Raw genomic sequence first — 112,578 nt, forward strand, 5'->3', positions numbered from 1 at the left:
GCGACAGCCATCGTGGTGTGGCGTGGTGGCACAAAACCAGCCAAGCGATTGCCGATCAATTAGAACCAGAGCAAGCCGAATTATTATTGTCGCAAATCGCGGAATTTGATGACTTTATTGCGCAACACCCAGATTTGCCAAAAACCACCATTCATGGGGATTTGTTCTACAACAACACCTTGTTTGAAGGCAATAAACTGTCTGCCATTATTGATTTTTACAACGCTTGTCATTCTTGGGTAATGTACGATTTGGCGATTGTGGTAAACGACTGGTGTTCGGACATGACAACGGGCGAGTTAGACAACGCCAAATACAAAGCCTTGGTGAAAGCCTATTTGCACGAACGAGAAGCGACCCCAGAAGAAATGCTGGCGTGGCCTCATATGTTGAAAATCGCGGCGTTGCGCTTTTGGCTGTCCCGTTTAGAAGCGTGGCACGGCGCAAAACACGATCCTGAGCGTTTGGCGCAGCAGCATGATCCGCTTGAATTTCAGCGTGTTTTAGAAGCACGAGTGCGTTATACACCGAATTTGGTGCCGTCGTTATAAAAGGAAATCTGTGATGCGCTTTTGGTTATCTTGTTGCTTAATGATGATGTCTGGTGTGGCCTTGGCGCATCCGCATGTTTGGGTGGATTCGCAATATCGCATCGATGTCGATCAAGCCAATGTTAGCCGTCTAGAAGCGACATGGGAATTAGACCTGTTTACGTCGACCAGTTTGATTGCGGAATACGATGTCGATGGCGACGGTGAATTTACCGGCCAAGAAAAGCTCGACATGATCGAGGTGTTAAAGAGCTTTGAGAATTACGGCTTTTTTATCAAGATGAAACAAGATGGCGCGAATTTGGTGCCAGAACAAGTGCATGTTGTGGATGTTCGTATTCGAGACCAAATGTTATGGATTCGTCTAGGTATTGATTTGCCTACGCCCGTTAATTTAGAAACTTCGACTCTGAGTCTAGCTTTTGGTGATGATGAATTGTATTTCGCCATGGAGCCATTGGAAGAAGGTTTAGTGCGTTTGTCCGGTGCCTTATCTGAAATATGTACGCCTGTAGAACGTGAAGCAACAGAAACATCGGTGGCGGTTTGGATTGATTTAACGTGTCAGCCTTAAGTTAATTATTATCTTGTGATTTTTGTTTTTAACGCTTCATATAAGGTTTTAGTACATGTTAGAGCATTTCCAATGGTTGCCTTTTTTAGCCGCTATCACGGTACTGACGATGAGCCCGGGTGTGGACACAATCATTGTGATGCGCAACGCCGCGTCAGGTGGTTGGCGATTGGGTTTTTTGACTAGCTTGGGTATTTGCATGGGATTGTTTGCTCACGCGACGGTATCTGCGTTAGGTTTATCGGTTATTCTGCTTGGTTCTGCTGGTTTGTTTACTGCGTTTAAGTTGGTGGGCGCAGCGTATCTTGTGTATTTGGGTGTACAAGCCATTCGCAGTGCGATGAAACCGATGGGCATGACGTTCAAAGACGCCAAGAATCCTAAGGCACTCACGGCATGGGGAAGCTTTCGCCAAGGGGTTTTATCGAACGTATTGAATCCAAAGCCGATTATTTTTTACATGGCGTTTTTGCCACAGTTTATCGATCCAAGCCATTCTGCCTTGGCTCAATCTCTTTTTATGGCCTCACTTCACTTTATCATTGCGATGGTGTGGCAAACGTTTCTGGCGCTTATGGTTCATAGAGCGCGAGTCTGGCTGGCGCGACCAAAAGTGGCGCAAGTCTTGGATAGTCTAACGGGCGTATTGCTGTTGGGCTTTGGTGTAAAACTCGCATTAAGTCAGCGCTGATCGCGTGGCTGGGTGCTTCTTTGGTAATTCGCTAAAATGAGTTTATTGATTTCGACTTGGATTAAGTTCTTTTTCCTTTTCGCGCCTTTCTTTGTGTTGTCGATGTTTCTTGCGCTAACGCGCGGTGAGTCATCGTCTTCACGCAAACAGGTTGCGAACAAAGCCATTATTGCCTCGGTGGCGATATCTATTGTGTTGTTGTTTTTTGGTGGCAGCTTGTTTGCTTTGCTTGGCATCACTTTAGATTCATTCCGTATTGGCTCTGGTATTTTGCTGTTTATGTCTGCCTTGAGCTTGGTTCGTGATGGCACACGTAATCATGCGGTCGGAATGCCAAGTGAAGAACGTGACGATGTGTCGGTTGTGCCATTAGCCGTGCCGACCATTATTGGGCCTGCGACCATAGGTACCATTTTGGTGTATGGTGCTGAGTTGCAAGGCTTGGAATTATTCATTGGTCTGTGCGGTTTGTTGTTGGCGTTGGGAACCTTGGCGATCATTTTGTATTCCGGCTCTTTGATTGAGAAGATGCTGGGGCGCACGGGGTTGAACGTATTGTCGAAAATCACAGGTTTGATTTTGGCGGCCATGGCGGCGCAGATCTTCATGAGCGGTGTGATGGGTTTTTTGCAGCCCGTCACGCACTAACCGTTTCTCTTTAGTGCATTAAAAACGACGTTTCTAGGCTTTGGCTTCTCCTTGGGTATGACTTGTTATATCATAACAAAATTATAGTCAACCTCGGTGATAGCCAATCATGGCCAAGAACGTCGTTTTTTTATTGCTGACTTTTATCGGTTTCAGCTCACCTCTTTATGCCGCGATGGACGTTGCAGCGTATCAAGATTTTATTCAGTGGATTATCGCGCAACAAGCCACTTTCCATCGTGAATTGGTGTCGTTGGTGCGCTCCATCAGTAAGGGCGGCAGTCCGGTTTTATTGTGGGGATTAGTTTCTACTAGCTTCTTTTATGGTGTGTTTCACGCGGCTGGGCCTGGTCACGGTAAAGCGGTGATTTCTGCGTATATGTTAGCGAGCAAAGCGCCGTTACGACGTGGCATTAGCTTGGCTTTTTTGTGTGCGGGCGTTCAGGCTGTGATGGCGGTGTTGGTGATTGTGGTGCTGAGCCAAGTGTTTTCTTTGGCGGGAAAAGCCATGCAAATCAGTCGCTTCTTTGAAGTCGCGAGCTTTGCTGCGGTTGGTTTAATTGGTGTGTGGATTCTGGTGCGATTATTGCGCGGTCAATCTGGCTGCGGTCACGATCATTCGCAAGATCATCTTGATGACCATTCCCATGAAGGCCATTCTCATGAAAGTCACGGCCACTCGCACAGTCATTCTCATGATCACACTTGCTGCGCACATCATGCCGACGAGGCGAAAACCGCCCGTCGAAGTATCTGGGCGATGGTGGCCGCGGTGGGTATTCGTCCTTGTACTGGGGCGATTTTGGTGTTGTTGTTTTCGTTAAGCGCGGGCATTTTTGTCTGGGGGTTGGTGGCAACGTTTGCGATGGCGCTGGGTACGGCGATCACAGTGGCGGCATTGGCAGGCGTGAGCGTGTTTGTTCGTGACACCGGTTTTGCGTTAAGTCGTGAGCACCAAGTGATTCGACAGCGTGTGTCGCGTGTATTTGGTTTTGTCGCGGCTTTTGCTTTGATCATCATCAGTACTTCGATGATTTGGAGTTACTTAGACAATGCAGGAAGGGCTTTTTAATGAATCATGATAATTCACATCAGCATCATAACCACAATCACTGTATTGAAACGGCTTTAGCGACGGCGGAAGCCTTGTGCGCGGAACAAGGGCAGCGATTAACCAAAGTGCGTCGACGTGCCTTGGAGCTAATTTGGGAAAGTCATCGTCCGCTTGGTGCTTATCAGCTGTTGGCGAAGTTGGCCGAAGAGGGGTTTAATTCTGCGCCTCCGACTGTGTATCGTGCGTTGGATTTTTTGTTGGCGGCGGGCTTAGTTCACAAGGTGGAATCGATGAATGCGTACCTTGGCTGCGCTCACGCGGATAAGGTTCACAAAGGCTATTTTTTAATTTGCGATGAATGCCGCAATGTCATGGAATTTGATTACCAAGACATTCACGCGGCGCTGATCGAAAAGGCCGCTCAACAGGGCTTTGAACTGCGTGCGGAAACCATTGAGCTAACGGGGCTGTGCGCGAAATGTAAGGCCCAAGCGGTGGGAGAAAACGCATGAATAAGCGCTTGGTTGCCTTTGAAAAAATAGGCATCGCGTTTGATGGACGCGTTTTGTTGGAAAGCATTGATATGACCATCAGCGAAGGCGAAATTGTGACGCTGATTGGCCCCAATGGCAGCGGCAAAAGCACACTGATTCGTACCTTGCTTGGTCTGCAAGAAGCGACGTCTGGCAAGGTGGTTCGTCATAAAACTCTGCGCATTGGTTATATGCCGCAAAAGCTGCACATCGATCCAACCTTGCCATTAACCGTGAAGCATTTCTTGGCATTGGTACGCGGTGTGGATAAACGTCAAATTTTGCCAACCCTTGAAAAAGTGGGCATTGGGCATTTGTTACAGTCGCAAGTGCATGTCTTGTCTGGTGGCGAAACTCAGCGAGTATTGTTGGCGCGGGCCTTGTTGAATAAGCCGAATTTATTGGTATTGGATGAGCCTGTGCAAGGCGTGGATGTGAATGGTCAAGTGGAGCTGTACAACCTGATCGAAAGCATTCGTAACGAGCTAAATTGCGGCGTGTTGATGGTGTCTCACGATTTGCATTTGGTGATGGCGAAGACAGACACCGTGGTGTGTATCAATCAGCATGTTTGCTGTTCAGGGAGTCCGCAACACGTGACGGGTCATCCTGCTTATCAAGCTTTGTTTGGTGTTCCGGGAGCGGACGAATCTATTGCGATTTATGCCCATCAGCACGATCATGTACATGATGAGCATGGCAGTATTTTATCAGACGAGGGCGATGCACATGCCCACGATCATGCCCATTGTAAACATCATTAATCACGCCTAAGTTAGCCGATATTGGAGTTAGTTAAACCATGTTAGATCTTTTGCTCAGAGCCTTGTTTGGTGGGTTAGGTGTGGCGGCGGTCGCAGGGCCGTTAGGGGCGTTTGTGGTGTGGCGACGCATGGCGTATTTTGGCGATACGTTGGCACATTCGGCGCTGTTGGGTGTGGCCTTGGGCTTTTTATTCGACATTAATTTGAACCTTGCCATTATCGTGTTGTGCGTTGGTTTGGCGTTGGTGTTAGTCACTTTGCAGAAGAAACACATTATCGCGACCGATACTTTACTGGGGATTTTGGCGCATTCGGCGCTGTCACTGGGCTTAGTGGCGGTGAGCTTTCTCGATAATATCCGCATTGATTTAATGGCGTATTTATTTGGCGATTTGTTAGCGATTAGCCAAACCGATGTGTATTGGATTTACAGTGGCGGCTTGGCGGTCATTACTCTGTTGGTGATCTTTTGGAAGCCGTTGTTGGCTGTGACGGTGAACGAAGAACTGGCAAAGGTGGAAGGGTATCCTGTTGAAGCGATTCGTCTGTTGTTGATGTTGCTGGTGGCTTTGGTGATTGCGGTGGCGATGAAAATCGTCGGTGTATTGTTGATCACGTCTTTGATGATTATTCCAGCCGCCACGGCACGGAAGCTATCGAAGACGCCGGTACAGATGGCGTCAATCGCGAGTGTGATCGGCTGCTTGTCTGTGTGCGGTGGCCTATGGGCGTCCTATCGTTGGGATACGCCAACAGGCCCAAGTGTCGTAGTGTGCGCGGCGATGTTGTTTTTGGTGGCTTACACTCTGCCGTTTAAACGTCTGCGTTAGTCCTTGTCGGATTCTTTTGTTTTAGCGTATGACTTTGACATAGCGCGAATGTTTTCCATTTGCTTGCCAAATTGGCGACACGGTGTGCAAATCGCCGTGTGCATTGCCAGGGCAATTTTCTCTTTTGCGCTTAATGGGCGATCCAGTTTTTCCGAGAGCATCTGGGTCGCTTGTTTGCACTTCATCATGTGGCGGTCTCCTTCTGAAACCAGTGATCTTCTAAGCACTCTCGTAAACGCAAACGCGCGCGGTACAAGGTGACATTCAGACTACTGACGGATACGTCTTCATTATGGCAACTTTCGCTGGTGTCCATCTCAAGAAACTCGCGCATCATAAATAATCGACCGTATTTGGCGGGCAGCGCATTCAAACAAGCATCAAAAACTTTCCAAAAATGCGCGTTTTCCACACCATGATCCGGTTGATCCCATTTTTTTGGGCGCTCATCTTTTTGCCAATGGCCGTTTTCCTCGAACAAATGTTCAATGAGCGCGTCGCCGCTTAGATTCGGCCCATCTTCAAGCTGGCTGGCTGACGTGTGGCGTTTTTCTTTACGCAATAAATCAATAATTTTGTTCTTTAAGATAGAAAATACCCAAGTCTTAAACGCGGCTTGGCGAGCAAAACGATCAATGTTTTGATACGCCGATAGCATGGCTTCTTGTACGGCGTCTTCCGCTAATTGGCTGTCTCGTACCTGCAAGGTGGCAAATTTCAACATTTGCAGGCGCAACTCATCGATAAAAGCCGTGTCATGAAAGACGTGGCTTGCTGCTGAAGGTTCCATCTCAACAGCGAGGTTCATGTTCGTCATTTATGCCTCGCAGGGTATCAGATAGTTAGACGGCGTTCCCGTTGGCTATCTTACACTTTGGTGATGTTATTTTTGGGTGTCTTGAGCGTGTGCTTCCGCAAGGTATTCGTCTTTGAGTTTGACGTAGTTCAGTCCTGCGTACTGGAAGTATTCGATTTCTTTGTCGTTCAATGGGCGGATTTGTTTTACCGGAGAGCCCATGTACATAAAGCCCGTTTCTAAGCGCTTGCCCGGTGGCACCAAGGAGCCAGCGCCAATGATGACTTCGTCTTCAATCACCGCGCCATCAAGAATGGTGGTTCCCATGCCAACTAAAACTCGGCTTCCAATGGTGCAACCATGCAACATCGCCATATGACCGACAGTCACGTCGTCGCCAATTTCCAAAGGGTGACCTTCTGGCTTGTAGGTACTGGCATGAGTAATGTGCAAGCAGGAATTGTCTTGTATGCTGGTTCGAGCACCAATACGAATACGATGCATGTCGCCACGAATGGCCACCAAAGGCCAGACGGAACTGTCTTCGCCTATAGAGACATCGCCAATAACCACCGCGCTGTCATCGACCCAAACTCGGTCGCCTAGTTGTGGTGTTTTACCACGGAAAGATTTCATCACCATAAATACTCGCTTAAAGGGTGTTATCGCCAATTCATTGCGTTAATAAATGAAGGAACTATTAACACAATAGGCGTTTATGCATTGAAAAAGAGTTAAGACAACCTATCTTAGTAAGCATAGTATTGACCAATGCAATACAGCGTTCAATTAATATAAAAGGATATCACGATATGTCACAGTCTGTATGGGACGCGACCAGTTTACCGAATTTTACCGACGTCGATGTTGCGAACATTGAAGCGGATCTAGAGAAACTACTGAAGCACAATCAATCGGCAATAGACGCCTGTGTGAGCGAAAATACGCATCCAACATGGGAAAGCCTTGTTTTGCCTTTGGATCAATTACATGACGACCTAAACAATTTTTGGTCGCCGATTGGCCATCTGAATTCTGTAAAGAACACCCCAGAGTTGCGTGCAGCTTATAACGCCTGCTTGCCAAAATTGACACAGTTTTATACGGATCTTGGCCAGAACAAAGCCTTGTATCAAGCGTATAAAAATCTTGCTGAAAGTGAAGCAGCAAAAGAGCTGAATCAAGCACAAACTGAAGCCTTGACTCAAACGATCCGTGATTTCGAATTGTCTGGTGTGGGTCTAGAAGGCGACGCCAAAAAACGCTATGGCGAGATCAGCCAGCGCTTGTCTGAGTTGGGCAGTCAGTTTGGTGAAAACGTGTTGGATGCGACACAAGCTTGGAGCAAGTTAATCACTGACGAAAGCGAACTGTCTGGTTTGCCAGAATCGGCGTTGGCACAAGCCAAACAAATGGCCGAAGCCAAAGAAAAAGACGGTTGGTTATTCACTTTAGATTTCCCTTCTTACATGCCGGTAATGAGTTACGCCGACAATGCCGAACTTCGCGAAGAAATGTACCGCGCTTTTGCAACGCGCGCGTCTGATCAAGGCGGCGACATCAAGTTTAATAACGCGCCTTTGATCGATGAAATTCTGCAATTACGTCATGAGATGGCGCAGATTTTAGGGTTCGATAATTACGCGGAATTGTCCGTTGCGACCAAAATGGCCGACAACGGACAGCAGGTGATTGATTTCTTAGACGATTTAGCGAAAAAATCAAAAAACTCGGCAGAACAAGATCTTGCGCAGCTAACAGCGTTCGCGAAAGATGAAAACGGCGTGGAAAAATTGAACGCTTGGGACATGACGTACTACGCGGAAAAATTGCGTCAGCATAAGTACAGTATTTCTCAAGAAGAACTGCGTCCTTACTTCCCAATGAACAAGGTTTTGTCTGGATTGTTTCACGTGGCACAAACCTTATTTGGTGTGGATATTCGCGAAGAAAAAGATTTCGATAGCTATAACAAGGACTTGCAGCTTTTCACTATCAGCAAAGATGGGGAAGACGTTTCTCGCTTCTACCTAGATCCGTATGCACGCGAAGCAAAACGCGGCGGTGCATGGATGGATTCTTGCCGTACTCGTCGTCGTTTGAGCGACAACCGTTTGCAATTGCCGATCGCATACTTGGTATGTAACTTTACGCCACCTATCGGTGACAAACCGGCATTGTTGACGCACGACGAAGTCACCACCTTGTTCCACGAGTTTGGCCATGGCTTGCACCACATGTTGACCCAAGTGGACGTGTCTTCGGTATCGGGTATTAACGGTGTGGCGTGGGATGCGGTGGAATTGCCAAGTCAATTCATGGAAAACTGGTGTTACGAACCAGAAGCATTGGCTCATATTGCCGGTCATTACGAAACGGGCGAAGCATTGCCACAGGACTTGTTAGACAAAATGCTAGCAGCGAAAAACTTCCAATCCGGCATGCAGATGATGCGTCAATTGGAATTTTCCTTGTTCGACTTCCGTTTGCATATGGAATACCAAAAAGGCATTTCTGTTCAATCGGTTATCGACGATGTGCGCAGTAAAGTCGCGGTGACTACACCGCCTGAGTTTAATCGTTTCCAAAATAGCTTCTCGCATATCTTTGCAGGCGGTTATGCGGCTGGTTACTACAGCTACAAATGGGCCGAAGTGTTGTCCGCCGATGCTTTTTCAAAATTTGAAGAAGACGGCATCTTCAATAAAGATACCGGTGCACGCTTCCGTGATACCATATTGGCAAATGGCGGCTCCCGTCCGGCAGCGGATTTGTTCGCTGAGTTCCGTGGTCGTGAGCCAAGTACCGATGCCTTATTGAGACACAGCGGCATCGCGGCGTAGAGGTTAGAAGGTATAAGGTTATGACAGTAAAACGCTTTATCGCTGGGGCGGTGTGCCCTCGTTGCAGTGAGATGGATAAGATTCGTGCATGGCGCGATGACGACGCTGAAAAACAATATCGTGAATGCATTTCTTGTGGTTATACGGATGAGCAATCGACCATTGTTCAGGCGCAGCCAACGGAGATTCCAACTCGAGTGAATCAGCCTCATAGCAGCGCGCCAGAAACGGAAGAGGTAGTGATTAACTTCATACCGAATCCGGGAATGACCAAGCACTGATGACGTACAGAGAGTGAAGAAAAAGCGGACTGATCGAGAGGTGAGTCCGCTTTTTTTATTCGTTGTCTGCGTAGCCACTGCCGATGGCGCTGAAAGGCATATCAAGATTGAGCTCGGGTACTTGTAAACCGATCCAAGTGGGAAACGTGTTGCTGTTTGGGCCGGGGAATACGGTGTATTCGTTTGCCCAAGGGTAACGTTTTACAGCGGCGTTTATTTTTGGAATCAATGCTTCGGCTTTTGGGCCAACAAGAGACAGTACTTTTTCTGGCTTGGCGCCAAACCAGTAACGATCCGGCGTCGGCGTTTGGTATTCCGAAAGGGCAGGAAGGTCTCGATTTACTCGCCAACCAACCACTTCATGTACCGTGTATTGCGCGGCATTTTTTTCCTTGGTTGCGACCCAAGTGTGAACCGCAAACCAGCCGCGCCAGCTGTAAGCGTCGGCGGCATAAAATTCGATAACCGCGTCTTTCTCTGTTTCAGGCGATGGTGCGATGCCAGCAGGCTCGCGACTGGCGGTACGCCAACTGTCATTGGAAGAGCACGCGCTTAAAAAAAGCGAGATAAAGAGCAGTCCGACATATTTTGCCATGCTTTGTCCTTGGTCTGTTGGGGATTTTATTGCTAATAACATACGCAAATTTTGGTGTATTCGGGTCACTATTTGTGACTTTGGGCGACTGTTCCCTATTTTTTGCTAAATTTGAAAAATGGGCAAAAAAAACGCCAGAAGACTGGCGTTTTGGCGTTGTTGCTTCAATGAAACAGCAAATTAGTTCATTTCAGTAATAAATTCTTCTGTAGAACGACGTACTTTTTTAAGGTCTTTCAACCAGTCACCTTCGTCGGCGCGGTAGCCCAAAGGAAGCAGGATGACAGAGCGAAGTCCACGCTCTGTAAGGCCCAGAATTTCATCCACTTTTGCTGGATCGAAGCCTTCCATTGGTGTGCTGTCAACGCCTTCTTCGGCCGCTGCAATCAACGCTGTGCCAAGGCCAATATAAGCCTGACGTGCTGCATGTTGGTAATTCACTTCGGCATCACGTGGAGGGTAAGCGCCAAGGATCATTTGGCGGTAGTTTTCCCAACCTTCGTTTTTAAAACCACGTTCGTCGTTGACAAGATCGAACATCTTGTTGATTCGTTCTTCTGTGTAGTTGTCCCATGCCGCAAACACTAAAAGGTGAGAGCCGTCGGTGATTTGTGCTTGGTTCCATGCGTGAGGCACAATGGCTTCGCGAAGTGCTTTGTTTTTTACCACGATGACTTCGTATGGCTGAAGGCCGCTTGATGTCGCGGTAAGGCGGATGGCTTCTAAAATACGATCTACTTTGTCTTGCTCAACCGCTTTGCTTGAGTCCATTTTTTTTGTGGCATAACGCCAGTTCAATTTTTCTAACAGGTTTGACATTTTTATTCCTTAAATCGGTGTGTGTATGGCATCAATATTGGACTTAAAAGAGGGAACTTCAAGCGTTGCTTTGAGCATAAAGTAAGGAAGTTGAATGATCGGTTAAATGTGGAACTTGGTTGAGATATGGCATTAATATCCGAGATAACGCCCTAAAATGGTTCATTTTTTTAGTCGGATGCAGTAAGGTGCGGTTCCGAAAACTTCAATGGACCCCTTTCTAATGACGTTAACCCCTAAACCATCGCTGTTACAGCGCTATTTGCGTGGTAGTTTGGTGCTGCAAATTGCCATCGGTATTGTCTGCGGTATCGCCTTGGCGTATCTCTCGCCAAGTATTGCGCTGTCGACCACATTGTTGGGCGATTTCTTTGTAAAAGCGTTAAAAGCCATTGCGCCAATTTTGGTCTTCTTATTGGTAATGGCGTCTATCGCTAACCATAAACAGGCTCAACAAACGCATATTCGTCCTGTTTTGGTGTTGTATTTGTTTGGTACCTTTATCGCGGCGTTAATCGCTGTGGTGTTCAGTTTTGTGTTCCCTACGCAATTGCATTTGGTGTCGCCAGATTTAAGCCAAAGCGCTCCTCAGGGTGTGGGTGAAGTCCTGCGTACATTGGTCTTTAAAATGGTGGATAACCCAGTGAATGCTTTGGTTCAAGGCAATTATGTGGGCATTTTGACGTGGGCGATTGGTTTTGGTTTGGGATTGCGTCATGCGTCTGAATCCACAAAAGCATCATTGCAACATCTGGCGACCAGTGTGACCAGTATTGTATCGGTCATTATTCGTTTGGCCCCGTTTGGTATTTTTGGCTTGGTGGCGAGTACGATCGCAGCCACAGGCTTTGATGCCTTATTGGGTTATTCGCATCTATTGGCGGTGTTGGTTGGTGCCATGCTGTTTATTGCGTTTGTCACGAATCCTTTATTGGTTTTCTGGAAAATTCGTCGCAATCCGTATCCATTGGTATTTAAGTGTTTAAGAGAAAGTGGCGTTACGGCTTTTTTCACTCGCAGTTCGGCGGCCAATATTCCGGTTAACTTAGACCTTTGTAAGCGTTTGGAGTTAGACGAAGACACTTATTCTGTGTCTATTCCATTGGGTGCGACCATTAACATGGCTGGCGCTGCGATCACCATCACGGTATTGACGCTTGCGGCGGTGAATACGCTGGGCATTTCGTTAGATTTTGGAACTGCACTGTTGCTCAGTATTATCGCTGCAGTGTCGGCGTGCGGTGCGTCTGGTGTGGCGGGTGGCTCGTTATTGTTGATTCCATTGGCGTGTAGTTTATTTAACATTCCGAATGACATCGCGATGCAAGTGGTGGCGGTGGGCTTTATCATTGGTGTGTTGCAAGATTCAGCCGAAACCGCGTTGAACAGTTCAACCGATGTCTTGTTTACAGCCGCGGCGTGTTTGGAAAATACCAAAAACCCATAAGTCGGTATTTGGCTAAAACGCAAAAAAGGGAAGCACTGGCTTCCCTTTTTTGTGGCTAGAATCGTCGATTCTGCGGCAGACAGACCAAAGACGTTAAAGCTTAAACTGTGTCACCAGTTGATCCAGCTGGGCAGACAATTTTTGCAAATTGGTGCTGGATGCGGTCAGTTCATCGGCAATTTCTGAGGTTTCTGTTGTGAGTTGGTTGATTTCTTCGACGTTTTTACTCATGTCGTTCACCACAAGGGATTGTTCTTCTGTGGCGGTGGCAACTTGAATGTTCATGTCGCTGATTTGACCAATATGCGCGGTGATTTGTTCCAACGCGCTGTTTGCTTCGTTGGCTTGTCCCACTACTGTGTTGCTTTGGTCTTGTCCTGACTGAATGGTAGCAACCGTCTTGGCGGACTGTTCTTGCAACTGATCAATCATCTTCTGGATTTCATCCGTGGAGGCCGCTGAGCGGCTAGCAAGATTTCGTACTTCATCGGCCACGACGGCGAATCCTCGCCCTTGTTCACCTGCACGAGCCGCTTCAATCGCTGCGTTTAGGGCGAGTAGGTTGGTTTGTTCTGAGATGCTGCGAATGGTGTCCAATATGCTGCCAATCGAATCGGTTTGAGTCGCTAATGAGCCAATGTCCGAGCTGATGTGCTGAATTTCTGTCGACAATGATGTCACGCCTTGACGTGCTTTTGCCACTAATCCCGCGCCTTGATGGGCTTGTTTGTCAGCTTCTTGTGCGGCTTTTGCCGCTTGGGAAGCGTTCTCGGCGATGTTTTCTACCGTCGCGCCCATTTCATGAATGGCGGTGGCGATGTGTGTGGTTCTGTCGCGTTCATTTAGACAATTCGTGTGTGTGGCTTTGGCTTTTGCAGCGACATCGTTGGCCGTGTGAGCCAGTTGGCGCGAATTCTCTGCGACGTTTTCGATGGCCGTACGAATCTTGGTAGTAAACTGGTTGAAGTGTTGGGCAATGTCGCTCAGCTCGTCTTTGCCTGACATGGACATGACTGAGCCAAGGTCTAATTTGTCACTGGCGCTGGAAATGTGTTGTTGTAGCGAGGATACTCGTTGGTTAAGACGTCGTAACATTAGCCATGCCAAAAGAATGGACGCTGCCAAAGCGATGACGATTAACACCATCATGTTGTTTCGGCTTTTTTCGTAATTTGCTTGGCTTTGGGCGTAGCTTTGTTGTCCTTGTTCAAGCAACTCATCCAGTATTGTGTTGACGGCTTTGCGCATAACGCCATAGCTGTTGGCGTACTGGTTTTTGTAAATGTCTTGGGCGACTGCCATTTGATTTTTTTCCATGGCCGCCAGCATTGGAGACAATTCGTCGCTTTTTACCTTAGCAAAAATATCGATCACCTTTTGTACTTCTGCGCGCATTTTGGGTGTGGCTTGCGACTCTAACGCTTGCTTGAGTGCCATGTCCATTTCTGGAATGTCTTCGGTGCGAGTTTCTTTGATGCGCGTAATAACGCCTTTTTTATCCTGCATGGCGGGGACTTCTTGCAGCAGAATGATGTCTATGCCGACTCGCATGCGAGGGATGCGCGATGCCACTTCCGCCAGAGAACGCATTGGCGCGCTGGTGTTCTGGGCAAGTTGTTTGGTTTGTTCTTGTGCGCTGGAAAGGCCGCTTAGACCCGCCCAACTGACCAGTAAGAGCACCAAACAGGGCAAAGCAATAACGGACACGAATTGCGATTTTAACGACATATTGTTGAATATCACGATGAATTACCTGCTAGTAGTTATTGTAATTAGACGCTTGGGGTAAAACCTTTAGAAATGATCTATTCACAGCATAGAATGTGACAAGTTGATTGTAAAAAGATCTTTTGCAGCAACGCCATTTTTTACGGTGTTTTCCACGTAATATACCGGTGAAAGCATGCCATTTAATGTCAAATTCACACGTCATGCTAAACCTATAAGGAGCCTGTGTTGAGTAATGCATTTCGTTCTTTGTCTAATCCGAATTATAAGCTGTGGTTTGGTGGGGCGATTGTTTCCAACCTAGGGACTTGGCTACAACGCACCGCGCAAGATTGGATTGTGATTGCGGAGCTGTCAGATAAAAACGCCTCCGCGGTGGGACTGGTGGTGTTTTTGCAATTTGCGCCGCAAATTTTGTTGTTGCCCATTACCGGTTGGGCAGCGGATCGAATGGACCGCCGTAAGCTGCTGTTTATTACCCAAAGTTTGATGGCGGCTTTGGCGTTGATACTGGGGTTGTTGGTGTTAAGTGGTCATGTTGTGTTGTGGCAAGTGTGTGCGTGTGCGTTTGCGTTGGGCTGTGTTGCTGCTTTTGATGCGCCTGCGCGACATGCGTTTGTTTCAGATATTGTTAGTGAAAAAGAGTTGTCGAATGCGGTTGGGCTGAATTCCGTGTCCTTTAATTCGGCTCGTTTGGTAGGCCCTGCGGTGGCGGGGATTTTGATCGCTCTGATCGGTACCGGCTGGGTATTTATGATCAATGTTTTGTCGTTTATTCCTTTGTTGATCGCCTTGCATCGCTTCAAAAAACGTTTGCCCAAAGTCGAAGCTGACAACACGAAAGCCTCTCCCGATGTGGCGAAATTTCTCGATGGTTTTCGTTATATTTGGCAGCATCGTGAAATGGCGGTGATTCTGGTGATGTCCTTTCTTATTTGCAGCTTGGGAATGAATTTCTCGGTTTATCTATCGGCGATGACGGTGCATGTCTTTCAAGGCCATGCGGATCAATACGGTTTCTTGATTTCTATGATGGCGATTGGCTCCATAACGGGGGCGATGGTGACCGCCAGCCGTCGCTCGTCGCCGTCGTTCCGTTTTATGATTTATGTGGCGGCGATGTTTGCCGTGAGTTGCTTTTTGGTGGCGATCAGTACGTCGTTTTGGGCGTTTGCAGTGTTGTTGATTTTGCTCGGTCTGAGCTTGCAATTGTTTACCACCTCGACGGCGTCGTATATGCAAGTGACCACTGAAAAACGTTATCGTGGTCGTGTCATGGCGGTGGTATTAGCGACGGCATTAGGTAGTACTGCGTTGGGTGCGCCTTTGGTCGGTTGGATCGCTGACTTTTTGGGTGCGCGATGGGCGATTGGGATGGGCAGTGTGACTGGCGTAATCGCGGCGGGTTTGGGCTTTTGGTTTTTGCGCAAGCAAGCCCAGGCAGAGCCCCGCTAGCATTGAGCTTGGACTGTTTACTCTGTTTTGGGGTTTTCTTGGCACTCTTGGGGAATTGAAGTAATCTTCATTTAAGCTGTTCTGAATAATTCTAATAATATTGATGGAGAAGTGTATGTCGCAGCACCTTGTATTGAGCTTTATTGGCGAAGACCGTCCAGGCATTGTTGAGCGTCTTTCCGACACCATCGCACGTCATCATGGTAATTGGTTAGAAAGTCGCATGGCGCATTTGGCCGATAAGTTTGCCGGTATCCTGACCCTGTCTGTGCCGTTGGAACATCAGGAAGCGCTGGTCGGTGCGTTGCGTAACTTTGAACAACTGGGACTGCATGTCACCGTTGAGCTGGCTAATCAAAACGCATCAGAGGGTTCAACGTTGTCGTTATCCGTGGTTGGCAATGATCGTCCTGGGATCGTCAAAGAAGTGTCTCAAGTGTTGCATTCATTAATGGTTAACGTCAAAGAACTCACCACTACGTGTGAACCAGCGCCGATGAGTTCCGATATGCTGTTCAAAACGGACATGGTGCTGGCTGTGCCAAATGACCTGCCTTTGGCTGACCTAGAAGCCGCGCTAGAAAAAATCAGCAGTGATTTAATGGTGGAATTATCCGTTAATCAGTTTGCTTAGTTATAAATGTCGTATAGCGCATATTCGTGAGATTTTTTGAGCGTTGAAGAACGCTGTTACAGCGCTTCAATGTTTTCTAAACACCATTCGGCTCTTTCTAAGACGGCGTGCTTTTGCGCGTCGTCTTGTTTGTCCCAGTTGCCGTAAATCATGCCGATGCGAGGATTTCTGGCGAGACGCTCTCGATGTTTGACCATAAAACGCCAATACAAGCTGTTGAGCGGGCAAGATTCCTCACTGGTTTTTTCTTTTACCTTGTAGTGGCAATCTCTGCAGTAATCGCTCATTTTCTGCATATAACTGCCACTGGCCGCGTAAGGTTTGGAGGCAATCCAGCCGCCATCGGCAAATTGGCTCATGCTTCGCGTATTCGGCAGTTCTACCCATTCGAGTGCGTCCACATAAATCCCCAAATACCACTCGTCCACTTGTTCTGGCTGGATTTCTGTTAACAGGCAAAAATTGCCCGTCACCATCAGTCGTTGAATATGATGGGCGTAAGCGTAATCGAGGGATTGCCCAATGGCGCTGGCAAGGCACGCCATGTTGGTGTGTCCTGTCCAGAAATAGCTGGGTAAGTCTCTTTCGGCGCGTAGCGCATTCTGCTGTTGATAATCCGGCATGTTAATCCAGTACATGCCACGAACGTATTCACGCCAACCGAGAATTTGTCTTACAAACCCTTCTATTTGCGCAATGTCGATGGTGTCGCTTTCGTGATAAGCCGCAACCGTGGCTTTGATGACGTGTTTTGGGCTGATCAATTTGACGTTCAGTGCAAACGACAATCGGGAATGGTACAAGCTCCAGCTGTGTGGTGTTTGGTTTGTCATTGCGTCTTGAAAGCGGCCAAAGTTTGGTAGCAAATGTTCACAGAAAAACGTGAGCAAGTTCAATGCGTCTTGGCTTGTCACAGGCCAAAGCAGACTAGATTCCGCTTTGCCAATAGATGGGATTTGGTGATGTTGTATGCGCTTAAGTAAATGCGTCACATCGTGCTGAAAACACAAAGGTTCTGGAATGTCGGCGAGGTCTTTGGCTTTGAGTTTATTGCGATTGGCGTTGTCGTAGTTCCATTGGCCGCCTTCAGGTTCTCTATCGCCTGCCATCAATATATTAAAGCGCTGACGCATTTTGCGATAGAAGTGTTCCATCCTAACGGTGCTTTTTGCTTGGAAAAAATTCGGAATGTCGTTGAAGGGCAATAAAAAATGCTCGCTGTCGACCATGCTAAATTTGGGTTGGGTGCTGGTGGTGATCAAGTCGTGATATTGCTGGAGAACACGGTATTCATCAGGACGCTGCAGCTCAACATGGCCAATATTATGCTGTTTGGCCAGCGATAAAATGACCTCATCTAAAGGCTGTTGTTGCGTATCATCTAAGGTCAGATAACACACCTCATGGCCGTTCTCTTTTAGGGCGCTGGCAAAGCGCTCCATGGCAAGGAAAAACGCACAGAGCTTTTGAATGTGATGTTTCACATAGGTCGCTTCTGGGTGCAGCTCGGCAATCAAGTAAAGCACGCCTTGATCCTGCTGTTTGAACCAAGAGTGCGCGGCGTTCAGTTGATCGCCAAGGGTGACGCGCAGTGTGTGATAAGCGTTGCTCAATTTACTCAGCCTTTGTACTTCATTGTTTTGATAAATGTTATTACGCAGGCAATCCGTTTTTGGTTTTATGCCCTAGCTGAAGGGTAGGCACAATCGATTGAAAAAGGCGTTTCTGAAAAGATATAAATGTAACTAATTGTAGTGATTTGAAAAGAAATGATAGTCAAATCACAAAATTAGATAAATGACAATGACTCCCATTTGGATAATGAGTTAAATAAAATGATATAAATCAATAAAACATCACTTACTAGGGAAACTGCGATTAAGTCCCCAATATGAGACAATGCCGATCTGACCATTACCTCAAGACCGAATGACATGAATCAGCTTTCCTTCGCCGATACCGAATTTACCAGCAAACGCCGCAAGACTCGCAAAGAGCTCTTCCTTGGTCGGATGAATGAGCTGATTCCATGGCTACAGCTCGAAGCTCAGATTGAGCCGTTTTACCCAAAAGCTGGCAATGGTCGGCGTCCATACCCTCTCGCTACCATGCTGCGCATTCACTTTATGCAGAACTGGTACAACATGAGTGATCCAGCGATGGAAGATGCCCTTTACGAGATCACCTCTATGCGGCTGTTTGCTGGCCTATCATTAGAAGGTGCGATCCCAGACCACACGACCATCATGAATTTCCGTCACCTGCTTGAGAAGCATAAGCTGGGTCGTAAACTCTTCAAAGAAGTAAACAAATGGCTGTCTGATTCTGGCACCTACTTTAAAGAAGGGACAATCGTTGATGCGACGATTATTGAGGCAGCAAGTTCCACCAAAAATAAATCTAATGCACGCGATCCCGAAATGCACCAAACGCAAAAGGGAAAACAATGGTTCTTTGGCATGAAAGCTCACATCGGTGTTGATGCAAAGCGTGGGTTAGTTCACAGCTTCACCACGACGCCTGCCAATGATCACGATTTAAACCAGTTGACGGAACTTCTTCATGGCAATGAGTCATTTGTATCGGCGGACTCTGGCTACCGTGGCGTAGAAAAGCGCACAGAAACAAAAGATAAGAATGTCGATTGGTTAGTAGCTGAGATGCCCAGCAAGATACGTGCTTGGAAAAAGCACCCCCGCCTCAACAAGCAGCTGATCCGAACGGAATACTTAAAGGCGAGTATCCGAGCGAAAGTCGAGCACCCGTTTAGAATACTGAAATGCCAGTTTGGGTTCCGCAAAGTCGTCTACAAAGGCCTGTCTAAAAATGACAACAAACTCGCCGTGCTGTTTGCACTTGGAAATTTGTTACGAGTAGATCAGATGATACGTTCTGCACGGGGTTAATCCGTCCAAATAACGGTTGTAAGGTGCTTGAAGTACCTTACAAGTGGGTTAAGTGGTGATTAAATGTCGCTTCTGAGGAAATACTGTCACAAGCTGAATGTCAGCTAAAAATTGTCTTACTTGTTCGTATGTTCCCTAAGCTCTTTCGAAAGCGCGTTGATGGTATTCGCATTTTTATTGTCTGTGTATGTTGTGGTTTTAAAGCGCCAACAAGGGCATTTTTTAAGGTATTTACAACATAAACTAGGCAAAGCCGCATTCAAACACCCTGTCGCAACGGCGACTTATACCCGCCAATCTTCCACTATTGGTGATATTTCAGTAGGTATTAAAAGTTTACATTCCAGACTGGGCACCATACTTACTCGAATTGAAAACGGCGCTTCTGATGTCGAAAAAGAGATGAAGGTGTCCTACTCTTCTATTTCCAATGCCAAAGCCAAAATACAGCACCAGCAAGAGGAAACCGACTTAATCGCGACCTCAATGACGGAAATGTCGTCTACTATTTCAGAAGTGTCGCACAATATTGCAGAAACGGCGGAGTACGCGAGCAAAGCGTCTGATATTACTCAAAACGCCGCGATTGCAGGCAATGACGCAAGGCTATCGATTGAGACATTAAACGCCACGGTAATGAGCATTGGCGAGTCGGTAAATCGCGTGGCGGCGCTGGCGGAGAAAATATCCACGTCGAGTAATTTGATTGATCAAATTGCTGAACAGACTAATTTATTGGCCTTGAACGCGGCTATCGAAGCCGCGCGCGCGGGTGAGCATGGTCGAGGGTTTGCCGTGGTGGCCGATGAAGTGCGGCATCTGGCATCCAAAACACAATCATTAACTCAGGAAATCGACAAAGCCATAGAAGACCTACTAAATGGTGTGAAAGCAACCTCCAAAGTGGCCGAAGAAGGCGTGATGATGTCGAAAGAAAGCCTAAACAAAGTGGCCGTAGAAGACGAGCTGGTAAAAGAGGTCAATGTGGTTGTCGGCGAGATCGCTGCGCGTTCATTACAAATGGCCGCTGCCACTCAGCAGCAATCTATTGTGATTGAAGAAACCAGTCATCAAGTACACAAGATCGCGAAGTTAGGGCACGAAAACACACAAGAAATGGAAGCTACCGAAGCGTCTCTTTTACGCTCGACAGAATCCACTCAAGCATTGTACGAATTGGTGAAAAGGTTCAAGTAACAGATTATGGCGATAGACAAGGAAGGCTCCCTTTACAAAGCACTGTTTGAAGCGGCTGCGGATGGCATCATTATTATAAATGCACGAGGCATTATTCAATCCTTTTCGCCTTCGGCTGAGTTGCTTTTTGGTTATAGCGAAGCCGACGTTTTTGGACAGAACGTGTCCATATTGATGCCAAAAAGTGACGCAGACCGACACGACGGCTACCTGAAAAACTATCTAGACTCTGGCAAAGCCGCGATCATTGGCAAAGGCCGTGAAGTGACCGCAATGAAAAAGAGCGGGCAACTTTTCCAAATGCATTTATCGGTCGGACGAGCTGAAACACCAGAAGGTCAGCCTTTCTTTGTTGGTATCTGTCATGATTTATCTATGTATCGAAATGTGGTCGAACAATTAGAACGAGTGGATGTTCGTTATCGAAATGTGTTTGATTCTGAAGGACTTTTTATTATTCGGATCTCTTTGGAAGGCACCATTATCCTGTCCAATAAGTCCTTTTCTCAGCAATTTCATACACACCAACTCGCCGGGGATGACTTTTTGGGATGCGTGGCAGGGTCTTCAAAAAGAGACGCGAAGTTGCTGTTTTCGTTGTCTGAGAACGGTTTTAAAAATGAATTAAAAATGTCCTTGATGATGAAAGGTTCTTCGTCTCATACGGAAGTGGAATGGCGCTTTAAATTAGTCAAAGACAACATAGGTTGCCACATTCAAGGGGTGGGCATCGATGTGTCAGAAAAAATCGTCGCCGCCAACGAAGCTTTCTTCCTAAGAAACTTTGACTCAGTGACTAAACTGCCACAGCTTGATTATGTCCAACAGCTTTTTGACAGCAATCAAGCCGAAAACACCTTGTTTTGTTTTATGGTGTTTGAACTGACAGATTTCGATCGTATTCGAAAATTGAATGGAGAAGTCTTGGCCGATAAAATGTTGGAAGAATTGGCACGTTCCTTAGAAGAACGAGTCAGTTATTTGCATTGCAGCCGTTTACAAGCCAGCCGATTTTTGCTTATTTTCGCTGTGGACGCTACGCAAGATTTGGCGCAGCAAGTAGAGCAAAAAGCCACCGCGTTGCACACAGAATTACAGCGTACCGTCGGGGACATAAGCTCAGAAATTCGTGTTGGCAGTGCGTATTTTTCCAAACACAAAGACACCTTCAGTGACGTGGTTGAGTGCGCGTTGATGGCCATCGAATATTCCCGTCAAAATATGTTGTTTTTGTCCTGTTATAACGAGTCAATCCACCACGCCGCAGACCGTAAAAAAGGCATCCAAAAAGCGCTCATTAAAGCGATTAAGCATGCCGACATTGATGTGTATTTTCAGCCCAAAATCGACTTTAAGCATAATCGTGTTGCTGGTTATGAAGCTCTAATGCGTTGGTTTAGTGATGACTATGGCCTTGTTCCGCCTTGGGAAGTGATCGAAACCGCGCAAGAGTTGAACTTGTTGATCGAGTTAGACAAGTGTGTGATGAACAAAACCTTGTCTATCATCAAAGCCAATCCTTCTCTATTTCATGCCGAAACGCCAGTGGCGATTAACCTCTCTGCAAAAAGTTTTGGCATGAAGCGCATCATTGATGAGCTGATTGAAAAGATACACGAACTGGGCATTGACCCTAAATCGATCGAAGTGGAAGTCACGGAAGATGCCTTGCTCACCATTGGCGATCAGGTGAAGTCAAACGCCTCTGCGTTGCGTGAGGCGGGAATCAAAATCTGTTTAGATGACTTTGGGACAGGTTATTCCGCTTTGAGTTACTTGGGCAAATTGCCTTTGGATAACCTAAAAATCGACCGCAGTTTCGTAATCGAATCCGAGCAAGAAAGTGGCCGCTTGATGCTGGAAGCCATTGTTTCAATCGCAAAATCATTCCATTTAACGGTGACTGCAGAAGGTATTGAAACGCCAGAACAACAAGCATTTTTAGCGAGTATTGGCTGTGAATACGCGCAGGGTTTTTACTATTCAAAAGCCATACCAGTGACGGATATTCCGTCTTGGATTGCGTCTTATCAACAGGAATAACGGATTGACTTCAGGGTGTCATGTGGCTTCTTTTGGTGTGGTCTGTTTGACTTTCTTGTGACGGTTCGAGCGCACATGGGTAGCTAATATACGACGTTTTTCTTGCAGCACGTTTGGTTGTGAGCGATAGCCCCACAGCCTGTCTCTCGCCGCTTTGGCGGCTTCTTTAAGGTCAACAAGAGGCGCGGGGTAATCTTTACCAATCGAGCACCGATAAAGTGCCTCTTCCATGGGAGACATTTTCCAAGGTGAGTGAATCAAAGGTGCGGGCACTTCCTGCAACTCGGGCACCCAGCGGCGAATAAACGCTCCGTCAGGGTCTTGGTCTTGCGCTTGTTTAACCGGATTGTAAATCCGAATGGTATTTGCCCCCGTGACACCGGCCTGCATTTGCAACTGTGGGTAATGAATACCGGGCTCAAAATCGAGAAACAGCCTTGCGAGATGGTGTGTCCCCAAACGCCAATCAATATTGAGGTGATGGCACAGAAAGCTGACCAGCATGGCACGCATACGAAAGTTGATGTAGCCCGTTTTGTGTAACGCGCGCATGCACGCATCAACCATCGGGCAGCCTGTTCGGCCTTGTTGCCAAGCAAGCAAGTCGGCCTCGACACGATCGTCTTGGCGATAAGGAAATTGCTCGTAAGCGCGGTTGACTGGCTGATATTCCATACGGCATTCGCTCTCGAACTTTTGCATAAAATGGCAGTGCCAGTGCAGTCGTGAACTCAGCGCAATGAGCGTTCGCTTCCAGCCCGCGGTTTTCCAACGGGACAGGAGATCTTGATAGACTTCTCTTAGGCTGATATTGCCCCACGCTAAATAAGGCGACAGCCGAGTACAGGCCGATCGGCTGCTCAGCGGACTGGAAATGGCGCGGTAATAGTCTTTTCCTCGACCTTCATAAAAACTCTCTAAGGTTTTCCAAGCCAGTGTAGAACCGCCCGTTTGGATGCCTTTTTGTGGGGTTTGCCATGAGGTTGGGATGGCTGGCGTGGGTGTGTCAATGTCGTACCAGGTTATCGCTTTAAGGTCGATGTTTGCTAAGGGAGCTCGCATGATTTGTTGCCAATCTTCGTCCCACGTTTCCCGATTATGTAGTCCACGAAAAACAGCGCCAGTCGGCGATTCTTGCCAAGATATTTGCTGTTGGCGACACCAAGCTTTAATGTGCAAATCGCGCTCAAAAGTGACGCCAATGCCAATCTCTTCGCTACTGAATAACGCGCCAAATTGCGTGGTTTCATGCAGCGATTCAAGGGCAGATAGCGCGTCTTGCCAAACGATATGCAGGTGGCCACCATGGTTGGCAAGCTGGTGATGCATGTCTTCTAATGACTGCCAGACAAAGCGCCAATGACGCTCATCGTAATGGGGGTCGGCAATGAGGCTGGGCTCAAGAATATAGAGCAGAATGACGGGACTGCCCGATGCGATGGCTGACGCCAACGGCGGATGATCGCTGAGTCGTAAGTCGCGTTTTAGCCACACCACAACGGGTTTTGGCGCATGTTCAGTGGTCATGTTTTGGTGACTCATTGTGCAGGATAAATAGGCCAGTCCGCCGCATCGACCGAATCCAACTGCGTGTCACCTACGTGACCTTGCCATTTTTGAATAAACTGTTGAGTCGGGTCGTATTGTTCGGTTTGCTTTTGCAAATTGAAATGACGACCGCCTCTGGGGTCGGCGCCAACACCGGCGATGTATTGCCAATTCCCCCAATTGGAGCCGACACTGTAATCGAGTAATTGCTCTTCGAAATACGCTGCACCATAGCGCCAATCGATGCCCAGTTCATAGATCAGGCAACTGGCTGCAATTTGTCGGCCTCGATTGCTCATAAAACCTGTTTCATTAAGTTGCTTCATGCAGGCATTTACGATGGGATAAGGCGTGTTGCCTTGGCTCCATTTGCGAAAGCGTTCTGCGTAATAACTGCCTTGAGTGTGCTTTCCAGTTAAGCCGCCGGGCAAAAAAAGGCGTTTACCATAGCGCGTCGCGTACCAATGAAAATACTCGCGCCACAGCAGTTCGAAATAAATCCAGTACGTTGATTCGCTAGCGCCATGGTCGCGCTCATACACGTCTAGGCTGGCTTTGATTTGTCTGGCTGACACACTGCCTTGCGCCAACCAAGGTGAGAATTTGGTGGAGTTTTCCCAACCGTCTAATTCGTTACGGGTAGCCTTGTATTGGCTTGGCAGATCGGTGGAAAAATAATCGCTGAGCTGATCCATAGCGGCGCGTTCGCCGCCGGTGAATGTGTTGTGGTTGTCGATGGTTTTTTGTTGCCAAGGTCGCAGGCATTCAATGTCAAAATCTGGCATTGGTGACAATTTTTGTAGGCTTGGTAAAGGCGTAAAAATATCGACGTTCTCGACTAAGCGACGGAATTTCGAAAAGGAATCGGGCAGCTCAGTGATCTCAAAAGGCAACTCAGACGGTGTGAACAGACTTAAGCCGTGGTCTAAATGAATGCGCACATCTGGGAAGTGATTGGCGATGCGTTTTAGAGTTTGTTGTTCGTCCCAGCCACCATGATGATTGCGGTACAGGTGTGAAATGGGCACCGCATTGAGCAGCACGTTTAGGCTACTGAAAGCGTCCAAGGAACTCACAAACAAGGTCTGCCCCATTGCATTTAATTGCGCAGAGAGCTGATTCAACCCCTGTTCCAGAAAGCGCCGACGATTGGCCGACATGCCTTGCGTTGCGTATCGGCTTGGGCGCTGTTGATGTGGCTCGTCGCAATACAGACACACAAGGAAATCGACTTCCTGAACCGCTCGCCACAACATACTTTGATCAGCGCAGCGCAAATCATCCCCGAACCAAACCACGCCCAACTTCATTGCTTCATCCTATTGATTGCTATTCACTAACTTTAGTACGCAAAGAAGCCGGTGTTGGTTTAATTTTTTTGGCGGTTTAGCGTCAAATGAGGTTCAGTGTATCGGTACGCGAGCAACCCTATCCCAAAAGCAGATGCGCTAGAATCAGCAAGGCGGTCGTGCATAAAATAAAGAAGGTAATCATCATCCCGCCTTGGCGATAGATCAGCGGTTCTTTTTCTTGGCTGACGCCATAAGCGTGAATCAAGCGTCCAATGCACAACAATGCGCCCATAAGATGAACCAAAATCGGCGCCCCAGGCAGACTTTCGTACATCCATAGTAACAGCAGAGCAAAGGGCACATTTTCAGCAAAATTACCGTGCACGCGAATCGCGCGAGTCAAAAGGGGATGATCGCCATCACCAATGCCCACCTTGTATTTCATTCGCAGCTTGATGACTCGAAAGCTCAAAAAAATGTACAGAAAAACCAGCAGGGCCGCGTAAATAGGGGTGATCATTGGGAATCCTTATCTTTGCTAAATGGTGATTATTATTGTGTATCCAGTGTTGGGAAAAAGCGCCGTCTTGTCCATGTTTTTTCGTACTTTCGCTGAGTGACAAAGAAAATTGAATTTTTTTCCTCGTAATGAAAAACCTTATTAAGAATGAGGTTATAATGCGTCAAATTATTCCGTTTTACGTTAGAAGGTAGTGATAAATATGAGTCTTCCAAATTGCCCAAAATGCGATTCAGCTTACGTTTATGAAGATCAAGCTATGCTGATTTGCCCAGAGTGCGCGCACGAATGGAACCCAAATGAAGTGGTTGTAGATGAAGACGCTCTGATTATCAAAGACATGGGCGGTAACTTATTGCAAGAAGGCGATAAAGTCACTTTGGCAAAAGACCTTAAAGTGAAAGGCTCTTCTCAGGTGCTAAAAATCGGCACCAAAGCAACGATCAAGCGTCTTGTAGACGGTGATCACGATATCGATTGCAAACTGGATGGCGGCGGTGAAATGATGCTGAAATCACAATTTGTGAAAAAATCGTCTGTGTAGTTTTTGAACGAAATCAAAACACAAAAAAGAGAAAGCGAAGGCTTTCTCTTTTTTTTGACAAATAGACCATGACTCTTCTGTTTTAGGCTTTGCCCCATTTCCTTTTGACCGAAAAGGCACGCAGCGTTGCCAAGGGCACATTCCCAACCATCGTACCGGTGAGGATGAACAACAGCGCCAGAGTCAATCCGGTGGTCCATAACTCCCCAAACAAAGGTACAGCCAAGACGCTGGCAAATACAGGCACCAGCGCCATCAATCCGCCCATTTTAGTCGCCCCTAAACTGTGCACCGCGCGTCCGTAACAGACCATTTGTACCGTTGTTGCCATCACGCCTTGGTAGAAGGCTTGTAAACCGATCATCTCCCATGATGCCTCACCCAAATGATGCGGTAGAAAAAGCAAATACACAGGCGCAAACAGCCCCGTTGTGACGGCAATGATGCCCAATGTTGCTTGCCAAGGGGCGAATTTCCAGCGGCGCAATAACACGGTGAAAATACCCCAAAACACACACGCCACAATAAAGCTAATATCGCCTTGCCAATATGACGCGCCAGACAGCATGGTTTCGGTCAACAAAGCCAGAATCCCCACACTGCTGATACCAATGCCGATCCAAGAAGACACAGAATGGCGCTCGCCCGCTAAAAAATACGCAAACACCGCGATCATAATGGGCATCAAACCGGGCAGCAGTAACGCCGCATGGGTAGCGGGCGCCAATTGAAAACCATTGAACACAGACAGCGCGTAAGCCAATCCGCCGATACTGCCTAAGGCAAACATACGCCATTGCAAGATGGTTTTACGGTGTTGCCAAATAAACGGAAAAAACAACACAAAGGCCGTACCAAAACGCACCATCATCATGTCAGGTAAGGCTAAAGCCCCCAAAGCGCCCGCTTTTGACACCAAGATAAAACCTGTCCAAATCGCCACCGCCGCCAACGCATACCCCAGCCCGGCCAAGGGCACAGAAGGCATTTTTGCATTTGATTGAGTCATAATCTAAGCCTCTTTCGCTTTGAATTTTTCACAGTATAGAGGTATATTTCTTTCATTAATAACGAATTATAAAGAACATAACATTCATAAAAAATGAAGGTTTATAGACTGTGGATATTTCAGATTTGGTGGTGTTCAAGGCCGTTGTCGAGCACAAAGGCGTCACTCGGGCGGCCGAAGCCTTAAATCGAGTGCCGTCTAATGTCACCGCACGAATAAAAAAATTGGAAAGCGAGTTAAAACTCGACCTGTTTCTAAGAGAAAACAATCGCCTGTCTGTGACCTCGGCCGGGTTGCGTCTCATGGAGTACACAGACAAAATACTTCAGCTGCAAAAGAGCGCCATCGCCGAATTAACCCATACTGAACCCGCAGGGCTATTGCGCTTAGGGTCAATGGAAAGTTCGGCCGCGTCACGTTTGCCCAGCTTACTGGCGCGCTATCACAGCACTTTTCCTGCGGTACAGATTGAACTGATGACCGCCGCCTCCATGCCATTGATTAACCGTGTCATTGATGGTGAATTGGATATTGCCATGGCGTCAGACCCACCGGACGACCCACGAATCCATGCCGTTAAGTGTTTTGACGAAGAACTCGTACTCATCATGCCAGCAGCATGGGCAGCACAAGACACATTACCCGAATCCCTCACCATGGTTGGCTACAGCAAAGGTTGTTCTTATCGGCATCGATTAGAAACTTGGCTAAAACGCCAAGGCCGAGTGTGTGAAAAAATCATCGAAATCCCCAGCCACTACACCATGATTGGTTGCGTCATTGCAGGCATGGGCATCGGCATGATACCGCGCTCGTTACTTTCGCTTCATAAAACCGAAGGGCTGGCTTTTAGAACCATAGAAGCCGACATCGCCAACGCGCCAACTTACTTGGTATCGCGCAAAGACAACCCTTCCAGTGCCATCAGCGCGTTTGTGGAATGTACCTTGGGGTTAGATAAGCTCTAGTTTTAGTTTTTTACCTAACGCTTTCGCGGCATTATCCAAGGTATGAAGCGTGACAGACGTGTTGCTTGGATCAAGCAGTCGATCTAACCCCGAGCGGCTTGTTTTCATCAGCTGCGCCATTTTTGTTTTGGATAAATGTTCGTGTTCAATCTTTTGCTGAATCTGCCAAGCTACCACTCGTTTTATAGCCACAGCGTTGGCTTCAGCTAAGATACCTTCCTCTTCAAGGAAATCATCAAATGAAGAACCAATGTGTTTGTTAGTCATGTTCTGCGCCTTCTTCAATCAGGTCTAACGCGGATGCAAGTTCGACATAGTCTCGATATTCTGTGGCTTTAATGGAATCGACTTGATAGTGGATGTTTAGTATTTTGAACCATAGCAAACCTATTTTTTGTGGTTCATTTTTAGAATTTGTAATTAACGTTTTAAATAGATCATTTATAGGAGCTACTTTTTCATCATACTGTGAGCTATCGAGGCTTATGAATAGGACGCTCGGTCTGCTGAAAAGCTTTAAAAAGACTTCTGTTAGATAAAGCTTGAGTGATAACACATAAATATCAGGTCCATAAGTGTTTGCACGAGGGCTGTAATTTGAAGGAGTGAGTGTAGGTATAAGCTCCATTGGATTTATTTGCATTTTAATAAGTGACTCACAGCCCCCAAAATGGTCTTGTATGTAATCCTTAAGCTCAACGTCTTGACCACTTTTGTCTTGGTATTTTAGATCGCGAGCAATGATTCTTTTAAATCGTTTATGATCTTCTTCATAAAAGCACAGCAGTGTCGTTAGCATCAAAATATCAATTTTAGAGCCTTTAGACATGTTGGAAATGGTGGCGACCACACGGTCAGCGATTTGAATGGCGGTTCTAGGTGGCATTTTAAACGCATCTAAAATCACGGAAATATTGCTTAGCGTAATTTTTGCATCATCGTTGGGAGGAAGGATCTGAATACCTGCGTGTGCTAGATACTCGCCCGATAATTTGCTGATGTCGGTATGTACTTCCAAAAAGCTTTTTAGGTCTGGCGCTTTAAGGCTAAAGCGACTATTGAAGAAGCGGCCAAGATAAAGACGAGCATCAAACCCTTCCCCATAAATGGCTTTTACCGCATGTTGCAGTTGTTCAGTATCTGTAGCGACGACAAAGACAATGCCTTGGATGTCAAAGATGTGCTTGATGGTTTCGAGCATTTCCACAGCGTAACTTGGGCGGCAGCGATCTAACTCATCAATAAAGATAAAGGCTGGATAGGACAGTTTTTGTGTTTCAGTAACCGTTTTAACCCAATTTGCCACATGAATTTTTAAGTCATCAATGGCTTTCTTTTTACCATCATGTTCATCAATAAGTTGCTTCACCATTGTTGAGGCGAGCTCACTTAGATCAATGGGGTTCCCCTCGCCATCTTTGGCGTCTTTCAGTTCAGAGTCATTGTCAGCTTGTAGAAATGCTGCGAGATCCATATCCAAGTAGCGTTTCGCCATACTTCTGGCAAAGCCTGGAGCGGCCGCTTTTAGAAGCCCTAATGCTTTTTTTGGAAGTTGAATCTTTGGGCTGTTTTCAGGCATATCCGCCTGTTCTCTAAGCTGTTTGATGATGGACGAAATCGCCGTTATTAATGGATCATCAGAGTAGTCTTGTTGCCATGCATCGATATAAACCACAGGGAAGTTATTTTTTAAGTCGTTTGACCAGCGCTTTAGAAAGTAGGTTTTGCCAGACCCCCATTCGGAATTGAGGTTCAGTACATAATTACGCTTTTCATCGCCTGATTCTCTTGTTGTGTCATAACCTTGTCCCACGAGAAAATGGGTTAAAAACTCAGCGTATTTAGCACGGTTTAATGTGTCTCTAGGAAAAGACTCTCCGTCAAACTTCAGTTTTTCCGACCAATCTAAAAAAATATTTTTTTGCATTTTAGGCGTCCTTGCGGCAATGGTTAGAAGGGGGCGGCTAGTAGTGATAGCGACACTGAACGATGAATAACTGGTTATCATCGACTTTATAGACAAGTCTGTGTTCTCGATCTATACGTCTTGACCAGTAACCCGACCAGTTATGTTTTAGTGGTTCAGGATCTCCAAGTCCTTCAAAGGGGTGTCGGGTGACGTCTTTGATTAATGTATTGATGCGTTTAAGTGTTTTTTTATCTTTCTGTTGCCAGTAGAGATAATCTTGCCATGCATTTTCAGCCCAAGATAAAATCATTCCTCAATCAGTTCCCTTGTCTGAGTTTTGCCTGCTTCCACTTCGGCAATGGCTTCGTTTAAACGAGAGGCGTTTTTTGGACTTGCCATTAAATAAGCCGTTTCTTCATAGGCTTGGAAATCTTCCAAACTAATAAGTACAGCCGGTTTGCCGCCCTGACGAGTAATGAGAACGGGCTTGTGATCGTCATTCACTTTATCAAGCGTGCTAGCAAGATTTGTTCTAAATGCTGAATAACTTAATGTATCCATGAGGGTACTCCCTTAAAGTAAGTACTTGAAATTGTACTTGTACTTATTTTTGTACGCAATGCGTTAATTGTTAATTTAGTTGAAACAAATTCCCGCCGAGAGGTATTTTTCTAACTTAATTGCAGGAGCACAAAAAACCGCCATCCAGTTAAGCCAGAGGGCGGTTTATGTAACTCTAGTTGTTTGTTTCGTTAAGACGAACCAACCAACGTCCTATAGCGACTTTTCGCGCTTGCGCGTGGAGCAAGGGGCGTTGGTCGGTTCGGGTTGGCTGAAGACTGGTTCTCTTCGCGGCCTAGTTCCGAATCAAGTAATCGAACGCGCCAAGAGCCGCCGTCGCGCCAGATCCCATGGAGATGATGATTTGCTTGTACGGTGTCGTCGTAACATCGCCTGCTGCGAATACACCTGGAATAGAGGTTTCGCCGTGGGCATTGATAATGATTTCGCCGCGGTTGCTCAGCTCCAATGTGTCTTTTAGGAATTCGCTGTTCGGCACCAAGCCGATTTGTACGAAGATCCCCGCTACGTCCACAAGGTGTGACTCGTCCGTTAAACGGTCTGTGTATTTTAGGCCGATGACTTTTTGTCCATCACCAATAACCTCTGTGGTCATGGCGTTTTTGATGATGGTGACGTTTGGCAATGAGTTGGCTTTTTTCACCAATACATCGTCGGCACGCAAGGTGTCAGCAAATTCAAATACCGTCACGTGTTCTGTGATGCCTGCCAAGTCAATCGCGGCTTCGATACCGGAGTTACCACCACCAATCACGGCGGTTTTCTTGCCTTTGAACAAGGGGCCGTCACAGTGCGGGCAGTAAGCTACGCCCTTATTACGGTATTCTTGTTCGCCCGGTACGTTCATTTCTCTCCAACGTGCGCCAGTGGCTAACACAACGGATTTGCTCTTCAAAATGGCGCCGTTTTCAAGTTCTACTTCAATGAATTCTTTCTTCTCTAGGCGAACCGCTTTTTGCGTTTTCATCAAATCAACATCGTAATCCAATACGTGTTGTTCAAGGCCTGCGACCAATTTCGGGCCGTCAGTGGCTTTGACAGAGATGAAGTTTTCAATCGCCATGGTGTCACTGACTTGTCCACCAAAACGCTCGGCAACCACGCCCGTACGAATGCCTTTCCGCGCTGAATAAATCGCGGCGGCAGCACCCGCTGGCCCCCCACCTACGACCAACATGTCGTAAGGGGCTTTTTCTGATAAAGCGGCCGCTTGTTTGTCGGCCGCGTTGGTGTCCACTTTGTTCAATATTTCGTCCAAGGTCATGCGGCCTTGACCGAACAATTCGCCGTTTAGGTATACAGACGGAACGGCCATGATTTCGCGTTTTTCCACTTCGTCTTGGAATAAAGCGCCATCGATCATTGTGGCTGTGATGTTTGGGTTAAGCACAGCCATAAGGTTGACAGCCTGCACCACGTCTGGACAGTTGTGGCAAGAGAGGGAAATGTACACCTCAAAGTTAAGTTCGCGGTCTAGGCCTCTGATCTGATCCAGTGTGGCTTGAGCCGCTTTGGATGGATGTCCACCCGCTTGCAATAGAGCCAATACCAAAGAGGTAAATTCGTGGCCCATTGGAATGCCTGCAAAACGAACGCGAGGTGCTTGGCCTTGAGGACCAATCGCCATTTGTGGCGCACGACCTGCTGAATTCTCGTCTACAGATAAAGAAATTTTGTCGTTGCGTAGCTCGGTAATTTCACGCGCTAGGCTAAGTAATTCTTCTGCTTTCGCAGAACCATTTGAGGACACAGTAATCTCAATCGGATTAACGATATTTTGTAGGTATGTGCCCAACTGCTGTTTGATGTTTGCTTCTAACATGATGTAAAACCCGTTTTGATTGAGGTACTTGCGGTAGAGATTTAAAGAATAAAGGGGGTCAGATCCCTTAAGATGAGTGTCACCTCAAGGGATCCCTTAATGTGGTATTAAGGGATCTGACCCCTTTTAGGGTCTTTTAAAGTCAGCTTAGATTTTGCCAACTAGGTCAAGAGATGGCGCAAGCGTCGCTTCACCTTCTTTCCATTTTGCTGGGCAAACTTCGCCTGGGTGAGTAGCAACGTACTGAGCTGCTTTTACTTTGCGAAGTAGGTCTTCAGCGTCACGGCCGATGCCTTCTGCTGTGATTTCCATCGCTTGGATCGTGCCTTCTGGATCGATCAAGAAAGTCGCGCGGTCAGCAAGACCTTGGCCTTCACGCATTACACCGAAGTTATTGGTGATGTTGCCTGCTTGGTCGCCTACCATGTAGTAGTTGATTTTGCCGATGGTTTCAGAGCTGTCGTGCCATGCTTTGTGAGTGAAGTGAGTGTCTGTAGACACAGAGAATACTTCAACGCCGCGAGATTGTAGCTCTTCGTATTTGTCTGCAACGTCACCGAGTTCCGTTGGGCATACGAAAGTGAAGTCAGCTGGGTAGAAGAAGAACACGGCCCATTTGCCTAGTACGTCTTTTTCAGAGATTTCTACGAATTCGCCGTTTTTAAAAGCAGTTGCATTGAATGGTTTGATTTGAGTGTTGATCATTGTGTTTCTCCTAAGTGATAGATCGTTTGCGTTACCAACGAGATCCATAATAAGGAGAATGGAGTTATTATTAAAATTGTTATTTTCTGTTCTTTTGATTAATAAAAACTATTTAATATTCTTTATCTGGGAGTAATGCACTTTGCCTGGAATGAATGCTCTTCATCGGGATAGGCGGAGCGGATTTTCTCGATGTCCGGCATGACCTGATGCAACAACTTGATGAGAGCCGGGTCAAAGTGCTGACCTGCGCTCTCGTCCATGTATTTCAAGGTGTCTTCAAGCGACCATGCGGCTTTGTATGGGCGTTTTGACAGCAGCGCGTCCATCACGTCGGCGATGGCAACAATGCGGCCTTCTAAAGGAATGGCGTCGCCGACTAAGCCTTGTGGGTAGCCTGAACCATCCCATTTTTCATGATGCGTGAGCGCAATGACTTCGGCCATTTTGAGCATTGGGTCGTCCTCACCATTAACCAGTATTTTCGCGCCGAAGACCGTATGTTGTTTCATGATTTCCCATTCGTCTGCGTTCAGCTTACCGGGTTTAAGAAGAATGGAATCGGCGATGCCTATTTTGCCCACATCGTGCATTGGTGCGGCGTTAAATACCATTTCTACCCATTCCGGGTTGCCACCGTACGCTTCTGCGAGCAATTTGGAGTAATGGCTCATGCGAATGACGTGCGCACCGGTTTCGTTGTCTTTGTACTCTACAGCTCGACCAAGATGCTGAATGATACGCAGCCGGTTTTGTTCAAGCGAACGAGTGCGTTCTTTGACTTTTTCCTGTAGCAGACGGCTTTGGTTGTACAGTGCTATGTGCGTACGCACGCGGGCTTTTACTCTGGGCGGGCTGATGGGTTTGGTTATGTAGTCAACGGCACCAAGTTCAAAACCTTGCTCTTCATCGCATGGGTTGGCTTTGGCGGTCACAAATAAGACCGGAATATTAGAGGTAACGGGGTTGGCTTTTAACTGACGGCACACTTCGTAGCCATCCATTTCTGGCATCATGACATCGAGTAAAATCATTTCGGGTTTGGGGTTGCTTTGTTGAGCGATTTGCAGCGCTCGCTTCCCATTGGTGGCGATTTTGAGATCGTAATCATTGCGCAGCGTGGCTGCCAATACATCGATGTTCTCGGGCGTGTCGTCCACAATGAGAATGATAGGTTTGTATTGGCTTTGATTAGGCATGGAAGAATCCGCTTTTATAATGAGTTAAGTCGTGTGTTTACTCTTGCGTTGGCATTAGTTGTTCTAATTTTTCTAACGCCGCTTCAAAATCATAGCGTGTAATAGACTGACGAATACTATGAATAATGTCGCTTTTTTCCGACTCTTCCGTGATGATTTCTAACTCGGCTGCCACAAGATCTGCGTCCAGTTTGTCGTCCATTAAAAGATCGTACAGCGCATTTAATAAACTTTGATAGTGTTCGGGTGACGTTTTTTGTCGTTTTTTTGTTGCAGTCGGTGTGTTTGACCCTAAATTGGCGCGTTTTGCCTTTTGAGCCAGAATAGGTGGAAGCACTCGCTGCAATTCTTTTTCTAGTCTAGCAAGCGCATCGGCAAAATGTGTCTCTGATTGCTCACACGCCGCTTCTAGTTCTGCCGCGCAGTGCATTAGGTCGATCATGCCGATATTTCCCGCGTTGCCTTTTAATGTGTGCAGCATGCGTAGGGCGTCTTCTTTGTCTTCTTGCTGAAATTTTTCACTAAATTGCGAGATGAAGACCGATTGAGAATCGTAAAAACGGAACAGTAAACGCCAGAAAAAATCGATGTCATGCTGAGTAATCGCCAGGCCAATGGCGAGGTCAATGCCGACAAGCTGTTCTAAGTCCTGTTGTGCTGCAGGAGTGAGGGCACGATGATTGGTGTTGGTCGTGACCGCTGGCGCCGTTTGAAGTTTGGCTTGTCTTGGCGTGATCCATTTTTTTAAGGTATCAAACATGGCGTTGACTTGGATCGGCTTGGAGATGTGATCATTCATGCCACTTTCAATGACTTTCTCTTTGTCGCCAGCAAGCGCGTTGGCGGTCATCGAAATGATGGGTAAGTCTTTGTATGTGGGGTTTTGACGGATGAGTCTGGTGGCGGTATAGCCGTCCATAACCGGCATTTGGCAATCCATCAAAATGCCATCGTAGGTGTTCTTTTCGAGCTGATCGAGCGCTTCTTGGCCATTGCTCGCCGTGTCAACGGTCAGGCCATGACTGAGCAGCAGTTCTTGCGCGAGCTCTAAGTTAAGAGGGTTGTCTTCCACCAGTAATACATGTGCGCCAATCAAGGAAGTGGCGTCAACTTGGGTCTTGAAGGTCTGCTTTATGGGGAGTGCTTTCTCTGTATGAGACGCTTGTATGACCGCGTCAAACAATGAAGAGGGCGTCACTGGTTTGGTTAGGAAACCGGCAATGTTGACATTTTTACTGGCGCGTTTGGCTTCTTCCAAACTGTAGGCGGTGACCATCAAGAGGGTTGGGAAATCGTCGTCGGACGCATGTTGTTCATGCAGAATACGACAGGTTTCGATGCCATCCATATCGGGCATTTGCCAATCCACCAACACCAAGGTAAATGGGTCTGTCGCTTTATTGGCGGCGATAGTTTCCAGTGCGTCCTGACCGCTGTGAACCGCGGTGGCGCGCAGCCCAAAGTTTTCAATAATATGATGCAATATATCGCGAGCCGAATCATTGTCGTCGACAATCAGCACGCGATGGGACAGCGGCAGACTGGGCAGCTTTTGTGCTGGCATCTGGCTGACTTCAAAAGGGACGGTGAAATGGAAGGTGCTGCCTTTGTTGACCACACTTTCTGCCCAGATATGCCCTTGCATTAGATCGGTGATTTTTTTCGAAATGGCAAGTCCCAGCCCCGTTCCTCCAAACTTGCGAGTCGTCGATGAATCCGCCTGAGAAAAGGATTGGAAAAGTCTGGCTTTTTGTTCTGGGCTGATGCCCATGCCTGTGTCTCTCACGCTGAAGTGCAGCTCAACCATATTGTCTTTTTGTTTGAAAACATGCGTTGAAATGACGATTTCACCTTGCTGTGTAAATTTAATGGCGTTGTTGCCTAGGTTCAGCAATATTTGACGGAGTCGCATTGGATCGCCAGTTAAGTGCGACGGTACATTGGGTGAAATATCGAATAAAAGTTCGAGGGATTTTTCCTCCGCTTTCAGAGCCAAAATATTGGCGACATCGCTAAACACATCATTCAGGCTAAAGTGAATACGCTCTATTTCTAACATGCCGGCTTCAATTTTAGAAAAGTCGAGAATGTCGTTAATAATTCCCAGTAAAGACTCAGCAGAATGGCTGACTTTTTCGATGTAATTGCGCTGTTTGTTGTCTAACTCTGTGAGCAGTGCCAGATGCGACATGCCAATGATGGCGTTCATTGGAGTGCGAATTTCGTGGCTCATATTGGCAAGGAAATCGCTTTTGGCCTTGTTGGCGTGTTCGGCGGTGTTTTTCGCAATTTCGAGCTCTTTTGTGCGGTTTTTTACTTCGACTTCAAGCTGTTCACGGTGTGCAATTAGAGCGTTCTCCGCCAGTTTTCGTTGTTGAATATTATGCCAAGTACACAAGGTCGCTGGGTGGTTGGCGATCATAATGCTCGCCATGGTGATTTCGGCGATGAGTGGCTGTTCTGTCGCGTCAGTGAAAAGCCATTCGAAGCGATGGTAACCTCGATCTTCTACCCGTTTGATGACGGTTTCGAGTGAATTGGAAGACCGACTGCCATCGGCCTGATTCATTGGACTGAGCTCGTCCATGGTTTTTTGTTTGATTTGACGTTCGTGAGTGAACCCCAATTGTTCGACTGCGGCTCTGTTGCACTCGACAATGCGGTGTCCACTCAAAATCCAAACAGGGTCTGGAGACAGTTCGAACATAGAGCGGAAGCGATTTTCACTGTCAATCAAATCCGCCAATTGCTTTTTCACTCGTCGGGATACAAGCACCGAAAGTGCCAGTAAGACAATGACGCCAATCATGGCGGTTGATGTCATTTTTTGAGCAAAATCGTTGAGTCGGTTTTCTACTTCCTGGTTGGTTTTTTGAGACTGATGTTGAACTTGTTCACCGATGGAGTCGAGCATTTTGGGTAAGTCTTGAAAGGCGTTGTAAAAACGTTGGTCTAATTGTCCTCGGTCGTTTTCAAGCTGTAATTGGTCAAAGCGCATTTGGTACAGGCCTAAACCAGAGGGCACTATGACACCGCGCTGTTGATTAATGTAATATTTTTGTCCGAACAGATTGTGAGCCAGTTTTTCGGTCAAGATGGCCATGCTTTTGGCTTCTTTTTCGTAGTTTTTTTCCATCAGCGAAGGCAGGCGATTTAAGCGTTCTAGTATGGGTTTGACGCCATTGTCTTTAAAATCCTTTAGGTTGTCTTTGACGGCTTCCGTTAGCATGAAATTAATAAACACTCTTAAATCCGACAGGTTCTGAATCACTTGGTGCATTTGGTAATTCAGTGGGTCGTTGCCCATTTCACTGAACTCAATCGCTAGGTTGGTCTTTTGGCTGCCTGTACTGTTGTTGTAACGATGCAGAATCACGGCTTCTTTGAGGCGAATTTTTCCTTCTACGGTATCGAGTAAGTCTCGCATCTGTTGCAAGGTATGTAAGGTGTCGTCTTTGTGTTTTTGGCTGGGGTAATTTTGCTGGAAGGTATTTCGTTGGCGGCTCCATACTTGAATGTCTACGGTGAGCTGTAATATTTGATTGAGTCCTGCGTTTAGCGAGGCGGATAAAATGCTAAATTCTAGGTCGTTTTTGCCGGCTTTTTCGAGTGTTTCTATGGCTTTATCAATTCTGTCTATTTGTTCTGCTGGTGGGTAAACGGCGGCATAGTCTTCTTTTAATACTTGGCGTAAGCGATATTGATGGGCGGGTAATAACTCCCGGAGCTCCGAGGACGCAAACAATAATTCATCTTGCGAGGCTCTGGCGTCTGTGTAGGTTGTTTTGAGGTCGTTTAATGCGGTGGAGAGCATGATAGTGAAGGCGATGGTCATTGCCATCGCCAAAAACGTAAGCAGCCAGACTAAGGATTGGATGTTGGATTTGGGTAGTTTGCTCGACACATTCATTCCGTAGGATTACCTATTCTAAGAGGCTGGCATTATTACTATACAGTTCAGGTACTTTGCTAAAAGGAACTGGTTTTAATTTACCGTCTTTTAGCTCAGTTAACCAGACGGAGTGACTGGCTTGATGCTCATCGGGAGAAAGCGTAAGCGGAACACCAATGCCGAGATCAAATTGTCCTAGAGATTCTAAGCCGTCAATAATTTTTTCACGATCGGTAGGTAAGACATCAGGTAGTGGTTTAATAAAGATTCTTGCGGCGATGTAGCCTTCCAAACTGAGTGAGTTCAATTCCGCTTGAGGTGAATATTGCGCCATGTCGCGATGAAAATCGGCCACAAGAGGAAGGCTTGTGTCGTTGAAGAAAGGCACAACTTGAGTCACCAAAACTCTGGCGGGTATATCCTGCAAGAGCTGTTCAAAGCGTCGACTGCCCATAAAGGAAATACCGACGAATAAAGGATCTAAACCATATTCTCTGGCCAACCGAATGAACTTGGCGCTCGGCCCAGCACTGCCAACCATAAACACGACTTTAGGGGTCGGATGATGGATAAGTAAGTCCGCTACGGCACTTTCGACCGCTAAGGTGTTGCGTGAGTATTCCATTTGGAAAAGGCCGTTTTTTGGGTCTATGTTGTGTTTATTGATAAGTTTGTTGAGGTGCTGGCGACTTGCGCTGCCAAACATATCCTGTTGATTAAAAAGAGCAATGTCATCTTGAGACAAAGAAAATTCGGCGGCTAATGTATCGAATACGGCCGTCAGTTCTTCCTCATAGCTGGCGCGATAATTGATTAAATACCGATCTGGCGTGGTAGGGCGGATAACCGAAGAGCCGGTTACTGGTGCGAACAGCAGTGTTTTGTCTTCCAGTGCAATGGGCGCGCTGACCGTGACGGTGGGGGTGCCAATGTTGCCAAACAACACGTTCACCAAATCTTCTTCGATTAGGGTTCTGACATTGGGTGCGACTCGTCTAGGTTCGTACGCATCGTCCATTGTGAGCAGCTGAATCGTGCGGCCAGTGTCATCGTGAAACCGTGCAAACGCGGCTTTTGCACCCGCACTAAAATCTTCTCCCATGGACGCATTGTCACCAGAAAACGCACCGCTCATCCCCAGCTTTATCATTTGCGCAGCAAAACCGTTGCTTGTAATGCACAAGCAACTGAGTGTGATCATGAGTGAAACGATGCGGCGCCGTGATACGACCATAGCTTTATTTTTCTCCATCGTGCGGTATTTTGATTAGATAGCTTATGTACGCAATGGTTCAAAAAACGGATCTAGATCAAAAAGACCGATCAGATGAGATCATTGTAGAGCTTTTGGTTGAAAAATTAAGGAAGAAATTGTGTGGAATGTGTCGCGATTTGTTACGGTTGTGCATTTTTTGAGCGCAAGCCCTAATCAATTAACGATGGTTTTGATTAGGGCGTAATCTCCACAACTAGCGCCACTGGGCGAGTCGCGCCATTTGCAAATGGCGTTCTTGCTCGGCCTGATCGACCGTGATGGGCGTAAATTGAATAATATCGCCCGGTTTCTGTTGCGCTAAAATGCTGCCGCCAACGCGGGTTACACAGCCCATTTTTGGATAACCGCCAATGGTTTGTCGGTCTTGCAGCAGGACAATAGGCTGGCCATCTTTCGGGATCTGAATCGCCCCATAAGCAATGCCCTCGGAGATAATGCCTTTTAAGTTGCTGTGGACTTCTTGACCTTCCAAGCGATAACCCATGCGGTCTGAATTTGACGACACCTTGTAATCGCTAGAGAAAAAGTTTGCCCGTTCCAATACGGAGAAAGACTGGTATTGATAGCCCAAAATCACCGGAATTTCTGTTTGGCTGTAATCTGGAATGGCTAAGCGTGGTACAGATCGTTGTTGGTGTTCTGTGCCGGCTTGGTATATCAAACGATCGCCTTTTTGCAATTTGTCGCCTTTGCCTGTTAAACCGCCAATTTTTTCCCGCATTACCGTCGCCACACTGCCGAGGGTTGGCTCACAGAGAAAACCGCCTTTCACCGCGAGATAAGCGCGCAAGCCCCAAACTGGCTGGTGGAAGGCCAAAATATCGCCCTTTTTAATGGCGTAAGTTTGCCAAGGCGTGATGCTTCTATCGTTTAGCGTAGCGCCAAGATCCGCGCCAGTGATCGCAACGCTGGTGTCGGCTTGTGCCTCCAAAGTCAACATGCCAAAGGTGATTTCGATTTGAGGGCTGTTGTCGTGATTATCCAGTAATGCATTGCCCCAACGAAAAGCGACTTCGTCCATGGGGCCGCCCGTGGTTAGGCCAATGGATTGATGGCCATGGCGGCCCAAGTCTTGAATCAGCGCCAACAAACCGGGTTTGATTACCTTAAAAGCCATCGAGCTGACCTCCTTGCACTAAGAATTCATCCCGAGAGATAGGCTCAAATCGCACCGAATCCCCCATGGCGATCAACGCGAGGTTTTTACTGCCCCAATCGATCAAATTGACGGGAGTGCGGCCAATAATTTGCCAACCTCCAGGGGTGATACTGGGGTAAACGGCGGTCTGATTTTCGGCCAACGCCACACTGCCAATGGGGACTTTTAAGCGGGGGGTGGTTTTTCTTGGCACGTGAAGCTCATCGGGTGTATTGCCTAAGAAGGCAAACCCCGGCGTAAAGCCAATCGCATAGGCGCGATACGTTGTTTCGCAGTGCCGTTTGATCACCTCATCAACGCTTAGATTGCAGTGCTTGGCCACGTCTTCGATATCTGGCCCGACCTCTTTGCCGTAATACACGGGAATCACCACTTCGCGCTGATCTTTGAGCGAAAACTTAGTGGGGTCAATGGCTTCTATGGTCTGGCGAATGGTTTTGAAAATCGCAAAGCGGTCATAATGATCGTCATCAAACACCACCAACAGCGTGGTGTAGGAAGGCACCAAATCGACAATGCCTGCCAATGTCACCAGTTCCTGTGTCACTTGGGCGATGTAATTAGACGTGGCTTCGCTAATCACCTGACTAAAGGTCAGTAAGCAGGCCTGATTGCTGACCATGTCTATGCTTGGAAAATCGTCACGACTCATGATTTATTTCACGTCTGTTTTCGTTGTCTGAGACCGCGTTAGGCTATCAACCAACGAGCGAATACGAGTGACCGCATCCAGCGCATGTGCGCCATCGCCATGCACGCAAATGGTATCCGCATGGATCGCAAGCTGTTTGCCAGATGCAGTGGTTAAGGTGCCCGACTCGCACAGTTGCTCGACTTGTTTTTCGATTAAGTCAAAACTGGCGTGAACCGCATTGGGTTCTTTACGGGGCGTGAGTCGACCTTCGTCTGTGTATAAACGGTCTGAAAAGGCTTCAAACCAAACACTCAGCCCATATTTTTTGGCCATCGCCTTGATTTCCGGCGCTTCTGGCACGGCCATCACCATCAATGGTAAGGTCGCGTCTAGTTCGCTGACGGCTTGCATGACGGTGTTCAATACAGTGAAATCCGCCATCATGGTGTTGTATAGCGCGCCATGTGGTTTAACGTAATCCACTTGGGTATTTTGGCTTTCGCAAATGCCCTTTAGTGCCCCTATTTGGTATTGAATAATTGCTTTTAGTTCCGTTGGCGCGATGTCCATATTACGACGGCCAAAACCAACCAAATCAGGGTAAGCGGGGTGCGCGCCAATGGTGACATTATGCTGTTTCGCCAAGGCAACGGTTTTCGCCATGGTCAATGGGTCAGAAGCATGGAAGCCGCAGGCGATGTTGGCTTGATCGACAAAGGGCATGATTTTATCGTCTAAGCCCATTTTCCACGCGCCGAACGCTTCGCCCATATCACAATTTAATTTCATCTTTTATTCCTTGTGCTTGTTGACTGTCTAGACCGTTACTTTTGAGACATGGTGGTTGGCAAATAGGTAACGATTTCTGGAAACACACTGATCAGTAAAATCGCCACGCCAATCAATAAGAAGAAAGGTAGAGCGGCTTTGGCGACATACAAAATATTTTTCCCCGTTAGTGATTGGATCACAAAGAGGTTAAAGCCAACCGGCGGAGTGATTTGCGACATTTCCACCACCAACACAATGAAAATACCAAACCATAGCAAGTCAATGTTCGCGGCTTGCACCATAGGCAGAATCACCGCGACTGTGAGCACTACCACAGAAATTCCATCCAAGAAACAGCCTAGCACCACGAACAACACCGTAAGGTAAAGGATCAATTCCATTGGCGATAGCGACATGCCAGAAATCCATAAAGCCAAGGCTTTGGGGATGCCCAAAAAGCCCATCGCCAGCGTAAGAAAGTGTGCGCCAACCAAGATGAAGCCAATCATACAGGAGCTTTTTACCGCGCCTAATAAACTGTCCATGAAACTGTGACGGCTTAACGATCCCGTGCAAGCGGCTAGAATGAGCGCGCCCGTTACCCCAATGGCTGCAGCCTCTGTGGGTGTCGTGATACCACCGTAAATAGAACCCAAAACAAAACCGATTAAGCCAACAACAGGCAGCAGCTTTCGCAAGCCTTTAATGCGTGCTGACCAGCTGATTTCGTGTCCGGTGGTGTTGGGTAACTCGTCTTTGTGAAGGTAACCCCAGATCATGGTAAAGCCCATAAACAGACAGACCAAGAGCAATCCCGGCAACGCACCCGCGATAAATAAGCGGGCGATGGACACTTCCGCCGCCACACCATACACAATCAAAATGATGGAAGGTGGAATCAACAGGCCTAATGTTCCAGAACCGGCCAAGGTGCCAATGGCCATACGGTCGCTGTAGCCTTGTTTGCGCAGCTCTGGCAAGGTCATGCGACCAATGGTCGCCGCGGTTGCCGCAGAAGAGCCAGACACCGCCGCAAAAATGCCGCAGCTAAGAATATTAACGTGCAGTAATTTACCCGGAACACCGCCTAACCAAGGTGACAAACCTTTGAACAAATCTTCTGATAAGCGCGTACGAAACAGCACTTCGCCCATCCAAATGAACAAGGGCAATGCGGTCAGCGACCACGCGGTACTCGCCCCCCAGCTGGACGTCGCGAAAAGGAGATCAACTTGGTAGTTTTCAGACAGAATTAACCCCAAGCCACCAATGGCGATTAAGGTAAAAGACACCCAAACGCCAAGCGACAAAAGCGCGAGCATGGCAAACGCCAGCAGGATAGAAATCCACATCATATCCATTAGATTTCCTCCAAAGACAAACTGTCTTCTTGTTCGCTATAGGTTGGTTGTTTGCCACGTAACACCATGATCAAAGCGTCTAAAATGGCCAAATTGAGGGCAACAACGCCAATGGCAACCGTGGTTTGCGGTATCCACAACGGCACGGGAATGTAGCCGTAAGAGACTTCATCATAAATGTAAGATTCGTACACCATGTAAGAGCATGCGTAAGATAGGTAACATAAAAGGCAGAATGATAAGACTAAAATAGTGCCTTCTTGGATTTTTCTGGGCAGCGGAGAAAAGCGCTCAATCAGTAAGGTGACACGAATATGACCGCCTTCACGAAAGGTGTAAGCCAATCCAAGAAAGGTGGATGCTGCTAACGCGTAACCGGCAAAGTCTTCCGCAGAGGGGACAATAAAGCCGCATAAGCGACCAACGATCTGCGCTAACAAAAGCAACGTAATAACCACGATGCACAAACCGGATAACAGGCCAGAGCAGAGGTAAAGTTTTTCTTTTAATTGGCTCATAGTGTTCACTTTTTGAGGCGTATTGACTAATCCCTCCCCTTATCGTCAAGGGTTAGGGAGGGGTGGTTCGTCTTTCTTTGATCCCCACCCAGCCCCCCCCTTCGCAGGAGGGAGGTGTATTTACTATTTCAGTTAGGTGGGGGATTTATATCGCTAATTAGTTCTGGTAACGCGTTAGGATCTCGCCGACTTCTTTTGGCGCTTCTGCTTTCCACTCTTCTGTCATGGTTTTGCCTATGGCTTGCAGTTCTTTCAACAGTTGAGGAGACGGCTCTGAAACCACCATGCCGTTTTCAATTAAGGTGGCTTTGTCTTTCGCAGCGCGTGCGGCTACTTTTGTCCAGCCTGCGGCTTCAGCGTGTTTTGCAGCGTCCAAAATCACTTGTTGAGTGGCTTTATCTAAACGACGAAAAGCGCGTTTATTCACCACAATGATGTTTTTAGGAATCCACGCTTTTACGTCGGTGTAGTTGTTTACATAATCCCACGCTTGGCTATCCACACCGGTGGATGGCGAGGTGATCATGGCTTGAATGATGCCCGTACTGAAGGCTTGTGGGATGTCTGGTACTTGAATCGTGGTTGGGGTGGTTCCCATTAGATCCGCAAGGCGGGACGTTGATGGGCTGTAAGCGCGCATCTTTTGTCCTTTTAGGTCGGCCAAACTGTTCACTGGATCTTTGCTGTAAAGGCTCTGCGCTGGCCACGCTACTGCATAAAGCAGCATCATACCGTCTTTATCCAATTGTTTGGAGACCGCTGGCTTCGCCGCTTCCCACAGCTTTTTCGCGTCTTCAAAAGACGTCGCTAAGAAGGGAATATTATCGTGCTTATACACGGGGTTTTCGTTGCCAAGAATCCCCAAGAAAACTTCGCCCATTTGCACTTGGCCGGTTTTTACCGAACGAGGAATCTCAGTGTGTTTCACCAAAGAGCCACCAGAGTGAACGGTAATGTCCAATTCCCCTTTGGTGTTTTCTTTGATTTCTTGCGCGAAAGTATAAGCGATTTGAGTGGGCAGGTTACCGTCACCGTAAGGTGTTGGCATGTGCCATTTTTCAGCAAAACTCGCCGTCGAAGTAAGACCACTGATAGCGACGCCACCAATGAGTAGAGCACGATTTAATGTCATCATTGTTCCGTTCCTGTTTTGATGTTGTTGTAGTGTGTTGCCTGTTATTTCTTATTATTTTGCCTACCTAGGTGCTTTTGTCTCATTCAAAAATGATGGGCTAAAGCACCGCCAGATCCATGTCTAAAATATCCGTCACCAGCATTTTTCCCGGTGCATGAGTAATACAAATAGGCGGTTTTGCATTACGAATCGCCACCTGCGGTGTTACGCCACATGCCCAAAAAACAGGGACTTCACCGTCTTTGATACTGACAGCATCACCATACTCTGGTTTGCCTAAATCCGTAATGCCAATGTCTTGTGGTGAACCAAAGTGTAGTGGAGCGCCGTGCGCTTTGGGAAAACGAGTGGTAATTTGAATGGCACGAATGGCATCTTTTGGAACATAAGGACGCATGGTCACCACGGTATTACCGAAAAAACGCCCCGCAGGCACCGTCGCAATGTTGGTTTCAAACATAGACACATTAACGTCTTCTTCTATGTTTCTCGGGGTTAGCCCTGCTTGTGACAACGCATGTTCAAACGAAAAAGAACAACCCAAGACAAAAGCCACCATGTCGTCTTGCCATAGGTCTTCAATGTCCGCGCGGCTTTCGACTTTCTCGCCATTGCGATACACATAGTATTCGGGAATGTCGTGGCGCATATCAATATCATGACCCAGTTCCGGCATGTTGAAATCGCCCACTTCAGAGACGCCTATCAAAGGGCAAGACACTGGATTCTTTTGGCAGTAAAGCAAAAACTCGCTCGCCCAATCCGCCGGTAAAATCACCACGTTGCCTTGCATCGCGCCTTGTACCAAACCGCTGGTAGGCCCAGTGTGCGCTTTGCTGCGGATCGCTTGGCGTAAATCATAGGTTTGTTGCAATAACGGAGACGGAGTGGGGTTCATGGATGTTTTCCTTATTCTTGCCACAATTGGATTGTCTAAGAGTAGATCTAGCTTGGTCGTAAAGTCTAATCGTGATTTTTTGGGTAATTTGATCAATTTTTTTTATCAAGGCGCTGTCGTCTGATTATTCTCCCTTTGACGAAACGGATCAACAACGGTACTTTTTGACGCAATGTATGATCAACACTAGGCGAATGTATGACGCAATCAAAACCATCGAATGTTGCTTGGCAAGGCCGAGATTTGATCGCTGAGTGGAAGCGCTCCTTGGGCATTATTGAGACAAAAGGTCAGTCCGTTTTTACTGAGCTTTTTGATTATGTCGAGCCACAACAGGGCGTTTTAAATGGGTCGATTATTTCGATCAAGGACTTGTTTCAAGTGCAAGGCTATAAGACGCAAGCAGGATCGATTTTTTTAGATAATACGCCCGCCGAGCAAGACGCGGTCGCGGTCTCTCAGTTACGAAAAGCAGGTGCGAGCTTCGTGGGGCACACCAATATGACCGAGCTGGCGTATTCGGGGCTGGGTTTGAATCCGCATTATGGCACGCCTGACAACCCGATACAGGCCGGTCGCATTACCGGTGGTTCAACCAGTGGTGGCGCAGCATCGGTGGCGTTGGGTGTGGCGGATGCCGCGCTGGGTACTGACACGGGTGGATCATTGCGCATTCCAGCGGCGTTTTGTGGCTTAACGGGGTTTAAGCCCTCACAACACTCGGTATCAAGAGAAGGCTGTTTGCCCTTGTCCGATTCACTTGATTCGGTCGGTCCAATGGCCAAAACAGTAGAGGAGTGCGAGTTGTTGTGGCAGGTATTGTCTGCAACAACAACGCCAGCGGATTTCTCCAGAAGCGCAGACTCTTCTCCGCTAAAACTAGTGGTACCCAGTAACTTTGGTATGAATGATTTGGATGCGCCCGTTGAGAAAGGTTTTGCCGAGAAATTATCTCAGCTTGAAGCCGCAGGCATGGCGATTGAGCGGCGTTTTATTGATGCGCTAGAAACCTATAAAACCTTGCCTGTTTGGCAGTTTTCGGCGTTTGAATGTCAGGCGTTTTATGGTCAAGATTACGATCTAGAAAACGCAGACATTGACCCGCGAGTGGCGTCACGTATCGCACGTGCCAAAAACCTTCATGCCGAAGACTTCCAGCAAACGCTCGTGGCGCGAGCGGCTTTTATTGAACGAATGGCAAAAGAAGAGCCGAATACGGTTTTCCTATTGCCAACCGTGGCGGTCGTCGCGCCCAAACTGTCTGATTTAGAAGAGGACGCGGAATACGATCGTCTTAACTTGTTGTGCTTGCGTAATACATCGCTGGCCAACGTATTGAACGGTTGCAGTATTTCCTTGCCGTTTCGATTTGAAAACGAGCCAATGGGGCTGATGCTCACCGCCGCAAATGGCATGGACAAGGCGCTACTTGCATTGGCGAAACGCGTTGAACCGATCGTGGCGTATTAAGGCGCATTATAATGTGGTGAGGGCTCATAGCGGCTGATTTCCAAACCGGTTCCGACCGGCAGAAGTACTCCGCTCATGTGGGCTTTTGCTCTTACTGCAAGGCCGTAATCTTTGACTTCCTGATTGCCCGGCCGGATCATGTTGTCGGCGACAACGATGGCGCCAGGGTTCAGTTTTGGATAAAAGACGTCCAAGCAGGGAACGTACATGTCCTTCCACAAATCCAATAAAATAAAGTCGAATTTGCCCTCATATTGCTGAATAAGTTCAACCGCGTCACCAATCTGAAAGTCGATATAGTCTGCTAGCCCCGCCTCGGTGGCTTTTTGTTTGGCGTAATCGCTTTTGTATTGATGCATTTCAAGTGTGGTCACACGACCGCCCGTTGCTTTGGCTGCTTCAGCAAGCCAAATGCCAGAATAGCCAAACGAGGTACCGATTTCCAAGATATTGGGGGCTTTTAAGCTTTTAACCAGCAGGTTGAGTAATTGGCCAGTGTCTGGGCCTACGGCTCTCATGCGCTGATCGTGACCGCCATCTCGGCCGCCTTTTGGTTCTATTCTTGGGGCTTGTCGCTCTTGCTGAATGCGCTGGTGGTATTGCTCTAAAACCGCTTGTATTTGATGATCCATTAACACTTCCTTTTTAACCAACAAAGTTGAGATGCAACGATGCTGCCGTCTTTTGTTGATCAAATCAAGATGGTTTTCATTATCATTCTCATTGTTTGGACATTGTGACGCGGTCTCTTCTTATTGATTGTATTCTTCGGCGGCCAGCACGGCGATGTTGGTGGCGATTTCTGCAATGGGGTTGAAGGGTTCATCGGAATAGGACGCTGTGAAGGTCAGGTCGCTGGGTGTCCAAACCGCACGAATTTTTTGCAGACTGCCCGCTTCCAGTTCTTTGGCAATCATAATGTTCGGCAAGGTAGAAATACCGACCGCATCAATGGCTAAACTTCGGCAGGCGGCCAACGAGGTAGAGGCGAAGAAGTGCGCAGGTGCGCCATCCAGTTCACGGAATTTTTGGTTTATTTCCACATAAGGCTTGGTGGCACGGGCGTAGGTAATAATGGGCCATTTGGCCAATTCCTCTAAATACAGCAAGCGATCAGGTAGCTCTAATGTGGGGCTGGCGACCCAAGACAGCGAAAACGTACACAACGCTCGGTTCACAATGTTGGGTTCGGAAATGGGGCCCATGAGCAATCCTAAATCTAGGGATCTGTCTTTAATTCCAGTGGTTAAGTTTGAGGTGATGTCCACTGTCATTTCGACGTCTAGGTTGGGCATGTCATTGTGTAAACGAGAGAGAAAATCGGGCAACCAAGTATTAACAATGGTTTCAGACACCCCCAAACGCAGTACGCCTGTGTAAGCGTTGGAAATATTGGCGCGTTTTTTCAGTTGCTCTGTCTGATAGAGAATTTTCTCTATGTACGGCAGCAATTCTTTGCCTTTTGACGTCAGAGTGATCGGACTGGAGCCTCCTTCACGCTCAAACAATTTAACGCCCAGCTCCTCTTCTAATCCTGAAATGCGTGCTGAAATAGCGGGTTGTGTGGTGTGCAGTCGTTCGGCGGCCTTACGGAAATTGCCTAACGAGGCAACCCTGACGAAGGTTTCTAGGCGTTTATAGTTCATGTTATTGCTCCGTAAGAGACCTCAATAAAGTCGTTATTGTGCAAAAGGGTATAAGGCTGACAGTGTTTCGGCAATCTTTTCGTCAACTCTTGTCAGAGTCATAGGAGTGGCACAGACCTTGCGGTATGCTGTACAAAATTTAATAGGATCCTTATGAAAATGAACAAATTGATTACCTTGTTATTAAAAGGGTTAGTGGCTGTTTTGCCCATTGGGTTAACGGTGTATTTGATTTATTGGTTGTTGGCGACGGGCGAGGCGATTGCTCAGCCGGTCTTGTTATTGCTGATTCCTGATGCCTTGTATTTCCCCGGCTTAGGCTTGATCGCCAGCTTAGGCATGTTGGTGTTAACCGGTTTTTTGGTGAACCTGTACGGTATTCGCTACTTGGTGAAATTAAGCCATAACATTTTCGAACGTATTCCGTTAGTGAAGTCCATTTATGGTGCGATTAAAGACATGATGATGGTCTTTAATTTGGCGGAAAAAAAGGAAATGAAAAGCGTGGTGTCCATTGAATGGAATGGCGCGCAGGTGATTGGCTTTATCACTGGTGAGAAAACCGGACAGCAATTGTTTGCAGACCAAGATCTGGTGGGGGTCTATGTGCCATTGAGTTATCAAATTGGCGGCATGACCTTGTATATTTCCCGCGATAGATTGACAGAGCTGGACATTGGCGTGGAAGAAGCGATGCGTTTGGCATTGACCGCAGGAGTGCAGAGTCGACCTAAGTCCTAACGATTACCCTAAACTTTGTGGATTAGCCATTGGGGCTTGGGGGAAAATTCTTTATCATGCGTGTTTTTTTATAGTGGGTATGGGTCAGTATGCAAAATGCGGTGCAAACGCAAAAAACAGTCATTGTTGTTGGCGCGGGCCCAGCGGGTCTGATGGCAGCAGAAGGGATTTGTGCCGCAGGTCATCAAGTCCATGTATACGATGCTAAGCCCAGCGCGTGCCGCAAGTTTTTATTAGCGGGTGTGGGTGGCATGAACATCACTCATTCCGAAGCGTACCCCGAATTCATTCAGCGTTACTACGACAAAGCCGATTGGCTGGACACGTCGATTCGTCACTTCAATGCCGATGATTTATGCGATTGGATCCATGCGTTAGGCATTGAAACCTTTGTTGGTACCTCTGGCCGCGTTTTTCCCAAAGACATGAAAGCCGCGCCATTACTGCGTAACTGGTTAAAACGCTTACGCGATGCGGGTGTGCAGTTTCATATGCGCCACAAAATGGTCGCGTTGTCGGTCAATGATGTTGTTTTTGATCACGCTGGTGAAAGCGTGACGGCAAAAGCGGATGCGATTGTGTTGGCAATGGGCGGTGCGAGCTGGCCGAAGTTGGGTTCTGACGGTGCTTGGCTTCCGGTGTTGACGGAAAAGGGCATTGATGTCGCTCCTCTGCAAAGCGCCAATTGCGGTTTTTACAGCGAGTGGAGTGAGCACTTACAATCCAAGTTTGCGGGCAGCCCTCTTAAAGACGTGGCGTTTTCTTTTGCGTTAGAAGACGGACGTGTCGTGACGAAAAAGGGCGAATGCATTGTCACCCGCGATGGCATGGAAGGCAGCCTGATTTATGCGTTTTCTAAATATTTGCGTGACGGCATCAATGCGTCCGGTCGGTCGTCGTTATTGATGGATTTCCTACCTCTGCAAAGTGAAGCGCAAGTCATTCAAAAGCTGCGTAACACGAAACCAAAAGAATCCTTTAGTAAGTATTTGAAGCGCACCTTGGGCATCAGCGGCGTGAAAGCGGCGCTGCTGTACGAGGCATTTCCAAAAGACGCCTTTCAGACACCTGACACTTTGGCGAGATGCTTAAAAGCCGTGCCGGCAAGTTTTTACAAAACCAAGCCCATTGAAGAAGTGATCTCGAGTGCGGGCGGTGTGTGTGAAAACAGTGTCGATGAGAAACTCATGTTGAAAGCCATGCCCGGTGTGTTTTGTGCTGGTGAGATGCTGGATTGGGAAGCGCCAACGGGCGGCTATTTATTAACGGCGTGTTTTGCGACGGGCCGATTGGCCGCACAGGGTGTCCGTGAGTTTTTAACCTGATCGATAAAACTCAAAACGCTCAATGTCACCATTGGGCGTTTTGGTCTGTATCGACGGTTCAAAAAAATACCACATCCATGTGGGAGAATGATTCGATTATGTCATGTGCGATTAATTGGTCGTTTGTTGATTCGGCATGCCAAAGCTGTACTGCACACCAATGGACGTTACGTTGTCCAGATGGTTGTCTTCGATGTCTTTCACCAGACGGAAGTCTGCTCTAAGATCCACGTCGCTGTTAATAGCGTATTTCACACCACCACCGGCGTTTACCAGTAAGTTATTGGAGTCTCCATCCACATCCGTTATGCCCACACCTGCCGCGAGGTAAGGTGTTAAATTCACGGTGTCGAAGGCAGGTAGGCTGTAGAGCCCGTCCACACGATATTGATCTAAATCGTTGTCTCGGCCATTGCGGCTGGCGTCTGAATGTAAGTACACCGCTTCCAATGCCAGAGGGCTGTTGGTTTGGTAACCGACACCAATGGAATAGGAGGTGTCGTTGCCCGCTTGTCGATTTCCATCTGTGTTGTAGTAGCCAATGCTGGGTGTAAAAGTAATGCCTTGTTTGGGTGTTTCTGCATAGGCCATAGTGGCAAGTGATGAAGCAATTAATGCGCCGCTGAATAAAGTGCGTTTTTTAAAAGAAGTAATCATGTTGTTTTCTCCTAATGAACAGAGTGTTGTGTTGTTCGCTAGTTAGATTACGCGGAATTTTATGATTGAAAACCCCGCCAACAATGCGCAAAAAAATAGACGTGAACCGCCTCTGCCCAATCATGACGTAAGCTTTACTTATGTGACGGTATCTCAGCAATGAAACACTCAAATGAACACCAAAGGGTGTAGAAAATACGCCATTAATTACAGTAAGTTTTCATTTGAAAAATCGTTAGCTGGAAATAAGCAAGTGAGGTGAACAGTGTGATCACCTCACTCGATTTAGAGGGCTAATCGTGCATTAACGAAAAATGCGCACCCACTCCGGCCATGACGCCAGACGCGGAGGCGAGCGTGGCATTTTGCATTGGGTTCGACACGTCGCCAGCGGCAAATACGCCGTCGACGCTGGTGTGTTTCATCGCATCGGTTTTGATGACCAATCCCATTGGGCCTTCTTCAAACTCGCAGCCTAGCTGTTCGGCAAAGGGGCTCGACATGTGTGTTTTTGGCCCCACAAAGAGCGCCGCAATGCGTACCGTACGACCATCCGCAAGGTAAACTGATGTCATCTCCGGCGCTCTCCCTAGTACTTCCAACACGGGCGTGCTTTCAATGGTAACGCCGCGTTTTAGTAGAAACGCTCGTTGCTCTTCATCTGGCTCAAATTCGCCTTGGGTAAAGTAAGTCGTTGGCCCCCAATCGGGAATCATCCCAGCTTGATGAATGGACAATGGGCTGGTGGCGATAACGCCAAGTGGCTGGTTGCGAACTTCATAGCCGTGGCAATAAGGGCAATGGATGACCGTCGCTCCCCAACGCTCTTTCAGGCCGGGGATATCTGGAATTTCGTCTCGTAGCCCAGTGGCGAGAATGAGTTTTTTGCTGCTCAGAAGTGTGCCGTCTTCCAGAGTAACATCGAACCCTTGCGCCTGTTTTTCGACGGTCGTCGCTTTGCCTTGCACTATGGTGGCGGTCGGGTAGTTAAGTAATTGGCGGTAGGCTTCTTGCTGAATGGCAAAAGGCGAGACGCCGTCTAGGCCAAAGAATCCATGGGATTCATCTGAGAAACGGTTTCTGGGCTCGCCAGCATCGATAACGGTGACGTGCCTTTGGCCTCTTGCCAACTGCATCGCAGCTGATAATCCTGCAAAACTTCCACCAATGATAATAACGTCTAATGGCATGAATAAGTCCTTCATTTGAAAGTGGGTGATTTATATGAAACATCATAAGTTACATGAAATACCAAAGTCAACTCACGATACTTTTAATGTTTCGTGAGAAACTGAGTTAGAATGCGTCAATCGTTATTCGCCATGAGATTACTGATGAGAAAAGACAGCCGTTTGTCCCGCATGTTGCACGTGTTGATTCACATGGATCAGCTGGATGCGCCCGCCACCTCCGATAAAATCGCCACTATGCTCAATACCAACCCTGTTGTGGTGCGTCGAACCATGGCGGGTTTACGAGAGAAGGGTTACGTCACCTCCGTGAAAGGCCACGGCGGCGGTTGGACATTATCGACCCCTCTGTCTGAGATCACCCTGTTGGATATTCATAATGCGTTGGGCGAAAGCTCGGTGTTTACCATTGGGTTGTCAGATGAACACACCTCGTGCCCTATTGAAATTGCGGTAAACCAAGCCATTAGCGATGTCTTGATGGAAGCCGAAGCGTTATTACTGGAACGTTTTCAAAACGTGACATTGGATGTGTTAGCGGTGGGCTTTGCGGATTATCCGCTGAATCAGCAAGTTTCTTCGCAAGACTAAAATTTGAATGCGATGTCATGATAGGTATTTCTTTAATTTAAAAGAAACAAAAATGAAACTTCAGATTTAATTATTAATTAAAATGAAATGATGGGTTAACTGGATGCGTATTGATCAAGCCAAGTCACCAACCTAGACTGATCGCATTAAATAAAGCGTATTTAGCGTCTTGCTAAATAGCGGATTATTCTAGTTTTAGAGGTGAATGATGATGTTACCCACGTATTTTATTTCCCATGGCGGTGGCCCTTGGCCGTACATAACAGACATGCGCGCCATGTTTGCAAACCTTGAAGCCTCTTTGGTCAGAATGACACAAGAATTGCCTGAGAAACCCAAAGCCATTTTGATGATTTCTGGTCACTGGGAGCGCAAAACCTTTGGTGTCCAGTCCAATCCAGCACCGGGTATGGAATATGACTATTACGGTTTTCCTGCGCATACTTATGAGATCAAATACCAAGCGCCGGGTTCACCAGAGGTTGCGGCTCGCGTCGCTGAACTCATCAAAGGTGCTGGATTTCCTGTGGATCTGGATGACAAAAAAGGCTTCGACCACGGTGCGTTTGCGCCTATGGCCGTGATGTACCCTGACGCTGACATGCCATTGGTTCAGTTGTCGTTAAAATCGAACCTAAACCCAGAAGAACACATGGCGTTAGGTCGCGCTTTAGCGCCTTTACGTGAAGAAGGCGTCTTAATTGTCGGCAGTGGATTGAGTTTTCATAACCTTGGGTTACGAGGTCCACAAGCCATCAAACCCTCTACGGAATTTGATGCGTGGTTGCAAGAAACCTTATTAGAATCTGAGCCCGCTGAGCGCAGTGCAAGCATAGTGGAATGGGACAAGGCCCCTTATGCCCGCCTTTGTCATCCACGAGAAGATCATTTGATTCCTCTCATGGTTGCCCTTGGTGCCGCTGAAAAAGGCAAAGCGACGTGCGTCTACCACGATAAAGGGCTTTTTGGCGGCTGGACAGCCTCTAGTTTCCGCTTTGATTAAGCGTTCTTAGGTTTTTTCGTTGCGTATTTTTTGGTGGCTCTAGACCGAAAACCGGATCTAGCGCCCACCTGCTTAATGCGTCCTTTCATTTCCAGCATGGCGATTTTGATCTTTTTGTTCGAAGTCGCCAGCGTCTTTAACTGCTCGATTTCTTTTAACGCCTCGGCGAATTGTTTTTTGGCCAGTAATATTTCAACTACTTTTTGCATATTTTCAACGACTTCTGTGTGATCCGAAGAGAAGTTAGATACGCTGATTTCAAACGCGTTTCTTGCGGCCTCTAGCGTCTCATCGGTTTGATCTGTCTGTTTGTCGTTGCGTGTCATAGTGGTCATGAAAGCCTTGGAGGGTAGATTATAATTGGCGTCTAAAATCGAGTCGTAATACTTGTCTCGGAAGATTAGACACATTCGCAGAAAAGGTGTGAAGGCAGCGTGGATCCATGACGATGATGTCGCCCGCTGCGCCGGTCAATGGGATGGCTTTCTGTTCGATGCCATGCAGCGTATTGCCTTCTTCTAGGAATCGTTGGATTCGTTGATCAGGAGAGCCTTCTTTAACCAGCGCTTGGAACCAAGGGTCTTCTTGAACAAGGGGATCTAACACCTGATCCATAGGCAATAGGATTACGTCGTTCGGATTCTCAAACAATCCGCTGTTCACCGATTCAAAGGCGTTTATTAATGCTTCGTTATTGGATGTCCCGAGTGTTTTTGCAAGACGCTCCGCGCGTCGATGAGACCCAGAAATGACGGTTGTTGGCCCCATGTCTACAGTGACAGTATCTAGAAACACAAAGACAAATACGCTCCATGGTTCAGCGTCACCAACCACACAAGGCTCATCGCTGTGCCAAGACTTATGAGGTACATTCCAGACCGCTTCTGAGCCAGGAAAACTCAACAAAGAATACCAAAGATCTAACGGACGCCATGCATTAGCCACAAATACCTGATCGATAACCGATTGGATCGCACGCTCGACATCGTCTAATTTCCCCGAGGCTTTGAGCTCTCGCATTATCGACCCCATGCCGTTCAACCGTTTGGCACGGGCGTCTCCGACAGGGTTGTTTGCATTGGAAAACCATGTACTGGGCTCGTCGAGTTGAATGCCAAACTTGCGGTCAACCTCCTGCCAAAAATGGGCTTGCACATCAGCCACCTTTTCAACATCGATGACATTGTTGAGCTTAAGAACACCCTTGTTTAGGAAGTCTTCCTGTTTAGGTACAGTCATCGAATTGGTGTCCTTGTCAGGGTTAGCATCGTTGTGATTTGTCTCTTAGACCCATCATACCATTAGGCGCTCTGGTAGGTATTCCTATCCTATTTTAGCGACCGATATTAGGCAGTGTTTTTTTCGATCCACTCATTAACTTTTAGTTTGATCGATGGTGGCTTCGAAAGGATTCAGTCAACGATCTTTAGGTAATGCAAATTACAGTCATGACTTTGTAAGGCTAGGAGTTGAGAAAAAAGTACTTTGCTATGCTCGCCCATTCGTAGAATGAGGAGATAAAAATGAAAGCCACTTTACTTATAATGGCAGTCAGTCTGGTATCGTTAACCGGTTGCGAGATAAACCGAGTGGGCGGGAAATTTGCTGGCATTGATATCGAAGCAAAGAGTGATGAAGGTCACAAGGATAGCGGATCTTCGGGTAAGTTTTGCCCTCCAGGACAAGCTAAAAAAGGTGGCTGTTAGCTTTACCTATAAACATAATCCCTATTGTTTAACGTAAACTGGCATGAATTGAAGTTGTTTCGTGTCAGTTTTATGGTGAGTTTTTCCGTTTTTTACATAAATTTTCTTATTTATGACAGAGTAATTTCCAAAATATTGTCTATTGTTAGACATTCCACATGCCATCTATGGAGAGAACCAGCATGAACAGAAAAGATAACAGTATCGCACGTTTAGTGAATCTGCTCGAAGATCTAGAAAAAGTATCCCTTCAAGACATAGCCCAAATCCCTTCATCACAACAGCATATATTGGCGGAAAAAATCGAAAGCTTACAGGATGAGCTAAAAGCATTGATGAAGGACGACGAACACACCACACATTGACAGTATGACGCAGACGTTTCCGCTTCTTAACAGCAAAAAAAAGACCGGCCAAGGCCGGTCAAACGTTCAGAGTGCTGGGAAAATCACATAACGAATATTATTCCCAAGAGCGCAGTAGGTCGTCATAAGAGACGGTTACGCCTTGTGGTTTTTCATTCGCCAATTTCGCTTTCGGAGCGCCTGGTTGTGCCAACCAGTACGCTTCGTCACGCGGTTTGTTCAGTTTTGGTCCACATAGAGGTTGCACGTTAGCGCGTTCTAGACGTTCCATTACTTTATCCTGCGCGGCGGCTAGGCCGTTAAGCGCTTCTTGTGGAGTGGCTTCGCCGCTTGCCGCTTGCGAAATGTACTGCCACCAAAGCTGAGCTAACTTAGGATAATCCGGCACGTTGATCCCTGTTGGTGACCACTGTTTGCGCGCTGGTCCTTTGTAGAATTCAACCAAACCACCCAATTTTGGCGCTGCTGCTGCCATTTCTGGAGAGTTGATGTCTGACTCACGAATCGGCGTTAGACCGACGAGTGTTTTCTTCAAAGAAACGGTTTTTGCCGTTGTGAACTGAGCGTACAACCAGGCTGCTAGACGACGGTCGTCTGGTGTCGAGTTCATGAAAGTCCAAGCACCCACGTCTTGATACCCTTTCTTCATGCCTTCTTCCCAGTATGGCCCAACCGGGGACGGTGCCATGCGCCATTTTGGTGAACCATCTTCGTTCACAACAGGTAAGCCTTTGGTTGTCATGTCAGCCGTAAAGGCGGTGTACCAGAAAATTTGCTGAGCCACGCCGCCTTGAGCCGGTACTGGACCAGATTCAGAGAACGTCATGCCTTGTGCTTCTGGTGGCGCGTACTTACGCAACCATTCAACGTATTTTGTTGTCGCGTATACGGCCGCAGGGCCGTTGGTTGCGCCGCCACGAGAAACGCTTGAACCAACTGGTGAGCACGCATCTTTGATACGAATACCCCATTCATCCACGGGTAATCCATTTGGCGTGCCTTTGTCGCCCGCACCCGCCATAGAGAACCACGCATCCGTGAAACGCCAGCCTAGAGATGGGTCTTTTTTGCCGTAATCCATGTGACCGTATACACGCTCGCCATCGATGTTTTTCACTTTGTCAGTGAAGAATTCAGCAATGTCTTCGTAAGCGGACCAGTTCACTGGTACACCCAGCTCATAGCCATAAATGGATTTGAACTTAGCTTTTAAATCCGGGCGCGCAAACCAATCGGCACGGAACCAATATAGGTTGGCAAACTGCTGTGTTGGCAATTGGTAAAGTTTGCCGTCAGGCCCTGTAGTGAAATCCAAACCAATGAAATCAGCAAGATCTAGCGTAGGAGAGGTAAAGTTTTTACCGTCGCCAGCCATCATGTCAGAGATAGGCACGACTTTACCGTAACGGAAATGCGTACCGATCAAGTCGGAATCGTTCACGTAAGCATCGTAAATATTACGACCAGACTGCATTTGGGTTTGCAATTTTTCGACCACGTCACCTTCTTGGATCAAGTCATGATTGACCTTGATGCCAGTGATTTCTTGGAAGGCTTTTGCCAACACTTGAGACTCGTATTTGTGAGTCGTTAAGGTTTCAGACGCGACGTTGATTTCCATGCCACGGAATTTTTTCGCGGCTTCGGTAAACCAATGCATTTCATCAAGCTGTTGTTGTTTGGTCAGTGTGGAGACGGTGAATTCGCTGTCTACCCACTTTTCTGCTGCGTCGGAGTATGCATCGGCCCAGATATTGGCAGAGTGCAACATAACAGCAAAGGGTAAGGCGGCGAGTGCAATTTTTTTCTTATTGTAGTGCATGTTTTACCTCAACTAAGTTTGGTGTTTCTTTTTGGTTTTTGTAAGCGGCTTCCTTGCCAGAGATTCCATTGTTCTTATTGATAAGCGCGACTGATAAGGACGCTGACTAGCCCCAACGCATCAGGATGATCATCCAAAATGCACACAGGGCGGTTGCCACCGCGATGTTCACATCCGTTAACGCAACGAATGCAAGGTGGATAAAAGCGCTGCTAAGCAGGCCAATGAATAAGCGATCACCGCGTGTGGTGGCCAAGGGCAAAAAGCCACGACGTTCCACACAAGGTGAGAGTATTTGCCATGTGGTCATACCGACCAAAATCACAGCAATACCAATAAAAAACAGAGCAGTGGGTAATGTCCAAGACATCCAAGCCATTGTAATTCTCCTTACACTCGACCAAGGGCAAAGCCCTTCGCCACATGGTTACGAACGAAATAAATGACCAACATACCCGGAAGAATAGTCAGTACACCGGCCGCAGCGAGCAGCCCCCAATCCATCCCAGATGCCGACACGGTTCGCGTCATAATGGCCGCAATGGGCTTGGCATCGACCGACGTTAACGTTCGCGCTAACAACAGCTCTACCCAAGAGAACATAAAGCAGAAGAAAGCCGTCACACCGATACCGGAGCGAATTAAGGGGATGAAGATACGCATGAAAAATTTCGGGAACGAATAACCATCGATGTACGCGGTTTCGTCTATTTCGCGCGGTACGCCGCTCATAAATCCTTCCAAAATCCACACCGCCAATGGCACGTTGAACAAGCAGTGTGCTAAGGCCACAGCAATGTGCGTATCGAACAAACCCACTGACGAATACAGCTGGAAGAAGGGCAATAAAAACACCGCTGGTGGCGCCATACGGTTCGACAGTAACCAAAAGAACATGTGCTTATCGCCAATGAACTTATAGCGACTGAACGCGTACGCCGCCGGTAAAGCAACGATCAAACTGATGACCATGTTCATGGACACGTAAAAGATTGAGTTCACATAACCCATGTACCAGGTCGCGTCACCAAAGATTTTGGCGTAGTTCTCCAAGGTGAAATCCGCCGGAAAGAAAGACAATCCGCTGAGAATTTCGGTGTTGGTTTTGAAGGACATGTTTACCAACCAATAGATGGGTAAAAGCAACAAAACGACGTACAGAACCAAACCAAAGCGACCACGAAGGTTGGCATTGCGTGCTTTTCGTTCCGCACGGCTATACACGGGGGCTTGCTCTTTGGTAATGCCTTTATTGTGTGAGATAGGTGTTGTAGATGACTGAGTCATAATCCGCTCCTACTTGTCTTTTTGCATGTTCATGATGGTGGTGTAGAACACCCAACACACGAGCAAGATGATTAAGAAGTACACCAACGAGAACGCCGCTGCAGGGCCAAGATCAAACTGGCCGATGGCTTGCTGTACCAAGGACTGACTCAAAAAGGTCGTGGAACTACCAGGGCCGCCACCGGTGAGAACGAAGGGCTCGGTGTAGATCATGAAAGAATCCATAAAGCGCAATAACACACCAATAATCAATACGTTAGTGAGCTTAGGTAACTGGATATAGCGGAACACTGCCCAACGAGACGCTTGATCAATACGCGCCGCTTGGTAATACACTTCTGGAATGGCGCGCAGTCCGGAGTAGCACAATAAGGCAACCAATGGCGTCCAATGCCACACGTCCATCAACACTACGGTTAACCAAGCATCGGTTGGGTCTGACGCATAGTTATAATCGACACCGATGCCGCTCATAAAGGCACCAAACAACCCGATGTCTGCTCGGCCGAAAATTTGCCAAATAGTCCCAACCACGTTCCATGGAATCAGCAAAGGAATGGCCACTAATATCAGCGACAACGAAGCGCCACGGCCTTTGGTCGGCATCATCAAGGCGACGCAAATCCCCAATGGCACTTCGATGGCCAAAATGGTGAAGGAATACAGGAATTGACGCAGTAATGCTTCGTGCAAGCGGCTGTCCAGCATGACTTGTTTGAACCATTCCGTGCCAACAAAGTAGCGCGTGTAAGGGTCAAAAATATCTTGTACCGAATAGTTCACCACCGTCATTAATGGAATGATGGCAGAGAACGCCACGATCAAGAAAACCGGCAGAACAAGGAACCACGCCTTGTTGTTTTCAACTTTAGTTTGCATGGTCAGTCTCCTCAACCGTGTCGTTCACAGCGGCTTGATCGGCGATGTCGATCAAATAGTCATCCACGTAGACCTTGGTCCATTGTTCCGGAAAGCTCACATAGATTTGACCTGATGGCACTTTCTGGTCTTCGCTCAGGCGAGCCTTCATGACTTGGCCGTTGAATAAGAAAGACAGAATTTTGTAGGTACCAAGGTCTTCCACGTAGTCCACATCCACTGGGAACGCGTCGTTGTTTTTGCCGTCCCAGACATGCACAAACTCGGGGCGAATGCCCATGGTGACTTTGTCTGCGCCCATGGCGTGTAAGCGGGTTAGCATGGCATCGCTGACGGAAATCTCATGATCGCCAAACATCAAGGCCGCTTTTTGATCGCCTTGGCTTTTTAGCTCGGCGTCAAAAAAGTTCATCCCCGGGCTGCCAATAAAGTAGCCAACAAAGGTGTGCGCTGGGTTTTCGAATAGTTCTCGTGGCGTACCGAACTGGACGATCTGCCCGTTGTACATCACGGCAATTTTGTCCGCGAAAGTAGAAGCTTCGAGCTGATCGTGCGTCACATACACCATGGTTATGTTGAACTGTTCATGGATTTGTTTGAGCTTACGGCGCAGCTTCCATTTCAGTTGAGGGTCGATAACGGTGAGTGGTTCATCAAACAAAATCGCCGACACATCGTCGCGTACTAAACCGCGGCCCATGGAGACTTTTTGTTTCTGATCCGCAGATAAACCTTTGGCTTTGCGTGTCAGTTGGTCAGACAGCTCAAGAATCTCGGCGACTTCGTAAACTTTCGACTTCACCTTGTATTCCGGTACGCCAATGTTACGCAGCGGGAAAGCCAAGTTATCAAATACCGTCATGGTGTCGTACACCACTGGGAACTGGAAAACTTGCGCAATATTGCGTTCTTCGGGTTTCAGCTCATTGACGCGTTTGCCGTCGAACAAGACTTCGCCATCGGAAGGTTCCAATAAGCCCGAAATAATGTTCAGCAGTGTGGATTTGCCGCAACCAGATGGCCCTAGCAGAGCAAATGCGCCGCCTTGCTCCCACACATGCGTCATTTCACGAATGGCGTAATCTTCGGGTTTGGTTGGATTGTCGGTATAGGTATGCGCTAAGGCATTTAAGGTTATAGAAGCCATGATTATTGATCCCTCATTCGTGCTGGGGAATGCACCATCTTGCCTTGAGCGTCAAAGGCGTACAGCTTGTGCGTTGGGAAGTAGACCTTAATTTCTTGATCCACTTGATAGGCATGAACACCAGACAGATGAAGCACTAAATCAAAGTGTGGATTGTGCACGTGTAGGAAGGTTTCGGAGCCACTGATCTCTGCTAAATCCACACGAACTGGCAACTCTAAATCGTCGTCAGAGTGTGGCACCAAACCAATGTGAGACGCGCGTACACCAAACTGATAATCGCCCGGCGCAAGACGGCGCAAGTCGCTGTTTAAACGAAAATGCACGGTGTCATCGAAGGTCACTTCCTCTTCGCTGACTTTGCCCGGAACCACGTTAATGGGCGGTTCAGAGAACATTTCTGCGGTAATGATGTCTTTTGGCTGGTGGTAAACTTCGGCGGTTGGCCCCATTTGCAATAAGCGGCCTTCGTTCAAAACGGCGGTGTTACCGCCCAACGCCAAGGCTTCGTTAGGTTCGGTTGTGGCGTAAATGGCGATGCAATTACGGGCTTTGAACAAGGCGCGCAGTTCTTGGCGCAGTTCTTCACGCAGTTTGTAATCGAGGTTCACCAGAGGCTCATCAAAGAGGATGATTTGCGAGTCTTTTACCAAGGCTCTTGCCATCGCCGTGCGTTGTTGCTGACCACCAGACAGTTGTAATGGCAAACGATCAAGGAAAGGATCGATGCGTAACATTTCGGCGGTTTCACGCACACGACGGTCGACTTCTTTTTCATCCATTTTGGCCAAACGAAGAGGCGAAGCGATGTTTTCGTAAACCGTGAGGTTGGGGTAATTGATGAACTGTTGATACACCATGGAAATGTTGCGTTCGCGAACAGGCACCCCTGTTACGTCCACCCCATTCATGAGGATTTTACCTTTGGTAGGTCGATCAAGACCGGCCATAAGGCGCATCAGCGTGGTTTTGCCAGACAGCGTGCGGCCAAGCAAAACGTTGAATGAGCCGGGTTCGAGAGACAAATTCACATCGTCGATCCACGTCTCGCCTTCAACAACGCGCGATACATTCTGCAGCGTCAGAGACATTGTACGTACCTTTTTTGTTGTTATTTTTTTCGTGTACGACCGGGTTTGTTTTTAAGTGATTCGCCAACAGGCATGCACAAGATCAAAACCGAACGTACCGTGATGAGTAAATACATTACAAAAGCCATGCCAAAAATATTTTTATACGATTGGTTTTATTTAAACCATTGAAAAATATAGACTTATTTTGGTTTTCTGGTCTTTTTAAGCGATTTTCACTTTCGAACAGGGGCTGTTCACGAGTGTTCAAAGTGTTTACAGTTCGTTAAAACAATGAACATTTCGTGCACAGTATGGGGTTTTGCATGCTGTTGTGGAGTTGGAAATGCAAGACGAAGAAAAACAAAAACAACAAGCCGAGCTGAGCCGCGGCAGTCTAGACCCGCAGTCAATGACAACCCAGTCACACAAAGAGCGAATCCAAGCGTCTTGGTATCGTTGTGAACAATTTGGTCTGGAGCATGGCAGCCGTCCAGACTTTGCAACCTTGCCAAAAGGCACTTTGACGGATCTAATCGATCAGCATCGCAGCCTATTGGAAACCACTGAAAACGAAGTGCTGCCTTACTACGAAAATATTCTCAGCAATTCCGCCTGCATGATTGTTCTGGCGGATCGCCAAGGACACGTGTTGAACACATGGGGGCAACCACGCTTTGGCAGCGCTGCGGAACACGGCTTGATCGGTGGCAATCAGTGGACTGAAATGGGCGTCGGCACCAACGCCATTGGCACCGCTTTGATCACTGGTGAAGCGATTCAAGTGGGGCGCGACGAACACTTTTTGCGTGCCAATCGTTTTATGGTCGGTTCGGCCTCGCCCATCTACAACACAAAAAACGATTTGGTCGGCGTGCTCGACATTTCTTCAGACGCGTACCTTCCACAGGATCACACGTTCGGCATGGTGAAACTCATGTCGCTCAGCGTGGAAAATCGCCTGATATTTTCGGCTTTTCAGCAAGAGCATTTTATTCTCAGCTTTAATACCAACGTGGTCAGTTTGGACAGTCATTGGTCGGGTATTTTGGTATTGGATGAAAACGGCACGATTGTGTCGGCTAACCGTCGTGCCGAAGTGGTTTTGGCTCGCGATTTGGCTTTGCTGAACATCAATCAAGTGTTTGACATTCAAATGCGGGAAATCAAACATCATCCATTCAGTTTGCCCATGAAATTGATCGCCATGGGGCGCTATCAGTTTTACGTCAAAGTGATTCCGCCGGTGCAACAAATTATGCGTGTGCCTGACTTCCGTCAGCGCACAGATTATGTGGCACCAATACAGCCAGAACCCCTTGTTATGAATGAAAAAAAACCAGAGCTTGAAAAAGCAGAAAAGGTCAAAAAGACAGACGATATTGGCGTGCTTGATATCCCCGATAATGTGATTCCTTTAGCCGAACTGCAGCATGGTGATGAGCGTGTAGAGCGTCTTGTTCGTCAAGCTCATAAGATCATGGAAAAAGACATTCCTATTTTGATTCATGGTGAAACAGGGGCGGGAAAAGAGATATTTGTTCGCAGTTTGCACTATCATAGCTCTCGTTCTAAAGAGATGTTAGTCGCAGTAAACTGCGCAGCGATTCCGGCAGAACTAGTTGAGTCTGAACTTTTTGGTTATGAAAAAGGCGCTTTTACTGGCGCACAAAATCGCGGCTCTATTGGCCTGATTCGTCGTGCCCATCGTGGTACATTATTTCTCGATGAGATCGGTGAAATGCCGATGGCTGTGCAGTCGCGTTTATTGCGTGTTTTACAAGAAAGAGTAGTCACACCGTTGGGTTCTACTGAAGCGTTTCCTGTGGACATTAAACTGATTTCCGCCACCAATCGCATCTTAAAAGAAGAAGTGAAAGAAGGGCGCTTTCGCCAAGATTTATATTATCGAATCTCAGGGTTAAACATCGAATTACCAGCATTACGTGAACGTACCGACAAGGCTGAATTGATTCGTTATTTGCATGAACGTCTGCGAAAAGAAGAGCCCGGCCCTGCTTTATCGTCAGATATGCTTGAATTATTGGTTAGACATCCTTGGCCGGGGAACATGCGTCAACTCGCTCATGTATTAAAAGTCGGCATGGCAATGGCCGATGAGGAAGAGCTAGAAGAATGGCATTTGCCTGATGATTTTTTTGACGACCTCGATGCCATGGGGCAAGTTGATGATTCAGCATCATCAAAGGCTGCCAGCGAACAAGATGAACCGTTAGAAGACTTGATACCTAGGCTCTTAAACGAGTTCAAAGGCAATGTCTCGCAAACCGCCAAAACCGCTGGAGTGAGCCGGAACACGGTTTATAAATACGCGAAGTTAAAAGACGAAAATGAAGAATGATTGCGAGGTTAGAATGGATGAGAAAATTAACCTTATTAAGGACGTTCACATACATGATAGTTAAAAGTGTGTTTGCCATTGTTTTTGCGTGTGTATTGTCTGCTTGCAGCGTTATGAAAGATACGCCTCAGGTTAGCTTGCCTTTGTTGCACGGCTGGCATGATGGCAAAGAAGTTCGCTACATTACTACCGATGTATCAGATCAAGCGGTGGCAAAAGCCAAAAATGCCAATTATGCGCCTCGGTTGCGTGATGCCGTGCCAAATTATCCCAAACCGCCCCAAGTCAAAACGGTATTGGAGCGTGTGTATGCTTTTCCAAATCAAGAGCAAGCGTGGAGTGTATTTGCGTCGGTTCCTGAGCCATTAGGCTATGAAAGTCAAGATACTCATTACTCACCACTTTGGTTGATGTACGTCGTTGTATGGAAAGACCCAAGTAAGGCAACAGAGCTTAGGTCTGAAGAAGCCATTCTTACGGCTGAAGATCAGGGCTTGGTCACCATCGAACGGACCAATATTGTGCTCAATTGTCCGGTTATTCCGTTTTCCCTTGTTGATTAGAGTCCGATAAAACAACGCTCTAGCTAGGGCGTTCTCGTCTTTCCCAATCTATTTATTCTCGAGAAAAAGTAACTGCTTCGTGCTGTGTCTATTTTTGAATCATGAATATAATTCATTATATTTAAATTTAATTCATTTTTGTTCATGTTTGTAGTTGCGTATAACAGTACTCAGAGAATAGTTAGGCCAATCGCCAACAATCAACAAACTGGCAAGTGAGAACAAGGAATAGATCCCTATTTCACTTCAGAAAATAGGATATCAGATCACCATGAATAACGATTTTACCTTTACCATTAAGAGCATTTGTTTCGATGAAAGCTATCGTCCTTCTAGCAATACTCGCATCACAACGAACTTTGCGAATTTGGCTAGGGGAGAGCGAAGACAAGAGAATTTACGTGACGCATTAAGGATGATTAACAATCGTTTTAATACCTTGGCGCATTGGGATAACGCAAAGGGAGATCGTTACACTGTTGAGCTTGAAATCATTTCGGTTGATGTTGATATCGAAGGAAAAGGCCAGTCCTTTCCAACCATTGAAATCTTGAAGACGAATATTTTTGATCATCACACTGAGCAGCGTATCGAAGGCATTGTAGGAAACAATTTCTCTTCTTATGTGCGTGATTATGACTTCAGCGTTTTGCTACCAAACCATAACAAAGGTCAAAAAGAATTTAGCATCCCCGAAAATTTTGGCGATCTGCATGGAAAACTCTTTAAAAGCTTTGTGGCATCAGACAGCTTTAAAGAAAATTTTAGCAAACCACCTGTTATTTGTCTGAGTGTTTCAGACAACAAAACGTACCAGCGAACAGGAAACCAGCATCCGGTCTTGGGCGTTGAATATGAACCAAGTGGCACCTCTTTGACCGAACATTATTTCCAGAAGATGGGCTTGAAGGTTCGATACTTTATGCCTGCCAACAGTGCAGCCCCGCTGGCGTTTTATTTTGTGGGTGACTTGCTGAACGATTACAGCAATCTTGAGCTGATTAGCACCATCAGCACGATGGAAACTTTCCAGAAAATCTACCGACCAGAAATCTACAATGCTAACGCGGTCGCTGGAAAGTGCTATCAACCCAACTTAAACAACCTCGATCACTCTCTAACGCAAATTGTTTATGACCGTGAAGAGCGTAGCCAATTGGCGAGTGAGCAAGGCAAATTTGCTGAACAGCACTTTATAAAACCTCACCAAAGGCTACTTGAGCAGTGGGCTGCGAATTACGCATAAACGCTAGAATCCATGACGACTTGGTCAATATTACATTTAATAGACGGTATTTTTATTATGACAACAGCGACGAATAACACACTTCTACCCACGTCAACAGCCGGCAGTTTGCCTAAACCCACATGGCTGGCAGAACCAGAAACGCTTTGGTCGCCTTGGAAATTAGAAGGTGATCAATTAGTTGATGGCAAACAGGATGCGCTGCGTATCTCGCTGCAAGAGCAACAGCAGGCGGGCATTGATATTGTTAGTGATGGAGAACAAACGCGCCAACACTTCGTGACCACCTTTATTGAGCACCTCAGCGGTGTGGATTTTGAGAATCGTCAGACGGTGAGAATTCGTGATCGTTATGATGCGAGCGTGCCGACGGTGGTTGGCCCTGTCAGTCGCATCAAGCCTGTGTTTGTTGAAGATGCTAAGTTTCTACGTCAGCAAACCAAGCAACCGATTAAATGGGCGCTGCCAGGCCCAATGACGATGATTGATACGCTTTATGATGATCATTATAAAAGCCGCGAAAAGCTCGCGTGGGAATTTGCCAAGATTCTCAATCAAGAAGCCAAAGAGTTAGAAGCCGCTGGTGTAGATATCATCCAGTTTGATGAGCCCGCGTTTAATGTTTTTTTTGATGAGGTGAATGATTGGGGCATCGCGTGTTTAGAACGCGCCATCGAAGGCCTTAAATGCGAAACCGCAGTACATATTTGTTATGGCTACGGCATCAAAGCCAATACGGATTGGAAAAAGACGTTGGGGTCTGAATGGCGACAATATGAAGAAGCCTTTCCTAAGCTGCAACAATCCAGCATCGATATTATTTCGCTTGAATGTCATAACTCTCATGTGCCAATGGAATTGCTCGAATTGATCCGCGGTAAAAAAGTCATGGTCGGCGCCATCGACGTGGCAAACCATGCCATTGAGACACCAGAGGAAGTCGCTAATACTCTGCGCAAAGCCCTGCAGTTTGTGGACGCCGACAAGCTTTATCCTTGTACTAACTGTGGCATGGCGCCGTTGCCGCGTGAGGTTGCAAGAGGCAAACTACATGCCTTGAGCGCTGGCGCAGACATCATTCGAAAAGAGCTGGCTTTATTGTCGAATTAATCTCTTCGGGTGTCATTGCTCGCTGCTCGTGGCGCGAATAACTATAGTCACGATTGTCATTCCCGCGAAGGCGGGAAACCAGTGGTGTTGTCTAAATAGGGTTGTTTTTGGTGAGCATAATTGATTGATTCCCGCCTTCGCGGGAATGACGTATGTATATAGCTAGCGTTAATCCAATAAAACACCGATGCCTCGCCCCTTGGGGTGGGTATTTTGCCTCAATCGTAAAAAATCCCGTTTCGAATTTATATATCGAAACGGGATTTTTGATGTGTTGCTTCTAATTGTAATAATAGAATCTGGTGAATCTAAATATTCGACACAACTTTTAACATATTCAAAAACGCATTCACGGATTCTACCGCCGCTGATTCATGCATGGTGTGGTAGCCGATGGTGGGGATTTGAATGGTTGTGCCATCTACCAAGCCATTGGATGCGGCGATAATGCGGCCAAGCTCGGTACTACCAAGAGAACTTGGCGGCAAACCTTGCTCAGCACGTTTGGCGTTTTCATTTTCTACATAACGGTTCTTGTATAAATAACTGACGTTGTTTTTGACGCACAGTTCTTCAAGAAGCTTGGTGCTGTCTTTATTAAAGGTCGCGTTGGCGTCTTTTTCCCTAAGTACCAGAAGCTGTTCATTGGCGGCTTCTACGTTGGGAAATGGGCTGGTATCCACCACAAACAAGCGGTTGGTTGAGCCACCAAAGCGGCGGAACCACTCAAGCAAATAGCGCCAGCTTTTTCCTGCTTCTTCCTGTGCGGTAAAAAAGGCGGTGCCTTTGAAACCATGGTCAAAAAGATGCACCAAAGCCGCGGCTGAAATCACGTTGTCTAACTGACCTTCTAAGCGATTATCAACTACATGTAATTGGTCTTTAAACGCAATGGGAGTGCCAGCGACAACGCTCTCTAAGCCTTCTGTTTCGAAAATTAAGTTGTTACGAAATTCACAAACGTATGAGCTTTTAATGGTGCCTTTGCCACGGTATACGCCAGACCAAGGCTCGTAGGCGTAGATTTCTTCATGGTTGAAACGCTCTGTAACCTTGGTCATCAACTCCTCAGAAACCGAGTTATTCAACAAATCGGTGCGATTAGCTGAAACAAACGCGGCGTATTGGAATTCATTCGGGCCCGTACACACCAAGCCATGACGATCAATGTGCGCAGAGAACATGGTGCTAAACGGATCGCTGCCTTGGGCAACCAATAAACCTTCGTACCAAGTGACTTTTGCCCCTCGCTCTTCCAGTTCGCGTTGTAACACGCGGAAAAACGAATGCTCGGCGCCCACCACACTGGGCGCGCGAATAAGCAATTTGAGCAGGTCGATAAAGTCATCACTAGGCATGTAAATAGGATCCAATAAAAGAGGGCATATAGCTTAGTTTATAAACTGAATTGACGGATTTACATAATGTTTTTTGTACGTCTATTGTATAAAATTTCGTTCTCTGCTTTATTGATTAAATTATGACAGGCCACCATTAAGGTTAGCTGAACTGAACTTAGGAAAGGAAGCAAATGTTTTTTTCTAATTTTTGGCAACAGCTAAAAAATGGGAAGTTCGTGTCTCAACGATTTAAACGTTTTGATAGCCGTGGCAATGTGGTGTGGCTAGAGGCGTCATACAATCCGGTTCATGATGACAGCGGTAAATTGTACAAGGTCATTAAATTGGCGACTGTGATTACAGAGCAAATGAACCGTGAGTTTGCAATTTCAGAAACCTCTGAAATTGCCTTCGAGATTTCGAAGAAAACCGATGCGAGTGCGGTCTCTGGTAAACAGGTTATTGAGTCGACCATTAAAACAATGAATGAGTTGTCTCATCAAATGGGCACTGCTGGTCAGGGTATTTTTGAGTTGAATACGCAGTCCATGAAGGTGTCTGAATTAGTGGAAAGCATCCGCGGTATAGCGGATCAAACCAACTTACTTGCGCTTAACGCAGCAATTGAAGCCGCGCGAGCGGGTGAACAAGGCCGCGGTTTTGCTGTTGTTGCGGATGAGGTCAGACAGCTCGCGTCTAGAACCAGTTCCGCGACGGAAGAAATTATTAAAGTGGTAAGTGACAATAAAAAACTCACCGAACAGGCTGTATCCATGATCGAAGAAAGCATGGAAAAAGCGAAAACAGCACTAAAGCTGTCTAACGATGCTGGTGATGTCATGAACGATATCCAAGTTGGCGCAAAGCAAGTTGTTGATGCGGTGAGCCAATTTAACAACAAGCTCTAACCTGAATTTGTTGTGTTAATCATTCCCCTAGGTGTTTTCGTCTAGGGGATTTTTTTACCCTACAATTAACTAGATTAAAACAACGCCATTTTATCGCTACATGAATCAGACTTTTGCTGCTATTTGCGTGAGCAAGTCTATGTCTCTGAGTATCCGCGTACTTTTGGTAATCAGCGAGATTGCGGATGATGTGCCTGTTCTTCTTGAAATAAAAATGCCCCAACAAAACTATCTTGTTCTGTTGGGGCTTATTAGTCTTTGTACGCCAAGCAATCTTCCAATAAATAGCTATGCTTGTATTTACTTTTTATAAGTAGAAAGATACTTATCCAAGGTTTCTTGGCTAGCAGCTTTCACTGTCATGCCATTTGGGCCTGTACCAATACTGGTAAACTGTTTAGCTGGTTCACCGTGTTTTTCAAAGAAAGCTAAATCTTCAGAACCTTCTTCAAATACCCATAGACGACCATCTTCGATTTTCGTTTTGAAGCCTTTGATGTCAAACTCAGAACCTCCAGAGATGGCTGCTAGGTATTTGTCTAAAGACTCTTGGCTTGCCGCCTTGACTGTCATGCCCTCTGGGCCGGCACCTATGTTAGTAAACTGCTTTGCTGGCTCGCCGTGTTTTTTGAAGAAGGCCAATTCTTCAGAGCCGTCCTCAAACACCCAAAGGCGACCGTCTTCAATTTGTGTTTTAAATCCGTCGATATCGTATTTGGCGGCCATAGACGTTTCTGTCGCTGTAGAAGCACAGGCAGCTAAAGAGGCGCCTAACAACATGGTAATAAGAAGTTTGCTTTTATTCATAAGTAGTACCCTCACAAGTGGATTGTTTAAAACTGAATAAATTCATAATGAAAGATGTACATGACAGAAAGATGACAAAACACGCATCTTATATTTTTTTTCATATATATTAATTTTCATATATTCTAAAAAACATATGTATTAACATTGCCAATACCATCAGGCTTAACCGTCTTATGGTCCCATAGCATAAAGGAGCATCCTTTGAACCCTATAACATTTTACAAGTGCCTCGCTGACGAAACACGTTTGCGATGCATCCTACTGATTCACCAAGAAAAAGAGTTATGTGTCTGTGAACTTATGCAGGCTCTCAATGAAAGTCAGCCCAAAATTTCTCGCCACTTGGCTCAGTTACGAAATTGCGAACTACTTACAGACAGACGACAAGGTCAATGGGTTTTTTATAGCATCAATCAAGCGCTCTTTCAGTGGATACACACTGTTTTGTCTGAGACACTCCAAAACAATCCAGACTTCTTGGCGGATAACATTATCGCACTTGAGGAAATGGGGAATCGTCCACAACGAGCCCAATCATGCTGTGCATAATCATGGGAAATACACTATGAAAATACTCTTTCTTTGTACGCATAATGCCTGCCGCAGTATCGTTATTACTGTGTGTGATCAAGCCGCTGGCGAAACTTGCCCTATTTGGTTTGGCAAAGCTATTAAAGGGTACTGGGGATTACCCGATCCGACCAAATTACCCGCGGAAGAAAAAGACGTTATTTTTGACAAAGTATTTTTAATCTTAGAAACACGTATTCGAATGCTAGTAAATGCCATTGATCATAGTTCACATCAGGAATTGTCCGAGCTAATCGAGCAGTTAGGAAAGGCTGAATAAAATGGGAGTATTCGAACGTTATCTTAGTATTTGGGTCGGCTTGGCAATCATGCTTGGCGTTTTTCTGGGCAACATTATCCCAAGTTTTTTTTCCGCTATTGCAGACTTCGAATTTGCTCACGTCAACTTAATTATTGCCGTATTAATTTGGTTAATGATTTATCCAATGATGATACAAATAGATTTTTTATCATTGAAAAATGTAGGCACTAAGCCAAAGGGACTCATCCTTACATTGGTCGTTAATTGGTTAATAAAACCTTTTACCATGGCATTTTTAGGCTGGTTGTTTTTTAAAGGGATCTTTGCAGATTGGGTAGATCCGCAAACAGCGACTGAATATATTGCAGGTATGATATTACTTGGGGTTGCCCCGTGCACGGCAATGGTATTTGTGTGGAGTCAATTAACAAAAGGGGACCCCAATTACACGTTGGTTCAGGTATCAGTAAACGACATCATTATGATATTCGCATTTGCTCCGATTGCGGGTTTCTTGCTCGGCATTACTGATATCACGGTTCCTTGGAATACTCTGCTTTTATCTGTCTTGTTATATGTCGTGCTTCCTCTTGTAGCAGGCGCAGCCACTCGAAAGATTGTGGATAAAAAAGAAGATCATCAGGCACTCGCTCGTTTGCTTTCGACACTGAAGCCATGGTCGATTATTGGCTTACTGACCACCGTAATCCTATTGTTTGGCTTTCAAGCACAAACAATTATAACCAACCCACAAGCCATTGTGCTCATTGCCATTCCGTTGCTAATTCAAACTTACGGAATTTTTGCAGCAACCTACTTTATCGCGCATCGAATGAGACTCCCCCACAATGTAGCAGCTCCTGCTTGCATGATTAGTACTTCCAATTTTTTTGAACTCGCTGTTGCTGTTGCTATTTCATTATTCGGACTACATTCAGGTGCGGCACTAGCGACGGTTGTTGGTGTTTTGGTTGAGGTGCCTGTTATGTTGAGCTTAGTGTGGTTTGCCAACCGCACTCGCCATTGGTTTTCTTAGTTACTTTGAATAAATAGGAGATTGTTATGACCATTAAAGTCGGTATTAATGGCTTTGGCCGCATGGGACGTTTGTCTTTTCGAGCAGCATTCGATTGGGATGAAGTGGAGTTTGTAAAAATCAATGATCCCGCTGGCGATGCCACCACATTGGCGCATTTAGTTACTTTCGACTCTGTTCATGGGCGCTGGCATCATCAGGCTCAAGCGGAAGATAATGTGATGATAGTCAATGGCCAACGCATTCCCTGCACACAAAACAAAACCATCACAGAAACCGACTGGTCTGGCTGTGATGTGGTTATCGAAGCCAGTGGCAAAATGAAAAGCAAAGCTCTACTGCAAGCTTACCTTGATCAAGGCGTAAAACGTGTCGTGGTTACCGCACCAGTAAAAGAAGAGGGTGTACTGAACGTGGTCATGGGGGTTAACCAGCATTTGTACGATAAAGCCCAACATACTATTGTGACGGCCGCCTCTTGCACCACGAATTGCTTAGCGCCTGTTGTGAAAGTGATTCATGAAAAACTGGGCATCAAGCATGGTTCAATGACCACGATTCATGATATTACCAACACGCAAACCATTCTTGATGCGCCCCACAAGGACTTACGTCGTGCCCGAGCCTGTGGCTCGAGCTTAATTCCAACCACGACGGGATCAGCAACGGCCATTACGCATATTTTTCCTGAGCTAAAAGGTAAATTAAATGGTCATGCGGTGCGTATTCCTTTAGCCAATGCCTCGTTAACCGATTGTGTGTTTGAAGTGGAACGTGAAACCACGGTGGAAGAAGTTAACCAGCTGTTGAAAACCGCATCTGAGAGCGAGTTAAAAGACATTTTGGGATACGAAGAACGTCCATTGGTGTCTGTGGATTATAAAACCGATCCACGCTCTAGCATTATCGACGCCTTGTCCACTATGGTCATCAATGGTACGCAGGTAAAACTCTATGCTTGGTACGACAATGAATGGGGCTACGCCAATCGCACCGCCGAATTGGTGCGCATGGTAGGTCTTGCAGATAAGGAATAATCGACTATGACATGGCTAACACAGCTTTCCCCGCAAATTCGTCAATACATGATAGTGACGGGGAATTATTGGGCATTCACCTTAACCGATGGTGCATTAAGAATGTTGGTGGTGCTGTATTTCTACGGGCTAGGTTATAGCCCTTTTGAAATCGCCATGTTGTTTATTTTTTACGAAGTGTTTGGCGTGATCACCAATTTGGTGGGCGGCTGGCTCGGTGCTCGTCTCGGCTTGAACCGCACCATGAACATGGGACTGTTTATGCAAATCCTTGCCCTTGCCATGCTGCTGGCTCCTGCCAGTTTGCTCACTGTGCCTTGGGTAATGGGCGCGCAAGCCTTATCCGGTATCGCCAAAGACCTTAACAAGATGAGCGCGAAAAGTTCGATTAAACTACTCGTGCCAAACGATGCCCAAGGGCAACTGTACAAGTGGATCGCCATTCTAACTGGATCTAAAAATGCCTTAAAAGGCGTTGGCTTCTTTTTGGGAGGTGCACTGCTCAGTCTATTAGGGTTCCAAGGTGCTATTTTGCTCATGGCGGCAATGTTAACAGTTGTGTGGATCGCCAGCTTAATCAGCCTTAAAAAAGACCTTGGCAAGGCCAAAAACAAACCCAAGTTCACCGATATTTTCTCGAAAAGCCAAGCAGTAAATACCTTATCTGCGGCAAGAATGTTTTTATTTGGCGCAAGAGATGTATGGTTTGTTGTGGCCTTACCCGTCTATCTTGCCACCGTCTTTAATTGGGACCACTGGTATGTTGGTGGCTTTATGGCTACTTGGGTCATTGGTTATGGCATAGTGCAAGGCTTTGCCCCAAAACTAACCGGTAATCGCAAAGATACTCCCCCAGATGGTCGTCATGCCATGCTGTGGGCCCTCGCGCTCGCTATAACTCCTGCGACTATTGCACTATCACTTTATTATCAGTGGAATGTCCCATTTATTTTAATTGCTGGTTTACTAATATTCGGTGCTTTATTTGCTGTGAATTCCTCATTACATAGCTACCTTATTGTCAGTTATGCGGGAAAAGACGGTGTTTCTCTGGACGTCGGCTTCTATTATATGGCCAATGCAATGGGGCGGCTGATCGGTACCGTTTTATCTGGCTGGATATATCAAGAATACGGACTTGGGATGTGCCTTGGAATATCCACTCTATTTATCGCAATAACCGCAGTTATATCAGTAAAATTACCACGAGGGCAGGAAAGAGTGATTCGTGTTGAAAAGGGCTAGAACAGCGCCATTTGGTCGCCTTCTTTTGGCGGAACCGCAAAATGACGGCAATCGAGATAGCTTAGGCGGTTGTCATCCAATCCATACTTGCGTCGTGCTACGTGAAAACGTTGGTTAATTAAATCTGCAAAAATACCTTCACCTGTCATGCGCTTGCCAAATTGGCTGTTGTAGAGCTTGCCGCCGCGCATGTCCATAATACGCTGCAAAACGTGTTCTGCTCTGTCTGGGTAATGCTGGTGGAGCCAATCCGAAAACAAAGGCGCAACCTCGTGAGGTAAACGCAACATAATGTAATGGATGGATTGCGCGCCCACCTCCGCGCAAGCAGTGACGATTTCTTCTAGCTCGTTATCGTTGATAAAAGGAATCACCGGCGCAACCAGAACCGAAACCGGAATTCCTGCTTCGCGTAAGGTTTTAATCACTTGTAAACGCGTCTTCCCAGACGCTGTTCTGGGCTCCAAAATACGCTTTAAATCGTTATTCAGTGTTGTCACACTGATTGCCACGTGGATAAGCTTTTTCTCTGCCATTTGCGCGAGCAAATCTATGTCTCTGAGTATCAGTGTGCTCTTGGTGATCAGCGAGATTGGCTGATGGTGCGCCAAGGCGATTTCCAATAATTGCCGAGTGATTTTGAGCTGTTTCTCAATTGGCTGATACGCATCGGTATTGATCCCTAATGCAATGGGTTCGCAGCGGTATTTAGAATGCGCCAATTCTTCTTCAAACAAAAACGCCGCATTGGTTTTGGCAACCAGTTTGGTTTCAAAATCCAACCCTGGCGACAAATCCAAATAGGCATGAGTTGGGCGAGCAAAGCAATACACGCAACCATGCTCGCAGCCTTTATAAGGGTTCACTGACATACGAAAAGGAATATCAGGAGACGAATTGCGACTAATAATGCTTTTGGCGCGTTCGTAGCGAACTTCTGTTTTGGGCGAAGAGGTTTCTAATAAGGCAATGGCTTCGTCGTTTTCATCCACTTCCACCAAGGTAATCGCAAAACGCCCGGCCATATTATTGGCTGTTCCGCGCCCTTTGATCGGATTATTAAAAGGGGATTTCTCACCTTTTTGATCGCTGTTGTTGGTAAAAGAAGTAGACATAACATCATCCAAAATACTGTATATATAAACAGTATTTTGGATGTTAGGCTTCAATAACGCAAGTGTTCTTTTGTTCGCAACTTACAACGAGACGTTACGTTTTTGCCGCATCAAAAAGACGAAGGCAATGCCGCCGACAAGGCCTGTAAGAATACCGATTGGCATGTCTTCGGGTGGCATGATGACTCTGGAAGCAATGTCAGCCGCGACGAGGAACAGAGCGCCGAATAACGCCGATAAAGGTAAGACTTTGCGGTAATCACCACCAACCAACAAGCGCACGATATGCGGTACCATTAAGCCGACAAAGCCGATGACACCAGAAAAAGCCACCGCCGCGCCAGTCAGCAGCGCGCAGACAACAATCACAATCAGGCGGAATCGCTCAACCGGAACGCCCAAGGTGCTGGCGCTTTCATCGCCAAGGGTCATGGCATTTAGATAACGGGCGTTGTAAATCAAATAGCCGGAACCTAATAAAAGCGTGACCAGTGGAAACCAAAGTTGTCCCCATTGAGCCAGTCCCAAGCCGCCGAGCATCCAGAATATCACCGTATGAGACGAGCGATGATCGCCCATAAAGATGAATAAATTCCCTAAGGCCGTCAGCACAAAGGCTACCGCCACGCCCGCTAGAATCAAACGCCCCGCGCTGTGTGCCGAGGAAAAGTTCGCGACGGCCAAGACTAAAAACATTGCACCTAAGGCACCAATAAAGGCAAACACGGGAACCGTAACCACGCCCAGAATCATGCCAGTGTGGAGCAAGGCTATAATCGCGCCTAACGCCGCACCAGAAGACACACCCAATAAATGCGGATCGGCCAAAGGATTGCGAGTAACAGATTGCAACGCCGCGCCCACAATCGCTAACGCTGCGCCAACCATGGCAGCGAGTAGTGTTCTTGGCAAGCGAACGGCCCAGATGATGTTTTCGCGTCCCATCGACCAGTTAGGCTGCATATTGGTAATCGATAATTTATGGCCGATCACGCTCCACACAGTGGACTGGCTAATGGACACGGAACCCACGCCAATCGCCACGCCCATTAATAACAGCAGCAGTATGCTCAGCATGATTAACAACGCGGGCAGGGGAACGCGTCCCATGATGGTGAGCTTTTTCTGACCTGCTTTCATGACGCGGTTCTAAACGCCTCAGCTAAGCGTTTAATCGCATTAATATTACGAGGACCTGGTGTGGCCTCGACGTATTCCAATACCACGAAATGGTTGTTTTTCACCGCTGGGATATTTTCGAAGGCAGGATTGCTGCGCAAGAAATTGATTTTTTGCTCTGCAGTCACATCGCCATAATTGACGATAATAATCACCTCTGGAGATCGGTCAATAACGGCTTCCCAACCAATTTGTGTCCAGCTTTTTTGTACATCATCGACGATGTTTTTACCGCCTGCCGCTTCGATCAATGCCGTTGGCATACCGAAGCGACCAGAGGTAAAGGGTTGTTCTTCACCGGAATCGTAAACAAAGACTTTCGGTGCTGTTTTTAATGGCTTGAGATTAGCTTGGAAATTCGCAAGGTCTTGTTGATAACCTTTTACTAAGGCTTTGGCCTTTTCTTCTTTGTCAAAAATACGACCTAGGTTGAGTAAATCCACATACAGGTCATCCATGGAAACTTTTGGTTTGTCCATGATGTGAATGCAGCTTTCGGTTAGCTCGTAAACCTTGATGCCAAGCGGTGCTAATATGTTTGGCGTAACGCCACCGCCGACACGCATACCGTAGTTCCAGCCAGCAAAATAAAAGTCGGCATCGGCACCTAATAGGACTTCTTTGCTTGGGTATTTAGAAGAAAGTTCAGGTAATTCACCAATGCCATCGCGTAGCACAGGGTCTAGTGTTTTCCAGCCAGAAACGCCAGTGAAGCCGACCATGTGATCCTGTAGACCAAGGGCCAACATCATCTCAGTTAGATTCACATCGTTTGATACCGCGGCTTTGGGCGCTTGCTCAAAAGTGGCCTCACGGTCGCAGCTTTGTACCGTCACAGGATAGCCAGAAGCACTGGCCAAACCAGTGTGTAACAGGCCGAGTAATGCGCCGCCAATAAGTAATGATGTGTGTTTGGTGTATGTCGTGGAATTCGCTGTCATGATAGAAAGCCTATGAAATATGTTAATCATTGATGTAAAAGGAAAATCTAGGTCGTTGTGTGATGGGGTGTTCATCAATTATGGTGTCTACATCAAATACTTGTTTGATGCGTTGCTGGGTAAAGACATCATTGGGTGGCGCGCAGTCTTGCATTTCGCCATCCTGCATTACCAGTACTCGGTCAGCGTAAGCGGAGGCGAGAGCCAAATCGTGTAATGACACAATAAGCGTGCAGGGCAGTTTTGCTAATAAGGCCAACACATCAAGCTGGTGACGAATGTCGAGATGATTGGTTGGCTCATCCAGAATCAGTACGTCAGGGCGCTGCGCCAAGGCTCTGGCGATCATCACTCGTTGGCGTTCGCCACCAGACAAGGAATCAAAAGAGCGTTCGGCTAAATGCGCCACATCAAGCAAGGCGAGTGCGCTGTCGACGATCTGATAATCTTCATCGGAGCGCCCCCAAACAAGAGACTTAGGAGTCAGGCCGATTTCTACCATTTCAAACACGCTTAGACCAAATTCACCGCCAGTGTCTTGTAACACGGTGGCGATGCGTTGGGCACATTGGCGTGGCGACAGCGACCAAACATCAATGCCATCGAGTAAGACGGAACCCTTGGTTGGTTTGTTCGTTCGATAAAGGCAGCGCAATAAACTGGTTTTTCCAGAACCATTTGGCCCAACCACCGCAAGAAACTCGCCTGGATGAATATTGATGGTGATTGGCTTGAGCAACTCCTGACCCCGATAAGGTGACCAAGCAACGTCGTTCAACTGCACTCCAGCGGGCTTGCAAGCAGAAAAAAACGCGTAGGGAGCATCGTCTTGTTGGCGGTTGTTGATCGGAGTATTGCTGGTTTGGCTGGTCAAGGTGAATAGAATTCCATAGTATTTAATTGTTATAATATAACAAAATGAGGCATGGACACAATCTGCCCTTGGAAAAAGCTGACTATACGGAAGGACGATTAGCTCAACAAGGCCTGTTGGCTGGTGAATTTTCATCTTCACATGCGCTACTTCAATAAAGAAGTAGCGAGGGGCTGTATGGGCGGACTACGCTTGAGTAATGGGAATAAACCAATCCAAGGCTTCAATGTCACGAATCCAACGGAGAATATTCGGATATTCAGACAATTGATAAGCGCCGCCTTCCTCCGCCACGTGGGTGTAAGGGAAAAGGCAAATATCCGCCAGAGTGATGGAATCTCCCACCAGAAACGCGTGTGTTGCTAACGTTGTGTCCATTTGCTTCAATGCCGCGTGACCCTGTTGAATGCGGTCTGGCAGCATGCGTTCTTTTAACTCCGTCATGGCGTTGTGAGTCAGCCAAAAACGTGGCGAGGCAATGTTCGGCTCGTGGCTGTATTGTTCCCAAAATAACCATTTATAGACCTTGGCTCGAAGAATGGGGTCGGTGGGTAATAACGCCGACTTATACTGCTCAGCAAGGTAAAGCAGAACCGCGTTGCTTTCGCTCAAGCATTGTCCGTCATCCAATTCCAACACCGGGATTTTACCGTTTGGGTTCATCGCTAAAAAGGACGGTGTGTGTGTTTCTCCTTGGGTAATGTCGTATTCTTTTAGGGTGATTTTTAGTCCCAAACACGCACACATCAAACGAATTTTGTAACCATTTCCCGAAGGCAAAAAATCGTGCAGAATCATAGTGGTTTCCTTTTTGGTTGATGGTCGAATATTGCGCCAAGTAGGACACGGAAAAAAGCCAATTAAATTGAAGGCTGGCATCACGCATATTGATGAATGTGCGAACGTCAGGCCGATGAATAGACAAGAGAGGATGGCATTGGATACGGAATTATTAAAAACCCTCGTGGCGATTGTCGATCACGGCAGCTTTCAGCGTGCCGCTTTGCAGACGTTTCGTACGCCATCGGCCATCAGTATGCAGATGAAGCGATTGGAAGAGCACGTTGGTGCGGCGTTGTTTCATAAACAAGGACGCGACCAAGTGTTGACCGAAGAAGGGCAGCAACTGGTGCATTACGCGCGGCGCATATTGCAGCTACAAGAAAGCGCCTTGCAATCCATCAAAGGCCCACAGCAGGGTGTTTTGCTTAATTTAGGTTGCCCTAATGATTACGTGGCGAATTTATTGGTCGTCATTATGTCTGTTATGGAAAGCATGCTGCCGAACATTCGCTTTCGGATTCGCACAGGCACATCTGCTGAACTAAGAGAGTTGATGGACAAAGGCGAAGTGGATCTGGCATTGGTCACTCGCACGCCAGACAGTGACGAAGGCTTAACCTTGTTCCAAGACAAAGGCGTTTGGGTCGCTAAAAAAGGCTTTGATTGGACTTCACTTAAACCGCTTTCGCTCGCGCTGTACGAATCGAGCTGTAAATTCCACTCCAGTGCGGTCGATGGTTTGCAAAAGAAAGGCACGGATTATCGATTGTATTGCGTCACCGCCAATCTCACTCTTATTGAAAGCCTGCTAATGGCCGAAAAAGCCATCTCCGCCATTGCTAGCATCAGCGTGAATGATTCACTGGAAATCATCGAAAGCGAACTACTGCCTGCCTTGCCAGCGGTACAAATTGCCTTTTCCCGCTCCGCCTCTGCACCGGATTGGCTAACGGTTGCATGGATAGAAGACGTGATTGAGCGGGTGACGAAGTAAACTCCGTGGCAGTTTTAAGCTTCTGAGATCGTATTCAACCGCTCAACATTTTTCGTTACTTTACCCCAATGAGACGCTTTCACTCTGGTTTGATGTTTCTCAAATGCGACCTTGTCGGTGAATTCTTCATAGACATCAAAGCGTTGCGGGTTGCTTGAGTCTCTGGTGACAGAGAAGGTGATGCAGCCCGCTTCTTGATGAGTCAGCGCGATGTGGTTGGGTAGTTCTGCCAATACCTCATTGAGATCTTCTGATGGCACTTCAATGTGGCCGCTTAGGGTGATTTTTGACATGGTCGTTCGTCCTATTGTTTCTTTGTGAGAGAAAGCGTCCAATTAAATTTTACGGCACTGACGGCCAATAATATCAGTATCACGCCAAGGATTTGCATGAGGCTGATGTGAGTTGAAAAGGCAAAGTGGTCGACAAATAACGCGGTAATCGGATAAATAAAAGACAGCAAAGCAATCAAACTGGTGGGTAATTTTTGAAAGCTGTCGTACATGATGATGTACATAAATCCGGTTAGCACGGCACCGAGTATCAATAGATCCATCCATTGGCTGGTTTGTGTTGGCACATTGTCGAAATCTGCGAAGGGTAAGAGCATAAAGACGCCAACGATCACTTGTACCAGAGCCACAAATGTCGAAGGTACTTGGCTGACTTTTTTCGTGACCAAGGTGGTTGCCGTATACAGTAAGGCCGCACCCAAGGCGAGCAACAACCCAAACAATGCCGAAGAACCGTCATGGCTTTGTTCGTCTGAAAATAGCGCGCTGATCTCGTTTAGATCCAATTCAACGATCAAAAACAAACCAACAAACGCCAATGCGAGCCAGCACAATAAGTGGCCCGATAACTTTTCTTTGGTAATTAACGCACCTGTTATGACTAAAAATAACGGCTGCATGTGATAGGCGACGGTGGCGATAGAAAACGGAATGTAATTGAACGAGGCGAACAAGAATACCCAGTTTGCCACTAAGGTGATGCCACCTAAGATAATCATCAGCAACACGTTGCGGCGGAAATACTCACGACGAATAAGACCCGCATAATAAGCATAGCCCCCTAGAACGACGGCACCAATGACACAGCGGAAAAACACCACATTCCAAAACGCTTGCCCTGAACTGATCACAAAATAGCCGATGGTGCCAGACAGCATCATGGCTAAAATAAGCTCGATGCTGCCGAATGTGTTGCTGGAACTATTCATGTTGTTTCCCAATGAATGAGGTTGAGCTATTTTGTTGCGCTTACTGAGCGAAGAAGACTGAATTTATACTACATAGCACGGCGTGGAAAGGCGCTTTTCTCACGGGCGGTGCGCGCACAAGGTAACGTGCACTTGCAAACCGGGTTGGTTGTCTTGGAGTTCGAGTTTGCCTTTGTGAAATTGGGCGATGGCTTTGATCAATGGAAAACCCAATCCATAGCCGGGACTGGTACGGCTTGATTCTAGGCGAAATAAGCGTTGCAGCACTTTGTCTTTAAATTCATCCGCTATGCCTGGGCCGTTGTCTTTGACAATAAAACCTGTGGGAGTGGTGATGAATTCAATCGTGCCGCCAATGTCTGTGTATTTGCAGGCATTTTCTAGGGTGTTAAACATAGCGCGGAAGATCAGCGTTTTATCGCCCTGTATAAACGATTGGGGGGTGATGATCAGCGATAGCGTTTGCTGTTTTTCCTGCGCTAAGGGTTGTATTAAATCGATCACGTCTTCTGCAACCTGATTCAAATCAACATGGCGAAACTGGGAGCGAGCTTGTTTATCTTCCAGTCGACTTAGCTCTAACATGGCGCTAAACGTGGTTAGGATGTGATCCAAGTCTTCCAGCATTTCTTGCAACTGTTCTTCGTTAATGGGGGTGTCGTTGATGGAGTGAAGGTGGCTTTCGAGTCGTAGACGCAGCCTGCCAAGAGTCGTTCGAAGATCGTGGGCAATGGAATCGGTGACACCCGACACGGCATGAAAAGAATCTTCAAGCTGGTTGAGCATTCTGTTGATGTAGCTGGCAAGCAGGTCAAATTCGTCGTTGCGATGACTAATATGGATGCGCGCGGCCAGATCGCCAGATTGGATGACTTTGGCTGTGTCATTGATGCCTTTTATGCGCCCCAACAATTGCGTCGACAAATATCGCCCCGACAAAATGCCCAGTGCGAGTGTTAGCAGCAAGGCCAGTACGCCCGCACGAAGAAATTGCACCCGCAAAAAATACAGGTTTTCGTCATCGAATGCGATTAACAGACGCCCGTTGGCGAGCGGTTCGATGCACCCTATGTAGAAGCGCAGCTCGCTGATGCTGTCGACCAGAAAGGCGGTTTGCGCAGGGCAAGCTAAGAGATTGTTGGGTATGCTCGTTAAATGTCCGTAAGTCGTCTCTGCATTTTGGTAGGCGAGGATAATGTTATTGATTTGCTGAGTTTGGTCGCTAAATTGAGCCAAGTATTCTTCTTCGCTCATTTGCTCATTGAACAGGCGTTGTTGCTGGGTAATGAGCTGAATTTGCTGTTGGTAACTTCGGCTGATCTCACCAATGCTAAGCTGATAAAGCACAAAAAACACCACGGCGATTAAGGTGATGAGCAACGCCGTGTAGAGCAGAGTAAAACGCCAGACAAAGCTAGCCCGTCGTGTTTTCAACCAATCGATAACCAACGCCGCGTATTGTTTCAAGAATCGGGGGAAGGTCATCGTTTTCTACCTTTTTGCGTAAGCGTGCCACATGAACATCAATGACATTGGTTTGAGGGTCAAAATCATAATCCCACACCGCCTCAAATAATAAGGTGCGGGTGATGACTTGTTTTGGGTGTTCCATTAGATAGCGTAGAATCTGAAACTCTTTCGGCTGCAGACTTATTTCTCTTCCAGCACGCCACACTTGTCGGCTGAGCAAATCCATTTTTAGGTCCGCGACGCGCAACAATGTGTTTTGTTGTGCTGTGCTGGTGGGTTGCCTTCTGAGTAATATTTCAACGCGTGCGAGCAGTTCGGCAAAGGCAAAGGGTTTGACCAGATAGTCATCCCCACCTTCACGCAGCCCTTTTACTCGCTCATCAACGGAATCCAACGCACTCAGAATCAAAACAGGCAAGGTTTTTTGGGCATTGCGTAATGTATTAAGAACCGTCAGTCCGTCTAACTTTGGCAACATACGGTCGAGAATGATCAGCTGATAATCCGATTCTAACGCCTGAAACAAAGCGTCCTGACCGTCACTGGCAACGTCAACCTGATAGCCTTGTTCCGTCAGTCCTTTTTTAATAAAGCCTTGTGTGACGAGATCGTCTTCTACCACCAAAATGCGCAAAGTAGGTTCCTATTGTCGTTGTTCAGTCTGAGAACGTCTCATATGTTAGCAAGTTTTTCGGTTGCTGAAATCTTTAGCGTCGCAAGGACGGAATGACGTCACCGGATTTTGCGTCCATCAGTTGCTTGGTCCAGCCCATTGGACCGAGAATTTTTATTTCATAAAAGGTAAGCCCGCGTTTGTTCTCCAGCTCGATGGATTCAATGTAGGCGCCTTCTGAAAGCGTTGTTTTTGCAATAACATCGAGAGCCGATAAACCTTGGTCTTGTATGGTTTCTAGCGCTTCTACGTCATGATCATCCAATTTATTGAACCCCAAGAAGCTCAACGATTTGGAATAATTATCGATTTCTTCGCCATTGTGTAGCGCGTATTGCACCTTGTATTTGACCCCATCTTCAAGGTTGATGCCTTTGACCTCGTACACCAATATATGGTCTTCATCGTCCAGTTCAATTTCCGTTACGATGGAAGGGTAGTCAGCTTTGAATTTTTCCAGAATCTGGGTGATCGAAACCTGACTTGATTTCAACGCCAGCAGCATGAGTTGGTTTTCGCGGTAGTCGTCGTGGTTTTTTGCTTGCGCTGTGCTGCTCATCAGCAGCGCAGTGGAACACGCGGCGACTAAGACGCTGATGGAAAAAAAGGTTGTGAAAATGATTTTGAGCTTCGCTTTAAGTGTCATGGTAATGCCTCGTTTTAATGTGGTGGCTTGAATGAGCATGACGTCACTATAGCGCAGGGTAATTAACGGCAAGATGGCCGTAACATTAAACTTTGTTCATTTAACCGCAAATGAAGAAAAATTTAGCCGTGTGTGGTTGCCGCTAAAAGTGTAAAATATTTAATCATTATCGCTATAACAATGTGCGCCACTATCAATGAGAGCTTATGACTTCTGACCATTCTAAATTTTCCGGTAACCCTTTGCTGCTCGACAATCAATTGTGCTTTGCCTTGTATTCCACGTCTTTGGCGATGACGCAGTTCTATAAAGAGCCACTTTCTGCCATCGGTCTGACCTACCCACAATACACCATCATGCTCATTCTATGGGAACAAGACGGTGTGAGTTTGAAGCATATTGGGGATGCACTTGGACAAAAATCGGGTGCGCTAACACCAGTCATAAAGCGCATGGAAAGCGATGGTTTAGTGCAGCGCTTACGCGGCGTGGAAGACGATCGCAGTTTGAGCATCGCGCTGACGGAAAAGGGGCGACAGCTTCGTGAAAAAGGCTTGGAAGTAAACCGTTGTGTGGCAGAAGCGTGTGATTTAGACATGGCGTCTGTGGTGGCGTTGCGTGAACAGTTGGTGGCTCTCAGAGATCAGCTTGTAAAATAATGGTTGCGTAATAATAGTTATTGCAATAACATAATTGCCAACAGCTCAGGTAACTGAGCTTTTATTTAATTTTATAGTTATCGCGATAATAATTATTCGAATAACTTAGTCTTGTCATGTTAGGAGCAATATTATGCAAGCAATTTATAGCGCAACAGCAACCTCTACCGGTGGCCGCGATGGTCGTTCAGTGTCATCTGACAACAAATTGGATCTTGCCCTAAGCACGCCAAAAGAGTTAGGCGGCGCGGGTGGCGAAGGCACTAACCCAGAGCAACTTTTTGCAGCGGGTTATTCTGCGTGTTTCATTGGCGCACTGAAGTTGGTGGCGTCACAACAGAAAGTTAAAATCCCTAATGATGTTAACGTTACGGCGACTATTGGTATTGGCGCGAACACCAAAGGCGAAGGTTTCACTGTCTGCGCCGATTTGGAAGTGAATGTGCCTGGTGTTGAAAAGGACGTTGTTGAGCAATTGGTTGAAGCCGCTCACAAGGTTTGCCCATATTCAAATGCAACGCGTGGCAACATTGATGTGAACTTCACCATCAAATAAGGTTTTTTTTATAAAATGCTTGGTTCTACGAATCCCTTTTGCACTACAGTGTAAAAGGGATTTTTTGCATTGATACAGAGGAAAAAAGAATGACGCATCGAAAACTTGAACCACACGAGATAGAGCAAGCACTCCAACAGCTCAATTCAGCAGGGTCACCAGATTGGACTTTAGACAATGGCAAACTCACTAAAACCTTTAAATTTAAAGACTTTCAGCAAGCGTTTGGGTTTATGACTGTGTGCGCGATGTACGCAGAAAAAAAAGACCATCATCCAGAATGGTTCAACGTTTACAGTACGGTGAAAGTGCAATTGACCACTCACGATGTGTCTGGAATATCGCTGAAAGACATCGACCTCGCCAAAAAAATGGAAGCCACGGCATCGCGTGGCTAACGTCACTTTTTTGTCTTAGATAAAAAGACGCTTAGTGGATCAAAATAGCCGACAGTAATTGGCTAGAAGTAGGCACCAGGCCGACTTTAAGATCGAAGGGCTTAAATACTTTGTTAATGATTTCGGCCGTGTAATTGCCTTTGTCATTTTCAATTTCAGATAACGTCTTGCGAGACACTCCTGTTAACTCAGTGTACGCATCCTGTCTTAGCCCCAACACCCCGACGCGTAATTCTCGTAATGCCGCGCCTTGGGTTATCTCATCCATAAGCAAGCGTTTAATGATCAGGTTAATCGCGATCAACTGCTCTTCTTTTGTCATTGGCGTGAGGCTTTTGGAAGCACGTTGACGGTTAGTGTTGCTAGTTTCCGCATCAAGGCTCTCAGCTTGCTTGAGACGACTTTTTTGGTCGACAATTGACGGAGTAATATGCGTGTTGGTTTCTGCTGCTTTCGGCTTGTCGGCTTTTTTTTCTTTGCTGTGTTTCTTTGCTTCCAGCTTCTCTTGCTTCTTCTTTTTTAGCTCATTCTTTTTGGACTTCGCCTTGTGCTTTTTCATCGGCTGAGCGCTCTCTAGTTGGTCCTTCATTTTCATTATGTCGTCTCCATAAGCGGTGTTAGCGGTTTATCTATTGCTAGGGTACGAAATTAATATGACAGATAAGTAACAATAGACGATTTTCTTAGGTGTATTTTTTCAGGCTTTTAATCGCCTTGTTTTCATAACGTCCTCAATCCTGTTTTAGGACGTATTACTCCTATTTCCCTTTCAAAATGACTTTTTTTAAAAGCACTTTGAAAGGAAATATCATCATGAAACGATTTGCGTGTTTTGTTTTTTTAGTCGGCTGCTGGTCTGTGAATGCTTCTGCGTATTCGGTGGGTTTTGATCAGGTTCAGTTATATACAGACAACAATAGGCCGTTAAAAGCCAGTGTTTGGTATCCATCACAGACGACCTTTCCCACTGAAAAAGTTGCGGAAAATGCGGCGTTTTTGGGAACCAATGTAGTACGAGTGGGAACGCCTCAGGCGGGTAAGTTTCCGCTGGTAGTGATTTCTCACGGTTATCGTGGCAATTGGCGTAATCAGAATTGGCTTGCAACGAAATTAGCTCAAGACGGTTATGTTGTGGCGTCGCTTGATCACCCTGGAACCACGTCGTTTGATCATTCTGCGCAAGCAGCGGCTCAGTGGTGGCAGCGTGCAGGTGACTTATCGCGTTTGTTGGATTGGTTGTTAAACGAGTCTTACCTATTGCCAAATATCGACGCTAATAACGTTACTGCAATTGGCCATTCATTGGGCGGCTGGACGGTGATGTTGCTAGCGGGTGCGCAATTTGATCGTGATCAGTTGAAGCAAGAATGCAGCCTGAAAGCGAGTTCTCGTGTGTGTGGTTTGAGGGCGGAACTTGGCCTAGAGCAAGTGCAAGTGGGCGAACCAACGGGCAGTTTGCAAGACACGCGAATCAAGCGAGTGGTTTCATTGGATTTAGGCTTGGCGCGTAGCTTTTCCCGCCAAAGCTTACAGCGTTTCACCATTCCGACATTAATTCTCGCGGCCGATGTCGATATTGGTGATTTACCTCAAGCAGAAGAGTCCGGTTTTCTCGCCCAATATATTCCTAAAAATCATCGCCAATACATAGTTTATCCAGACGCCGCGCACTTTAGCTTCATGCAGCTTTGTAAGCCCGGTGCCATTGAGTTGATCGAAGAGGAAGAGCCGGGCGATGGCATTGTTTGCCAAGACGGCCATGACAGGTCACGAGATGAACTTCATCAGGTGATGTATCAAGACATCGTTCGATTTATCCACGCTTCTTAACTCTTCTTGTTAGCGCGCCGAAAGGCGCTCGGTGTTTGTTGCGTCACGCGAGAAAACTCTCGATGGAAGTTCGATTTCGTCTGAAATCCGGAATCTAAATAGATTTGGGTGATGGTTTTGTCGGTGGATAACAGCAGTGATTTGGCGCGCTCAATACGGTATTCGTTCACGACTTGTGAGATGTTGCGACCGTAAACTTGGTTGATCGCGGCGGAGATCTGACGCGCAGGAATACAGGCTTTTCTAGCGAGTCGATCGAGCGTGAGATCTGGGTCGAGAAACACGTCTTTGGTGGTCAGCAAAACATCGATTTTGTGAGCGATATCGTGCACTTCATCGTCCGACAACGATTGGGTCGACGTCTCTTTTGGCGCGTCAGTATTTGCCATTTTGGCGTTGCTTTGGGCGGTGTCGACACTGCTGGGTGCCATGCTCAAACTCAATAAAACCACCGTAATGCCCAAAACGGGCAGCAACACAGCATGACCAATAGCGAGAATGACCTGAGCATGTTGACCGGCAAAAACAGCGAAGTCGACCGCCAAGGCTCCGTCAATAAGCGCAGACATCAACAGCATGGCGCCGGCGATGCGTTCGGCTTTTAGTGCGTTATCCATGTCGGATAAACGCACTTGCTCAGGTAAGTCGGACGCTTTGAAAGACGCTCGTATCAATGCCACGCCATAACCCACATAAAGCAGCGTTAACATTGGGTCCAAAGGCGGTCGCCAGAATGGATAGGTGAAAGACGCCAAGGTAACGAAGACCGGTGGTAAAAGGTGCCAGACTTTAAATTTATGGCGCTGATGAGCACTTGAGAAACAGTACCAAGCCGCAACAGGGATACACGAAGCCAAAATGGGTTGCAGCAATCGCAATAATGCGTAATCAAACGTCCAGCGTAAACCCACGACCGTTGTTGTTAACGCGCATAAAGCGACAAATATAAACGCGGATTGCGTGGTGTCTTCTCTGCGAACAAATAATAAAACCGCCAATATCGCCAGCAGTAGGGCAACCACAAAAGGTAAGGGAATAGCGATCATTTTGGCTCCATTTTTTACTGCTCAGATCTTTATTATGTCCTAGATCCTTATCGAGAACGTCCTTAAACCTGATTTAGGACACGAATCTTTCTTTCACAACGTACTTTTTAACCTTCAGTGTCACTTTGGGTTAGACAAAGGAGAAAAGTATGAACTGGTATCTTGATGCGTGGAAGCGTTATGCGCAATTTTCTGGACGAACATCGCTAAAAGCATTTTGGATGTTCTTTTTGGTGAACTGCTTGATCTCGGTTGTGTTTGTTGTGTTGGAAATAGTCTTTCAATCGACATGGAAAATAGAGGCGCTTTATAGTTTGTTGGTTTTCTTACCTATGCTGTCTTTGACTGTACGTAGGTTGCATGACACCAACCGTTCGGCTTGGTGGTTGCTGGTGGTTTTGGTACCTGCTATAGGCATGCTTGTTTTGCTCGTGTTGTTGGCTTTGCCAAGTGAGTCGAACAAGGATTTTGGCAATTATCCACAAAACAAAGCCATGCTATAAACAGGAGCCAAACATGAAATTTGTTAATAACTTACCCCACTTATCCACCATGTTATGCTCAGTTTTGCTACTTTTTTTGGTTTCTGCGTGTAGTAGTGAAGCAAAAAACACGAATGAAAGTAACTTAGCATTTTCAGATGACGTAAAAGCCGTGGTCTACATAGAGTCGCCGAAAGTTGGGACTTTATTGCAGCTGCGAGGTATCGCAGGAAAAGGCGTGTTGATTGCCAAAAAAGACAATCGGCAAGAAGAGCAAACAACGTGTGTTTCTTCACCGATTCGACTCGCAGCAGGTGACTTCGGTGGTGACAGCATTGGGATTCAGTCAGCAGAGCCGATTCGACTGCTTATCTACTCCGATAAGGTCGCAGAAAAATTGGTGGGAGGAGATGAAGTCGTCAGCGAGCATTATATTATTACCGATCAAAACGGTGCCGGACTTGGCGACATCAAAATCGAATCGGGTTTAACGCTCAGTTATGGCTTTGTTCTTAACCCCGGCGAATGGTCTTGGTCGTCGGTATTTGGCTTGGATCACGACGAAGTGGATTGTGGACTGTTAAAAAGGTTAGCATTATGAAATGCTGATCTGAGCGTTGTTGTCAGAGCTGGTGATTTTTATTTAACTTAGTCAAAATGTCGAAGCACACGATGTTGGCAATGAGTAAATGGTCACCTTCAGTGCGAAAGACAAAGCCCTGCCAATTAAGCAAGCTCTGGGAAGTCCACTATATAAAATGTGGGCCATTGGGATGCTATCCAGAGCCACTACTGAACGTCTTTATGGAAAAATCGCTTGGTGCTGTTGATGATCAAAAGAGAGTGTCATGAAAAACCTTGAGCTTAAAATTCCCCCTGTTGTCTTGGTCGCGGTCGTTGCTGTTGCTATGTGGGCGGTGTCGCGTATTGCGCTGAATTCACATTTCACCTTTCCCTATGTGGAATGGTGGTCGGCTGGTTTGGTATTGCTTGGTATTTGTATCGCCATTGCGGGAGTTTTACAGTTTAGAATGGCTGGAACAACCGTTGACCCTAGAGTACCAGATCAATCAAGCAACTTGGTGGTGAGTGGGATTTATCGTTATAGCCGTAATCCGATGTATTTAGGCTTTTTACTGGCGTTGTGTGGATGGTGTGTATTTTTAGGCAGTCTGGTTTCTGTGTTGTTTTTGCCTGTTTTTATCCTTTATATGAATTGTTTTCAAATTGTACCAGAAGAGCGGTTTATGCAAGAAAAGTTTGGGGCGTCTTATCGTCAATACCGATCGCAGGTGCGCCGCTGGATCTAAAGTCAGAGTCAGCCTGTGCTGTAACGGGCTTCAAGTTGGTGCCGATTAAATTGCGTATGGTAACGGAATTCGCATTAGGCATATTAATCAATAGGATCTGGGGTACATTCTCCAACGCACCATGAGGTGTTTTTTTAAGTACCGTCATGATGCCTTGGCTGTGTATTGTTCTGGGCCTTCGTATTCTTAAAGCACAGCCCCCATAAACTGTTTCAATTCATCGGTTTGCGGGTTAGAAAGTACGGTTTTAGGATCGCCTTGTTCCCAGACTTTGCCTTGGTGCATGAAGACAACTCGGCTGCCGACGTCGCGGGCGAAGTTCATTTCATGAGTCACCAACACCAAGGTGATGCCTTCTTTTGCCAGTTGTTCGAGTACTTTTAATACTTCGCCAACCAGTTCAGGGTCTAGGGCTGAAGTAATTTCATCGCACAGCAAGACCTTTGGCGACATGGCCAAGGCGCGGGCGATGGCGACACGTTGTTGCTGGCCGCCAGACAGTTTTTCTGGGAAGCTGTCGAATTTTTCTGCCAGTCCTACTTTCTCTAACATGGCGCGAGCGGTGGCTTCGGCTTCGGCTTTGCTTTTCTTCAACACAATTGTTGGTGCAAGCATGACGTTTTCGCCAACTGTCATGTGTGGGAATAGGTTGAAGTTTTGGAAAATCATACCGACGCTAAGCGCAAGACGACGTACTTGAATGTCTTCGGTGGTGACTTCTTTGCCGTCCACCGTGATGCCGCCTTCTTGGTATTGCTCCAAGCCATTGATGCAGCGCAGTAGAGTACTTTTACCAGAACCACTTTTGCCGATGATAGACACCACTTCGCCTGCTTTGATGTCGAGATCAATGCCTTTGAGCACATGATGATCGCCATAGTATTTATGGACTTGATGTAGGTTAACGAGAGACATTGAATTTTTTCTCCAGATGCTTGCTGTACAAAGACAATGGATAACAGAGTACAAAATAAATAAGAGCGACTAGGGTGAATATTTTGAAGGGTTCAAAGGTGGCATTGTTTAACATGGTGCCGACTTTAGTCAGTTCGACAAAACCAATCACCGATGCCAACGCGGTACCTTTAATTACCTGAACAGAAAAGCCGACCGTTGGTGCCGTCGCGACACGAATCGCTTGCGGCAAGATAATATGTCGTAGAGTTTGTAAGAAGCTCAAGCCCAAACAGCGGCTTGCCTCCCATTGGCCTTTTGGCAATGTGTCGATGCAGCCACGCCAGATTTCCACCAAGAAGGCGCTGGTAAAAAACGTCAGCGACAAAATGGCGGCGCTCCACGCTGAGATTTCGTAACCCAGCATGGACAAGCCAAAAAAACATAAGAACATCTGCATCAGCAAGGGCGTGCCTTGAAACAGCTCCACATAGATTTTGACGATGCGTTGCATCACTGGATTACGCGTTAAGCGCATAGCCGTTAATGTCAGCGCGACGGTTGTGCCACCGATAAACGCCGCCAGTGACAATAAAATCGTCCATTGTGTCGCAAACAAGAGATTGCGCAGAATGTCGTAGTTAGAAAATTCGATCATTGAGTGTTCCTCATTTTGCTTATTGAATGCTTTTTAATTGGACGTTCGATAAGCAAATAGGCGTTTCCCTAAAGCGTTGAAAGCAAATCGCAGCAGAATAGACAAACCAAGGTACATCAAGGCGGTCACCAAGTAGCTTTCAAAAGCTCGGAAATTACGTGATTGCACAAGGTTGGCTGCGTAGGTTAAATCTTGCACTGAGATCTGAGATATCACCGCAGACCCCAGCATAACGATGATGCATTGGCTGGTAAGTGCTGGGTAAATCTTTTCAAAAGCCGGAATGAAAATCACGCGCGTCAGTGTTTGGCGAAAGTTCAGACCTAACACTTTTGCCGCCTCGATTTGTCCTTTTGAGATACTGGCAAGACCGGCACGAATGATTTCTGTGCTGTATGCGCCAAGGTTAATCGTCAGTGCGATCATGCTGGCTTGCCATGGTGACAACATCATGCCAATGGCAGGCAGGCCAAAAAAGATAAAGAACAGCTGAACAATAAAGGGTGTATTACGAATAAGTTCCACATACACACTGACAACTCGTTGACCTGCTCGGTTGCCGTATTGGCGTACGGTCGCGCAGACCGTACCCAATACCACTCCCAAGATCGTTGTCAGTACAGTGAGCTCAACAGTGGTTTTTAAACCACTGAGGAACACGTCGCTGTATTGCAATAGATCAGAGAAATACAACATAACAAAAGCCTTATGCGCCGAAGCCTTTAGGTAGTGGTGCTTTTAACCATTTCATCGAAATGTCGTTTAGTTCACCCGATGCCAAGGCGCCTTTGATCAGTTCGTTTACTTTGGCTTGTAATGCTGTTTCGCCTTTTGCCATACCGATGTAGCAAGGGGAGTCTTTCAACATGAATTTACTTTCTAGGACACCGGCTGACGTTCACCGAAGGAGGGCGGTGAGCGTCTATCGTACTTTTTTGCGCCATAATGAATCGTAGTGGCTTTGTTTTGGTGCAAAACGTCACTGCTAACCGCCAAATCAATAATCTAAGTTGGCAGCTAAACGATAATCCATTACCGTAGAGCAAAATATCCCGAACCGAGGTTTATACGTGGCGACAAAGCAGGATGTACTATCCCTGATCGAGCAAACTTACCCAACGCTTTCTCCATCAGCGCGATCCATAGCAAACTATTTACAACAGAATCCCTTAGCGATAGTGAGCCAAACGTCGGCTGAAATTGCGGAAAACACCAACACATCAAAAGCGACCGTGAGTCGTTTCTTTCGTCAGCTTGGCTACGATTCGCAACAAGGCGCGAAGCAAGCGCAACTAGCTCTGCGCGAAAGTGGTGTACCAATATTCACTCAAGGCTCGTCTTTGGATCAAACCGCGCAAGAGCTAAAAAACCTATCGCTTACTTTTGAAGGCTTGCGTCCTGACACCCTGAACGAGATCAGCGAGCGTCTAGCCAACGCCAGCCGCGTCACCTTAATTGGCTTTCGCAATGCTTATCCATTAGCGTTGCATTTCCGTCAGCAGTTGCAACAAGTGCGTCATTCTGTGCGCTTATTGCCGCAACCAGGCCAAACGCTAGGGGAAGACCTGCACGATATTCTGGATGATGAAGTGATTGTCCTTTTGGGCTTCCGACGTCGTACCCGCCAGTTCAAACAAATCGTAGAAGCCTTGCAAGGCCGAAACACCGTATTAATCACCGACCCAACAGGTCAGGTTTATAACCAACAAGTGTCTCATGTGTTGGTTTGTCACCTAGGAAACGAAAGCCCATTCGACAGCTACGCCGCGCCCATGAGTTTGATTTCCATGTTATGCAATCGCGTGTTTGGCTTTTTGGGTGATGCAGCCAGCCGTCAGACGCAGGCAATTTCAGCCCTATACGAAGATTTGGATGAACTAGAACCTTAATTTCTAAGAGAGAATACACCCACACTGTTTGCGGCATTTTTTAGAAAATAGCAGAATTATTTTTTGTTTCAGTTGACAGGGTGGTGAAACGATTGTTTCATATGTTTTACTCAAGCGGAGGACATATGAAACATTTCATCGCAGACAATCCCTTTCTAACACTCTCCAAATCGGTTTGGAGTGATACTTCAACGACCGATGAAAGCGCGGCGTTAAGCGGTTTACGTTTGGCGGTGAAGGACTTGTTTCATATGGCCGGATTGCCGACTTCGGCGGGTAATCCTACTTGGCTTGCTACTCATGCTATTCCAATGGCCACTGCTTCCAGCGTTGCTTCTTTGTTAAACGCGGGCGCTGTTTTTTGCGGTAAAACCATGACGGATGAGCTGGCTTACAGTCTCAATGGTCAAAATATTCATTACGGCACGCCGGAAAATCCGGTGACGCCAAATCGTCTCCCGGGCGGATCGTCATCGGGTTCGGCGGTGGCGGTGTCATCGGGTCTTGCTGACATTGGTTTGGGCACCGACACGGGCGGCTCGATTCGTGTGCCAGCAAGTTACAATGGATTGTTTGGATTACGCCCGACCCATGGCGTGATTCCAGCCGATAACATGGTCGCCCTCGCGCCGTCTTTTGATACGGTGGGCTGGCTTACCAAAGACCTAGTGACTTTAGAAAAAACCGCCAAAACACTTTTTCACAGCAAAACCCACACAGTATTCTCTAACGTATTGATCGCCAAAAACTTAATGGATCAAGTGGCGCATGTGAAAGAACTTCATCACCAGCTTCAAACATGGCGCGAACAAGGTCGTTTTCCCAAAGAATCTTCCATCGTAATCGACACGCAAGCATGGAAAACCAGCGAGACATTTAGAACCCTACAAGGCGCAGAAATTTGGCATGAACATGGCAAGTGGATAACGGAAATCGGTGCGTTGGAAAAGGGGAAGGCGGTTTTTGCGCCAGACATTCAGTTGCGTTTCGAGTGGAGCCAAACCATTTCGGCCGCCGACGTTGCCGCTGCAAAACAGCAAAGACAGCGCTTTACCGATTGGCTGGAAAATGAAATCGAAGGATCGGTGCTTATCATCCCAACCACACCGGGTTTAGCGCCTTTGTTTGATGCGCCAGACGACGAACTCGCCGTTTATCGAAACCAGCTCATGGACATTACGGCCATCGCGGGATTGGCTGGTTTGCCGCAATTGCATTTACCCGTTTGTACTTTACAGGGCGCGCCATGTGGCTTGTCTTTGGTGGGTTCAAAAGGCACCGATTTGGCGTTGATTGAATTCGCAAAAAAATTAATGGAGTAGCGTCATGAAACAGAACGACATCGCGTTTACGGCGCCGCATTTTAAAGCCACAGAGACAGGGCGAAACATCCTAGAACAAGGCGGCACCGCAATAGAAGCCATGGTGGCGGCCGCTGCGACGATCGCCGTGGTGTACCCGCACATGAATGGCTTGGGTGGCGACGGATTTTGGTTGATCAGCGAACCGGGTAAAATGCCAATCGGCATTGATGCTTCAGGTAAGGCAGCGCAACTGGCGACACTGGATTTTTATAAAGGCCACGACAGCATTCCAGCACGAGGCGGAAAAGCCGCATTGACTATGGCGGGTGCCGTTGCAGGCTGGCAAGAAGCCTTGGCAGTGAGCCAAGAATGGCAAACCGCCGCCAAGGCAGATAACTTGTCGTTAACGACCTTGCTGGACGATGCGATTCAATTAGCGAAGAACGGCAGTGAGGTGACAAAAACCTACGTCGATGCCAGCAAGAAAACCTTTGCCGGCTTGGTAGACGTTCAGGGTTTTGCTCCGTCTTTTTTAAAGAACGGCAGCCTGTACGAACAAGGCGATAATTTGACCTTGCCAGTACTGGCACAAACGCTGGAACAACTCGTAGAAAAAGGCTTAGAGGATTTTTATCAGGGTGATATTGCCGCGCGATTGGCGAAAGACTTGGCGACGGCTGGTTCTCCGATTCGCTTGGCGGATTTTGAATCTTATCAGGCAAAACGCGTTGCGCCTTTAAAGGTTAAAACCAGTGTAGGCTCGCTTTATAACTTGCCAGCGCCCACGCAAGGTATCGCGTCTTTATTGATTTTGGCCCTGTATGACAAGTTGTATACGCAAGGGAAAAGCGCCACAGACATGGCGCATTTGTTGATTGAATGCACCAAGCAAGCCTTTATTGCCCGTAACCAATTTGTCACCGATGAATCGCGTTTGGCAATGGACTTGTCGTCTTTGTTGGATGAAGAACAGCTAGAAAAAATGTGTCATGAGATCGCCTTAGAACGTGCGCAACCTTGGCCGCATCAAGCGAAACATGGCGACACTATCTGGATGGGCGCCTGTGACAGCGAAGGCCGCATGGTGAGCTACATCCAGAGTTTGTATTGGGAGTTTGGCAGCGGCGTGGTCAGTTCTTCTACGGGTATTGTGTGGAATAATCGTGGCTCGTCGTTTTCGCTAGATAAACACTCGATCCAAGCACTTTCGCCGAATTTAAAGCCTTTTCATACCTTGAACCCCGCGTTTGCTGAACTAAACGATGGCCGTCGTATGAGTTACGGCACCATGGGCGGTGAAGGCCAGCCGCAGACGCAAGCCGCGTTGTTTAGTCGTTATGTGTATCACAATATGCCATTGGATAAAGCCATCAGCGAAGGTCGTTGGTTGCTCGGTCGAACGTGGGGCGATGTCAGTCATAATTTGAAAATCGAGCGGGACTTTGCGGATATCGCCGCCGAGGAATTGGTGAAACGCGGGCACGATCTAGTCATCGTTGACTCGTGCAATGAATTAATGGGCCACGCGGGTGCGGTGGTGCTTCATCAAGATGGGCACACCGACGCTGCGACAGACCCACGCAGTGATGGCTCGGCCATCGATAGTCGTTTTATTCGTAATAATCTCATTTAGGAGCAAACAGAAACATGTCATTCATAATGGAAAACTATTCCATGATTCTCGCCATGATGGCCACGGGTGTGGTTGGCGGTATTTTAGCCGGTTTGTTGGGCGTTGGCGGCGGTATCGTTATCGTACCGGTGTTGTTTTTCTTGTATCAAGGCTTGGGTGTGAGTGCGGATACGGCCATGCTGGTGGCGACCGCCACGTCTCTTGCAACCATTATTCCGACCTCGATTAGCTCGATTCGTGCCCATAAAGCCAAAGGCAATGTGGATTTCGATTTGTTAAAACGTTGGGGCTTTTTTATCTTCTTAGGCGTAATGATTGGTAGTTTTGTGGTAACGCGTGTGGATGGGCAATGGCTGACTTTATTGTTCGGTATTCTCGCGACCTTGTCTGCGCTCAATATGTTGCTGGGCAAAAAAGACAGCATGTTTAAATCTTTACCGGGCAATGCTGGCCAAGGCGTGATGGCAACGTGTGTTGGCTTTTTTAGCTCCATGGTAGGAATCGGTGGTGGCACCTTGACGGTTCCTATGCTGACTTTCTGTAATTATCCGGCGCACCGTGCGGTTGGTACCGCCGCCGCGGTGGGTTTGATCATTTCATTGCCAGCGGCCTTGACCATGTTGATATTCGGTGAAAGCCCGATTGATTCACCTTTTGGTACTGTTGGTTTGGTTAACTTGATTGGCGCTGCGTGCATCATTCCGCTAACCGTTTTGTTTGCTCCTGTTGGCGCGGGATTAGCGCATCGCCTAGACGCAGCCAAATTGAAGAAAGTCTTCGCTGTCGTGTTGATTTTTACTGGTATCAAAATGCTTTATCAGGTTTTAGGTTAGGAGATCATTATGCAGCCGCTTTCATTACCTCCAAGATTATTAATGGGCCCCGGCCCGATTAACTGTTACCCACGAGTGTTGTCAGCGATGTCCACTCAGCTAGTGGGACAATACGATCCCACCATGACCAGTTACATGAACGAAGTCATGGCGCTCTATCGTCGTGTTTTTAATACTCAGAATCAGCAAACCTTTTTGATCGATGGTACGTCTCGGGCAGGTATTGAAGCGGCTTTGGTGTCTTGTTTAGAACCTGGCGATAAAGTACTGATTCCTATCTTTGGTCGTTTCGGTCACTTGTTGGCTGAGATTGCCGAGCGCGCTGATGCGGAAGTTCACACCATCGAAGTGCCTTGGGGGGAAGTGTTTGATCCTCAGCAAATCGAAGACGCGATCAAGAAAGTACAGCCAAAATTATTGGCGATTGTACAAGGTGACACCTCGACCACCATGTTTCAGCCATTAGAAGAATTGGGTGATATTTGTCGTGCCCATGATGTGTTGTTTTACACCGATGCGACGGCATCGATTGGTGGTAACCCGTTGGAAGTGGACGCGTGGAAAATCGACGCTGTGTCAGTGGGTTTGCAAAAATGTCTTGGTGGCCCATCAGGCAGTGCGCCAATTACATTGAGTGATCGCTTTGTGTCTTGTGTACGCAAACGCGCCCATGTGGAAGCGGGGATTCGTGATGCGCATCACCAAGGTTCGTCTGGCATGCGTATTCGTTCGAACTATTTTGATTTGCCGATGATTATGGATTACTGGGGAGAAGAGCGTCTGAACCATCATACCGAAGCGGCCACCATGTTGTTCGGTTCTCGTGAATGTGCGATTCAGCTACTTAGCGAAGGTCAAGATGCGGTAATTCAGCGCCATCAGTTAGCAGGCGATGCCATGCTGCAAGGCGTTCTAGCCATGGGCTTGAAGCCATTTGGTGACTTGAAACATAAGATGACCAATGTCGTGGGTGTACACATTCCAGGGCACGTTGATGGTGAACAAATACGTCATGATTTGCTAAATATCTTTAACATTGAAATCGGCACCAGCTTTGGTCCATTAAAAGGCAAGGTTTGGCGTATTGGCACCATGGGTTACAACGCTCGCCAAGACGCTGTATTGCATACCTTGCAGTCGCTAGCAACCGTACTTCGTCGTGCTGGTTTTGCGTTACCAGCCGGCGCTGCGGTAGACGCGGCCATGTCGGTTTACGCAGGAGAAAAATAATGACAGATTACGGCAAACTCGCTCAGTTGGTCATGGACCGCTGTGACGAACTTGGCAAAATCAGTCAAAGCGACGATTGCCTAGATCGTCGTTATCTCACCAAAGAACACAAACAAGCCAATGGATTGGTGGGCGGCTGGATGCAAGAAGCAGGCATGCAAACCTGGCAAGATGAAGCCGGTAATCTATGGGGACGCTGGCAAGCAGCCGACCCTGATGCACCGCGATTTATCATGGGCAGTCATTTGGATACTGTACCAAACGGTGGTCAATACGATGGCATGTTGGGTGTTATTACGCCGGTTACCTTGATCGCTGCGATGAAAGACGCGGGTGTTTGTTTGCCGTTTCATCTGGATGTAGTGGGTTTCGGCGACGAAGAAGGCACGCGTTTTAGTTCAACCTTGCTTGGCAGTCGTGCTCTAACGGGACAATGGCCTGCAAGCTGGGCCGATGTGAAAGGCAGCGATGGCATCAGTTTATCGCAAGCACTGAAAGACTTTGGTTCGGACTTCGCGAGCATTCCCAACGCGGCCATCGCAACCGATAACTTACTGGGTTACCTTGAACTGCACATTGAGCAAGGGCCAGTTCTAGAAGATTTAGACTTGCCCGTCGGCGTGGTCAGTGCCATCGCCGGGGCAAAGCGCTTTGAATTTAATATTACCGGCATGGCAGGACACGCGGGCACTGTGCCAATGAATCTGCGCCAAGATGCCCTTTGCGCCAGCAGTGAAATGATTCTTGCTGTGGAAAAAGTCGCTCAAAATCATGGCATAGTTGCGACTGTTGGTCGTATTCAGAATCGCCCCAATGGTGTGAACGTCATTTCTGGCAACACCGGTTTTTCCCTTGATATTCGCAGTGAATTTGATGACAAACGTGACGTCGCGCTCGATGAAATCTTGCTGGAATTAGACGCCATTGCCGCCCGTCGTAATGTGCGTATTGAGCGTAAAGCGACCCATGCTGCTGATGCGGTGCATTGTGACGCCAAGCTACAAGGCGTATTGCGCAAAGCAATTGAAGTGCAAAACATCCCCGTTCACACCTTGTTCTCTGGCGCTGGCCATGACGCCATGGCGATTGCCGACATTTGCCCCGTGGCCATGCTGTTTATGCGCTGCGACAAAGGCATTAGTCATCACCCAGCGGAAGCGATTGATACGCCAGATGTGGCCGTGACCTTGGCCGTACTTAACGAGACATTACAGAATTTGGCCTAAAGCTTTTTTGGGCTACTCCGAATAACGCCTCGCTCCCCGAGCAGGCTCGAAGAATCGCTCTGGCGTTATGCGGAGTAGCTGGTTGTGTGTGGCGTAACGCCCCGCTCCTGTTGGACTTTACCCAGTATCACGCTTCGCTCCCCGAGCAAGCTCGAAGAATCGCTCTAGCGTAATTCTGGGTGCAGTTTGTGATGGGCGGTTGGATAATCGTTCTAGCGTTGTAATACGAATACACGAAAAAGGCTTCCATGCGTTTAATTGGCGCTGACGTGTCGAGGAACGAGACAATACGCAAGCCAATTGAATTGCATGGAAGCTTATGATGACGGTAAACGAGCAGACTAGAACTTATAAATTTGGTAAGTAGAGAGAATTTTGATGATTTTTACGCGTATTTTTAACGATGATCAGGGAAAAAGTCATTTCGGCGATTTGAATATTGATGTCCGTGATGGTGGCCCCATTGGTTTCTTGTCGGAGCGTTTTCCAGCGGGTGAGATGATTTTTCGTGAGACTCCAAGCGACTACGATTTTAAATGGCATCCAGCGCCGCAGCGTCAGCTTTTGTTCATTATAAAAGGCCGTTGTGAGTTTAAAGTGTCGTCTGGTGAAACCCGCCAATTTGGTGCAGGTGATGTGGTTTTGTTAGAAGACACAGAAGGCGAAGGCCATTGCAGTAAGGCATTATTCAACGAAGTAAGACATTCTATTTTTGTTACTGTGCCCGAAGACGTGGTGTTTTAGGTCGTTTTATCCGCAGAAGAATGGCGATTTTCTCTAAAGGGAAATCGCCATTTTTTATGCTCAAGCGGGCGGATGATTTTCTATCCAGTGATCAGCGATGTCTTCGCGGCGGGCGATCCAGACGTTGTCGTGGGATTGCACGTAATCTAAGAATTTCTTCAGTGCCATGAAACGGCTTGGTTTGCCTAATGTTCGGCAATGCATGCCGATGGACATCATTTTCGGTGCCGTGGCGCCTTCTTCGTACAAGCAATCAAAGTTGTCTTTCAAGTATTGGAAGAATTCCTCGCCATGATTAAAGCCATAAGGTGAGGAAAACTTCATGTCGTTGCAGTCGAGCGTGTACGGTACGATAAGGTGCGGTTTGCTGCCACCATCAGGCGTATCGACCTTCACCCAATAAGGTAGGTCGTCGCCGTAGTTGTCCGAGTCGTATTTAAGTTGAGGCTGTTCTGCGACCAAGGCGCGAGTATTGGGTGAATCGCGTCCTGTGTACCAACCAGCAGGTTTAACGCCAGTAATTTCTTCTATCAAGGCGAGCGCTTTTTGCATGTGTTCCCGCTCTTGTTTGATTGGCATGTCTTGGTAGTGAATCCATTTTAAGCCATGGCAGACGATTTCGTGTTGGCCTTCCACAAAGGCTTTTGCCACTTCTGGGTTACGCTGCAATGCCGTGGCGATGGCAAAAACCGTCAGCGGCAGTCCGCGTTTTTCGAACTCGTTAAGGATACGCCAAACGCCAGTGCGGGAACCGTACTCGTAAAGGGATTCCATGCTCATGTGGCGGTCTTTGAAAGGCTGCGCGCCGAATATTTCGGATAAAAAGGTCTCGGCGTGTTCATCGCCATGAAGAACGCAATTTTCTCCGCCTTCTTCAAAATTTAAAACAAACTGAAGAGCCACTCGGGCATTGTTTGGCCATTTTACGTTGGGCAGCCCTTGGCGACCATAGCCGGCGAAATCACGTTCTAAATAATGTTTCATTGTGTTGTTTCCATATTATTGACTGAATGACCAAAAAAGAGGTAATTGCCTGTCACTTAGCTCTCTTTTTTCATGCAATTACTATGCACGATATTGTTTCCTCCCAGAACGAAAAAGCCCCGCATTAAATGCAGGGCTTTATTTTTTTAACGGAGTGTTATGCTGGTCTATTACGCCGTAGCGGCAAGGTCCGCTTCCGCGGCGGCCAGCATGTCGAACTCTTCTTCAGGCGTTTTCGCTACAAGGCGGTTTTTGCTGTACAAAAAGTAGTAAGCAGCGCCGATGGCGAACAATACCAAGGTGTAGAAAAACGCGCGTGGATCGTAAGCGTACACACCGGTCAAAGCCAACAGTGACAACAAAAAGGCGATGGATGACGTCACGATGCCACCCGGTGTTTTGTATGGGCGTTCCATGTCTGGTTGTTTGATGCGTAATAAGATATGGCTAAGCGCCATCAAAGCATAAGACACCGTCGCGCCAACAACCGCCATGGCCAACATCAGGTCGCCTTCGCCCGTCAAAGACGCAAGGAAGCCCAATACGCCCGGTACGATCAAGGCACGAGCAGGTACTTTGCGTTTGTCTGTTACAGATAGGCTCTTTGGAATGTAGCCTGCGCGAGACAAGGCAAACACCAAACGGCTGTACCCGTAAATGATAGAGAAGAAAGACGCGATCAAACCAGCAAGACCCAATACGTTGACCGCCGTGCCTAGTGATTCATAGCCTGCAAAGTTCAAGGCATCGACCAGTGGAACTGCGCTCTTACCCATGGCGTCAGCGCCAGCGGCACCGGCTAATAAAAACACCACCAAAAGCGCCGTGAACAGTAAGAAGATCATCGCGCCGATAATGCCTTTAGGCACATCTTTCGCTGGGTCTTTGGCTTCTTCCGCTGCTAAAGGCACGCCTTCAACCGCTAGGAACAACCACATGCCAAATGGCAATGCCGCCCAAACGCCATACCAACCCATTGGCATAAATTCCGATGCACCAGCGGCGTCGGTGACTGCCACGTCAAACAAACGAGCCGTGTCAAAATCACCAATCAAGGCCACCGCCGTGGCTAAGATGGCGATCACCGCCAAACCACTGATGACCATCATGACTTTTAATGCTTCGCCAGCACCCGCTAAATGAATGCCGATAAAGACAAGATAAAACGCGGCGTAGACCCAAGGTCCATTAAAGCCTAACAAGGCTTCTACCGCAGAACCGATAAAGATAACAATGGCCGCCGGTGCCAATGCGTATTCAATTAACACCGCCAAACCGGTTAAATAACCGCCCGTTGGCCCCATGGCTTGGCGAGCAAAACTGTAACCGCCGCCTGCTGCTGGGATAGCGGCAGACATTTCCGCCAACGACAACACCAAGGTCAGATACATCACCGCCATCAGCGCTGCTGCGATTGCAAAACCGCCCCAGCCCGCTTCCGCAATACCGAAGTTCCACCCGGCGAAATCACCAGAGATAACGTAAGATACCCCCAAACCCGCAAGCAAAATCCACCCTGCGGAGCCTCGTTTTAGCTGGCGTTTTGCCAGATACTCTTTGTCTAATTGATCACTCATAGTTGTTCCTTTTATGCTTTTGTTAAGTGGTTTATTGGTTGTTTTTTGCCCTTTGGGCTTATAGTTTTCTGGTGTTTTTCGTACGCTTTTTGGTTCAGTTCCCTCAGGATATGAGGAAGTTCTTCGACTCCTTTGATGTGTCTATGATTAAGTCGTCATCTGATCGGTCTTTGAGCTTTACGCCAGACAGCTTCAGAGTTTGAGCTTCGTTTAATAAATAAAAGGCTTTGCGAGCGGCTTCTTGGTACACCAAGCCCGCTGGACGAACGTTGGAAATGCAGTTGCGATAGGCATCAGTCAGACCGACTTTACCGCCCCACGTGAGGTACAAACCTAAGCTGTCGGGTGAGCTCAGTCCCGGACGTTCTCCCACTAGCACTAAGACGCACTTGGCATTGAGTCGCTCACACACATCATCGCCAATGGCGACGCGGCCTTGCTCGACAAAACAAATGGGCGCGAGGCTCCAACCGTTCAGATACCCCGCAAGCGCCTGTAAAAAGGGCAGGGTATTTTGCTCTATCGCCAGCGATGACAAACCATCGACCACAACAATAGCGAGGTCATATTGTTGCGAGGTGGACGCTCGGTGTTCGTCTAGTATGTTGGCCGATTCTTCATCTAGCCTGCGGCCATAATCTGGACGCTGCAAATAGATTGCGCGGTCCGTCGCGCGACTGTGCAACAGTAGGGGGGCACAGTGTGTCGTCCAATCTTTTGCCCAGTCTTGGGCGGTTAATTGCGCGGCCAAACCTGCCGAATCCAGTTGCGTATGAACCGCATCAATCGCCTGCGCATGAGCAAGCTGAAACGCCAGTAAATGTTTGGTCGGCACACTGATACCAGAGCGACCCAGACCCACGCGCGCGTCTGTGAAGGCATTGAGTTTGCTCCAAGCGTTTTCCGTCACAGGCTCATGCTGTTCTGTCACCGCTTCTGCATGAGGGTGTGTCGGAAAAGAATGATCGTTTGGGTAGTCGTCTTGGCTCATGAAAGTCCTCCAATCATGCGATTGAGTGATTTATGGAACGCATCGGGCAGCTGGTGGTTGAGCGTGAATTGCTCGTTGTTCTTGAATATTTCCATCTTGGCGAGCCAAAGGTCGAATTCAGGCGCGGGTTTTAAACCCAAGGCGCGACGAGCGTACAAGGCATCATGAAAAGACGTTGTCTGGTAGTTCAGCATGATGTCGTCGGAACCGGGGATGCCCATGACAAAGGTGCAACCCGCGACACCTAACAGTGTCAATAAATTATCCATGTCGTTTTGATCGGCTTCGGCGTGGTTGGTGTAACACACATCGCAACCCATGGGTAAGCCAAGTAGCTTGCCGCAGAAGTGGTCTTCTAAACCCGCGCGGGTGATTTCTTTGCCATCGTATAAGTATTCTGGGCCGATAAAGCCAACAACGGTATTGACCAACAGCGGATTGAATTTACGGGCCACAGCGTAAGCGCGGGCTTCGCAGGTTTGCTGATCCAAACCGTGATGGGCGTTGGCGGACAAGGCGCTGCCTTGGCCCGTTTCGAAATACATGACGTTGTTGCCGACTGTACCGCGATTCAGCGATAACGCCGCGTCTTGGGCTTCTGCTAAGTTAGCGAGATTAAAACCAAAACTGTCGTTGGTGGCTTGGGTACCACCAATGGATTGGAAAACCAAATCCACGGGAGCGCCTTGGTCAATGCATTCGATGGTGTTGGTAACGTGAGTCAACACACAGGATTGCGTGGGAATATCATAATGCTGAATGACTTCGTCCATCATTCGAATCAAACGAGTGGCTTGCTGCACATTGTCGGTCGCTGGGTTGATGCCAATCACCGCATCGCCGTTGGCGTAGAGCAAACCGTCTAACATACTGGCCGCGATGCCGGTTAAATCGTCCGTTGGGTGGTTTGGTTGTAAGCGCGTCGACAAATGCCCCGGCAACCCTATGGTGTTACGAAACGCGGTTTTGACATGGCATTTTTTGGCAACCAAAATCAAATCTTGATTGCGCATTATCTTACTCACTGCGGCGGCCATTTCGGGTGTCACGCCCGGACGAATCTGAGTCAGTACCTCGCTGGTGGCCAAATCGCTGAGCAACCAATCGCGAAAACCGCCAACCGTCAGATGGGAAATAACAGCAAAGGCCGCTTTGTCATGATCGTCTAAAATGAGCCGCGTAATTTCATCGGCTTCGTAAGGCACAAGCGCCTGCTCAAGGAAAAGACTCAGCGGCACATCGGCCAGTGTCATTTGCGCGATAGCCCGTTCTTCTGCGCTGTCTGCTGCCACGCCCGCTAAACGATCACCGGAACGCGCTGGTGTGGCTTTGGCCATCAGATCCGCAAGGTCGACAAAGCCGAACGTGCGTTCGCCAACAATATTGCGGAATTGAAAAGTGTTTCGTTGAAAAGTCGAATGTGGCTTGCTCATAACCTAATCTCGCGCTTTACTGGTCTTGTGTTAACCCCTAAAAAAGACACTTGTATACATGAAAAAGGGGCATAATTTTTGCATTTTTATCGGGATAAATTGCTTCATTTATTCCGTTATCTAACCTTACGCAACTTCATAAGGTGACGTTATCGAATAATGGCAAGATTAATAAACACTAATTATTTCAGTCATTTAGTGCTTTTATTTCTTATTTTCTACGGTCTAACGAGTGCAAATAGGTGTGGTTATGTTGAATTCTTCGATCGATGCACCAAAAAGGGGCTTTTCCTCGACTGTGTCGGAAGCTGATCTATCGAATGTTAGATTGTCAGAAGCGCACGATGCCGACTTGCACGCCAGTAATTTGACCAATTGGCAACAAGAATACGACCAAACCAGCCGCGGCAGTTTTTATGGACGCATTGTTGAACTGCCGTTTGATGGATTGCAGGTATTTTGCGAACACACCAGTCAGGCGTTGCAGCAAAAATGCGTAGTATGGCCAGATTCTGTCTGGCTGGGCATTCCGCTGGCCCATCAAGAAGAAAGCCGCATTAATGGTTTAACCGTTCGCCAAGACACCATAATGTGTCGCCCTGGTGGCTGTGATTTTCAACTATCGACACCGCAAGACTATGATTTATATGGTTTAGTTGTGGATCGCTCGAAGCTGATTAAGATGGCATCGATTCATGGTGTGGAGTTGAATTGGAAAGAACTCACCGAATATGGCCGCCTTGGCGTGCCAGCCAAAACATTAGAAGAAGTGCGCTTTGTGCTCGCGCGTTTGCTCTCGGTGCAAAACAAAACCACGCCGTCTAGATTGCAGCAGGACATCGTAATGATGGCGCTGTTGGAAGTGTTAAAAGAAGAAACGCCGCAACCTGCTAAAACACAAAGTTATTTTCACCGTAAAAAAGTCGTCGACTGCGCCCGTCAGTTTTTGGATCACCACCTTGATGAAGCCGTAACGGTCACCCAACTGTGTGAAATTGCCAACGTCAGCCGACGCACCCTGCAATACAGCTTCGAAAGCATCCTCGGCGTCAGCCCGATTCAATACCTGCGCATCAGCCGACTAAACGGCGTGCGTCGCGCCCTTGTCAAAGCCGACAAAAGCCAATCCGTCAGCGACATCGCTGCCCAATGGGGATTCTGGCACCTAAGCCAGTTTGCACAAGACTACAAACAACTCTTTGGCGAAAGCCCGTCTACCACACTCGCAGGTTTGAATGATTGAAAAAACAACAACGGCTTTATCGTATTTTCAGACGACCAAAACCTGACTTGGCTTGTCCAAGAAACAATCAAAAATCTGACTTTTGCGCTGGTAGCAGATCATAAAGACCTTTAGAATCAATCGATAAGAATATTGGCAGACGAAATAACATACTGCGCTTTCTTGAAAGAAAGACGATACAACCCTCGTACTCGGATTTCCAATTAATCTATCTGTGGAAAAATAAAAAGCACTATAAAATCAGTTTTTTATAGGGATTCATATGGAAATTTAAAATAGTTTAGATGCGCAAGCGCACTATTAACATGTTACATTTCACGGCAGGTTTAGGCAGAGTTGTCAAAAGGAGTAGGAAAAAGATGTTAGTGGTTCATAAAAAGGAAAAGTCAAATGATTGAAGTCATTTCTCAGCAAAATAAAAAGAACCTAATCCTATTTGTTCATGGATTTTGCGGAGGAGAAGCGACCTGGAGGAATGGCGAGGCACGATCCTTCCCTGAATTATTCTCCGATGATTTAGAAATATCAGAAAATTATGACATAGCCCACTTTTCATACTTCACCAAGTTACTAAACCTTTTTTCCAAGGCGGGTAAAGTTTCTACGCTTGTTAAGCGTATGTTTAGAACTTCACATGGAAAACTAGCTAACAACATAAGTATTGAGGAAATCGGAAACTTACTTAGAACTGAAATCCGGTTTAAACTACAAGCATATGACAATATTATCATTGTTGCTCATAGCATGGGCGGGTTGGTAACTAAAAGTGCTATTACAAAAGATATTGAAGAAAAGAAACCATCAAAGATCAAACTCTTTATCTCATTGGCCGTACCCCACCAAGGAGCAGAGGCAGCAACTTTTGGAAAATTGATAAGTGAAAACCTTCAGATAGAAGGACTTTCACCACTCAATGATTTTATTCACAAGATAAATGATGAATGGCTAAAAACTAGCTTAAGGCCAGCCACAAAGTATTTCTACGGTGTGCATGATTCGGTTGTCAAAAAAACAAGCGCCGTTCCGATAGATAAAGAAAAATCGGATGCAATATCAGTAGATGAAGATCATACCAGTATTACGAAACCCGAGAACCACGCTAGCACGATCGTCATGGCTGTCAAACAATTAATATTAGACTTTGAAAAGAGTGATCCTGGGATATCAACACTTGAACTAAAACAGCTTGAAGATGAAACCGACTTTGACGATGAACTGTTTGTCTTAAAATTAATTTCTGCCGATATACATAACACTACAATAAGAGAAGCCAAGGAAGCCTTTCTAAATGCAGAATATATAAGGAAAATATTTAGTAGCGCTTCGGATCAAAAGCGACTAGTTGAATTATATGCAAAAATACGCAAGGTTTATCAGAATAGCTACACAAAATATATTCATGACGGCATCCCAAATTCTGGATTATTGTTAGGGAAACTGCGATTAAGTCCCCAATATGAGACAATGCCGATCTGACCATTACCTCAAGACCGAATGACATGAATCAGCTTTCCTTCGCCGATACCGAATTTACCAGCAAACGCCGCAAGACTCGCAAAGAGCTCTTCCTTGGTCGGATGAATGAGCTGATTCCATGGCTACAGCTCGAAGCTCAGATTGAGCCGTTTTACCCAAAAGCTGGCAATGGTCGGCGTCCATACCCTCTCGCTACCATGCTGCGCATTCACTTTATGCAGAACTGGTACAACATGAGTGATCCAGCGATGGAAGATGCCCTTTACGAGATCACCTCTATGCGGCTGTTTGCTGGCCTATCATTAGAAGGTGCGATCCCAGACCACACGACCATCATGAATTTCCGTCACCTGCTTGAGAAGCATAAGCTGGGTCGTAAACTCTTCAAAGAAGTAAACAAATGGCTGTCTGATTCTGGCACCTACTTTAAAGAAGGGACAATCGTTGATGCGACGATTATTGAGGCAGCAAGTTCCACCAAAAATAAATCTAATGCACGCGATCCCGAAATGCACCAAACGCAAAAGGGAAAACAATGGTTCTTTGGCATGAAAGCTCACATCGGTGTTGATGCAAAGCGTGGGTTAGTTCACAGCTTCACCACGACGCCTGCCAATGATCACGATTTAAACCAGTTGACGGAACTTCTTCATGGCAATGAGTCATTTGTATCGGCGGACTCTGGCTACCGTGGCGTAGAAAAGCGCACAGAAACAAAAGATAAGAATGTCGATTGGTTAGTAGCTGAGATGCCCAGCAAGATACGTGCTTGGAAAAAGCACCCCCGCCTCAACAAGCAGCTGATCCGAACGGAATACTTAAAGGCGAGTATCCGAGCGAAAGTCGAGCACCCGTTTAGAATACTGAAATGCCAGTTTGGGTTCCGCAAAGTCGTCTACAAAGGCCTGTCTAAAAATGACAACAAACTCGCCGTGCTGTTTGCACTTGGAAATTTGTTACGAGTAGATCAGATGATACGTTCTGCACGGGGTTAATCCGTCCAAATAACGGTTGTAAGGTGCTTGAAGTACCTTACAAGTGGGTTAAGTGGTGATTAAATGTCGCTTCTGAGGAAATACTGTCACAAGCTGAATGTCAGCTAAAAATTGTCTTACTTGTTCGTATGTTCCTTAGCGGATGTACACGAAACTATCATTAAAGAAGATAAGAAATTTTTAGATACGTTTATTCTATTTATAAACGCCATCCACAAACAAGGAATGCTCCACCAACTAGCGAACTCAAAAGATGAAAATATTTGGTGGGTAAAAGACGGGGCAGCAGAATCACTTAGAGGCCTCTTGGCGGGGGGTGTAGGTGAATAAACTTCCATTTATTCAGCCGGAACGGGAGCTGCACTATAATTTAGGCATACTTCTCTTGATACTCGGGAGCCTTGCGCAAACGTCCAGAAATAAGAGTAAGCGTGCGGTAAACCACACATAGGCCGCGTTAATTTTTTATTGCCATAAAACTTGTATCTGACACGTGATTGTAATAATTTAAGATTTGACAGAGGGTAAATGGATTTACCTATGCCTCCAGGACGGAGGCTCTGTCTCTTTTCAGGAAGATTCAAGGCTGCATGGATGCAGCGGGAAGATTTTTATCTTTATTCTCAATCTTAAGTCAGCTTGATATTCCACGGCAATAATTCTTCCATGTCATCGTTTTCTTTTCTTCTCGGCAGCTCTTCAAACAATCTTACTAAGTAATCATAAGGGATAAGCCCATTGGCTTTGGCTGTTTCTATTATGCTGTAAAGCGTTGCACTGGATTTTGCACCATTCCCCGTATTGGAGAACAACCAGTTTTTGCGTCCAATCACGAAGGGCTTGATGGCGCGCTCCGCTCGGTTGTTATCGATGTTGATACGATAATCGGTCAAGTAAACGCTCAGTTTGTCCCATTGATTGAGATTGTATTGGATCGCTTTGCTCAATAAGGATTTCGGTGGCACTTGTTGAGCCGATTTTTCAAGCCAGGCTTTGTAGTTCGCTAAGACTTCGGGCGCTTGCTCCTGACGGATTTTAAAGGCGGCTTCTGCATTGTCAGCCTGTTGGGCCAACGTCTCGATAGCGTACAGCTTTTTGATGTGATTGATCGCCATCGTTGCTTTTCCTGACTTGCCTTTCGGCATGCCTTTTTCCGCTTCAATAAACTTACGACGTGCATGTGCCCAGCAACCAGCCAGCTTGGCTTGGGTCGATTCGTACGCTTGGTAGCCATCGACATTAAGATAGCCATCGAAGCCTTGTAAAAAGTCGACGGCGCATTGCCCACTTCGTGTCGGTTGGTAATCGTATAGGACGATATTCGGGATCGGATTGCGTTTGTCTGGGGCATCTTTGCCTGTGCAATACACCCACATGTAACATTTCGAACGAGCTTCTTTGATCACATTGAGGGTGGTTTCATCCGCTTGGATAACGGACTGTTTCAGTAATTCTTGATGCAGCCGTTCATAAAGCTTCTCTAAGGCATCGGCACATTTTTTCATCCAATCTGACATGGTTCGTCGGCTCAACTCGATACCGTATTGCTTAAATAAGGTTTCTTGTCGATAGAGTGGTAAGCTGTATTGGAATTTGCCCGTGATAATCTGACTCAGCAGACTAGGGGTCGCGATGCCTTTGGGGATAATGCTCGGTGGCACAACCGCTTGCTTAATCGCATTCTGGGTGCCTGTTTTCTCACACTCACGGCACGCGTATTTAGGGCGAACCGTTTCGATGACCTTGAGTTGAGCCGGGATAAAATCAAGCT

116 protein-coding genes and 1 pseudogene (2 of these 117 only partly in view) are annotated in these 112,578 nt (G+C 47.0%); 55 read left to right on the forward strand and 62 right to left on the reverse strand.

Going from position 1 to position 112,578, the window contains the following annotated elements; translation table 11 throughout:
* The 8 genes from AABA11_RS01025 to znuB form a co-directional block, all read left to right on the forward strand.
* Positions 1-551, forward strand: partial view of a homoserine kinase gene (locus AABA11_RS01025; protein ID WP_338264686.1) — the 3' portion only. 412 nt of this gene lie to the left of the window's left edge; only the last 551 of its 963 coding nucleotides appear in the window; its start codon lies beyond the left edge, outside the window; it ends in the stop codon at positions 549-551.
* Positions 552-564: 13 nt separating this feature from the next.
* The gene (locus AABA11_RS01030) at positions 565-1,125 is read left to right on the forward strand and encodes a DUF1007 family protein (protein ID WP_338264688.1); all 561 of its coding nucleotides are present in this window, start codon (positions 565-567) and stop codon (positions 1,123-1,125) included.
* 55 nt (positions 1,126-1,180) lie between these two features.
* Positions 1,181-1,816 carry a LysE family translocator gene (locus AABA11_RS01035; RefSeq protein ID WP_338264690.1) on the forward strand — a complete coding sequence of 212 codons (636 nt, stop codon included), beginning with the start codon at positions 1,181-1,183 and terminating at the stop codon, positions 1,814-1,816.
* A 36-nt stretch (positions 1,817-1,852) separates the two neighbouring features.
* On the forward strand, positions 1,853-2,464 hold the full coding sequence (locus AABA11_RS01040; protein ID WP_338264692.1) for a MarC family protein: 612 nt from the start codon (positions 1,853-1,855) through the stop codon (positions 2,462-2,464).
* A 109-nt stretch (positions 2,465-2,573) separates the two neighbouring features.
* Positions 2,574-3,536, forward strand: coding sequence for a nickel/cobalt transporter (locus AABA11_RS01045; protein ID WP_338264694.1), 963 nt, complete (start codon positions 2,574-2,576; stop codon positions 3,534-3,536).
* Positions 3,536-4,030 (forward strand): Fur family transcriptional regulator, encoded by a 495-nt coding sequence (locus tag AABA11_RS01050; RefSeq protein ID WP_265730226.1) that lies wholly within the window; start codon positions 3,536-3,538, stop codon positions 4,028-4,030. Before AABA11_RS01045 ends, AABA11_RS01050 begins: the two co-directional genes overlap by 1 nt.
* Complete coding sequence (gene znuC / locus AABA11_RS01055) at positions 4,027-4,815, forward strand: zinc ABC transporter ATP-binding protein ZnuC (protein ID WP_338264697.1); 789 nt, start codon at positions 4,027-4,029, stop codon at positions 4,813-4,815. The genes AABA11_RS01050 and znuC overlap by 4 nt, the downstream gene beginning before the upstream one ends.
* Positions 4,816-4,853: 38 nt before the next feature.
* Positions 4,854-5,645, forward strand: a complete 792-nt coding sequence (gene znuB, locus AABA11_RS01060) for a zinc ABC transporter permease subunit ZnuB (RefSeq protein ID WP_338264699.1) — start codon at positions 4,854-4,856, stop codon at positions 5,643-5,645.
* Here the strand turns inward: znuB and AABA11_RS01065 are convergent.
* The 3 genes from AABA11_RS01065 to AABA11_RS01075 all read right to left on the reverse strand — a co-directional run bounded on the left by AABA11_RS01065 (position 5,642) and on the right by AABA11_RS01075 (position 7,083).
* Positions 5,642-5,833: a zf-HC2 domain-containing protein gene (locus AABA11_RS01065; RefSeq protein WP_338264701.1), complete on the reverse strand. Its 192-nt coding sequence runs from the start codon at positions 5,831-5,833 to the stop codon at positions 5,642-5,644. The genes znuB and AABA11_RS01065 overlap by 4 nt on opposite strands.
* A complete protein-coding gene (locus AABA11_RS01070; protein WP_338264703.1) occupies positions 5,830-6,462 on the reverse strand; it encodes an RNA polymerase factor sigma-70 in 633 nt (210 codons plus the stop codon). Before AABA11_RS01070 ends, AABA11_RS01065 begins: the two co-directional genes overlap by 4 nt.
* Before the next feature lie 66 nt (positions 6,463-6,528).
* Positions 6,529-7,083, reverse strand: coding sequence for a gamma carbonic anhydrase family protein (locus AABA11_RS01075; RefSeq protein ID WP_338264705.1), 555 nt, complete (start codon positions 7,081-7,083; stop codon positions 6,529-6,531).
* Between the two features lie 170 nt (positions 7,084-7,253).
* Here AABA11_RS01075 and prlC point away from each other — a divergent pair, with 170 nt between their 5' ends.
* Entirely contained in the window at positions 7,254-9,284 is a 2,031-nt protein-coding gene (gene prlC / locus AABA11_RS01080; protein ID WP_338264707.1) for an oligopeptidase A, read from the forward strand.
* Positions 9,285-9,304: 20 nt separating this feature from the next.
* Entirely contained in the window at positions 9,305-9,565 is a 261-nt protein-coding gene (locus tag AABA11_RS01085) for a YheV family putative zinc ribbon protein (protein ID WP_265730233.1), read from the forward strand.
* A gap of 55 nt (positions 9,566-9,620) precedes the next feature.
* Here AABA11_RS01085 and AABA11_RS01090 read toward each other — a convergent pair whose 3' ends face one another.
* Together AABA11_RS01090 and AABA11_RS01095 are read right to left on the reverse strand one after the other, a co-directional pair.
* A complete protein-coding gene (locus tag AABA11_RS01090) occupies positions 9,621-10,160 on the reverse strand; it encodes a DUF3750 domain-containing protein (RefSeq protein ID WP_338264711.1) in 540 nt (179 codons plus the stop codon).
* A gap of 180 nt (positions 10,161-10,340) precedes the next feature.
* Entirely contained in the window at positions 10,341-10,979 is a 639-nt protein-coding gene (locus tag AABA11_RS01095; RefSeq protein WP_265730234.1) for an NAD(P)H-dependent oxidoreductase, read from the reverse strand.
* A 223-nt stretch (positions 10,980-11,202) separates the two neighbouring features.
* Between AABA11_RS01095 and sstT the strand changes: the two genes are divergently transcribed.
* Positions 11,203-12,426, forward strand: a complete 1,224-nt coding sequence (sstT, locus tag AABA11_RS01100) for a serine/threonine transporter SstT (RefSeq protein WP_265730235.1) — start codon at positions 11,203-11,205, stop codon at positions 12,424-12,426.
* Between the two features lie 93 nt (positions 12,427-12,519).
* On the opposite strand, the gene AABA11_RS01105 is transcribed toward sstT, so the two are convergent.
* The gene (locus AABA11_RS01105) at positions 12,520-14,169 is read right to left on the reverse strand and encodes a methyl-accepting chemotaxis protein (protein ID WP_338264715.1); all 1,650 of its coding nucleotides are present in this window, start codon (positions 14,167-14,169) and stop codon (positions 12,520-12,522) included.
* Between the two features lie 213 nt (positions 14,170-14,382).
* Here AABA11_RS01105 and AABA11_RS01110 point away from each other — a divergent pair, with 213 nt between their 5' ends.
* Positions 14,383-15,609 carry an MFS transporter gene (locus AABA11_RS01110; protein WP_338264716.1) on the forward strand — a complete coding sequence of 409 codons (1,227 nt, stop codon included), beginning with the start codon at positions 14,383-14,385 and terminating at the stop codon, positions 15,607-15,609.
* A 115-nt stretch (positions 15,610-15,724) separates the two neighbouring features.
* Positions 15,725-16,243, forward strand: coding sequence for a glycine cleavage system transcriptional repressor (locus AABA11_RS01115; RefSeq protein ID WP_265730292.1), 519 nt, complete (start codon positions 15,725-15,727; stop codon positions 16,241-16,243).
* A 56-nt stretch (positions 16,244-16,299) separates the two neighbouring features.
* Here AABA11_RS01115 and AABA11_RS01120 read toward each other — a convergent pair whose 3' ends face one another.
* Positions 16,300-17,856, reverse strand: a complete 1,557-nt coding sequence (locus AABA11_RS01120) for a cryptochrome/photolyase family protein (protein ID WP_265730291.1) — start codon at positions 17,854-17,856, stop codon at positions 16,300-16,302.
* A gap of 321 nt (positions 17,857-18,177) precedes the next feature.
* Here AABA11_RS01120 and AABA11_RS01125 point away from each other — a divergent pair, with 321 nt between their 5' ends.
* The 3 genes from AABA11_RS01125 to AABA11_RS01135 all read left to right on the forward strand — a co-directional run bounded on the left by AABA11_RS01125 (position 18,178) and on the right by AABA11_RS01135 (position 22,389).
* Entirely contained in the window at positions 18,178-19,149 is a 972-nt protein-coding gene (locus AABA11_RS01125) for an IS5 family transposase (protein WP_067038543.1), read from the forward strand.
* 159 nt (positions 19,150-19,308) lie between these two features.
* A complete protein-coding gene (locus AABA11_RS01130; protein ID WP_338264724.1) occupies positions 19,309-20,346 on the forward strand; it encodes a methyl-accepting chemotaxis protein in 1,038 nt (345 codons plus the stop codon).
* A 6-nt stretch (positions 20,347-20,352) separates the two neighbouring features.
* Positions 20,353-22,389, forward strand: a complete 2,037-nt coding sequence (locus AABA11_RS01135; protein ID WP_265730289.1) for an EAL domain-containing protein — start codon at positions 20,353-20,355, stop codon at positions 22,387-22,389.
* An 18-nt stretch (positions 22,390-22,407) separates the two neighbouring features.
* Here AABA11_RS01135 and AABA11_RS01140 read toward each other — a convergent pair whose 3' ends face one another.
* The 3 genes from AABA11_RS01140 to AABA11_RS01150 form a co-directional block, all read right to left on the reverse strand.
* On the reverse strand, positions 22,408-23,916 hold the full coding sequence (locus AABA11_RS01140) for a cryptochrome/deoxyribodipyrimidine photo-lyase family protein (RefSeq protein ID WP_265730288.1): 1,509 nt from the start codon (positions 23,914-23,916) through the stop codon (positions 22,408-22,410).
* A gap of 11 nt (positions 23,917-23,927) precedes the next feature.
* Positions 23,928-25,247, reverse strand: a complete 1,320-nt coding sequence (locus AABA11_RS01145; protein WP_265730287.1) for a DASH family cryptochrome — start codon at positions 25,245-25,247, stop codon at positions 23,928-23,930.
* Positions 25,248-25,365: 118 nt separating this feature from the next.
* The gene (locus AABA11_RS01150; protein WP_265730286.1) at positions 25,366-25,749 is read right to left on the reverse strand and encodes an MAPEG family protein; all 384 of its coding nucleotides are present in this window, start codon (positions 25,747-25,749) and stop codon (positions 25,366-25,368) included.
* Between the two features lie 202 nt (positions 25,750-25,951).
* Between AABA11_RS01150 and AABA11_RS01155 the strand changes: the two genes are divergently transcribed.
* On the forward strand, positions 25,952-26,293 hold the full coding sequence (locus AABA11_RS01155) for a zinc ribbon domain-containing protein YjdM (RefSeq protein ID WP_110574595.1): 342 nt from the start codon (positions 25,952-25,954) through the stop codon (positions 26,291-26,293).
* 82 nt (positions 26,294-26,375) lie between these two features.
* On the opposite strand, the gene AABA11_RS01160 is transcribed toward AABA11_RS01155, so the two are convergent.
* Positions 26,376-27,302, reverse strand: coding sequence for a DMT family transporter (locus AABA11_RS01160; protein ID WP_265730285.1), 927 nt, complete (start codon positions 27,300-27,302; stop codon positions 26,376-26,378).
* A 110-nt stretch (positions 27,303-27,412) separates the two neighbouring features.
* Between AABA11_RS01160 and AABA11_RS01165 the strand changes: the two genes are divergently transcribed.
* Positions 27,413-28,270 (forward strand): LysR substrate-binding domain-containing protein, encoded by an 858-nt coding sequence (locus AABA11_RS01165; RefSeq protein WP_265730284.1) that lies wholly within the window; start codon positions 27,413-27,415, stop codon positions 28,268-28,270.
* On the opposite strand, the gene AABA11_RS01170 is transcribed toward AABA11_RS01165, so the two are convergent.
* From AABA11_RS01170 to AABA11_RS01245, 16 genes are all read right to left on the reverse strand, one after another.
* Complete coding sequence (locus AABA11_RS01170; RefSeq protein WP_265730283.1) at positions 28,256-28,537, reverse strand: Fis family transcriptional regulator; 282 nt, start codon at positions 28,535-28,537, stop codon at positions 28,256-28,258. The genes AABA11_RS01165 and AABA11_RS01170 overlap by 15 nt on opposite strands.
* Complete coding sequence (locus AABA11_RS01175; protein ID WP_338264728.1) at positions 28,530-30,197, reverse strand: KAP family P-loop NTPase fold protein; 1,668 nt, start codon at positions 30,195-30,197, stop codon at positions 28,530-28,532. The genes AABA11_RS01170 and AABA11_RS01175 overlap by 8 nt, the downstream gene beginning before the upstream one ends.
* Positions 30,198-30,234: 37 nt before the next feature.
* The gene (locus AABA11_RS01180; RefSeq protein WP_265730280.1) at positions 30,235-30,489 is read right to left on the reverse strand and encodes a Txe/YoeB family addiction module toxin; all 255 of its coding nucleotides are present in this window, start codon (positions 30,487-30,489) and stop codon (positions 30,235-30,237) included.
* A complete protein-coding gene (locus tag AABA11_RS01185; protein WP_265730279.1) occupies positions 30,486-30,740 on the reverse strand; it encodes a type II toxin-antitoxin system Phd/YefM family antitoxin in 255 nt (84 codons plus the stop codon). Before AABA11_RS01185 ends, AABA11_RS01180 begins: the two co-directional genes overlap by 4 nt.
* 295 nt (positions 30,741-31,035) lie before the next feature.
* Positions 31,036-32,583 (reverse strand): alkyl hydroperoxide reductase subunit F, encoded by a 1,548-nt coding sequence (gene ahpF / locus AABA11_RS01190; protein WP_265730278.1) that lies wholly within the window; start codon positions 32,581-32,583, stop codon positions 31,036-31,038.
* A 147-nt stretch (positions 32,584-32,730) separates the two neighbouring features.
* Positions 32,731-33,288 carry an alkyl hydroperoxide reductase subunit C gene (gene ahpC / locus AABA11_RS01195; protein WP_265730277.1) on the reverse strand — a complete coding sequence of 186 codons (558 nt, stop codon included), beginning with the start codon at positions 33,286-33,288 and terminating at the stop codon, positions 32,731-32,733.
* A gap of 122 nt (positions 33,289-33,410) precedes the next feature.
* Complete coding sequence (locus AABA11_RS01200; RefSeq protein WP_265730276.1) at positions 33,411-34,487, reverse strand: response regulator; 1,077 nt, start codon at positions 34,485-34,487, stop codon at positions 33,411-33,413.
* Positions 34,488-34,524: 37 nt separating this feature from the next.
* A complete protein-coding gene (locus AABA11_RS01205; protein ID WP_265730275.1) occupies positions 34,525-38,391 on the reverse strand; it encodes a response regulator in 3,867 nt (1,288 codons plus the stop codon).
* Between the two features lie 19 nt (positions 38,392-38,410).
* On the reverse strand, positions 38,411-39,613 hold the full coding sequence (locus AABA11_RS01210) for an ABC transporter substrate-binding protein (RefSeq protein WP_265730274.1): 1,203 nt from the start codon (positions 39,611-39,613) through the stop codon (positions 38,411-38,413).
* Between the two features lie 235 nt (positions 39,614-39,848).
* The gene (locus AABA11_RS01215; protein WP_265730273.1) at positions 39,849-40,772 is read right to left on the reverse strand and encodes a 5-oxoprolinase subunit C family protein; all 924 of its coding nucleotides are present in this window, start codon (positions 40,770-40,772) and stop codon (positions 39,849-39,851) included.
* Positions 40,762-41,466 carry a 5-oxoprolinase subunit PxpB gene (pxpB, locus tag AABA11_RS01220; RefSeq protein WP_265730272.1) on the reverse strand — a complete coding sequence of 235 codons (705 nt, stop codon included), beginning with the start codon at positions 41,464-41,466 and terminating at the stop codon, positions 40,762-40,764. The genes AABA11_RS01215 and pxpB overlap by 11 nt, the downstream gene beginning before the upstream one ends.
* Before the next feature lie 3 nt (positions 41,467-41,469).
* On the reverse strand, positions 41,470-42,237 hold the full coding sequence (locus AABA11_RS01225; protein WP_265730271.1) for a 5-oxoprolinase subunit PxpA: 768 nt from the start codon (positions 42,235-42,237) through the stop codon (positions 41,470-41,472).
* 35 nt (positions 42,238-42,272) lie between these two features.
* A complete protein-coding gene (locus AABA11_RS01230; RefSeq protein ID WP_338264732.1) occupies positions 42,273-43,580 on the reverse strand; it encodes a TRAP transporter large permease in 1,308 nt (435 codons plus the stop codon).
* Positions 43,580-44,098 carry a TRAP transporter small permease gene (locus tag AABA11_RS01235; protein WP_265730270.1) on the reverse strand — a complete coding sequence of 173 codons (519 nt, stop codon included), beginning with the start codon at positions 44,096-44,098 and terminating at the stop codon, positions 43,580-43,582. Before AABA11_RS01235 ends, AABA11_RS01230 begins: the two co-directional genes overlap by 1 nt.
* 157 nt (positions 44,099-44,255) lie before the next feature.
* Positions 44,256-45,233, reverse strand: a complete 978-nt coding sequence (locus AABA11_RS01240; protein WP_338264734.1) for a TRAP transporter substrate-binding protein — start codon at positions 45,231-45,233, stop codon at positions 44,256-44,258.
* Between the two features lie 97 nt (positions 45,234-45,330).
* Positions 45,331-46,131: a putative hydro-lyase gene (locus tag AABA11_RS01245; protein ID WP_338264736.1), complete on the reverse strand. Its 801-nt coding sequence runs from the start codon at positions 46,129-46,131 to the stop codon at positions 45,331-45,333.
* 198 nt (positions 46,132-46,329) lie between these two features.
* Between AABA11_RS01245 and AABA11_RS01250 the strand changes: the two genes are divergently transcribed.
* Positions 46,330-47,601 carry an amidase family protein gene (locus tag AABA11_RS01250; RefSeq protein ID WP_338264738.1) on the forward strand — a complete coding sequence of 424 codons (1,272 nt, stop codon included), beginning with the start codon at positions 46,330-46,332 and terminating at the stop codon, positions 47,599-47,601.
* Here AABA11_RS01250 and AABA11_RS01255 read toward each other — a convergent pair.
* On the reverse strand, positions 47,598-48,233 hold the full coding sequence (locus AABA11_RS01255; protein ID WP_338264739.1) for an O-methyltransferase: 636 nt from the start codon (positions 48,231-48,233) through the stop codon (positions 47,598-47,600). The two genes, AABA11_RS01250 and AABA11_RS01255, sit on opposite strands and share 4 nt — an antisense overlap.
* A gap of 120 nt (positions 48,234-48,353) precedes the next feature.
* Entirely contained in the window at positions 48,354-49,247 is an 894-nt protein-coding gene (locus AABA11_RS01260; protein ID WP_338264740.1) for a LysR family transcriptional regulator, read from the reverse strand.
* 153 nt (positions 49,248-49,400) lie between these two features.
* On the opposite strand from AABA11_RS01260, the gene AABA11_RS01265 reads away from it, so the two are divergent.
* Positions 49,401-49,988 (forward strand): DUF502 domain-containing protein, encoded by a 588-nt coding sequence (locus tag AABA11_RS01265; protein ID WP_265730262.1) that lies wholly within the window; start codon positions 49,401-49,403, stop codon positions 49,986-49,988.
* 89 nt (positions 49,989-50,077) lie between these two features.
* On the forward strand, positions 50,078-51,313 hold the full coding sequence (locus AABA11_RS01270) for a TIGR03862 family flavoprotein (protein ID WP_265730261.1): 1,236 nt from the start codon (positions 50,078-50,080) through the stop codon (positions 51,311-51,313).
* Positions 51,314-51,424: 111 nt separating this feature from the next.
* Here the strand turns inward: AABA11_RS01270 and AABA11_RS01275 are convergent, their stop codons facing one another.
* Both AABA11_RS01275 and AABA11_RS01280 read right to left on the reverse strand, forming a co-directional pair.
* A complete protein-coding gene (locus AABA11_RS01275; protein WP_265730260.1) occupies positions 51,425-51,970 on the reverse strand; it encodes a porin family protein in 546 nt (181 codons plus the stop codon).
* A 293-nt stretch (positions 51,971-52,263) separates the two neighbouring features.
* Entirely contained in the window at positions 52,264-53,160 is an 897-nt protein-coding gene (locus AABA11_RS01280; RefSeq protein ID WP_265730259.1) for an NAD(P)/FAD-dependent oxidoreductase, read from the reverse strand.
* A 111-nt stretch (positions 53,161-53,271) separates the two neighbouring features.
* Between AABA11_RS01280 and AABA11_RS01285 the strand changes: the two genes are divergently transcribed.
* Positions 53,272-53,751 carry an Rrf2 family transcriptional regulator gene (locus AABA11_RS01285; RefSeq protein WP_265730258.1) on the forward strand — a complete coding sequence of 160 codons (480 nt, stop codon included), beginning with the start codon at positions 53,272-53,274 and terminating at the stop codon, positions 53,749-53,751.
* A gap of 205 nt (positions 53,752-53,956) precedes the next feature.
* Positions 53,957-54,754 (forward strand): DODA-type extradiol aromatic ring-opening family dioxygenase, encoded by a 798-nt coding sequence (locus AABA11_RS01290; RefSeq protein WP_265730257.1) that lies wholly within the window; start codon positions 53,957-53,959, stop codon positions 54,752-54,754.
* Here AABA11_RS01290 and AABA11_RS01295 read toward each other — a convergent pair.
* Together AABA11_RS01295 and AABA11_RS01300 are read right to left on the reverse strand one after the other, a co-directional pair.
* On the reverse strand, positions 54,751-55,089 hold the full coding sequence (locus AABA11_RS01295; protein ID WP_265730256.1) for a hypothetical protein: 339 nt from the start codon (positions 55,087-55,089) through the stop codon (positions 54,751-54,753). The genes AABA11_RS01290 and AABA11_RS01295 overlap by 4 nt on opposite strands.
* Positions 55,090-55,108: 19 nt before the next feature.
* Positions 55,109-55,993 carry a phytanoyl-CoA dioxygenase family protein gene (locus tag AABA11_RS01300; protein WP_265730255.1) on the reverse strand — a complete coding sequence of 295 codons (885 nt, stop codon included), beginning with the start codon at positions 55,991-55,993 and terminating at the stop codon, positions 55,109-55,111.
* A gap of 284 nt (positions 55,994-56,277) precedes the next feature.
* Between AABA11_RS01300 and AABA11_RS01305 the strand changes: the two genes are divergently transcribed.
* Both AABA11_RS01305 and AABA11_RS01310 read left to right on the forward strand, forming a co-directional pair.
* On the forward strand, positions 56,278-56,460 hold the full coding sequence (locus AABA11_RS01305) for a hypothetical protein (RefSeq protein WP_265730254.1): 183 nt from the start codon (positions 56,278-56,280) through the stop codon (positions 56,458-56,460).
* A gap of 182 nt (positions 56,461-56,642) precedes the next feature.
* Positions 56,643-56,825, forward strand: a complete 183-nt coding sequence (locus tag AABA11_RS01310) for a hypothetical protein (protein WP_265730253.1) — start codon at positions 56,643-56,645, stop codon at positions 56,823-56,825.
* 97 nt (positions 56,826-56,922) lie between these two features.
* Here the strand turns inward: AABA11_RS01310 and AABA11_RS01315 are convergent, their stop codons facing one another.
* From AABA11_RS01315 to AABA11_RS01340, 6 genes are all read right to left on the reverse strand, one after another.
* Positions 56,923-58,647, reverse strand: a complete 1,725-nt coding sequence (locus AABA11_RS01315; RefSeq protein WP_265730252.1) for an ABC transporter substrate-binding protein — start codon at positions 58,645-58,647, stop codon at positions 56,923-56,925.
* Positions 58,648-58,753: 106 nt separating this feature from the next.
* Complete coding sequence (locus AABA11_RS01320; RefSeq protein ID WP_265730251.1) at positions 58,754-59,026, reverse strand: DUF2160 domain-containing protein; 273 nt, start codon at positions 59,024-59,026, stop codon at positions 58,754-58,756.
* An 11-nt stretch (positions 59,027-59,037) separates the two neighbouring features.
* Positions 59,038-59,934 (reverse strand): carbohydrate ABC transporter permease, encoded by an 897-nt coding sequence (locus AABA11_RS01325; RefSeq protein ID WP_265730250.1) that lies wholly within the window; start codon positions 59,932-59,934, stop codon positions 59,038-59,040.
* Between the two features lie 9 nt (positions 59,935-59,943).
* Complete coding sequence (locus tag AABA11_RS01330; RefSeq protein WP_265730249.1) at positions 59,944-60,813, reverse strand: carbohydrate ABC transporter permease; 870 nt, start codon at positions 60,811-60,813, stop codon at positions 59,944-59,946.
* Complete coding sequence (locus AABA11_RS01335) at positions 60,803-61,960, reverse strand: ABC transporter ATP-binding protein (RefSeq protein WP_265730248.1); 1,158 nt, start codon at positions 61,958-61,960, stop codon at positions 60,803-60,805. The genes AABA11_RS01330 and AABA11_RS01335 overlap by 11 nt, the downstream gene beginning before the upstream one ends.
* 2 nt (positions 61,961-61,962) lie before the next feature.
* Entirely contained in the window at positions 61,963-63,051 is a 1,089-nt protein-coding gene (locus AABA11_RS01340) for an ABC transporter ATP-binding protein (RefSeq protein ID WP_265730247.1), read from the reverse strand.
* A gap of 325 nt (positions 63,052-63,376) precedes the next feature.
* Between AABA11_RS01340 and AABA11_RS01345 the strand changes: the two genes are divergently transcribed.
* The 4 genes from AABA11_RS01345 to AABA11_RS01360 all read left to right on the forward strand — a co-directional run bounded on the left by AABA11_RS01345 (position 63,377) and on the right by AABA11_RS01360 (position 68,311).
* A complete protein-coding gene (locus tag AABA11_RS01345) occupies positions 63,377-65,392 on the forward strand; it encodes a sigma-54-dependent Fis family transcriptional regulator (protein WP_338264752.1) in 2,016 nt (671 codons plus the stop codon).
* 53 nt (positions 65,393-65,445) lie between these two features.
* Positions 65,446-65,955: a DUF7482 domain-containing protein gene (locus AABA11_RS01350; protein WP_338264754.1), complete on the forward strand. Its 510-nt coding sequence runs from the start codon at positions 65,446-65,448 to the stop codon at positions 65,953-65,955.
* A 271-nt stretch (positions 65,956-66,226) separates the two neighbouring features.
* Complete coding sequence (locus AABA11_RS01355; protein WP_338264756.1) at positions 66,227-67,201, forward strand: DUF1852 domain-containing protein; 975 nt, start codon at positions 66,227-66,229, stop codon at positions 67,199-67,201.
* A gap of 57 nt (positions 67,202-67,258) precedes the next feature.
* Positions 67,259-68,311, forward strand: coding sequence for a methionine synthase (locus AABA11_RS01360; protein WP_338269623.1), 1,053 nt, complete (start codon positions 67,259-67,261; stop codon positions 68,309-68,311).
* 308 nt (positions 68,312-68,619) lie between these two features.
* Here the strand turns inward: AABA11_RS01360 and AABA11_RS01365 are convergent, their stop codons facing one another.
* Complete coding sequence (locus tag AABA11_RS01365; RefSeq protein WP_338264758.1) at positions 68,620-69,669, reverse strand: zinc-binding metallopeptidase family protein; 1,050 nt, start codon at positions 69,667-69,669, stop codon at positions 68,620-68,622.
* A 173-nt stretch (positions 69,670-69,842) separates the two neighbouring features.
* On the opposite strand from AABA11_RS01365, the pseudogene AABA11_RS16650 reads away from it, so the two are divergent.
* Positions 69,843-69,983 (forward strand): annotated as a pseudogene (locus AABA11_RS16650) (PAS domain-containing protein); the annotation flags it as partial.
* A 36-nt stretch (positions 69,984-70,019) separates the two neighbouring features.
* Positions 70,020-70,559: a methyl-accepting chemotaxis protein gene (locus tag AABA11_RS01370; RefSeq protein WP_420915708.1), complete on the forward strand. Its 540-nt coding sequence runs from the start codon at positions 70,020-70,022 to the stop codon at positions 70,557-70,559.
* A 300-nt stretch (positions 70,560-70,859) separates the two neighbouring features.
* On the opposite strand, the gene AABA11_RS01375 is transcribed toward AABA11_RS01370, so the two are convergent.
* Positions 70,860-71,366, reverse strand: a complete 507-nt coding sequence (locus AABA11_RS01375) for a hypothetical protein (RefSeq protein WP_338264762.1) — start codon at positions 71,364-71,366, stop codon at positions 70,860-70,862.
* A gap of 204 nt (positions 71,367-71,570) precedes the next feature.
* On the opposite strand from AABA11_RS01375, the gene AABA11_RS01380 reads away from it, so the two are divergent.
* Genes AABA11_RS01380 through arsJ form a run of 5 tightly spaced genes read left to right on the forward strand, consistent with a single transcriptional unit; the run spans position 71,571 to position 75,519 of the window.
* Entirely contained in the window at positions 71,571-71,918 is a 348-nt protein-coding gene (locus AABA11_RS01380) for an ArsR/SmtB family transcription factor (RefSeq protein WP_265730239.1), read from the forward strand.
* A 16-nt stretch (positions 71,919-71,934) separates the two neighbouring features.
* On the forward strand, positions 71,935-72,219 hold the full coding sequence (locus tag AABA11_RS01385) for a low molecular weight phosphatase family protein (protein WP_338264765.1): 285 nt from the start codon (positions 71,935-71,937) through the stop codon (positions 72,217-72,219).
* A 1-nt stretch (position 72,220) separates the two neighbouring features.
* Positions 72,221-73,237, forward strand: coding sequence for an ACR3 family arsenite efflux transporter (arsB, locus tag AABA11_RS01390; protein WP_338264767.1), 1,017 nt, complete (start codon positions 72,221-72,223; stop codon positions 73,235-73,237).
* 26 nt (positions 73,238-73,263) lie between these two features.
* Positions 73,264-74,274 (forward strand): ArsJ-associated glyceraldehyde-3-phosphate dehydrogenase, encoded by a 1,011-nt coding sequence (locus AABA11_RS01395; RefSeq protein WP_338264769.1) that lies wholly within the window; start codon positions 73,264-73,266, stop codon positions 74,272-74,274.
* A gap of 6 nt (positions 74,275-74,280) precedes the next feature.
* Entirely contained in the window at positions 74,281-75,519 is a 1,239-nt protein-coding gene (arsJ, locus tag AABA11_RS01400; protein ID WP_338264772.1) for an organoarsenical effux MFS transporter ArsJ, read from the forward strand.
* Here the strand turns inward: arsJ and AABA11_RS01405 are convergent.
* From AABA11_RS01405 to AABA11_RS01425, 5 genes are all read right to left on the reverse strand, one after another.
* Positions 75,516-76,634 (reverse strand): PA0069 family radical SAM protein, encoded by a 1,119-nt coding sequence (locus AABA11_RS01405; RefSeq protein ID WP_338264774.1) that lies wholly within the window; start codon positions 76,632-76,634, stop codon positions 75,516-75,518. The two genes, arsJ and AABA11_RS01405, sit on opposite strands and share 4 nt — an antisense overlap.
* Positions 76,635-76,715: 81 nt before the next feature.
* Entirely contained in the window at positions 76,716-77,774 is a 1,059-nt protein-coding gene (locus tag AABA11_RS01410; protein ID WP_338264776.1) for a FecCD family ABC transporter permease, read from the reverse strand.
* Positions 77,771-78,754: an ABC transporter substrate-binding protein gene (locus AABA11_RS01415; protein ID WP_338264778.1), complete on the reverse strand. Its 984-nt coding sequence runs from the start codon at positions 78,752-78,754 to the stop codon at positions 77,771-77,773. Before AABA11_RS01415 ends, AABA11_RS01410 begins: the two co-directional genes overlap by 4 nt.
* A gap of 22 nt (positions 78,755-78,776) precedes the next feature.
* Positions 78,777-79,628, reverse strand: a complete 852-nt coding sequence (locus AABA11_RS01420) for an ABC transporter ATP-binding protein (protein ID WP_338264780.1) — start codon at positions 79,626-79,628, stop codon at positions 78,777-78,779.
* A 186-nt stretch (positions 79,629-79,814) separates the two neighbouring features.
* A complete protein-coding gene (locus AABA11_RS01425; protein ID WP_265728335.1) occupies positions 79,815-80,426 on the reverse strand; it encodes a glutathione S-transferase family protein in 612 nt (203 codons plus the stop codon).
* A gap of 1 nt (position 80,427) precedes the next feature.
* Here AABA11_RS01425 and AABA11_RS01430 point away from each other — a divergent pair, with 1 nt between their 5' ends.
* Entirely contained in the window at positions 80,428-81,405 is a 978-nt protein-coding gene (locus AABA11_RS01430; RefSeq protein WP_338264783.1) for a LysR family transcriptional regulator, read from the forward strand.
* Positions 81,406-81,419: 14 nt separating this feature from the next.
* Here AABA11_RS01430 and AABA11_RS01435 read toward each other — a convergent pair whose 3' ends face one another.
* The 5 genes from AABA11_RS01435 to AABA11_RS01455 all read right to left on the reverse strand — a co-directional run bounded on the left by AABA11_RS01435 (position 81,420) and on the right by AABA11_RS01455 (position 85,455).
* The gene (locus AABA11_RS01435) at positions 81,420-81,698 is read right to left on the reverse strand and encodes a putative quinol monooxygenase (protein ID WP_338264785.1); all 279 of its coding nucleotides are present in this window, start codon (positions 81,696-81,698) and stop codon (positions 81,420-81,422) included.
* A gap of 11 nt (positions 81,699-81,709) precedes the next feature.
* On the reverse strand, positions 81,710-82,627 hold the full coding sequence (locus AABA11_RS01440) for a DMT family transporter (protein WP_338264787.1): 918 nt from the start codon (positions 82,625-82,627) through the stop codon (positions 81,710-81,712).
* A 99-nt stretch (positions 82,628-82,726) separates the two neighbouring features.
* Complete coding sequence (locus tag AABA11_RS01445; protein ID WP_338264789.1) at positions 82,727-84,112, reverse strand: sensor histidine kinase; 1,386 nt, start codon at positions 84,110-84,112, stop codon at positions 82,727-82,729.
* Positions 84,042-84,731, reverse strand: a complete 690-nt coding sequence (locus AABA11_RS01450) for a winged helix-turn-helix domain-containing protein (protein ID WP_338264791.1) — start codon at positions 84,729-84,731, stop codon at positions 84,042-84,044. Before AABA11_RS01450 ends, AABA11_RS01445 begins: the two co-directional genes overlap by 71 nt.
* A gap of 73 nt (positions 84,732-84,804) precedes the next feature.
* Positions 84,805-85,455, reverse strand: a complete 651-nt coding sequence (locus tag AABA11_RS01455; protein ID WP_338264793.1) for a PepSY domain-containing protein — start codon at positions 85,453-85,455, stop codon at positions 84,805-84,807.
* A gap of 167 nt (positions 85,456-85,622) precedes the next feature.
* On the opposite strand from AABA11_RS01455, the gene AABA11_RS01460 reads away from it, so the two are divergent.
* From AABA11_RS01460 to AABA11_RS01470, 3 genes are all read left to right on the forward strand, one after another.
* Positions 85,623-86,075, forward strand: a complete 453-nt coding sequence (locus AABA11_RS01460; RefSeq protein WP_265728342.1) for a MarR family winged helix-turn-helix transcriptional regulator — start codon at positions 85,623-85,625, stop codon at positions 86,073-86,075.
* 133 nt (positions 86,076-86,208) lie between these two features.
* Positions 86,209-86,631 (forward strand): organic hydroperoxide resistance protein, encoded by a 423-nt coding sequence (locus tag AABA11_RS01465; protein ID WP_265728343.1) that lies wholly within the window; start codon positions 86,209-86,211, stop codon positions 86,629-86,631.
* An 89-nt stretch (positions 86,632-86,720) separates the two neighbouring features.
* Positions 86,721-87,029 (forward strand): 4a-hydroxytetrahydrobiopterin dehydratase, encoded by a 309-nt coding sequence (locus tag AABA11_RS01470; protein ID WP_265728344.1) that lies wholly within the window; start codon positions 86,721-86,723, stop codon positions 87,027-87,029.
* Positions 87,030-87,060: 31 nt separating this feature from the next.
* On the opposite strand, the gene AABA11_RS01475 is transcribed toward AABA11_RS01470, so the two are convergent.
* Positions 87,061-87,624 carry a helix-turn-helix transcriptional regulator gene (locus tag AABA11_RS01475; protein ID WP_338264796.1) on the reverse strand — a complete coding sequence of 188 codons (564 nt, stop codon included), beginning with the start codon at positions 87,622-87,624 and terminating at the stop codon, positions 87,061-87,063.
* Between the two features lie 218 nt (positions 87,625-87,842).
* Here AABA11_RS01475 and AABA11_RS01480 point away from each other — a divergent pair, with 218 nt between their 5' ends.
* Positions 87,843-88,859 carry an alpha/beta hydrolase family protein gene (locus tag AABA11_RS01480; protein WP_338264799.1) on the forward strand — a complete coding sequence of 339 codons (1,017 nt, stop codon included), beginning with the start codon at positions 87,843-87,845 and terminating at the stop codon, positions 88,857-88,859.
* Here the strand turns inward: AABA11_RS01480 and AABA11_RS01485 are convergent.
* Positions 88,856-89,905 carry a helix-turn-helix domain-containing protein gene (locus AABA11_RS01485; protein WP_338264801.1) on the reverse strand — a complete coding sequence of 350 codons (1,050 nt, stop codon included), beginning with the start codon at positions 89,903-89,905 and terminating at the stop codon, positions 88,856-88,858. The genes AABA11_RS01480 and AABA11_RS01485 overlap by 4 nt on opposite strands.
* 149 nt (positions 89,906-90,054) lie before the next feature.
* On the opposite strand from AABA11_RS01485, the gene AABA11_RS01490 reads away from it, so the two are divergent.
* From AABA11_RS01490 to AABA11_RS01500, 3 genes are all read left to right on the forward strand, one after another.
* Positions 90,055-90,408 carry a DUF805 domain-containing protein gene (locus AABA11_RS01490; protein WP_338264803.1) on the forward strand — a complete coding sequence of 118 codons (354 nt, stop codon included), beginning with the start codon at positions 90,055-90,057 and terminating at the stop codon, positions 90,406-90,408.
* A 13-nt stretch (positions 90,409-90,421) separates the two neighbouring features.
* Positions 90,422-90,988: a hypothetical protein gene (locus tag AABA11_RS01495; protein WP_338264805.1), complete on the forward strand. Its 567-nt coding sequence runs from the start codon at positions 90,422-90,424 to the stop codon at positions 90,986-90,988.
* 247 nt (positions 90,989-91,235) lie between these two features.
* Positions 91,236-91,697, forward strand: a complete 462-nt coding sequence (locus AABA11_RS01500) for a methyltransferase family protein (protein ID WP_338264808.1) — start codon at positions 91,236-91,238, stop codon at positions 91,695-91,697.
* 186 nt (positions 91,698-91,883) lie between these two features.
* Here AABA11_RS01500 and AABA11_RS01505 read toward each other — a convergent pair whose 3' ends face one another.
* From AABA11_RS01505 to AABA11_RS01520, 4 genes are read right to left on the reverse strand one after another with little or no spacing between them, the layout of a single operon-like run.
* Positions 91,884-92,612: an amino acid ABC transporter ATP-binding protein gene (locus tag AABA11_RS01505; protein ID WP_338264810.1), complete on the reverse strand. Its 729-nt coding sequence runs from the start codon at positions 92,610-92,612 to the stop codon at positions 91,884-91,886.
* Positions 92,599-93,249 carry an amino acid ABC transporter permease gene (locus tag AABA11_RS01510; RefSeq protein WP_338264811.1) on the reverse strand — a complete coding sequence of 217 codons (651 nt, stop codon included), beginning with the start codon at positions 93,247-93,249 and terminating at the stop codon, positions 92,599-92,601. The genes AABA11_RS01505 and AABA11_RS01510 overlap by 14 nt, the downstream gene beginning before the upstream one ends.
* A 33-nt stretch (positions 93,250-93,282) precedes the next feature.
* Positions 93,283-93,945, reverse strand: coding sequence for an amino acid ABC transporter permease (locus AABA11_RS01515; protein ID WP_338264813.1), 663 nt, complete (start codon positions 93,943-93,945; stop codon positions 93,283-93,285).
* 10 nt (positions 93,946-93,955) lie between these two features.
* The gene (locus tag AABA11_RS01520) at positions 93,956-94,117 is read right to left on the reverse strand and encodes a type 2 periplasmic-binding domain-containing protein (RefSeq protein ID WP_338264816.1); all 162 of its coding nucleotides are present in this window, start codon (positions 94,115-94,117) and stop codon (positions 93,956-93,958) included.
* 202 nt (positions 94,118-94,319) lie between these two features.
* Here AABA11_RS01520 and AABA11_RS01525 point away from each other — a divergent pair, with 202 nt between their 5' ends.
* From AABA11_RS01525 to AABA11_RS01555, 7 genes are all read left to right on the forward strand, one after another.
* The gene (locus tag AABA11_RS01525; RefSeq protein ID WP_265728368.1) at positions 94,320-95,138 is read left to right on the forward strand and encodes a MurR/RpiR family transcriptional regulator; all 819 of its coding nucleotides are present in this window, start codon (positions 94,320-94,322) and stop codon (positions 95,136-95,138) included.
* A 125-nt stretch (positions 95,139-95,263) separates the two neighbouring features.
* Positions 95,264-96,460 carry an amidase gene (locus AABA11_RS01530; protein ID WP_338264818.1) on the forward strand — a complete coding sequence of 399 codons (1,197 nt, stop codon included), beginning with the start codon at positions 95,264-95,266 and terminating at the stop codon, positions 96,458-96,460.
* 4 nt (positions 96,461-96,464) lie between these two features.
* Complete coding sequence (locus tag AABA11_RS01535) at positions 96,465-98,075, forward strand: gamma-glutamyltransferase family protein (protein ID WP_338264820.1); 1,611 nt, start codon at positions 96,465-96,467, stop codon at positions 98,073-98,075.
* Between the two features lie 14 nt (positions 98,076-98,089).
* The gene (locus AABA11_RS01540) at positions 98,090-98,908 is read left to right on the forward strand and encodes a sulfite exporter TauE/SafE family protein (protein WP_338264821.1); all 819 of its coding nucleotides are present in this window, start codon (positions 98,090-98,092) and stop codon (positions 98,906-98,908) included.
* Positions 98,909-98,917: 9 nt separating this feature from the next.
* Positions 98,918-100,138, forward strand: a complete 1,221-nt coding sequence (locus AABA11_RS01545) for a pyridoxal-phosphate-dependent aminotransferase family protein (RefSeq protein ID WP_338264822.1) — start codon at positions 98,918-98,920, stop codon at positions 100,136-100,138.
* Positions 100,138-101,364, forward strand: coding sequence for an allantoate amidohydrolase (locus tag AABA11_RS01550; protein ID WP_338264823.1), 1,227 nt, complete (start codon positions 100,138-100,140; stop codon positions 101,362-101,364). The genes AABA11_RS01545 and AABA11_RS01550 overlap by 1 nt, the downstream gene beginning before the upstream one ends.
* Before the next feature lie 378 nt (positions 101,365-101,742).
* A complete protein-coding gene (locus AABA11_RS01555; protein ID WP_338269626.1) occupies positions 101,743-102,108 on the forward strand; it encodes a cupin domain-containing protein in 366 nt (121 codons plus the stop codon).
* 60 nt (positions 102,109-102,168) lie between these two features.
* On the opposite strand, the gene puuE is transcribed toward AABA11_RS01555, so the two are convergent.
* The 4 genes from puuE to AABA11_RS01575 form a co-directional block, all read right to left on the reverse strand.
* A complete protein-coding gene (gene puuE, locus AABA11_RS01560) occupies positions 102,169-103,092 on the reverse strand; it encodes an allantoinase PuuE (RefSeq protein ID WP_338264824.1) in 924 nt (307 codons plus the stop codon).
* 170 nt (positions 103,093-103,262) lie between these two features.
* Positions 103,263-104,669 (reverse strand): ethanolamine permease, encoded by a 1,407-nt coding sequence (gene eat / locus AABA11_RS01565; RefSeq protein ID WP_148834439.1) that lies wholly within the window; start codon positions 104,667-104,669, stop codon positions 103,263-103,265.
* Between the two features lie 103 nt (positions 104,670-104,772).
* Positions 104,773-105,660, reverse strand: coding sequence for an ethanolamine ammonia-lyase subunit EutC (gene eutC / locus AABA11_RS01570; RefSeq protein ID WP_338264829.1), 888 nt, complete (start codon positions 105,658-105,660; stop codon positions 104,773-104,775).
* The gene (locus AABA11_RS01575) at positions 105,657-107,093 is read right to left on the reverse strand and encodes an ethanolamine ammonia-lyase subunit EutB (RefSeq protein WP_265728379.1); all 1,437 of its coding nucleotides are present in this window, start codon (positions 107,091-107,093) and stop codon (positions 105,657-105,659) included. The genes eutC and AABA11_RS01575 overlap by 4 nt, the downstream gene beginning before the upstream one ends.
* A 250-nt stretch (positions 107,094-107,343) precedes the next feature.
* Between AABA11_RS01575 and AABA11_RS01580 the strand changes: the two genes are divergently transcribed.
* From AABA11_RS01580 to AABA11_RS16655, 4 genes are all read left to right on the forward strand, one after another.
* Positions 107,344-108,336 (forward strand): helix-turn-helix domain-containing protein, encoded by a 993-nt coding sequence (locus tag AABA11_RS01580; RefSeq protein ID WP_338264832.1) that lies wholly within the window; start codon positions 107,344-107,346, stop codon positions 108,334-108,336.
* A 390-nt stretch (positions 108,337-108,726) separates the two neighbouring features.
* Positions 108,727-109,812, forward strand: a complete 1,086-nt coding sequence (locus tag AABA11_RS01585) for an ABC-three component system protein (RefSeq protein WP_338264834.1) — start codon at positions 108,727-108,729, stop codon at positions 109,810-109,812.
* A 23-nt stretch (positions 109,813-109,835) separates the two neighbouring features.
* Positions 109,836-110,807, forward strand: a complete 972-nt coding sequence (locus tag AABA11_RS01590) for an IS5 family transposase (protein ID WP_067038543.1) — start codon at positions 109,836-109,838, stop codon at positions 110,805-110,807.
* 120 nt (positions 110,808-110,927) lie between these two features.
* On the forward strand, positions 110,928-111,137 hold the full coding sequence (locus AABA11_RS16655) for an ABC-three component system protein (RefSeq protein ID WP_420915709.1): 210 nt from the start codon (positions 110,928-110,930) through the stop codon (positions 111,135-111,137).
* Positions 111,138-111,436: 299 nt separating this feature from the next.
* On the opposite strand, the gene tnpC is transcribed toward AABA11_RS16655, so the two are convergent.
* Positions 111,437-112,578, reverse strand: the 3' portion of a protein-coding gene (tnpC, locus tag AABA11_RS01595) for an IS66 family transposase (protein WP_338264682.1). The gene runs 409 nt beyond the window's last position; only the last 1,142 of its 1,551 coding nucleotides appear in the window; the start codon falls outside the window, past its right edge; it ends in the stop codon at positions 111,437-111,439.

The organism is Marinomonas pontica (assembly GCF_036322735.1).
In the GTDB taxonomy this organism is placed as follows: Bacteria; Pseudomonadota; Gammaproteobacteria; order Pseudomonadales; family Marinomonadaceae; genus Marinomonas; species Marinomonas pontica.

What these genes read in the sequence shown, in the direction of transcription:
- AABA11_RS01085 (WP_265730233.1), top strand. Translation starts at nt 9,305, where the DNA reads ATGACAGTAAAACGCTTTATCGCTGGGGCGGTGTGCCCTCGTTGCAGT.
- AABA11_RS01575 (WP_265728379.1), bottom strand. Translation starts at nt 107,093, where the DNA reads ATGAGCAAGCCACATTCGACTTTTCAACGAAACACTTTTCAATTCCGC.
- AABA11_RS01090 (WP_338264711.1), bottom strand. Translation starts at nt 10,160, where the DNA reads ATGGCAAAATATGTCGGACTGCTCTTTATCTCGCTTTTTTTAAGCGCG.
- AABA11_RS01470 (WP_265728344.1), top strand. Translation starts at nt 86,721, where the DNA reads ATGACGCATCGAAAACTTGAACCACACGAGATAGAGCAAGCACTCCAA.
- ahpF (WP_265730278.1), bottom strand. Translation starts at nt 32,583, where the DNA reads ATGTTAGAAGCAAACATCAAACAGCAGTTGGGCACATACCTACAAAAT.
- AABA11_RS01480 (WP_338264799.1), top strand. Translation starts at nt 87,843, where the DNA reads ATGAAACGATTTGCGTGTTTTGTTTTTTTAGTCGGCTGCTGGTCTGTG.
- AABA11_RS01065 (WP_338264701.1), bottom strand. Translation starts at nt 5,833, where the DNA reads ATGATGAAGTGCAAACAAGCGACCCAGATGCTCTCGGAAAAACTGGAT.
- AABA11_RS01275 (WP_265730260.1), bottom strand. Translation starts at nt 51,970, where the DNA reads ATGATTACTTCTTTTAAAAAACGCACTTTATTCAGCGGCGCATTAATT.
- pxpB (WP_265730272.1), bottom strand. Translation starts at nt 41,466, where the DNA reads ATGAGTCGTGACGATTTTCCAAGCATAGACATGGTCAGCAATCAGGCC.
- AABA11_RS01240 (WP_338264734.1), bottom strand. Translation starts at nt 45,233, where the DNA reads ATGATGACATTAAATCGTGCTCTACTCATTGGTGGCGTCGCTATCAGT.
- AABA11_RS01520 (WP_338264816.1), bottom strand. Translation starts at nt 94,117, where the DNA reads ATGTTGAAAGACTCCCCTTGCTACATCGGTATGGCAAAAGGCGAAACA.
- AABA11_RS01585 (WP_338264834.1), top strand. Translation starts at nt 108,727, where the DNA reads ATGATTGAAGTCATTTCTCAGCAAAATAAAAAGAACCTAATCCTATTT.
- AABA11_RS01335 (WP_265730248.1), bottom strand. Translation starts at nt 61,960, where the DNA reads ATGGCTTCTATAACCTTAAATGCCTTAGCGCATACCTATACCGACAAT.
- AABA11_RS01235 (WP_265730270.1), bottom strand. Translation starts at nt 44,098, where the DNA reads ATGAGCCAATTAAAAGAAAAACTTTACCTCTGCTCTGGCCTGTTATCC.
- AABA11_RS01125 (WP_067038543.1), top strand. Translation starts at nt 18,178, where the DNA reads ATGAATCAGCTTTCCTTCGCCGATACCGAATTTACCAGCAAACGCCGC.
- AABA11_RS01050 (WP_265730226.1), top strand. Translation starts at nt 3,536, where the DNA reads ATGAATCATGATAATTCACATCAGCATCATAACCACAATCACTGTATT.
- AABA11_RS01540 (WP_338264821.1), top strand. Translation starts at nt 98,090, where the DNA reads ATGTCATTCATAATGGAAAACTATTCCATGATTCTCGCCATGATGGCC.
- AABA11_RS01465 (WP_265728343.1), top strand. Translation starts at nt 86,209, where the DNA reads ATGCAAGCAATTTATAGCGCAACAGCAACCTCTACCGGTGGCCGCGAT.
- AABA11_RS01505 (WP_338264810.1), bottom strand. Translation starts at nt 92,612, where the DNA reads ATGTCTCTCGTTAACCTACATCAAGTCCATAAATACTATGGCGATCAT.
- AABA11_RS01175 (WP_338264728.1), bottom strand. Translation starts at nt 30,197, where the DNA reads ATGCAAAAAAATATTTTTTTAGATTGGTCGGAAAAACTGAAGTTTGAC.
- eat (WP_148834439.1), bottom strand. Translation starts at nt 104,669, where the DNA reads ATGAGTGATCAATTAGACAAAGAGTATCTGGCAAAACGCCAGCTAAAA.
- AABA11_RS01230 (WP_338264732.1), bottom strand. Translation starts at nt 43,580, where the DNA reads ATGGATATGATGTGGATTTCTATCCTGCTGGCGTTTGCCATGCTCGCG.
- AABA11_RS01270 (WP_265730261.1), top strand. Translation starts at nt 50,078, where the DNA reads ATGCAAAATGCGGTGCAAACGCAAAAAACAGTCATTGTTGTTGGCGCG.
- AABA11_RS01030 (WP_338264688.1), top strand. Translation starts at nt 565, where the DNA reads ATGCGCTTTTGGTTATCTTGTTGCTTAATGATGATGTCTGGTGTGGCC.
- AABA11_RS01535 (WP_338264820.1), top strand. Translation starts at nt 96,465, where the DNA reads ATGAAACAGAACGACATCGCGTTTACGGCGCCGCATTTTAAAGCCACA.
- AABA11_RS01545 (WP_338264822.1), top strand. Translation starts at nt 98,918, where the DNA reads ATGCAGCCGCTTTCATTACCTCCAAGATTATTAATGGGCCCCGGCCCG.
- AABA11_RS01490 (WP_338264803.1), top strand. Translation starts at nt 90,055, where the DNA reads ATGAACTGGTATCTTGATGCGTGGAAGCGTTATGCGCAATTTTCTGGA.
- AABA11_RS01405 (WP_338264774.1), bottom strand. Translation starts at nt 76,634, where the DNA reads ATGTCTACTTCTTTTACCAACAACAGCGATCAAAAAGGTGAGAAATCC.
- AABA11_RS01285 (WP_265730258.1), top strand. Translation starts at nt 53,272, where the DNA reads ATGCGTCAATCGTTATTCGCCATGAGATTACTGATGAGAAAAGACAGC.
- AABA11_RS01200 (WP_265730276.1), bottom strand. Translation starts at nt 34,487, where the DNA reads ATGCCTAATCAAAGCCAATACAAACCTATCATTCTCATTGTGGACGAC.
- AABA11_RS01475 (WP_338264796.1), bottom strand. Translation starts at nt 87,624, where the DNA reads ATGAAAATGAAGGACCAACTAGAGAGCGCTCAGCCGATGAAAAAGCAC.
- ahpC (WP_265730277.1), bottom strand. Translation starts at nt 33,288, where the DNA reads ATGATCAACACTCAAATCAAACCATTCAATGCAACTGCTTTTAAAAAC.
- AABA11_RS01070 (WP_338264703.1), bottom strand. Translation starts at nt 6,462, where the DNA reads ATGACGAACATGAACCTCGCTGTTGAGATGGAACCTTCAGCAGCAAGC.
- AABA11_RS01345 (WP_338264752.1), top strand. Translation starts at nt 63,377, where the DNA reads ATGCAAGACGAAGAAAAACAAAAACAACAAGCCGAGCTGAGCCGCGGC.
- AABA11_RS01440 (WP_338264787.1), bottom strand. Translation starts at nt 82,627, where the DNA reads ATGAATAGTTCCAGCAACACATTCGGCAGCATCGAGCTTATTTTAGCC.
- AABA11_RS01180 (WP_265730280.1), bottom strand. Translation starts at nt 30,489, where the DNA reads ATGATTTTATCTTGGGCTGAAAATGCATGGCAAGATTATCTCTACTGG.
- AABA11_RS01410 (WP_338264776.1), bottom strand. Translation starts at nt 77,774, where the DNA reads ATGAAAGCAGGTCAGAAAAAGCTCACCATCATGGGACGCGTTCCCCTG.
- AABA11_RS01160 (WP_265730285.1), bottom strand. Translation starts at nt 27,302, where the DNA reads ATGACTCAATCAAATGCAAAAATGCCTTCTGTGCCCTTGGCCGGGCTG.
- AABA11_RS01225 (WP_265730271.1), bottom strand. Translation starts at nt 42,237, where the DNA reads ATGAAATTAAATTGTGATATGGGCGAAGCGTTCGGCGCGTGGAAAATG.
- AABA11_RS01210 (WP_265730274.1), bottom strand. Translation starts at nt 39,613, where the DNA reads ATGGTCGTATCACGGCGCCGCATCGTTTCACTCATGATCACACTCAGT.
- znuC (WP_338264697.1), top strand. Translation starts at nt 4,027, where the DNA reads ATGAATAAGCGCTTGGTTGCCTTTGAAAAAATAGGCATCGCGTTTGAT.
- AABA11_RS01295 (WP_265730256.1), bottom strand. Translation starts at nt 55,089, where the DNA reads ATGACCACTATGACACGCAACGACAAACAGACAGATCAAACCGATGAG.
- prlC (WP_338264707.1), top strand. Translation starts at nt 7,254, where the DNA reads ATGTCACAGTCTGTATGGGACGCGACCAGTTTACCGAATTTTACCGAC.
- AABA11_RS01340 (WP_265730247.1), bottom strand. Translation starts at nt 63,051, where the DNA reads ATGTCTCTGACGCTGCAGAATGTATCGCGCGTTGTTGAAGGCGAGACG.
- AABA11_RS01280 (WP_265730259.1), bottom strand. Translation starts at nt 53,160, where the DNA reads ATGCCATTAGACGTTATTATCATTGGTGGAAGTTTTGCAGGATTATCA.
- AABA11_RS01445 (WP_338264789.1), bottom strand. Translation starts at nt 84,112, where the DNA reads ATGACCTTCCCCCGATTCTTGAAACAATACGCGGCGTTGGTTATCGAT.
- AABA11_RS01290 (WP_265730257.1), top strand. Translation starts at nt 53,957, where the DNA reads ATGATGATGTTACCCACGTATTTTATTTCCCATGGCGGTGGCCCTTGG.
- AABA11_RS01145 (WP_265730287.1), bottom strand. Translation starts at nt 25,247, where the DNA reads ATGAAGTTGGGCGTGGTTTGGTTCGGGGATGATTTGCGCTGCGCTGAT.
- AABA11_RS01035 (WP_338264690.1), top strand. Translation starts at nt 1,181, where the DNA reads ATGTTAGAGCATTTCCAATGGTTGCCTTTTTTAGCCGCTATCACGGTA.
- AABA11_RS01315 (WP_265730252.1), bottom strand. Translation starts at nt 58,647, where the DNA reads ATGCACTACAATAAGAAAAAAATTGCACTCGCCGCCTTACCCTTTGCT.
- AABA11_RS01250 (WP_338264738.1), top strand. Translation starts at nt 46,330, where the DNA reads ATGACGCAATCAAAACCATCGAATGTTGCTTGGCAAGGCCGAGATTTG.
- AABA11_RS01245 (WP_338264736.1), bottom strand. Translation starts at nt 46,131, where the DNA reads ATGAACCCCACTCCGTCTCCGTTATTGCAACAAACCTATGATTTACGC.
- AABA11_RS01215 (WP_265730273.1), bottom strand. Translation starts at nt 40,772, where the DNA reads ATGGCTTTTAAGGTAATCAAACCCGGTTTGTTGGCGCTGATTCAAGAC.
- AABA11_RS01140 (WP_265730288.1), bottom strand. Translation starts at nt 23,916, where the DNA reads ATGACCACTGAACATGCGCCAAAACCCGTTGTGGTGTGGCTAAAACGC.
- AABA11_RS01300 (WP_265730255.1), bottom strand. Translation starts at nt 55,993, where the DNA reads ATGACTGTACCTAAACAGGAAGACTTCCTAAACAAGGGTGTTCTTAAG.
- AABA11_RS01495 (WP_338264805.1), top strand. Translation starts at nt 90,422, where the DNA reads ATGAAATTTGTTAATAACTTACCCCACTTATCCACCATGTTATGCTCA.
- AABA11_RS01590 (WP_067038543.1), top strand. Translation starts at nt 109,836, where the DNA reads ATGAATCAGCTTTCCTTCGCCGATACCGAATTTACCAGCAAACGCCGC.
- puuE (WP_338264824.1), bottom strand. Translation starts at nt 103,092, where the DNA reads ATGAAACATTATTTAGAACGTGATTTCGCCGGCTATGGTCGCCAAGGG.
- AABA11_RS01550 (WP_338264823.1), top strand. Translation starts at nt 100,138, where the DNA reads ATGACAGATTACGGCAAACTCGCTCAGTTGGTCATGGACCGCTGTGAC.
- AABA11_RS01375 (WP_338264762.1), bottom strand. Translation starts at nt 71,366, where the DNA reads ATGAATAAAAGCAAACTTCTTATTACCATGTTGTTAGGCGCCTCTTTA.
- AABA11_RS01455 (WP_338264793.1), bottom strand. Translation starts at nt 85,455, where the DNA reads ATGCTCATTCAAGCCACCACATTAAAACGAGGCATTACCATGACACTT.
- arsB (WP_338264767.1), top strand. Translation starts at nt 72,221, where the DNA reads ATGGGAGTATTCGAACGTTATCTTAGTATTTGGGTCGGCTTGGCAATC.
- AABA11_RS01310 (WP_265730253.1), top strand. Translation starts at nt 56,643, where the DNA reads ATGAACAGAAAAGATAACAGTATCGCACGTTTAGTGAATCTGCTCGAA.
- AABA11_RS01350 (WP_338264754.1), top strand. Translation starts at nt 65,446, where the DNA reads ATGATAGTTAAAAGTGTGTTTGCCATTGTTTTTGCGTGTGTATTGTCT.
- AABA11_RS01130 (WP_338264724.1), top strand. Translation starts at nt 19,309, where the DNA reads ATGGTATTCGCATTTTTATTGTCTGTGTATGTTGTGGTTTTAAAGCGC.
- sstT (WP_265730235.1), top strand. Translation starts at nt 11,203, where the DNA reads ATGACGTTAACCCCTAAACCATCGCTGTTACAGCGCTATTTGCGTGGT.
- AABA11_RS01360 (WP_338269623.1), top strand. Translation starts at nt 67,259, where the DNA reads ATGACAACAGCGACGAATAACACACTTCTACCCACGTCAACAGCCGGC.
- AABA11_RS01370 (WP_420915708.1), top strand. Translation starts at nt 70,020, where the DNA reads ATGAACCGTGAGTTTGCAATTTCAGAAACCTCTGAAATTGCCTTCGAG.
- AABA11_RS01355 (WP_338264756.1), top strand. Translation starts at nt 66,227, where the DNA reads ATGAATAACGATTTTACCTTTACCATTAAGAGCATTTGTTTCGATGAA.
- AABA11_RS01045 (WP_338264694.1), top strand. Translation starts at nt 2,574, where the DNA reads ATGGCCAAGAACGTCGTTTTTTTATTGCTGACTTTTATCGGTTTCAGC.
- AABA11_RS01115 (WP_265730292.1), top strand. Translation starts at nt 15,725, where the DNA reads ATGTCGCAGCACCTTGTATTGAGCTTTATTGGCGAAGACCGTCCAGGC.
- AABA11_RS01255 (WP_338264739.1), bottom strand. Translation starts at nt 48,233, where the DNA reads ATGGATCATCAAATACAAGCGGTTTTAGAGCAATACCACCAGCGCATT.
- AABA11_RS01040 (WP_338264692.1), top strand. Translation starts at nt 1,853, where the DNA reads ATGAGTTTATTGATTTCGACTTGGATTAAGTTCTTTTTCCTTTTCGCG.
- AABA11_RS01170 (WP_265730283.1), bottom strand. Translation starts at nt 28,537, where the DNA reads ATGACTAACAAACACATTGGTTCTTCATTTGATGATTTCCTTGAAGAG.
- AABA11_RS01095 (WP_265730234.1), bottom strand. Translation starts at nt 10,979, where the DNA reads ATGTCAAACCTGTTAGAAAAATTGAACTGGCGTTATGCCACAAAAAAA.
- AABA11_RS01265 (WP_265730262.1), top strand. Translation starts at nt 49,401, where the DNA reads ATGAAAATGAACAAATTGATTACCTTGTTATTAAAAGGGTTAGTGGCT.
- AABA11_RS01395 (WP_338264769.1), top strand. Translation starts at nt 73,264, where the DNA reads ATGACCATTAAAGTCGGTATTAATGGCTTTGGCCGCATGGGACGTTTG.
- AABA11_RS01415 (WP_338264778.1), bottom strand. Translation starts at nt 78,754, where the DNA reads ATGACAGCGAATTCCACGACATACACCAAACACACATCATTACTTATT.
- AABA11_RS01305 (WP_265730254.1), top strand. Translation starts at nt 56,278, where the DNA reads ATGAAAGCCACTTTACTTATAATGGCAGTCAGTCTGGTATCGTTAACC.
- AABA11_RS01185 (WP_265730279.1), bottom strand. Translation starts at nt 30,740, where the DNA reads ATGGATACATTAAGTTATTCAGCATTTAGAACAAATCTTGCTAGCACG.
- AABA11_RS01500 (WP_338264808.1), top strand. Translation starts at nt 91,236, where the DNA reads ATGAAAAACCTTGAGCTTAAAATTCCCCCTGTTGTCTTGGTCGCGGTC.
- AABA11_RS01155 (WP_110574595.1), top strand. Translation starts at nt 25,952, where the DNA reads ATGAGTCTTCCAAATTGCCCAAAATGCGATTCAGCTTACGTTTATGAA.
- arsJ (WP_338264772.1), top strand. Translation starts at nt 74,281, where the DNA reads ATGACATGGCTAACACAGCTTTCCCCGCAAATTCGTCAATACATGATA.
- AABA11_RS01580 (WP_338264832.1), top strand. Translation starts at nt 107,344, where the DNA reads ATGTTGAATTCTTCGATCGATGCACCAAAAAGGGGCTTTTCCTCGACT.
- AABA11_RS01135 (WP_265730289.1), top strand. Translation starts at nt 20,353, where the DNA reads ATGGCGATAGACAAGGAAGGCTCCCTTTACAAAGCACTGTTTGAAGCG.
- znuB (WP_338264699.1), top strand. Translation starts at nt 4,854, where the DNA reads ATGTTAGATCTTTTGCTCAGAGCCTTGTTTGGTGGGTTAGGTGTGGCG.
- AABA11_RS01485 (WP_338264801.1), bottom strand. Translation starts at nt 89,905, where the DNA reads ATGATCGCTATTCCCTTACCTTTTGTGGTTGCCCTACTGCTGGCGATA.
- AABA11_RS01425 (WP_265728335.1), bottom strand. Translation starts at nt 80,426, where the DNA reads ATGATTCTGCACGATTTTTTGCCTTCGGGAAATGGTTACAAAATTCGT.
- AABA11_RS01460 (WP_265728342.1), top strand. Translation starts at nt 85,623, where the DNA reads ATGACTTCTGACCATTCTAAATTTTCCGGTAACCCTTTGCTGCTCGAC.
- AABA11_RS01075 (WP_338264705.1), bottom strand. Translation starts at nt 7,083, where the DNA reads ATGGTGATGAAATCTTTCCGTGGTAAAACACCACAACTAGGCGACCGA.
- AABA11_RS01260 (WP_338264740.1), bottom strand. Translation starts at nt 49,247, where the DNA reads ATGAACTATAAACGCCTAGAAACCTTCGTCAGGGTTGCCTCGTTAGGC.
- AABA11_RS01515 (WP_338264813.1), bottom strand. Translation starts at nt 93,945, where the DNA reads ATGTTGTATTTCTCTGATCTATTGCAATACAGCGACGTGTTCCTCAGT.
- AABA11_RS01530 (WP_338264818.1), top strand. Translation starts at nt 95,264, where the DNA reads ATGAAACATTTCATCGCAGACAATCCCTTTCTAACACTCTCCAAATCG.
- AABA11_RS01385 (WP_338264765.1), top strand. Translation starts at nt 71,935, where the DNA reads ATGAAAATACTCTTTCTTTGTACGCATAATGCCTGCCGCAGTATCGTT.
- AABA11_RS01320 (WP_265730251.1), bottom strand. Translation starts at nt 59,026, where the DNA reads ATGGCTTGGATGTCTTGGACATTACCCACTGCTCTGTTTTTTATTGGT.
- AABA11_RS01325 (WP_265730250.1), bottom strand. Translation starts at nt 59,934, where the DNA reads ATGACTCAGTCATCTACAACACCTATCTCACACAATAAAGGCATTACC.
- AABA11_RS01150 (WP_265730286.1), bottom strand. Translation starts at nt 25,749, where the DNA reads ATGATCACCCCTATTTACGCGGCCCTGCTGGTTTTTCTGTACATTTTT.
- AABA11_RS01435 (WP_338264785.1), bottom strand. Translation starts at nt 81,698, where the DNA reads ATGTCAAAAATCACCCTAAGCGGCCACATTGAAGTGCCATCAGAAGAT.
- AABA11_RS01330 (WP_265730249.1), bottom strand. Translation starts at nt 60,813, where the DNA reads ATGCAAACTAAAGTTGAAAACAACAAGGCGTGGTTCCTTGTTCTGCCG.
- AABA11_RS01365 (WP_338264758.1), bottom strand. Translation starts at nt 69,669, where the DNA reads ATGCCTAGTGATGACTTTATCGACCTGCTCAAATTGCTTATTCGCGCG.
- AABA11_RS01555 (WP_338269626.1), top strand. Translation starts at nt 101,743, where the DNA reads ATGATTTTTACGCGTATTTTTAACGATGATCAGGGAAAAAGTCATTTC.
- AABA11_RS01510 (WP_338264811.1), bottom strand. Translation starts at nt 93,249, where the DNA reads ATGATCGAATTTTCTAACTACGACATTCTGCGCAATCTCTTGTTTGCG.
- eutC (WP_338264829.1), bottom strand. Translation starts at nt 105,660, where the DNA reads ATGAGCCAAGACGACTACCCAAACGATCATTCTTTTCCGACACACCCT.